At 58.9% G+C, this 115343-nt stretch carries 101 protein-coding genes (2 of these 101 cut by a window edge); 40 read left to right on the forward strand and 61 right to left on the reverse strand.

The annotated features are described in order from the left end of the window. The 5 genes from cysB to NH234_RS21295 form a co-directional block, all read right to left on the reverse strand. Positions 1-120 carry the 5' end (the start) of an HTH-type transcriptional regulator CysB gene (cysB, locus tag NH234_RS21275; protein WP_085700020.1) on the reverse strand. Its footprint begins 855 nt before the window's first position, so only the first 120 of its 975 coding nucleotides appear in the window; its start codon is at positions 118-120; its stop codon lies off the left edge, out of view. Positions 121-232: 112 nt separating this feature from the next. After that, positions 233-736, reverse strand: coding sequence for a universal stress protein (locus NH234_RS21280; protein WP_085730577.1), 504 nt, complete (start codon positions 734-736; stop codon positions 233-235). A gap of 98 nt (positions 737-834) precedes the next feature. After that, a complete protein-coding gene (locus NH234_RS21285) occupies positions 835-1740 on the reverse strand; it encodes a 5'-nucleotidase (RefSeq protein ID WP_085730576.1) in 906 nt (301 codons plus the stop codon). Between the two features lie 32 nt (positions 1741-1772). Then, the gene (locus NH234_RS21290) at positions 1773-2729 is read right to left on the reverse strand and encodes a putative 2-dehydropantoate 2-reductase (RefSeq protein WP_170929620.1); all 957 of its coding nucleotides are present in this window, start codon (positions 2727-2729) and stop codon (positions 1773-1775) included. Then, the gene (locus tag NH234_RS21295) at positions 2726-3112 is read right to left on the reverse strand and encodes a co-chaperone YbbN (protein ID WP_085730574.1); all 387 of its coding nucleotides are present in this window, start codon (positions 3110-3112) and stop codon (positions 2726-2728) included. The genes NH234_RS21290 and NH234_RS21295 overlap by 4 nt, the downstream gene beginning before the upstream one ends. Between NH234_RS21295 and NH234_RS21300 the strand changes: the two genes are divergently transcribed. Beyond that, complete coding sequence (locus tag NH234_RS21300; RefSeq protein ID WP_085730573.1) at positions 3111-3539, forward strand: PilZ domain-containing protein; 429 nt, start codon at positions 3111-3113, stop codon at positions 3537-3539. The two genes, NH234_RS21295 and NH234_RS21300, sit on opposite strands and share 2 nt — an antisense overlap. Before the next feature lie 145 nt (positions 3540-3684). Then, positions 3685-4761: a 3-deoxy-7-phosphoheptulonate synthase gene (locus NH234_RS21305; protein WP_011335309.1), complete on the forward strand. Its 1077-nt coding sequence runs from the start codon at positions 3685-3687 to the stop codon at positions 4759-4761. 70 nt (positions 4762-4831) lie between these two features. Here the strand turns inward: NH234_RS21305 and NH234_RS21310 are convergent, their stop codons facing one another. Then, the gene (locus NH234_RS21310) at positions 4832-5113 is read right to left on the reverse strand and encodes a GNAT family N-acetyltransferase (RefSeq protein WP_007955658.1); all 282 of its coding nucleotides are present in this window, start codon (positions 5111-5113) and stop codon (positions 4832-4834) included. Positions 5114-5749: 636 nt separating this feature from the next. On the opposite strand from NH234_RS21310, the gene oprI reads away from it, so the two are divergent. Next, the gene (gene oprI / locus NH234_RS21315; RefSeq protein WP_003183784.1) at positions 5750-6001 is read left to right on the forward strand and encodes an outer membrane lipoprotei OprI; all 252 of its coding nucleotides are present in this window, start codon (positions 5750-5752) and stop codon (positions 5999-6001) included. Between the two features lie 123 nt (positions 6002-6124). On the opposite strand, the gene NH234_RS21320 is transcribed toward oprI, so the two are convergent. The 3 genes from NH234_RS21320 to NH234_RS21330 form a co-directional block, all read right to left on the reverse strand. Continuing rightward, positions 6125-7096: a L,D-transpeptidase family protein gene (locus tag NH234_RS21320; RefSeq protein ID WP_085710772.1), complete on the reverse strand. Its 972-nt coding sequence runs from the start codon at positions 7094-7096 to the stop codon at positions 6125-6127. 151 nt (positions 7097-7247) lie between these two features. Further along, entirely contained in the window at positions 7248-7541 is a 294-nt protein-coding gene (locus NH234_RS21325; RefSeq protein WP_003226812.1) for a hypothetical protein, read from the reverse strand. Between the two features lie 57 nt (positions 7542-7598). After that, entirely contained in the window at positions 7599-8204 is a 606-nt protein-coding gene (locus NH234_RS21330; RefSeq protein WP_367254233.1) for an arylesterase, read from the reverse strand. Between the two features lie 10 nt (positions 8205-8214). Between NH234_RS21330 and NH234_RS21335 the strand changes: the two genes are divergently transcribed. Genes NH234_RS21335 through greB form a run of 3 tightly spaced genes read left to right on the forward strand, consistent with a single transcriptional unit; the run spans position 8215 to position 11934 of the window. Further along, positions 8215-8898: an ABC transporter ATP-binding protein gene (locus NH234_RS21335; RefSeq protein WP_367254236.1), complete on the forward strand. Its 684-nt coding sequence runs from the start codon at positions 8215-8217 to the stop codon at positions 8896-8898. Then, positions 8898-11402 carry an ABC transporter permease gene (locus tag NH234_RS21340; protein WP_085730570.1) on the forward strand — a complete coding sequence of 835 codons (2505 nt, stop codon included), beginning with the start codon at positions 8898-8900 and terminating at the stop codon, positions 11400-11402. The genes NH234_RS21335 and NH234_RS21340 overlap by 1 nt, the downstream gene beginning before the upstream one ends. A 34-nt stretch (positions 11403-11436) precedes the next feature. Continuing rightward, a complete protein-coding gene (gene greB / locus NH234_RS21345) occupies positions 11437-11934 on the forward strand; it encodes a transcription elongation factor GreB (RefSeq protein WP_003226818.1) in 498 nt (165 codons plus the stop codon). Positions 11935-11937: 3 nt separating this feature from the next. On the opposite strand, the gene NH234_RS21350 is transcribed toward greB, so the two are convergent. The 3 genes from NH234_RS21350 to NH234_RS21360 form a co-directional block, all read right to left on the reverse strand. Next, positions 11938-12246: a hypothetical protein gene (locus tag NH234_RS21350; RefSeq protein ID WP_085730569.1), complete on the reverse strand. Its 309-nt coding sequence runs from the start codon at positions 12244-12246 to the stop codon at positions 11938-11940. A 250-nt stretch (positions 12247-12496) separates the two neighbouring features. Beyond that, entirely contained in the window at positions 12497-12931 is a 435-nt protein-coding gene (locus NH234_RS21355) for a DoxX family protein (RefSeq protein WP_007950955.1), read from the reverse strand. A gap of 107 nt (positions 12932-13038) precedes the next feature. Then, positions 13039-14460, reverse strand: a complete 1422-nt coding sequence (locus NH234_RS21360) for a transglycosylase SLT domain-containing protein (protein WP_367254238.1) — start codon at positions 14458-14460, stop codon at positions 13039-13041. 236 nt (positions 14461-14696) lie between these two features. Between NH234_RS21360 and NH234_RS21365 the strand changes: the two genes are divergently transcribed. From NH234_RS21365 to NH234_RS21375, 3 genes are all read left to right on the forward strand, one after another. Further along, positions 14697-15503: a TatD family hydrolase gene (locus tag NH234_RS21365; protein ID WP_367254240.1), complete on the forward strand. Its 807-nt coding sequence runs from the start codon at positions 14697-14699 to the stop codon at positions 15501-15503. A 109-nt stretch (positions 15504-15612) separates the two neighbouring features. Further along, positions 15613-17094, forward strand: a complete 1482-nt coding sequence (locus NH234_RS21370) for a methyl-accepting chemotaxis protein (RefSeq protein WP_367254241.1) — start codon at positions 15613-15615, stop codon at positions 17092-17094. A 119-nt stretch (positions 17095-17213) separates the two neighbouring features. Then, the gene (locus NH234_RS21375) at positions 17214-17579 is read left to right on the forward strand and encodes an Mpo1-like protein (protein ID WP_085730565.1); all 366 of its coding nucleotides are present in this window, start codon (positions 17214-17216) and stop codon (positions 17577-17579) included. Position 17580: 1 nt separating this feature from the next. Here the strand turns inward: NH234_RS21375 and NH234_RS21380 are convergent, their stop codons facing one another. The 3 genes from NH234_RS21380 to NH234_RS21390 all read right to left on the reverse strand — a co-directional run bounded on the left by NH234_RS21380 (position 17581) and on the right by NH234_RS21390 (position 19620). Further along, positions 17581-18375 (reverse strand): acyl-CoA thioesterase, encoded by a 795-nt coding sequence (locus NH234_RS21380; protein WP_367254243.1) that lies wholly within the window; start codon positions 18373-18375, stop codon positions 17581-17583. 121 nt (positions 18376-18496) lie between these two features. Then, positions 18497-19264, reverse strand: a complete 768-nt coding sequence (locus tag NH234_RS21385) for a CHAD domain-containing protein (protein WP_367254246.1) — start codon at positions 19262-19264, stop codon at positions 18497-18499. Between the two features lie 77 nt (positions 19265-19341). Continuing rightward, positions 19342-19620, reverse strand: coding sequence for a hypothetical protein (locus tag NH234_RS21390; RefSeq protein WP_041069470.1), 279 nt, complete (start codon positions 19618-19620; stop codon positions 19342-19344). A 218-nt stretch (positions 19621-19838) separates the two neighbouring features. Here NH234_RS21390 and NH234_RS21395 point away from each other — a divergent pair, with 218 nt between their 5' ends. Beyond that, the gene (locus NH234_RS21395; protein ID WP_367254248.1) at positions 19839-20876 is read left to right on the forward strand and encodes a patatin-like phospholipase family protein; all 1038 of its coding nucleotides are present in this window, start codon (positions 19839-19841) and stop codon (positions 20874-20876) included. Here NH234_RS21395 and NH234_RS21400 read toward each other — a convergent pair. Genes NH234_RS21400 through kdpF form a run of 6 tightly spaced genes read right to left on the reverse strand, consistent with a single transcriptional unit; the run spans position 20873 to position 28772 of the window. Beyond that, on the reverse strand, positions 20873-21571 hold the full coding sequence (locus NH234_RS21400; protein WP_367254250.1) for a response regulator: 699 nt from the start codon (positions 21569-21571) through the stop codon (positions 20873-20875). The two genes, NH234_RS21395 and NH234_RS21400, sit on opposite strands and share 4 nt — an antisense overlap. Positions 21572-21619: 48 nt before the next feature. Then, positions 21620-24271, reverse strand: a complete 2652-nt coding sequence (locus NH234_RS21405; protein ID WP_367254252.1) for a DUF4118 domain-containing protein — start codon at positions 24269-24271, stop codon at positions 21620-21622. Between the two features lie 28 nt (positions 24272-24299). Continuing rightward, positions 24300-24845 carry a potassium-transporting ATPase subunit KdpC gene (gene kdpC, locus NH234_RS21410; protein ID WP_367254254.1) on the reverse strand — a complete coding sequence of 182 codons (546 nt, stop codon included), beginning with the start codon at positions 24843-24845 and terminating at the stop codon, positions 24300-24302. Between the two features lie 57 nt (positions 24846-24902). Beyond that, entirely contained in the window at positions 24903-26969 is a 2067-nt protein-coding gene (gene kdpB / locus NH234_RS21415; RefSeq protein WP_367254256.1) for a potassium-transporting ATPase subunit KdpB, read from the reverse strand. Positions 26970-26979: 10 nt separating this feature from the next. Continuing rightward, positions 26980-28674: a potassium-transporting ATPase subunit KdpA gene (gene kdpA / locus NH234_RS21420; RefSeq protein WP_367254259.1), complete on the reverse strand. Its 1695-nt coding sequence runs from the start codon at positions 28672-28674 to the stop codon at positions 26980-26982. An 8-nt stretch (positions 28675-28682) separates the two neighbouring features. Next, positions 28683-28772: a K(+)-transporting ATPase subunit F gene (gene kdpF, locus NH234_RS21425; protein WP_007899818.1), complete on the reverse strand. Its 90-nt coding sequence runs from the start codon at positions 28770-28772 to the stop codon at positions 28683-28685. Between the two features lie 302 nt (positions 28773-29074). Here kdpF and eat point away from each other — a divergent pair, with 302 nt between their 5' ends. Together eat and NH234_RS21435 are read left to right on the forward strand one after the other, a co-directional pair. Further along, positions 29075-30439 carry an ethanolamine permease gene (gene eat, locus NH234_RS21430; protein ID WP_367254263.1) on the forward strand — a complete coding sequence of 455 codons (1365 nt, stop codon included), beginning with the start codon at positions 29075-29077 and terminating at the stop codon, positions 30437-30439. A 129-nt stretch (positions 30440-30568) separates the two neighbouring features. Further along, the gene (locus NH234_RS21435; RefSeq protein WP_065257130.1) at positions 30569-30736 is read left to right on the forward strand and encodes a DUF2897 family protein; all 168 of its coding nucleotides are present in this window, start codon (positions 30569-30571) and stop codon (positions 30734-30736) included. A gap of 45 nt (positions 30737-30781) precedes the next feature. Here NH234_RS21435 and NH234_RS21440 read toward each other — a convergent pair whose 3' ends face one another. After that, positions 30782-31633 (reverse strand): DUF1989 domain-containing protein, encoded by an 852-nt coding sequence (locus NH234_RS21440; RefSeq protein ID WP_085730555.1) that lies wholly within the window; start codon positions 31631-31633, stop codon positions 30782-30784. A gap of 175 nt (positions 31634-31808) precedes the next feature. Between NH234_RS21440 and NH234_RS21445 the strand changes: the two genes are divergently transcribed. Beyond that, positions 31809-32366 (forward strand): TetR/AcrR family transcriptional regulator, encoded by a 558-nt coding sequence (locus NH234_RS21445; protein WP_085730554.1) that lies wholly within the window; start codon positions 31809-31811, stop codon positions 32364-32366. Here NH234_RS21445 and fabF read toward each other — a convergent pair. The 6 genes from fabF to NH234_RS21475 form a co-directional block, all read right to left on the reverse strand. Further along, positions 32363-33637 carry a beta-ketoacyl-ACP synthase II gene (gene fabF, locus NH234_RS21450; protein WP_367254266.1) on the reverse strand — a complete coding sequence of 425 codons (1275 nt, stop codon included), beginning with the start codon at positions 33635-33637 and terminating at the stop codon, positions 32363-32365. The genes NH234_RS21445 and fabF overlap by 4 nt on opposite strands. A gap of 32 nt (positions 33638-33669) precedes the next feature. Beyond that, positions 33670-34464, reverse strand: a complete 795-nt coding sequence (locus NH234_RS21455; protein ID WP_367254268.1) for an SDR family NAD(P)-dependent oxidoreductase — start codon at positions 34462-34464, stop codon at positions 33670-33672. Between the two features lie 217 nt (positions 34465-34681). Beyond that, on the reverse strand, positions 34682-35017 hold the full coding sequence (locus NH234_RS21460; RefSeq protein WP_085730551.1) for a ComEA family DNA-binding protein: 336 nt from the start codon (positions 35015-35017) through the stop codon (positions 34682-34684). Between the two features lie 110 nt (positions 35018-35127). Further along, entirely contained in the window at positions 35128-37122 is a 1995-nt protein-coding gene (locus NH234_RS21465; RefSeq protein ID WP_085730550.1) for a nucleoside-diphosphate sugar epimerase/dehydratase, read from the reverse strand. A 126-nt stretch (positions 37123-37248) separates the two neighbouring features. Then, positions 37249-38259: a glycosyltransferase family 4 protein gene (locus tag NH234_RS21470; RefSeq protein ID WP_085730549.1), complete on the reverse strand. Its 1011-nt coding sequence runs from the start codon at positions 38257-38259 to the stop codon at positions 37249-37251. Beyond that, entirely contained in the window at positions 38256-39227 is a 972-nt protein-coding gene (locus NH234_RS21475) for a UDP-glucose 4-epimerase family protein (RefSeq protein ID WP_367257222.1), read from the reverse strand. Before NH234_RS21475 ends, NH234_RS21470 begins: the two co-directional genes overlap by 4 nt. A 544-nt stretch (positions 39228-39771) precedes the next feature. On the opposite strand from NH234_RS21475, the gene NH234_RS21480 reads away from it, so the two are divergent. The 6 genes from NH234_RS21480 (at position 39772) to NH234_RS21505 (ending at position 47697) form a co-directional block, all read left to right on the forward strand. Continuing rightward, complete coding sequence (locus NH234_RS21480; protein ID WP_085730547.1) at positions 39772-40869, forward strand: DegT/DnrJ/EryC1/StrS aminotransferase family protein; 1098 nt, start codon at positions 39772-39774, stop codon at positions 40867-40869. Next, positions 40866-41810 (forward strand): glycosyltransferase family 2 protein, encoded by a 945-nt coding sequence (locus tag NH234_RS21485; protein ID WP_367254270.1) that lies wholly within the window; start codon positions 40866-40868, stop codon positions 41808-41810. Before NH234_RS21480 ends, NH234_RS21485 begins: the two co-directional genes overlap by 4 nt. Next, entirely contained in the window at positions 41803-42759 is a 957-nt protein-coding gene (locus tag NH234_RS21490; RefSeq protein ID WP_085730545.1) for a WxcM-like domain-containing protein, read from the forward strand. The genes NH234_RS21485 and NH234_RS21490 overlap by 8 nt, the downstream gene beginning before the upstream one ends. Further along, positions 42756-43157: a GtrA family protein gene (locus NH234_RS21495; protein WP_256575963.1), complete on the forward strand. Its 402-nt coding sequence runs from the start codon at positions 42756-42758 to the stop codon at positions 43155-43157. Before NH234_RS21490 ends, NH234_RS21495 begins: the two co-directional genes overlap by 4 nt. Before the next feature lie 19 nt (positions 43158-43176). After that, entirely contained in the window at positions 43177-45360 is a 2184-nt protein-coding gene (locus NH234_RS21500; RefSeq protein ID WP_367254271.1) for a hypothetical protein, read from the forward strand. Between the two features lie 132 nt (positions 45361-45492). Beyond that, positions 45493-47697, forward strand: coding sequence for a hypothetical protein (locus NH234_RS21505; protein WP_367254272.1), 2205 nt, complete (start codon positions 45493-45495; stop codon positions 47695-47697). Positions 47698-47797: 100 nt separating this feature from the next. On the opposite strand, the gene NH234_RS21510 is transcribed toward NH234_RS21505, so the two are convergent. From NH234_RS21510 to gmd, 5 genes are all read right to left on the reverse strand, one after another. After that, positions 47798-49834 carry an acyltransferase family protein gene (locus NH234_RS21510; RefSeq protein WP_367254273.1) on the reverse strand — a complete coding sequence of 679 codons (2037 nt, stop codon included), beginning with the start codon at positions 49832-49834 and terminating at the stop codon, positions 47798-47800. A 133-nt stretch (positions 49835-49967) separates the two neighbouring features. Beyond that, complete coding sequence (locus tag NH234_RS21515) at positions 49968-51086, reverse strand: glycosyltransferase family 4 protein (protein WP_085730542.1); 1119 nt, start codon at positions 51084-51086, stop codon at positions 49968-49970. Beyond that, complete coding sequence (locus NH234_RS21520) at positions 51083-52228, reverse strand: glycosyltransferase family 4 protein (RefSeq protein WP_367254274.1); 1146 nt, start codon at positions 52226-52228, stop codon at positions 51083-51085. The genes NH234_RS21515 and NH234_RS21520 overlap by 4 nt, the downstream gene beginning before the upstream one ends. Then, a complete protein-coding gene (locus NH234_RS21525) occupies positions 52229-53125 on the reverse strand; it encodes a GDP-mannose 4,6-dehydratase (RefSeq protein ID WP_085730540.1) in 897 nt (298 codons plus the stop codon). Next, entirely contained in the window at positions 53125-54156 is a 1032-nt protein-coding gene (gmd, locus tag NH234_RS21530) for a GDP-mannose 4,6-dehydratase (RefSeq protein WP_085730539.1), read from the reverse strand. Before gmd ends, NH234_RS21525 begins: the two co-directional genes overlap by 1 nt. A gap of 365 nt (positions 54157-54521) precedes the next feature. Here gmd and NH234_RS21535 point away from each other — a divergent pair, with 365 nt between their 5' ends. Genes NH234_RS21535 through NH234_RS21570 form a run of 8 tightly spaced genes read left to right on the forward strand, consistent with a single transcriptional unit; the run spans position 54522 to position 62539 of the window. Next, positions 54522-55346, forward strand: coding sequence for an ABC transporter permease (locus tag NH234_RS21535; protein WP_256575958.1), 825 nt, complete (start codon positions 54522-54524; stop codon positions 55344-55346). A gap of 12 nt (positions 55347-55358) precedes the next feature. Beyond that, entirely contained in the window at positions 55359-56102 is a 744-nt protein-coding gene (locus NH234_RS21540; RefSeq protein WP_085730537.1) for an ABC transporter ATP-binding protein, read from the forward strand. A gap of 5 nt (positions 56103-56107) precedes the next feature. Beyond that, positions 56108-57433 carry an FkbM family methyltransferase gene (locus NH234_RS21545; RefSeq protein ID WP_367254275.1) on the forward strand — a complete coding sequence of 442 codons (1326 nt, stop codon included), beginning with the start codon at positions 56108-56110 and terminating at the stop codon, positions 57431-57433. Next, positions 57430-58059 carry an acetyltransferase gene (locus tag NH234_RS21550; protein ID WP_367254276.1) on the forward strand — a complete coding sequence of 210 codons (630 nt, stop codon included), beginning with the start codon at positions 57430-57432 and terminating at the stop codon, positions 58057-58059. Before NH234_RS21545 ends, NH234_RS21550 begins: the two co-directional genes overlap by 4 nt. 10 nt (positions 58060-58069) lie before the next feature. Then, complete coding sequence (locus NH234_RS21555; RefSeq protein WP_085730534.1) at positions 58070-59173, forward strand: DegT/DnrJ/EryC1/StrS aminotransferase family protein; 1104 nt, start codon at positions 58070-58072, stop codon at positions 59171-59173. Continuing rightward, positions 59173-60210, forward strand: coding sequence for a glycosyltransferase family 4 protein (locus NH234_RS21560; RefSeq protein WP_085730533.1), 1038 nt, complete (start codon positions 59173-59175; stop codon positions 60208-60210). Before NH234_RS21555 ends, NH234_RS21560 begins: the two co-directional genes overlap by 1 nt. Beyond that, positions 60207-61244, forward strand: coding sequence for a glycosyltransferase family 4 protein (locus NH234_RS21565; RefSeq protein ID WP_085730532.1), 1038 nt, complete (start codon positions 60207-60209; stop codon positions 61242-61244). Before NH234_RS21560 ends, NH234_RS21565 begins: the two co-directional genes overlap by 4 nt. Further along, positions 61241-62539 (forward strand): glycosyltransferase, encoded by a 1299-nt coding sequence (locus NH234_RS21570; RefSeq protein WP_367254277.1) that lies wholly within the window; start codon positions 61241-61243, stop codon positions 62537-62539. Before NH234_RS21565 ends, NH234_RS21570 begins: the two co-directional genes overlap by 4 nt. 64 nt (positions 62540-62603) lie before the next feature. Here NH234_RS21570 and NH234_RS21575 read toward each other — a convergent pair whose 3' ends face one another. The 18 genes from NH234_RS21575 to mtnA form a co-directional block, all read right to left on the reverse strand. Continuing rightward, positions 62604-63989, reverse strand: a complete 1386-nt coding sequence (locus tag NH234_RS21575; RefSeq protein ID WP_367254278.1) for a glycosyltransferase family 4 protein — start codon at positions 63987-63989, stop codon at positions 62604-62606. Next, a complete protein-coding gene (locus NH234_RS21580; protein WP_367254279.1) occupies positions 63986-65209 on the reverse strand; it encodes a hypothetical protein in 1224 nt (407 codons plus the stop codon). The genes NH234_RS21575 and NH234_RS21580 overlap by 4 nt, the downstream gene beginning before the upstream one ends. A 102-nt stretch (positions 65210-65311) precedes the next feature. Beyond that, on the reverse strand, positions 65312-66676 hold the full coding sequence (locus NH234_RS21585; protein ID WP_367254280.1) for a phosphomannomutase: 1365 nt from the start codon (positions 66674-66676) through the stop codon (positions 65312-65314). 145 nt (positions 66677-66821) lie between these two features. Then, positions 66822-68264, reverse strand: a complete 1443-nt coding sequence (locus NH234_RS21590; RefSeq protein ID WP_367254281.1) for a mannose-1-phosphate guanylyltransferase/mannose-6-phosphate isomerase — start codon at positions 68262-68264, stop codon at positions 66822-66824. A 315-nt stretch (positions 68265-68579) separates the two neighbouring features. Further along, positions 68580-69470 (reverse strand): glucose-1-phosphate thymidylyltransferase RfbA, encoded by an 891-nt coding sequence (gene rfbA, locus NH234_RS21595; RefSeq protein ID WP_367254282.1) that lies wholly within the window; start codon positions 69468-69470, stop codon positions 68580-68582. Continuing rightward, a complete protein-coding gene (rfbD, locus tag NH234_RS21600; RefSeq protein WP_085730525.1) occupies positions 69467-70360 on the reverse strand; it encodes a dTDP-4-dehydrorhamnose reductase in 894 nt (297 codons plus the stop codon). Before rfbD ends, rfbA begins: the two co-directional genes overlap by 4 nt. Next, a complete protein-coding gene (gene rfbB, locus NH234_RS21605) occupies positions 70360-71433 on the reverse strand; it encodes a dTDP-glucose 4,6-dehydratase (protein WP_367254283.1) in 1074 nt (357 codons plus the stop codon). The genes rfbD and rfbB overlap by 1 nt, the downstream gene beginning before the upstream one ends. A 222-nt stretch (positions 71434-71655) precedes the next feature. Beyond that, positions 71656-71895 carry a LapA family protein gene (locus NH234_RS21610; protein ID WP_085730523.1) on the reverse strand — a complete coding sequence of 80 codons (240 nt, stop codon included), beginning with the start codon at positions 71893-71895 and terminating at the stop codon, positions 71656-71658. Positions 71896-71922: 27 nt separating this feature from the next. Next, positions 71923-72219, reverse strand: a complete 297-nt coding sequence (gene ihfB / locus NH234_RS21615; RefSeq protein WP_007899751.1) for an integration host factor subunit beta — start codon at positions 72217-72219, stop codon at positions 71923-71925. A 152-nt stretch (positions 72220-72371) separates the two neighbouring features. Beyond that, on the reverse strand, positions 72372-72650 hold the full coding sequence (locus NH234_RS21620) for a hypothetical protein (protein WP_085730522.1): 279 nt from the start codon (positions 72648-72650) through the stop codon (positions 72372-72374). A gap of 206 nt (positions 72651-72856) precedes the next feature. Continuing rightward, positions 72857-74542, reverse strand: coding sequence for a 30S ribosomal protein S1 (rpsA, locus tag NH234_RS21625; protein ID WP_039770554.1), 1686 nt, complete (start codon positions 74540-74542; stop codon positions 72857-72859). A 120-nt stretch (positions 74543-74662) separates the two neighbouring features. Beyond that, positions 74663-75352 carry a (d)CMP kinase gene (gene cmk / locus NH234_RS21630; RefSeq protein WP_011335369.1) on the reverse strand — a complete coding sequence of 230 codons (690 nt, stop codon included), beginning with the start codon at positions 75350-75352 and terminating at the stop codon, positions 74663-74665. Next, positions 75349-77556, reverse strand: coding sequence for a bifunctional prephenate dehydrogenase/3-phosphoshikimate 1-carboxyvinyltransferase (locus NH234_RS21635; RefSeq protein WP_256575969.1), 2208 nt, complete (start codon positions 77554-77556; stop codon positions 75349-75351). Before NH234_RS21635 ends, cmk begins: the two co-directional genes overlap by 4 nt. Positions 77557-77584: 28 nt before the next feature. Continuing rightward, a complete protein-coding gene (hisC, locus tag NH234_RS21640; RefSeq protein WP_007950914.1) occupies positions 77585-78697 on the reverse strand; it encodes a histidinol-phosphate transaminase in 1113 nt (370 codons plus the stop codon). Between the two features lie 13 nt (positions 78698-78710). After that, positions 78711-79805, reverse strand: a complete 1095-nt coding sequence (gene pheA / locus NH234_RS21645; RefSeq protein WP_085730518.1) for a prephenate dehydratase — start codon at positions 79803-79805, stop codon at positions 78711-78713. Further along, positions 79805-80890, reverse strand: a complete 1086-nt coding sequence (gene serC / locus NH234_RS21650; protein WP_367254284.1) for a 3-phosphoserine/phosphohydroxythreonine transaminase — start codon at positions 80888-80890, stop codon at positions 79805-79807. Before serC ends, pheA begins: the two co-directional genes overlap by 1 nt. A gap of 64 nt (positions 80891-80954) precedes the next feature. Continuing rightward, entirely contained in the window at positions 80955-83738 is a 2784-nt protein-coding gene (gene gyrA, locus NH234_RS21655) for a DNA gyrase subunit A (protein WP_085730516.1), read from the reverse strand. A gap of 424 nt (positions 83739-84162) precedes the next feature. Continuing rightward, positions 84163-85239: an S-methyl-5-thioribose-1-phosphate isomerase gene (gene mtnA / locus NH234_RS21660; RefSeq protein WP_085699925.1), complete on the reverse strand. Its 1077-nt coding sequence runs from the start codon at positions 85237-85239 to the stop codon at positions 84163-84165. Positions 85240-85348: 109 nt separating this feature from the next. On the opposite strand from mtnA, the gene NH234_RS21665 reads away from it, so the two are divergent. From NH234_RS21665 to NH234_RS21685, 5 genes are all read left to right on the forward strand, one after another. Further along, complete coding sequence (locus tag NH234_RS21665; protein ID WP_007950908.1) at positions 85349-86683, forward strand: TRZ/ATZ family hydrolase; 1335 nt, start codon at positions 85349-85351, stop codon at positions 86681-86683. Between the two features lie 57 nt (positions 86684-86740). Continuing rightward, entirely contained in the window at positions 86741-87439 is a 699-nt protein-coding gene (gene ubiG, locus NH234_RS21670; protein WP_007950906.1) for a bifunctional 2-polyprenyl-6-hydroxyphenol methylase/3-demethylubiquinol 3-O-methyltransferase UbiG, read from the forward strand. 4 nt (positions 87440-87443) lie between these two features. Continuing rightward, complete coding sequence (gene mupP / locus NH234_RS21675) at positions 87444-88115, forward strand: N-acetylmuramic acid 6-phosphate phosphatase MupP (protein ID WP_085730515.1); 672 nt, start codon at positions 87444-87446, stop codon at positions 88113-88115. A 67-nt stretch (positions 88116-88182) separates the two neighbouring features. Further along, entirely contained in the window at positions 88183-88923 is a 741-nt protein-coding gene (locus NH234_RS21680; protein WP_085730514.1) for a YciK family oxidoreductase, read from the forward strand. 362 nt (positions 88924-89285) lie between these two features. Continuing rightward, positions 89286-90212, forward strand: a complete 927-nt coding sequence (locus NH234_RS21685; protein WP_367254285.1) for a GGDEF domain-containing protein — start codon at positions 89286-89288, stop codon at positions 90210-90212. Between the two features lie 61 nt (positions 90213-90273). On the opposite strand, the gene NH234_RS21690 is transcribed toward NH234_RS21685, so the two are convergent. Then, entirely contained in the window at positions 90274-91068 is a 795-nt protein-coding gene (locus NH234_RS21690) for a TenA family transcriptional regulator (protein WP_085730512.1), read from the reverse strand. A gap of 46 nt (positions 91069-91114) precedes the next feature. Then, on the reverse strand, positions 91115-93577 hold the full coding sequence (locus NH234_RS21695) for an EAL domain-containing protein (protein ID WP_085730511.1): 2463 nt from the start codon (positions 93575-93577) through the stop codon (positions 91115-91117). A gap of 210 nt (positions 93578-93787) precedes the next feature. On the opposite strand from NH234_RS21695, the gene NH234_RS21700 reads away from it, so the two are divergent. Continuing rightward, positions 93788-97939 (forward strand): hypothetical protein, encoded by a 4152-nt coding sequence (locus tag NH234_RS21700; protein ID WP_367254286.1) that lies wholly within the window; start codon positions 93788-93790, stop codon positions 97937-97939. A gap of 1 nt (position 97940) precedes the next feature. On the opposite strand, the gene NH234_RS21705 is transcribed toward NH234_RS21700, so the two are convergent. The 5 genes from NH234_RS21705 to NH234_RS21725 form a co-directional block, all read right to left on the reverse strand. Beyond that, positions 97941-99758, reverse strand: a complete 1818-nt coding sequence (locus NH234_RS21705; RefSeq protein WP_085730509.1) for an ABC transporter ATP-binding protein — start codon at positions 99756-99758, stop codon at positions 97941-97943. Then, positions 99751-100353 carry a DsbA family protein gene (locus NH234_RS21710; protein WP_170929624.1) on the reverse strand — a complete coding sequence of 201 codons (603 nt, stop codon included), beginning with the start codon at positions 100351-100353 and terminating at the stop codon, positions 99751-99753. The genes NH234_RS21705 and NH234_RS21710 overlap by 8 nt, the downstream gene beginning before the upstream one ends. Positions 100354-100388: 35 nt before the next feature. After that, a complete protein-coding gene (locus tag NH234_RS21715; protein WP_367254287.1) occupies positions 100389-101330 on the reverse strand; it encodes a rhodanese-related sulfurtransferase in 942 nt (313 codons plus the stop codon). A gap of 117 nt (positions 101331-101447) precedes the next feature. Then, positions 101448-101747 (reverse strand): BolA family transcriptional regulator, encoded by a 300-nt coding sequence (locus NH234_RS21720; RefSeq protein ID WP_065257175.1) that lies wholly within the window; start codon positions 101745-101747, stop codon positions 101448-101450. 12 nt (positions 101748-101759) lie between these two features. Beyond that, on the reverse strand, positions 101760-102278 hold the full coding sequence (locus tag NH234_RS21725; protein WP_085730506.1) for a DUF2059 domain-containing protein: 519 nt from the start codon (positions 102276-102278) through the stop codon (positions 101760-101762). A gap of 193 nt (positions 102279-102471) precedes the next feature. Between NH234_RS21725 and NH234_RS21730 the strand changes: the two genes are divergently transcribed. Then, positions 102472-103866, forward strand: a complete 1395-nt coding sequence (locus NH234_RS21730; RefSeq protein WP_085730505.1) for a class II fumarate hydratase — start codon at positions 102472-102474, stop codon at positions 103864-103866. A gap of 37 nt (positions 103867-103903) precedes the next feature. Here NH234_RS21730 and NH234_RS21735 read toward each other — a convergent pair whose 3' ends face one another. Beyond that, complete coding sequence (locus NH234_RS21735; RefSeq protein ID WP_367254288.1) at positions 103904-104863, reverse strand: DMT family transporter; 960 nt, start codon at positions 104861-104863, stop codon at positions 103904-103906. Between the two features lie 210 nt (positions 104864-105073). On the opposite strand from NH234_RS21735, the gene NH234_RS21740 reads away from it, so the two are divergent. Next, complete coding sequence (locus tag NH234_RS21740; protein WP_085730503.1) at positions 105074-105274, forward strand: DUF6316 family protein; 201 nt, start codon at positions 105074-105076, stop codon at positions 105272-105274. Here NH234_RS21740 and NH234_RS21745 read toward each other — a convergent pair. Both NH234_RS21745 and pap read right to left on the reverse strand, forming a co-directional pair. Beyond that, positions 105271-106455: a thiolase family protein gene (locus NH234_RS21745; protein WP_085710837.1), complete on the reverse strand. Its 1185-nt coding sequence runs from the start codon at positions 106453-106455 to the stop codon at positions 105271-105273. The two genes, NH234_RS21740 and NH234_RS21745, sit on opposite strands and share 4 nt — an antisense overlap. Positions 106456-106556: 101 nt before the next feature. After that, on the reverse strand, positions 106557-108071 hold the full coding sequence (gene pap / locus NH234_RS21750; RefSeq protein ID WP_367254290.1) for a polyphosphate:AMP phosphotransferase: 1515 nt from the start codon (positions 108069-108071) through the stop codon (positions 106557-106559). 173 nt (positions 108072-108244) lie between these two features. Here pap and mnmC point away from each other — a divergent pair, with 173 nt between their 5' ends. The 5 genes from mnmC to NH234_RS21775 form a co-directional block, all read left to right on the forward strand. Next, complete coding sequence (gene mnmC, locus NH234_RS21755) at positions 108245-110224, forward strand: bifunctional tRNA (5-methylaminomethyl-2-thiouridine)(34)-methyltransferase MnmD/FAD-dependent 5-carboxymethylaminomethyl-2-thiouridine(34) oxidoreductase MnmC (protein ID WP_367254291.1); 1980 nt, start codon at positions 108245-108247, stop codon at positions 110222-110224. Between the two features lie 166 nt (positions 110225-110390). Continuing rightward, positions 110391-112163: an N-acetylglutaminylglutamine amidotransferase gene (locus NH234_RS21760; RefSeq protein ID WP_367254293.1), complete on the forward strand. Its 1773-nt coding sequence runs from the start codon at positions 110391-110393 to the stop codon at positions 112161-112163. Between the two features lie 3 nt (positions 112164-112166). Continuing rightward, positions 112167-113912, forward strand: coding sequence for an N-acetylglutaminylglutamine synthetase (gene ngg, locus NH234_RS21765; protein ID WP_367254294.1), 1746 nt, complete (start codon positions 112167-112169; stop codon positions 113910-113912). A gap of 61 nt (positions 113913-113973) precedes the next feature. Then, positions 113974-115164, forward strand: coding sequence for an osmoprotectant NAGGN system M42 family peptidase (locus NH234_RS21770; protein ID WP_367254295.1), 1191 nt, complete (start codon positions 113974-113976; stop codon positions 115162-115164). A 59-nt stretch (positions 115165-115223) separates the two neighbouring features. Beyond that, positions 115224-115343 carry the 5' portion of a YheU family protein gene (locus tag NH234_RS21775; RefSeq protein ID WP_003192759.1) on the forward strand. 108 nt of this gene lie beyond the right edge of the window, so 120 of the gene's 228 nt are visible here — the first part of the coding sequence; it begins with the start codon at positions 115224-115226; its stop codon lies off the right edge, out of view.

A 115343-nucleotide genomic window follows, 5' to 3' on the forward strand; every position in this document is an offset into this window, starting at 1 on the left:
CAGCAGACGGATTTGCTTACTGATGCCCGGTTGCGAGGTGTAGAGACTTTGGGCTGTAGCGGAAACGTTGAGGTCGTGGTGCGCCACTTCCCAGATGTAGCGCAATTGTTGAAGCTTCATATGAATCCCTCAAAGCAGGTAGACGCCACGGGCATCAGCGACGGTATATAACTATATTAATGGTTTGAAGAATAAATCTAGAACTTTTTATCAAAACGCCATTATTCCCGCCTCAGCGATCCTCCCGACGCCGACGCTCCACCAGCGGCACCATGTAAACCGGCACCTTGGACAACTGCAGCAAGCGAGTCGCCGTGCGCCCCAACGGTGTTTCCGCCCCAACCCCGTGGCTGTGACTTCCTACGATCAGCAAATCGACGGAGAGTTTCTGTACCTGGTCGAGAATCACCTGAGACGGATCGCCCTGCAGCACACGCACCGCACGAATCCGCAGCAGATCCTGTTCGCCTTCGTCCCCCAGTTCCTCGCGAAAACTATCCAGCACCCGCTGCTCGATATTGGCGATGACAGTTTTCAGACCCTGACTGTGAAATTCGTTCAACGCCTGCTCGTCGAGATAGCTCTGCAACACAGACTCGGCAAACAGCCCCATGGGCTCCACCGCGTGCACCACATACAAGTCGGCATTGAAGATTCGCGCCATCGCCAGGGCATGCTGCATCACTAACGGTGCGTACAGACCGAGGTCAGTGGCATACAGCATCGAACGAATCATATGACCTCCTCGCAAGCCAACATGGCGGAGATTTGATTCAGCTTAGCAGTGCCTTGGCGAGTACGACGTGCGACGCAACGTCTTGAACCACGAGGGCTTTAGACCGCCGGTTCGTTGCTGATGCCGTGGGGGACATGGCCGGTGGCAACCACCTCCCGGGCCAGCTCGCAGTGACCGGCCTGATCGTCGAAAAACACGTCCGCAGCGAACGCTTCGAGGAACGCCGATTTGGTCAGTCCGCCCAGAAACAGCGACTCGTCCAGACGGATGTCCCACTCACGCAAGGTACGGATTACCCGCTCGTGAGCCGGTGCCGAACGCGCGGTGACCAGTGCGGTGCGGATCGGGCAGTTATCGTCCGGGAACTCACGCTGCAATAGATTGAGCGCTGCGAGGAAGCCCTTGAACGGCCCGCCACGCAATGGCTCGCGAGCGGATTCGCGCTCCTTGGCCTGAAAGGCTTCGAGGCCTCCGGACTGATAAACCCGCTCCGACTCGTCGGAAAACAGCACCGCGTCGCCGTCGAAGGCAATGCGCAATTCATCGCTGGCCGCACGGCTGGCGCCACCGGAAAGGATGGTCGCCGCCGCAAAGCCGTTGTCCAGCGCCGAGCGCACGTCTTCGGCGTGGGTGGAAAGAAACAGGTCGCAACCGAACGCCTTCAGATAAGGATAAGGACTGCGCCCGCCGACGAACGCTGCGCGGGAAATCGCCAGACCATAATGGTCAATTGAGTTGAACACCCGCAGGCCGGTGTCGGCACTGTTGCGCGACACCAGAATCACCTCGACCCGGGCACGGCCGAGGCGGCTGTTGAGGTTGAGCAGTTTTTCCACCAGCGGAAAGGCATCGCCCGGCGCGAGGATTTCGTCTTCGTGCTCGATCTGATATTGCCGATAGGCTTCGACACCGCTCGACAGATATACCTTGTGACTCTCGCTCAGGTCGAACAGGGCACGGGACGAAATCGCCAGCACCAGTTTGTCATCGATGTTCTTGGCCATGCCTTCCCCCCAAATCCCCTCAAGAAACCGACTCAGGTGTTACGCCGGTCGATGAAACGCAAACTGCGGTACAACGCTTCGATGCGCGGCAGCTCGCAACCTGCCGCTTTTGCCGCCGCCAAGGGTCGAGCGTAGATGGCATCCAGCTCCAGCGGTCGCTTGTGCAGAAAATCGTGGTACATGCTCGGCCAATAGTCGGGCATTTTCTCGGTCATCATGAACAGGTACCCGGCATAACCGGGCGGCATGTCATGACCGCAGGCCTTGGCGCCCTGCACCACTTCGGCCATCAACGCCTGAATCAGAATGCGGCTGTCGGCATCGGCCATCAGCGGCGTGGTGCTCGCGCCGAGCAGCACCGATAGACCGTTGTAGGGAATGTTCCAGACCAGTTTCTGCCAACGCGCCTGATGCAGGTTCGGCATTGCCTGTGAATCGATGCCCGCAGTGCGGAACAGACCGACGCCCTCCTCGACGATCGCCATGCGCGCCGCATCATCGGCTGCCGGGCCACTGTGATAACCGACGTTGACTGCCCCCAGCGCTTGGTGGGTGATATGGCCCGGGCCTTCCCGGTGAACGCAGATCAGGCACAAGCCACCCAGCAAGTGCAGCGAATCGGGCAGCAACGCCCGCAAACCGTCTTCGACGTCCAGGCCGTTCTGCAGCACCAGCACTTTCGCGTCGGGTTTCGCCGCCTGAATGATCGACGGCGCCAGCCCGGCATTGCTGGTGGTCTTGGCGCCGACCAGCAACCAGTCACAGGGCGGCATGTCTTCTGCCGATGAATAAGCCTGCACCGGATTCAGCGTCAGCGTGCCGTGAACCGCACTGTCCACCTGCAAACCACGCTCGGCGACGGCGGAAAACTCGCTGCGAAGCAGAAAATGCACATCGAACCCGGCCCGGGCCAGCATCAAGCCGTAGAACCCTCCGATAGCGCCGGTGCCGATAATCCCCACGACCGGTTTATTCACTGCTCCCATCACGGCAACTCCTCTGCAATTCGACCCAGCACCTGGGCCACGGCTGCGTTCAGCTCCGTGGCGTTCAAGCGCGTATGTACTGCCCCAAAGAACTCGCCGTCGCGCACCACAAACAACGCCGGCAAATGAAAGACCTGATAACGCTCGACCAGCCCGCCGTTGTTGCCAGCGTCGATCCAGCACACGCGATCGACTGCCAGATTCAGCCCCGGCAACACCTCGCGGGCATAACGGCAACGGGTGCAGCCGGCACTGGTGAAGATCACCAGCGAAACGCCGCTCATCGCCAGCAGCCGTTGGTCGGCGTCGAAATCGGTCAGTTCAGATTCGAACACTATACTGGGGGAAACAATGTCAGATGGCCGACACAGGGAGTCTGTGCTCATGGGACGGTTTATTCCTCATCCGGATGATGTGCCCGTCGAATTAACGTTGCTCAAACCTGAGTGTATTTCGCGGCAACAGCTGCACACTATCAGCCTCGGCGGCATCGCTTGCAATTACCACCGTGCCTGGCGCCATGGCACCGCGCTGCAAGTGCGCATGCCCACACTCAATGCCGACTTCGCCTATCCGGGCTATGTAGCCTGGTGCCTGCGCCGTAAAAAAGGCTATCTGGTGGGCATTGCGTTCACCGATGAGCAGACACTGTTCAGCGCGCGAATGGGTGAGCAGGTGTGTCAGATCGAGCGTTATTGCCGGATCAATGATGCCCACGATGACCTGCAGGATATCCAGGCGCGAGCGCTGCAATGGGTCGAGCAGCACGCCGAAGAGTTCTCCCACGACAGCGTTCGCAAGGCATTTGCGTAACCAGAGCTGGACTGAACAGTGACTTGCCCATTGTCTAGCAGGCGTCTAACGCGATAAGGTTCCGCTCCCCGACGCGCTTAAATCTGCTGTGCTCCGCCGCGCGGGGATCGCTGGCGGCCGGCACCCGTGACCTGACGAGTAAACGATGGCTGATTTACCGATCAACGACCTGAACGTCGCCTCCAACGAGACCCTGATCACTCCCGATCAGCTCAAGCGTGATATCCCTCTGAGCGACGCTGCCCTGCGCACCGTCACCAAGGGTCGCGAAGTCATCCGCAACATTCTCGATGGCACCGACCACCGTTTGTTCGTGGTCATCGGGCCCTGCTCGATCCACGACATCAAGGCTGCCCACGAATACGCCGATCGCCTGAAAGTGCTGGCGGCGGAAGTGTCGGACACCTTGTATCTGGTCATGCGCGTGTACTTCGAAAAACCGCGGACCACTGTCGGCTGGAAAGGCCTGATCAACGACCCGTACCTGGATGACTCGTTCAAGATCCAGGACGGTCTGCACATCGGTCGCCAGTTGCTGCTGGACCTGGCCGAGAAAGGCCTGCCAACCGCCACCGAAGCCCTCGACCCGATTTCCCCGCAGTATCTGCAGGACCTGATCAGTTGGTCGGCCATCGGCGCACGGACCACCGAATCCCAGACCCACCGCGAAATGGCTTCCGGCCTGTCCTCGGCGGTCGGTTTCAAGAACGGCACCGACGGCGGCCTGACTGTGGCAATCAACGCCTTGCAGTCGGTTTCCAGCCCGCACCGTTTCCTGGGCATCAACCAGGAAGGTGGCGTGTCGATCGTCACCACCAAGGGCAACGCCTACGGTCATGTGGTACTGCGCGGCGGCAATGGCAAGCCGAACTACGATTCGGTCAGCGTCGCCCTGTGCGAACAGGCGCTGAACAAGGCGAAGATCAAGCCGAACATCATGGTCGATTGCAGCCACGCCAACTCCAACAAGGATCCGGCCCTGCAACCACTGGTGATGGAGAACGTCGCCAACCAGATCCTCGAAGGCAACCAGTCGATCATCGGTCTGATGGTCGAGAGCCACCTGAACTGGGGTTGCCAGGCGATTCCGAAAGACCTCGCCGACCTGCAATACGGCGTCTCGATCACCGATGCCTGCATCGACTGGTCGGCCACCGAAAACACCCTTCGCAGCATGCACGCCAAGCTCAAGGATGTACTGCCGAAACGTCAGCGCGGCTGACAGCCGTTTCGCAGGCATAAAAAAACGCCGGGGATTGCCCGGCGTTTTTGTGTGTGTGGTGTGAGGTCAGTCAGATCTTGGCGGTGCGCCGCTGATGACGCTCCATGTAGCGCTCCACGTAGGAGCACGACGGGATGACCGTGTAGCCCATTTCATCGGCGTACTGCAGCGCCCGCTCGGTCAGAGCTGCCGCGATACCTCGGCCACGCAATGCGTTGGGCACGAAGGTGCGGTAGATATCCAGGGTCTGTTTCCCCAGATCCATATAGGTCAGGTAGGCACGATGACCGTCCACATTGGTCTCGAACTGATGACCAGCCTGGTCATGGTGGATGGACAACGCCTCGCTCATCACTACTCCTCGCGGGTCTTTGATTCGACCCCTACCTTACCGATGTTTTCCCGGCGAAGGAACATCTACGCCACCCTGTGCCTGATGGACACCGAGAAGAACTGCACCGTTCTCGTGCAACCCGAGCACGTATCAAATAGTAGGCACCAATGACGAAAATGCTCAAGGCACGCTCGTCATCATGCTGATTGATGGGGCAGTTCCGGTGGACTCAGGTTCGGCTCGGGAGACGCTCGTCCCGAACCGAAAGGCTGAACATCGCCGGATGTTGAGACTTAAGACGTGCCCGTTTTTTTAAAGTCACCTGAACATGGACAAAGATAGGTGAGACGCTGCACAAAATCGCAACAAAAGTGTGGACGAATCCATATAGACAGACTCTAGCCACTACCTGCAAAACAGCACTGGACGACGGGAACTTTTTCTCATTAACTCGCTCAGCTCGGGCCTTGCAGCTGAATATTTTTTATACAATCCAGTTAAAAGTTGCTCGAAAAAGAATCAACGCCTACAATTTTTTTTGCTTCTTGCCTTACGTCAGTTTACTTACTACAAGTAATGGGTAGTATGTACGCCGGCTATTTCCTCAATCGGAGGAGACAGCCACTTAATTGAAAGTCCTTGAAGGGGAACACGATGAACAACGTTCTGAAATTCTCTGCTCTGGCTCTGGCCGCAGTTCTGGCTACCGGTTGCAGCAGCGCATCGAAAGAAACCGAAGCACGTCTGACCGCTACTGAAGACGCAGCTGCTCGCTCCCAGGCTCGTGCAGACGAAGCTTACCGTAAAGCTGATGAAGCTCTGGCTGCTGCTCAAAAAGCACAACAGACTGCTGACGAAGCTAACGAGCGTGCTCTGCGCATGCTGGAAAAAGCTAGCCGCAAGTAATAGTCCTTCGGGATTGTTATCAAGCCGACCCGTTTTTCGGGTCGGCTTTTTTTTGCCTGAAATTTTCTTCATGCAATAAAAAACCCGCCGATGCGAAGACATCGGCGGGTTCTTTTTATCGGCTTACTGCTGCAAATCGATCGGTGCGCTGGAGACGATCGGCGCCGAGGTGTTCGGTGTGCCGATTTCGGTTGGCAGGCCATCTTCGGCCGCCACCACATCACGCACCACATCCCAGTTCATGCGCAGATTGTTGGTGATGTCTTCACGCTTGAGCATCGCGTTAATCACGGCGGTGTGCTTGTCGACCACCGACGGGTTGCCCTTGTCGTCGATCGGCGTGTGCGCTTCCAGGTAGATCTTGCCGCCACTGCGACCGAACTTGTACGCATCGTTGAGGATTCGTACCGACGTGCCCACCGGTACCATGCTGGCCATTTCCAGCACATTGTTGTTGAACATGCGGAAGCAGCCGTGGCTGGTGCGCATGCCGATACCGAACTTCTTGTTCGAACCGTGGATCAGGTAGCCCGGGGTGCCCAAGGTGAACTTGAACGGGCCCAGCGGGTTGTCCGGACCGGCTGGCACTACGTTCGGCAGCGGATCGCCATCGGCGGCGTGTTCGGCCTTGATCGAGGCTGGCGGTGTCCAGGTCGGGTTTGGCGTCTTGGCGGTGATCGTGGTGTGGGCGATCGGCGAGCCCCAGCCTTCGCGACCGATACCCAGCGGGAAGGTGTACACCACGTTCCGGCCTTTCGGATAGTAGTAGAGGCGGTACTCGGCGAGGTTGATCACGATGCCTTCACGCGGGCCTGGCGGCAGGATGAAGCGGGTCGGCAGGACCACTTCGGTGCCGGCGCCCGGCAGCCAGGCATCGACGCCCGGGTTGGCCGCGACCATTTCCGAATAGCCCAGATCGTAGGTGGTGCCCAGATCGGCAAAGGTGTCTTCGTACTTGGCCTTGATCACCTGCACCTGGCCGATGATGTCTTCACCAGGTGGTGGCAGGGGAAACTCCAGTGCGGCAACGGGACCGGCCACACACAGGGCGGCAAGAGACAGGCAGCGGGTGACGGCAGGAAAACGCGGCAACATCCGGAGAATCCTTCGCAAGATCGACAAGGGTGATAAGAACGCAATTGTACACCGCGCCTCGGGGATTCGGGGAGATACGCCGATGGGCAGGCAGAACTCTTCATAATTGAAGCCACCGCCAGCTCGGGCTCTGTTCGGAAGATGTTTGCGCTTAAAGCTCGAAACGTAGCTCAGGCCAGATCGGTGAGGTTCCACGCTTCTGCGATTCGAGAATGGCCCGGCACAGCGAACACAGACGCTGATCCTGAAACACTCGACGATCCACGCTCGACCAGCGCGGTTGCGCCGGCAACAGGCTGCCGCACAGGGTTCGGTCGGCCGAGCCACCGAGCTCCAACTGACGGGTCACCAGATGCACCCGCACTTCCTGGCAGGCGAACAGATCCAGCTGTTCGTCAGGCTCGATCAGTTGGTAGGCAAACAGGGACCAGGCAGGACGCGGCATCGGGGGCTCCAAATAAGGGGGCGCCACATTAGCCGAAAGCCTGCCGCTAGAAAAGCCTCATAACAGCGGTTTTAGCGTCGGCCAGACATTTTCCAGCAACTTGCCCTGAGCCCCGGCTGCCGGGTGCAGACCGTCGGACTGCATCAAGTCCGGGTGCCCACCCACGCCCTCGAGGAAAAACGGCACCAGCGGAATCTTTTTCTCCTCGGCCAGCTTGCCGTAGACCTGTGCAAAGGCATCGGTGTAGCGCTTGCCGTAATTGGGCGGCAGTTGCATGCCAAGCAGCAGCACCCTGGCACCGCTTTGACGGGAGCTGTCGATCATCGAAGCAAGATTTTGTTGCAATTGCGTGGGCGGCATTCCGCGCAGGCCATCGTTGCCGCCCAACTCGAGGATCACCAGCTCCGGCTTATGCTCTGCAAGCAGCGCCGGCAGCCGCGCCTGGCCTCCGGCACTGGTGTCACCGCTGATGGAGGCGTTGACCACTTTATCGTCAAAACCTTCGGACTTGAGCCGCTGCTCGAGCAACGACACCCACCCCAACCGGGTATCCAGTCCGAAACCGGCGCTGATACTATCGCCAACGATCAGGACTGTACCCGCCGCTGCGTTCTGGGCCATGCACATCAAGGCCAGGCCAGCACTCAAAAACCACACACGCATCGGATTCTCCATGGGCGCAAGCATTCTCACCGCGAAGAACCTTAGCAAAGTGGTTCCCAGCGCGGAAGGTGAACTGACCATCCTGCACGAACTCAGCCTGGAACTGAACAAGGGCGACAGCCTGGCCATCGTCGGCGCGTCTGGCTCCGGCAAATCCACCCTGCTCGGCCTGCTCGCCGGCCTTGACCTGCCAAGCAGCGGCGAAGTCATTCTCGCGGACCAGTCCCTGAGCAATCTCGACGAAGACCAGCGCGCGCGCATCCGTGCCGAACATGTGGGTTTCGTGTTTCAGTCGTTCCAGTTGCTCGACAGTCTCAACGCCCTGGAAAACGTCATGCTGCCGCTGGAGCTCGATGGCCGCAAAGATGCCCGCGGTCGCGCCACGGAATTGCTGCAACGGGTTGGCCTCGGTCAGCGCCTGACGCACTCGCCGCGCCAGCTCTCCGGTGGCGAGCAGCAGCGTGTCGCCATTGCCCGGGCCTTCGCCGCCGAACCTGACGTGCTGTTTGCCGACGAACCCACCGGCAACCTCGACAGCCACACCGGCGAGCGCATCAGCGATTTGCTGTTCGAACTGAACAAGGAACGCGGCACCACCCTGGTGCTGGTGACCCACGATGAACGCCTGGCCCATCGCTGCAGGCGCCTGATCCGACTTGAAGCCGGCCTGTTGGTCGCCCCTCTGGAGCCTTGATGGCACGTCTGCCGCTGTTGCGCCTGTTCAGCCTTGCCCTGCGCCAACTTATGCGCGATGCCCGTGCCGGGGAGTTGCGGGTGCTGTTCTTTGCCTTACTGGTGGCCGTGGCGGCGAGTACCGCCATCGGCTACTTCGGGGCTCGCCTGAATGGTGCCATGACCTTGCGCGCCACCGAGTTTCTTGGCGCGGACCTGGTGCTCGAAGGCAGCTCTCCCGCCCGAACCGAGCAAATCAAGAGTGGCACCGAGCTACGCCTCGACCATGCGCAGATCGTTGAATTCTCCAGCGTCATCGCCACCGACAACGGCATTCAGTTGTCGAGCATCAAGGCCGTCGACCGCGCCTATCCGTTGCGTGGTGAGCTGAAAAGTGCACCAGCGCCGTTCGCTGCCGAAGAATCAGGCGGCGAACCACAGCCGGGAGAAGCCTGGGTCGAATCGCGTCTGCTCACAGCGCTGGACCTTAAGATCGGCGACAGCATCGACGTCGGCATGAAGACGTTGAAGCTCACAAGGGTGCTGACTTACGAACCGGATCGTGCCGGCAACTTTTACAGCCTGACGCCACGGGTACTGATCAACCTCGAGGACCTCGCCGCGACTGGCGTGGTCCAGCCCGGTAGCCGGGTGAGCTACCGCGAATTGTGGCGCGGCGAACCCAATGCGCTGGAAACCTATCGCCAACTGATCAAACCGGGGCTTGCCGCCAACCAGCGAATTCAGGATGCCCGCGACGGCAACCGGCAGATTGGCGGCGCACTGGGCAAGGCCGAGCGTTATCTGAACATGGCCAGTCTGGTCGCCGTGCTGCTGGCAGGCGTGGCCGTGGCGTTGTCGGCAAATCGCTTCGCCAGCCGCCGTTTCGATGCCAGTGCGCTGTTGCGTTGCCTCGGTTTGTCTCGCCGGGAAGCCATGGTGCTGTTCAGCCTGCAACTGGCAGTGCTTGGCCTGTTCGCCAGCCTCAGCGGCGCCCTGCTCGGCTGGCTTGCTCAGTTGGGATTGTTTGCGCTGCTGCATGATCTGCTGCCGGCCGATGTACCGCCGGGTGGCTTGCTGCCCGCATTGGCCGGGATCGGCACCGGGCTGGTGGCGCTGGCCGGTTTCGCCCTGCCGCCACTGGCCGCATTGGGTCGCGTACCGCCACTGCGGGTATTGCGTCGGGACATGCTGCCGATTCCGTCGAGCACCTGGATGGTCTACGGCGCGGCACTCGGTGCGCTCGGGCTGATCATGTGGCGTCTGAGCCTGGATCTGCTGTTGACCTTTGCCCTGCTCGGCGGTGGTGTGGTCGCCGCGCTCGTGCTGGGTGGGTTGCTGTTGTTGCTGCTCAACAGTCTGCGTCGCCTATTGGCTCGTGCTTCGTTGCCATGGCGTCTCGGCCTCGGTCAGTTGCTGCGTCATCCGTTGGCAGCGGCCGGACAGTCGCTGGCATTCGGTCTGATCTTGCTGTCCATGGCTTTGATTGCGCTGCTGCGCGGCGAATTGCTCGACACCTGGCAAAACCAGCTGCCGAAAAACGCCCCCAACTATTTCGCCCTGAACATCCTGCCTGCGGACAAACAGGCCTTCACCGATCACCTCATCAACGTCTCGGCCCAGGCTGCGCCGTTGTATCCGGTGGTGCCGGGACGACTGATCAGCATCAACGGCGAAGCGGTGCAGCAAATCGTCAGCAAGGATTCCGCCGGTGACCGGGCGATCCAGCGCGACCTGAGCCTGACCTGGGCCACCGACCTGCCAGCAGGCAACAAGCTCACCGCCGGTGAGTGGTGGAAAGATCAGCCACAGGACGATGTGCCCGGTGTGTCAGTGGAAGGCAAGGTCGCTGAAAGCCTCAAGCTCAAGCTCGGCGATCATCTGGTGTTCACCGTTGGCGGAGTGAATCGCGAAGCGAAGGTCACCAGCCTGCGGGAGATCAACTGGGACAACTTCCAGCCGAACTTCTTCATGATCTTCCAGCCTGGCACCTTGAAGGATCTGCCAGCGACCTACCTCACCAGCTTCTATCTGGCCCCCGGCCACGATCAGCAGATTGTCGAGCTGTCGCGGGCGTTTCCGGCGGTGACCATCCTGCAGGTCGAAGCCTTGCTCGAACAGCTGCGCAGCATCCTCGCTCAGGTCACCCTGGCGGTGGAGTACGTGTTGTTGTTTGTGTTGGCGGCCGGTATGGCGGTGCTGTTTTCCGGGTTGCAGGCAACTCTGGATGAACGCATTCGCCAGGGCGCGCTATTACGTGCGCTGGGGGCGGAACGGCAGTTGCTGGTCAAGGCACGGCGGATCGAGTTCGGCCTGCTTGGTGCGGTCAGCGGGTTGCTGGCGGCCATCGGTTCGGAAGTGGTGAGTCTGGTGTTGTATCGCTTCGCATTCGACCTGCCCTGGCATCCGCATCCATGGTTGCTGGTCCTGCCGTTGATCGGCGCGGCCCTGATCGGTGGCGCCGGCGTGTTCGGCACCCGTCGGGCACTGAATGCGAGCCCGCTGACAGTGCTGCGCGAGGGTTGATAGACTCCAGCCCTCAATATCACAAGAAGTTGCCATGAGCCGTTATCGCCCTCCCCGCACCGCTGGCACCGCGCTGATCACCCCCGAAGGTGAAGCGCGGATGCGCGCCGAATTCCATGAGTTGTGGCACGTACGCCGCCCGCAGGTGACGCAGTCGGTCAGCGAAGCGGCGGCTCAGGGCGATCGTTCGGAGAATGCCGAGTACACCTACGGCAAGAAGATGCTGCGCGAGATCGACAGTCGTGTACGTTTTCTCACCAAGCGCCTTGAGGCCTTGAAAGTCGTCAGCGAAAAACCGAGCGATCCGAACAAGGTCTACTTTGGCGCCTGGGTGACCATCGAAGATGAAGACGGCAAGCAGTCGCGCTACCGCATCGTCGGCCCGGACGAGCTGGATCTGAAGCTGGGCCTGATCAGCATCGACTCGCCGCTGGCACGAGCATTGATCGGCAAGGCGCTGGACGCCGAAGTACGGGTCCAGACGCCAACCGGCGAGCAATTCGTTTACATCGTGGCGATCGACTATCCCTGACACTCAGCGTCGAGCAATCAGACCCTGGCGGGCAACGCGGGTCAGTTGACGGATCATTTCCGGGGCGTCTTCAGCGCTGGGCGACTGGATCACCGCCAGGTCGAAACTGTCATCGGCAAAACGCGCCAGCGACTCGCCGTCTTCAACAAACTGGATCAGGAAGGCGGCAGGACCGCCGCTGCGACGTGGCCAGCCATCGAGATAACGCAACAGCGTCGGCTGGTGTTTGCCGCCAAGCAGGATTTTTGGATTGCGCTGGGTGACATGTGCCGTGATCGGCGCGGGACGTGCTGGAGGGCGAAGTGCATTCATCGTGTCGTGTCTCTGCCTCAAAAGTCTGCATGGCAGGTGAGAGGCAACACCGAACCAGCGCTTTAGCGGTATTTCGAAGCCCTGTTCCGGCTTCTGACGGCAACTTGAGAATAGTCACCTGGCGCCCCGCAAGTAGCTGTTTAAATCGGCGCATGAGCGGCATCCTAGAGAACGTGACCGGCCAGTGTCAAGAATCAGCCGCAACAAAAAAGGCCCGCACAATGCGGGCCTTTTGCTTGAGCCAGAGCCTTCAACCGGCGATGGCGCGATCCACCGAGAGCTTGCCAGCACCTTCGATCAGCACCGCGAGGCTGCCACCGAGCAGAGCCAGGGCGAACTCGTAACCATTGTTGGCCATGAACAGACCGTTGCTGATATGCACAGTGAAGATGGCCACCAGCGACAGGAAGGTCAGACCCAGTGCCGCCGGGCGCACCAGCAGGCCGATGATCAGCGCCAGACCGGCGAAGAACTCGGTGCCGCCGGCCAGGGTGGCCATCAGATAACCCGGGGTCAGACCGATGCTTTCCATGTATTGCGCGGTGCCTGCCAGACCGTAGCCACCGAACAGGCCAAAGAGTTTCTGCGAGCCGTGGGCGGCGAAGATCACGCCGACGGCAATGCGCAGAATGGTCAGACCGTAGCCGGCGCGGGTGAACAGGACCTTGTTGATCAGAGAGCTCATGTTGCGTTTCCTTGTTGTCAGAAGTGCTTGTTGGTTGGCCGCTATATTAATCAGTTAATTTCATGTTAAAAGCGCAAAAAATCCGCTATAACAATCAATTTATTAGATCATTTGCGTGAGACCACTTTTTGCCCTGCGGGCTCCAACGACTCCCGCTCCCGGTCGAACGCCAAGTAATACTTGTTCACGCTATTAACATAGCTGACGGCTCCCATTCCCACCTGCTCCATGGCGATGCGCTCGACCTGGAAGAACCACTGGTTCGGGTTCAGCCCACGGCGCCGCGCCTCGGCGCGCATGCCCTGCACACGTTCCGGGCCGATGTTGTAGGCAGCCAGGGTGAACGCCATGCGCTCGCGCTCGTTGAGCTTGGGGCTGTTGAAGAACTTGCGGCGGATCATCGCCAGGTACTTGGCCCCTGCCTGCACATTCGCATCGAGATTCTGGATATTGTTGACGCCGACCCGCTGCGCGGCGGACGGCGTGATCTGCATCAGCCCGGTCGGCCCGCCGCCACCGCGTGCACTGGGTTGCAGCGCCGATTCCTTGAACGCCAGCGCAGCCAGGTTCAGCCAGTCCATGTTCTGCGCTTCGGCATGCTTTTGCAGGGTCGGACGCAGTTTTTCCAGGCGCTGGCGGTCAGCTTTGGCCAATGGATAGTGAACTTGATAGAGACGACGGTAAATCCGCAGAAACGCTGCGTCTTCATTCGAAGGCGTCTTGTAGCCAGTCAGGAAGCGGTCGATGCTCGCCCGCAGCATCGAGGCATCGCGTCGCACGAACCAGTATTCCTCGCCCGGTTCGCTGATCATCAACTGCCGGTCGAATCGCAGTTTGGGCAGGATCTTGCCCCAGCGTTCGGCAATTGGTTGCTCGACGATGGTCAGGTGGAAGATCCCGCCTTGGACCATTTCCAGCACGTCCTCGACCGCCAACGTAGGATCGACCCATTCGATCTTGATCGGCGCCAGTTTGTGCAGCGCCAGTTTCTGGTTGAGCTGACTGACCGCCTCCCCCGCCGCACTGCCGGTGGGCAGCGCCAGGGTCTTGCCGGCGAGTTGCTCGACCTTGGTGTAGCGCTTCTCCCCCTTGATGCCGACCAGCACCAGCGGCACATTACTGGCAATCGGCTCGCTGCTGGCGACCGCATGACCCGGTTGCAGGTCGAGCAATTCACCCGGCGCCACCAGATCGCCTTCGCCACGCTGTAACGCGCCGAGCAATTGATCCTTGGCTTTGGGAATGATCTTGAGGGAAATTTCCTGGCCGTCGCGTGCGTGGCCATTGAGGTACTGCTCGAAGGCGCGCAAACGGTGATATTCGACGCCGATGGTCTGGCCCTGGACTTCGCCAGAGCTGTTGCGGCTCTGGTTGACCAGCACCCGCAACACACGGCTGTTGCGGATCTCGGTCAGGTCGCGGACCTTGGCGGCCGGCACGGCTTGCAGCGGCCCGGGCAAGCGCGCGACCGCCGCCATCGGCAGCAGCAACGAACCACACAGCAGGAGCAAAACCGAGGGACGAATCATCCACTCTCCGGAAAGAATACGGGGCGTTTTTGCCGCTGAACGGTCGCAAAACACCGACGAAAACAGAGCGCCTGGAGCGCTGATAAAGTGCGAGAGACTGGCACAGTGATGGCAACCGCACCACCCCGTGTTGCCTCGCGGCCTCAACAGACAGCCATAAGCCGTTGTAGTTCTTGGTTTTTCTTTTAAATCTACTGCTCTGATATGCTTTCCGGCCTTCGGCCCGAGGTAGCACCATGCAACTCATCGATATCGGCGTCAACCTGACCAACCCCGGTTTCGCCGACAAACACCAGGCCGTACTCGACCGCGCCTATGCTGCCGGGGTCTGCCAACTGGTGCTGACCGGCACCAGCGTCGAGGGCAGCGAACAGGCGCTGGAACTGTGCCAGCAACTGGATCCGGACGGGCAGCGACTGTTCGCCACCGCCGGTATTCACCCGCATTCGGCCAGTGACTGGAACGCCGACAGCGCACGGCGTCTGCGCAGTCTGCTGAAGGAATCGAACGTAGTGGCGGTGGGTGAGTGCGGGCTGGACTTCAACCGCGATTTCTCGCCGCGCCCGCAGCAGGAAAAAGTCCTCGAAGAACATCTGACCATGGCCGTGGAACTGCAATTGCCGGTGTTCCTCCACGAGCGTGACGCCAGTCAGCGCCTGCTGGAAATTCTCCGTGATTTCCGCGATCAATTGCCTGCCGCCGTGGTGCATTGCTTCACCGGCGAACAGAAAGCGCTGTTCAGCTACCTCGACCTCGACCTGCATATCGGCATCACCGGCTGGATTTGCGATGAGCGTCGTGGCACCCATTTGCACCCATTGGTGAAAGAGATCAAACGGGGTCGCCTGATGCTGGAAAGCGATGCGCCTTACCTGCTGCCGCGTACTCTGCGCCCAAAACCGAAGAACGGACGAAACGAGCCGGCGTATCTGACCGAAGTGTTGCGTGAAGTCGCGCTGCATCGAGGCGAGACCGAGGAAGATCTGGCGGCCCATACCACCGCCTGCGCCCGGGCGTTCTACGGTTTGCCTGCCCTGCCCTAAGCCCAGTCGAATGCATCACTTGTTGATGCACATCAAGTTCCGAAGCCCTGCGTAGCGGCACAATGCTGGCACCTTGCCAAAACTGTTTCCGCTATCAGAGAAGACCTCCATGGGTGCCTGGCTTAGCAATATCTCGCTGAAATACAAATTCTGGGCGGTCAATGCGGTCGCCTTTGTCACCACCCTGTTATTGGTGCTGTACGCCGTACAGCTCGAACAGCAGGCCCGCAGCCATGCCGCGCAGGCCTCGGCACAGGCCCAGGCGCAATTGCTCAAGGCCTGGCCTGCGGATCAGGCCCTGCCCAAGAGCGATCAGGTGCTGACGTTCAAACGCGGTGAAGCGCCGCGCCTCAACGATCAACCGCTGCTGGAAATCACCGACAGCAACGGCTGGATCGAGATCAGTCACTTGCCGTTGTTCGGCGAAAACCCGCTGCTCGGCGCCGAGGTGTTCAGCCGTGCCGATGGCCAGCAGGTCGCCGTGATTGCCTACGCCCCCAGCCTCAGCCAGGTGTTCAGCGAACGTTTCGCCAACTACGCGGTGGCGGTGTTCATCCTGATGCTGGCGATGCTCGGTGCTTCACAGTTGCTGATCCGCTTCCTGCTCAGCCAGCTCAACACGCTCAAAGACGTGATGCTGCACGTGGAGAAAACCGGCGATCTTTCGGCGCGGGTGCCGTTGGCCTGCAAGGACGAAGTCGGTCAGATGGCCAATGCGTTCAACGCGATGCAGGCCGGCTACCAGCGTGTGGTCACTACCGTGGCCAACACTGCTCGGCAACTGGACGTCGGTGCTGCGCGGCTGGCATCGAGCATGAACGAGGTGCGCCACGGCATGCTCGGCCAACAGAGCGAAACCGATCAGGCGGCCACCGCGATCAACGAGATGACCGCCACCGTCTACCACATCGCCCAGCACGCCGGCGCCACCCGCGACCTGTCGCAGACTGCCGACGGCCTGGCCGGCAGCGGTCAGCAGGTGGTCACACGCGTTCAGCATTCGATTGCCGGCCTGTCCAGCGGCGTGCAGCAGACCGCCGAAATGATCCAGCGCCTGGCCGAGGACAGCCAGAAAATCAACGGCGTGGTCAGCGTCATCCACAGCATCGCCGAGCAGACCAATCTGCTGGCCCTCAATGCCGCCATTGAAGCGGCGCGCGCCGGGGAAATGGGTCGCGGGTTCGCGGTGGTCGCCGACGAGGTGCGCAACCTCGCCAAGCGCGTGCAGACCTCCACCGATGAAATCACCACCATGGTGTCGGCATTGCAGGCCGGCACCCGCGACGCGGTGGACTTCATGCAGGAGAGTTCGTACAAGGCCGACGACTGCGTGCAGCAGGCGCAAGAGGCTGGTGAAGCGCTGGCGGAAATCACCGGGGCGGTGGCGCAGATGCGCGAAAGCAATACGCAGATTGCGGTAGCGGCAGAACAGCAGAGCCAAGTGGCCGAAGAGATGAACCGCGCGGTGGTGAGCATTCGTGATGTGACCGAAAACACCGTGCAGCAGACCGTGGATTCGGCGACCACCAGTAACGAGCTGGCGACGCTGGCCGGTGAGCTGAACAAGGCAATCGGTCAGTTGAAGCTCTAGGGACAACATCAAGAATGACCATTGTCCCTATCACTGCAATAGCCAACCTTGATTCGCCGCCCTGCCCACCCGGGCCTATTCTTCAACTATGAATCGAACATGGATTGAGGAGCAGCAACATGGGCAAACGTCACCCCAACCTTCCCGCGTGGCAATGGCGCGCGTACCCGGCCAATCATCAGCACCCGACCAATCTGGTGTTGCACCTGATCGCCGTGCCGCTGTTCATCGTTGCGTTTCTGTTGATCGTCTCTGGCGTGTTCAGCCTGAGTCTGGCGAGCGTGGCGATTGGCGTCATCGGGATCGTCGCGGCGCTGGGTCTGCAGCGCCACGGCCACAGCCTGGAGGCGCAAGCCTCCGAGCCGTTCAGTGATCGCAAGGACGCGGTATCGCGCCTGCTGGTCGAGCAGTTTCTGACCTTCCCACGGTTCTTTCTCAGTGGCGGCTGGTATCGCGCCTGGCGTGAACGTCACCGCCGGCATTGAGTCAGGCGAAGATCGTCACCGTCTGCCGGCTCATGGCGATCAGTTCACCCTCCGCGCTCCACAGCTTGGCGGCGACGTGGCCGTAACCGTCGGCGGCATACTCGATGTCCGCCAGATACTGGCACCAGTCCAGCGTGCTCAAATCGTGTAAGGGCTGAACGAATTCGATGGTCCAGGTCAGCGTACTGCCCGGTGCCGGTTTCTTCAGATACGGCAACAGCGCCGGCGGCCAGGCATCGACCAGCGCCAGCAGATGCGCCTCGTTGACCGGCTCTTCCTTCACATCCCCACGCAAGCGCACCCAGCCGCCCATCAGCCGCGATTGAATGCCGGTAAATGGCATGCCGCCGACACTCCAGCGCATCGCCAGATGACGCATGAACTCCGGGGTCACGCCTTTGATGTACGGCAGTTCCTGGCAGTCGTCCCAGTGCTTCATCTCGGGCGCCGGATAGGCTGCAACCGCCACTTCCGAAGGGCGCGAAGCACCGAAGCTGCCTTGTACCATCGTCACCACCTGACCGTTCTGCACGGCGCGTCCCAGCACCTGAATGACCGCTTTGCCTTCGCGCAACACCTCGACCTCGAAGCTCACCGGCACTTCGGGCTCGACCGGGCCGACGAAGGTGATCGCCAGCGAACGCACCGGCCGTCCAGTTGGCACCCGAGTGCGCATCACTTCAAATTGCAGTGCGGCAACCAACCCGCCAAAACTGGCTCGGCCCTGGCCCCACTCCGCAGGAATCGTGACCTCCGGTTGACGACGGACAGCATCGATCAGATCGCAAAAGCGCATGGGAACCTCGGACACGAAAAAGGGAATGACCGGATCTTAACCAGCGCGACAGAGCGGCGCAGCGTCCATTCCGGTCAAAGAGACTGACAGATAAGACAGCCGCGCCGAGCTGTAGAGGGTTTCAGGACTTGAAGCAGGCTGCGCTGAGCTTTTCCAGCACCCGGTCAGCCTTGATCTCGGCCTTGGCCATGGTCGCCTGCCAGGTAGCGATGCAGGGCTGCAAATCTGATTCCTGCTCGGCTTTCGCCAGCCACTGCCAGCAATCATGCCAGTCGCCCAAGGCGCCTTGCGCAGACTTCAGGCGCTCCAACGCAGCTTTAGGTAGGCGATCGAGTTCGGGATAGGCTTCGATCCCGTAGCGCACCCGCTTGATCAACAGGCGCAGACGATGGCGGTCGTGGGCCGGATCGTGCAGCGCCACGTCGAGGTTCTTCCATTGTTTGCCCAGGCGCTTTTCGATGCGCAGGCCTAGATCATCGAGCAAGCCCTGACGCTGGGATGCCCGCAGGAAACGCGGGAAGGCATCGAGTATCATCAGCAGCGAAGCCACTTCGGCACTGGCTGCCAAAGTCGGGTAAGCCTCGGCCATCTGCGCCATGCGCCGCTGCGCGGCTTCAGGCTGGCCATGTTCGGTCAGCCAGGCCGCCAGCACCTCGCGGTCACGCCAGGGCGTGGTCAGTTGCCCGACAGCAGCGGCCGCATCTTCCAGTTGCTCGACACCGGGCAAGCCGCGCAATGGCCGCAACAGGCTGCGCAAGCGGCGCACGGTGGTTCGCAGATCATGCAGCGCCTCAGGGTCGGTCCGAGCGGTCAAACGTGCCTGACAGGCCAGCAGCCTGACTTCCAGGCTCAGGACATGAGCCACCAACCGGTCGACCAACGCAGACATTACTTGCTCCTGAATTCAATGGCGCTGCACAAGTGTGTACCTGCGCAATGCAGCTGCACTTGCGCTACGTCAGCAGCTTAGCGCCCGGCGCGGGATTCGCGAATGTAGAAACGTGCCTTCTCGGCTTTTTTGCTGCAACCCTCGAATCCCTCGAATTGCTGCTGAGTCTTGGCCGCGGTCAGCAACGACAGGGCTTTGGAGTAGCTGACCGTGCCGGCGAAACCCTCGGCCTTGGCCAGGTCCAGTTCATGCCACGCCGCGTCGAGCTGGCTGCCGCAGCTGTCGCGATAAGCAGTCTTGCCAGCGCAACCGGCCAATGCCAGGGCAATCAAGGGCACACAGATCCAGGCTTTCATCACTTACACCTCAAAGATAGGTCAAAAGTCGTGCAGTTAAGACGTTCGGGTGGTGAAAAAGTGCCTTGTGCCCCGTGAATCCACCACACGGCGAAAGATAACGCCAGCGGGTCATGAAGTATCGAAATAACGACGCCATCGCCACCCCGAGCGACCGTGACGATTGTAGCCCGACCCTCGATGGGTGCATTGTGGAAACCTGTCGGGGAGGAAGTCTGATGAAAAAGCGTGTCGCACTGGTGCTGGGCTCCGGTGGCGCCCGGGGCTATGCCCATATCGGGGTCATCGAAGAGATTGAACGGCGTGGTTACGACATCGCCTGTATTGCCGGTTGTTCGATGGGCGCCGTGGTCGGCGGAATCTATGCCTCCGGCAAACTCGACGAGTACCGCAACTGGATCGAAGGCCTGGATTATCTCGATGTGCTGCGGCTGGTGGACGTGAGTTTCCGTCTCGGCGCAATCCGTGGCGAAAAGGTCTTCGGCCAGATCCGCAAGATCGTCGGCGAGGTCAACATCGAGGAGCTGCGCATCCCCTACACGGCAGTGGCCGCCGACCTTACCAATCAACAGGAAATCTGGTTTCAGGAAGGCTGCCTGCATCAGGCGATGCGTGCCTCGGCGGCGATTCCCAGCCTGTTCACGCCGGTGATGCAAGGCAACCGGATGCTGGTGGACGGCGGGATTCTCAACCCGTTGCCGATCGTGCCGGTGGTGTCGAGCCATTGCGATCTGATCATCGCGGTCAATCTCAACTCGACCAACCAGCGTCATTACAAATTGCCGGTGATCCAGCGGCCTGCCGCGTTTCGTAGCCGCTTCGACAACCTGATCAGTTCACTCGGTTCGAAGATGCCGTTCCGCCGCACTCAAGCCGAGCAATTGCTGCGACTCGAACAGGAGGCGTTGCGCGCCGAGGCCGCCGAGATCAACCCGTGGGTCGAAGGTGCGGAGCCTGAAACCCAGCAACCGGCGGCCGCTCCCGAACGTGAAGGCGCCCCGAAATCCGCCACCGGTTCGTTCATCATCGATAACGTCGGGCCGGCATCGTTGCTGGACTTGATCAACCAGAGCTTCGAGGTGATGCAGACCTCGCTGGCGCAGTACAAGATCGCCGGGTATCCACCGGACATCCTGATCAACGTACCGAAGCGGGTGTGCCGGTTCTTCGAGTTCTACAAGGCGCCGGAGCTGATCGCGCTGGGTCGCGAGATCGCCCGGGACACCCTCGACCGTTACGAGAGCGAACAGAACTAAAGGCTGTTCTCGTTCAACAACCGATAACCAACGCCGGCCTCGGTCACGATGAACCGTGGCCGGGTCGGATCGTCCGCCAGTTTCTGCCGCAGATGCCCGACCACGATCCGCAGATAATGACTGTCTTCGGTGTGGGTCGGGCCCCAGATATCCTTGAGCAATTGCTGCTGGGTGATCACCCGCCCCGGATGCCGCGCCAGTTGCGCCAACACAGCGTATTCCTTGCGGGTCAGAGCGACTTCGACGCCGTCGAGCAACACGCGGCGATACGCTAGGTCCACGGTCAGCGGGCCGAAATTCAACGCGGCCTGCTGTGCTTCGCCGGACGGCGCCTGACGCAGCAACGCGCGCACCCGGGCGAGAAATTCCTGAATGCCGAACGGCTTGGTCACGTAGTCATTGGCGCCGCCATCCAGCGCCTGGACTTTTTGCCCTTCGCTGGCGCGCACCGAGAGCACCAGCACCGGTGCCGTAGCCCACTCGCGAAACTCGCGCAGCACTTGCTGACCGTCCATGTCCGGCAGACCGAGGTCGAGCACCAACAGGTCAGGTTTATTCAGCGCCGCATGGGCCAGGCCCTCGGCACCAGTGCCGGCCTCCAGCACTTTGTAGCCTTGCGAGGCGAGGCTGATGCGCAGGAACTTGCGGATCTGCGGTTCATCATCGATGACCAAAATGGTCGCGGTCTGAGTCATGAGTTCACATCAACACAAAAGAGTGGCAAGAGAGTAGCGCAGCGCGGATCAGGCTTCACCGTCCAACCCCGGTTGTGCCTGCAAAGGAAGGTGCAGGGTGATGCAGGTGCCGCGCCCGTCGATGCCGTCGCCGACACTGATCCGCCCGCCATGGGCGCCGACCATGCCCTGACAGATCGCCAGCCCCAGGCCGGTGCCCTGCCCGCCGCGATCGCCCCGGGCGGCGGTGTAGAACATGTCGAAAATCTTCGCCCGCTCATCGACGGGAATCCCCGGCCCCTCATCGCTGACCGAGAAAAACACCTCGCTGTCATCCGCCCCGGCACGCAGTTGCAGACGGCCGTGGGACGGCGAGAAACGCGCGGCGTTTTCCAGCACGTTCACCAGCGCCTGTTCGATCAACGCGGCATGGACGAACAGAAGCGGCAACTCGGCCGGTACGTCGGTGCTGACTTGCAATGATGACAATACGGCACGCAGGCGATTGAGCGCACTGCCGACGATGTCCGCCGGCGATACCCAGTCCCGCGCCAGTTTCAGGGCGCCGTGGCCGAGGCGGGTCATGTCCAGCAGATTCTGAATGTAACGGTCGAGACGTTCGGCTTCATCGCGAGTGCCTTCGAGCAACTCGCGGCGATCCTCCAGCGGGATTGCTTCGCCGAGTGCCAGCAGGCTGTCGATGCTGCCGCGCATTGACGTCAGCGGCGTGCGCAGATCGTGGGACACCGAAGCCAGCAAGGCGCTGCGCAGTTGTTCGGTTTCGCCGTGCAGGCGCGCGGCTTCCAGGTCATCGGCCAGTTGCGCTCGGGCCAGTGCCTGAGCGAGTGGCTGGCTCAGTGCGGTCAGTAAGCGGCGGCGTTGCCCACTCAAAGTCTGACCTTCTTTGGCACACACACCGAGCAGTGCGAGCGGCCCGTCCTCCACCGACAACGGCCACCACCACCAACGCCCGAAAGGCAACGTGCCGGTGCCCATGCCCGCCGGTTGATCGTGTTGCCAGGCCCAGTCGGCAGCGGCGCGTTCGGATTCAGTGAACTGCAACGGCCCACCGGTCTCGACTTTCCAGCCACCCTGCCCGTCGCGATTGAGCAGGCACAGTTGCAGATCGCTCCAGCCATTGAGGTGCTGTGCGGCGGCGCTGACCACGGCCTGACGGTCGGTGGCGGCGGTGAGTTTGCGCGAAAGGTCGAGCAGCTCGGTGGTCTCTTCCTGGGTATCGCGCAACGCCTGCAATTGCCGCCGCTGACGCGCCGCCAGGTTGCCGGTAAGCGCTGCCATCAGCAGGAAGAACAGCAAGGTCAGCACGTCTTCTTCGCGCTGGATAGCGAAGGAAAAATTCGGCGGAATGAACAGAAAGTCGTAGGTCAGAAACGACAACGCCGCACAAGCCAGCGAAGGCCCCAGACTGCTGCGTACCGCCACCAGCAATACCGCGGCAAGGAACACCAGTGAGATGTTCGGCAACGGCAATACGCTGGACACCGCCCACGCCAGCGCACTGGCCAACACCGTGGCCACCAGCGCCAGCGCGTAGTCGAACCACACCAGCGTTGGCGCCGTCCGCAGGCGTGGCGCGTGCTGCTCGTGATCGCTGTCCAGCACGTTGATTTCCAGGCCATGGGACTGACGCAACAATCGCGCTGCCAGACCACCACCGAACAAGCACCGGCGCAGACTCGGGCGCGACTGGCCAACCAGCACCAGACTGGCCCGGCGCTCGGTTGCATGCTGAATCAGGGTCTTCGCCACTTCGCCGGCCCGCAGCAGCACCACTTCCCCGCCAAGCCGTTCGGCCAGTTGCTGGGCGCCTTGCAGGCGCAGCCGCGATTGCTCATCGCGCACACTGCCGTTGTCGACGTGCACCAGGCTCCACGGCAAATGCCGACGTTGGGCGACACGGCTGGCATGACGCACCAGACGTTCGGCATCGGCATTGCCATCGACGCCGACCAGCAAGCGTCCGCGCACTGCCGGCGCGGCCTGACCGAGCTTGCGGTAGCCCTGGGCCAGATCGTTGTCGACCTGCGCCGCAGCCGTCTGCATCGCCAGTTCCCGCAACGCGGTGAGATTGGTCTGGGTAAAAAACGCATCGATCGCGGCCCGGGCCTGCTCGGGCACGTAGACCTTGCCTTCGCGCAAGCGCTCGAGCAGTTCCCGGGGCGGCAGGTCGATCAGCAGCAGTTCGTAGGCTTCCTGCAGCACCCAGTCCGGCAGGGTTTCGCGCACCTGCACGCCGGTGATGCCACGCACCTGATCGTTGAGGCTTTCCAGGTGCTGGACGTTGACCGTGGTGTAGACGTCGATGCCGGCGGCGAGCAGTTCCTGAATGTCCTGCCAGCGTTTGGCGTGGCGACTACCGGGGGCGTTGCTGTGGGCGAGTTCGTCGACCAGCACCAGTTTCGGTTTTGCTGCGAGCAGACCGTCGAGGTCCATTTCCTCCAGCGTCACGCCACGGTATTCCGAACGCACCAGCGGCAGTTGCGGCAAGCCGCCGAGCAGCGCTTCGGTTTCGGCGCGTCCGTGGGTTTCGACCACACCGGCGATGACTTTCACGCCCTGGCGCAGCTGGCTATGGGCGGCCTGCAGCATGGCGAAGGTCTTGCCCACGCCCGGCGCGGCGCCGAGAAAAACCTTGAGCCGGCCGCGTCCGTCGCGGGGCAGTTCTGCTAACAGCGCGTCGGCGCGGCCGGAGTCACTCATGCTTGAAGCTCTCTTCCTGAAGGATTCATTACCGCTTTTCCAGCGCCATGTTCAACGCCAGCACATTCACCACCGGCGGCCCCACCAGCGGCTGTTCGATGTGGGCGTCGAGCAACTGTTGCAAGGTCGCCACCGGCAAGTTGCGCGCGTGGGCGACACGCGCCAGTTGATAGGCAATCGCGGCCGGTGGCAAGTGCGGATCGAGACCGCTGCCGGACGTAGTCAGCAGCGCCAGCGGCACCGGGCCCTGACCGGGCACCAGCAGTTTGTTGGCGTCATCGATCACCCGAGTGGCCAGTGCCGGATTACTCGGCGCCAGGTTGCTCGCGCTGCTCGACACGGTGGCAAAGGCACCGGCCGACGGACGTGGATGAAACCACGCATCGCCGACAAAATCCTGAGCAATCAGGGACGAGCCGCGCACCTTGCCTTCGGCATCGCGCACCAGGCTGCCGTTGGCCTGCTCGGGGAATGCGACTTGCGCAACACCGGTGACCACCAGCGGATAGGCAACGCCGGTGACCAGGGTCATCAGCACCAGCAGGCTCAGGGCCGGACGTAACAATGTGGACATTTCAGACTCCTCGAATTCGGGCTTAAAGCGGTGTGCCCGGCACACCGCTGTTCAGGGTCAAACCAGATGCAACGCTGTCAGCAACATGTCGATCGCCTTGATCCCCACGAACGGCACCAGAATCCCGCCCAGGCCATAGATCAGCAGGTTGCGTCGCAGCAACGCCGCCGCATTCGCCGCCTGCACCCGCACGCCGCGCAGGGCCAGCGGGATCAGCACGACGATGATCAAAGCGTTAAAGACGATGGCCGACAGGATCGCGCTCTGCGGGCTGCTCAAGTGCATGATGTTCAGCACGCCCAGTTGCGGGTAGATCGCAGCGAACAGTGCCGGCAGGATCGCGAAGTACTTGGCCACGTCGTTGGCGATGGAAAAGGTCGTCAATGCGCCGCGAGTCACCAGCAGTTCCTTGCCGATCTGCACCACATCCAGCAGCTTGGTCGGGTCGCTGTCGAGATCGACCATGTTGGCCGCTTCACGCGCCGCCTGAGTGCCGTCGTTCATCGCCATGCCGACGTCAGCCTGGGCCAGCGCCGGGGCATCGTTGGCACCGTCGCCGCACATCGCGACCAGGCGACCGTCGTTTTGCTCGTGACGGATGCGCGCCAGTTTCTTCTCTGGCGTCGCTTCGGCCAGTACATCGTCGACGCCTGCTTCAGCGGCAATCGCGGCGGCGGTCAGCGGGTTGTCGCCGGTGACCATCACCGTGCGGATCCCCAGTTTGCGCAGCTCGGCGAAACGCTCGCGGATGCCCGGCTTGACCACGTCTTTCAAGTGGATGACACCGAGCAGTTTGCCGTCGGCACAGACCAGCAGCGGGGTGCCGCCGCTCTGGGCAATCTTGTCGATTTCCCGGGACAGCGCCGGCGCCAGATCCTTGCGTTGTTGACCGAGGAACGCCAGCAGCGAATCCACCGCGCCCTTGCGGAATACACGGCCCTGATAGTCGACACCGGACAAGCGTGTTTCCGCACTGAACGGCACCGCAGTCAACACATCCAGCGCAGGTTCCGTTTGCGGATGCAGGCCACGCAGGTACTCGACGATGGACTTGCCTTCGGCGGTTTCATCGGCGAGCGAAGCGAACAGCGCGCCTTCGGCCAGCTCGCGACCACTCACGCCGGGAGCGGCATACACCGCGCTGCAACGACGGTTGCCGAAGGTGATGGTGCCGGTCTTGTCCAGCAGCAACACGTGCACATCACCCGCTGCTTCCACTGCACGACCGGACTTGGCAATCACGTTCAGGCGCACCAGACGATCCATCCCGGCGATACCGATCGCTGACAACAGGCCGCCGATAGTGGTCGGAATCAGCGTGACCAACAGCGCCACCAGGAACACCAGCGGCAGGCTGCCGTTGGCAAAGTGGGCGAACGGTTGCAGGGTCACAACCACCAGCAGGAAGATCAGGGTCAGACCGATCAGCAGGATGTCCAGCGCCACTTCGTTCGGGGTCTTCTGGCGTTTGGCGCCTTCGACCAGCGCGATCATGCGGTCCAGAGTCGATTCGCCGGGGTTGGCGGTGATCTTCACCAGCAGCCAGTCGGACACCAACCGCGTGTTGCCGGTGACCGCAGAACGGTCGCCGCCGGACTCGCGGATCACGGGAGCCGATTCACCGGTAATCGCCGCTTCGTTGACCGCCGCGATGCCTTCGATGACCTCGCCGTCACCGGGGATCATCTCCCCGGCTTCAACGCGCACCACATCACCCTTGCGCAGGCTGGCGGCGGGCACCACCTGGAAGCTGCCGTTGGCCAGTTTGCGTCGGGCGCTCAGGCCTTCGCTGCCAGCCTTGAGGCTGTCGGCGCGGGCCTTGCCACGGCCTTCGGCCAGCGCTTCGGCGAAGTTGGCGAACACCACGGTGAACCACAGCCACAGGGCGATTTGCGCCGCGACGAAGGTCGGCACGACGTTGTCCGGGATGAAGCACAACACGGTGGTGAAAATCGCGGTCAATTCGACCACCAGCATCACTGGAGAGCGCACCAACTGGCGTGGGTCGAGCTTGACGAACGCTTGCACCAGCGCCGGACGCCACAGGGCGCTGATCGCGGTTTTGGGCGCTTCTGCCGACTTGGCAACTACCGCTGGTTTTGAAGCTGGAACATGCATATTCATGATGGATTCCTTAGAAGCCCATGCTCAGGTGTTCGGCAATCGGGCCGAGCGCCAGGGTCGGCAAGAAGGTCAGGCCGCCCACCAGCAAAATGGTCACGGTCAACAGGGTCACGAACAACGGGCCGTGGGTCGGGAAGCTGTTCTGGCCGATCGGTGCGGTTTTCTTCATCGCCAGGCTGCCGGCCAGGGCCAGTACCGGGAGGATGTAACCGAAGCGACCGATCAACATGCCCAAGCCCAGCATCAGGTTGTGGAACGGGGTGTTGGCACTCAGGCCACCGAACGCCGAACCGTTGTTGGCACTGGCCGAGGTGTAGGCGTACAGCAACTGGCTGAAACCGTGGGGGCCGGGGTTGCTGATGGTCGCCGCCGGGCCAGGCAGGGCAGCGGCAATCGCGCCCAGCACCAGCACGCCAACCGGCATCACCAGCAGGGTCACGACCAGCAGTTGCACTTCGCGGGCCTGGAGTTTCTTGCCGAGGTATTCCGGGGTGCGGCCGATCATCAGGCCGGCGAGGAACACCGCGATCAGCACGTTCAGCAACATGCCGTAGAGCCCGGCACCGACGCCGCCGAAGATCACTTCGCCGACCATCATGTTGACCAGCGCGACCATGCCGCTGAGCGGGTTGAGGCTGTCATGCATGCCGTTGACCGAACCGTTCGAGGCTGCGGTGGTGGTCACCGACCAGAGCACGGTGGCAGTGGTGCCGAAACGCGATTCCTTGCCTTCCAGCGGTGCGGTCTGTTCGACGGCCACGTTATTCAGCGCAGGGTTCGGCTGATACTCGGCCCACAGCGAAGTAGCGCCGCCGATCAGGAACAGCGCGAGCATGCAGCCGATGATGGCGCGGCTCTGACGCAGGTCCTTGACGTAGTGACCGAAGGTGAACACCAGCGCCACCGGGATCAGGATGATCGAGGTGACTTCGAACAGGTTGCTCCACGCGGTCGGGTTCTCGAACGGATGCGCCGAGTTGACGCCGAAGAAACCACCGCCGTTGGTGCCCAGTTGCTTGATCGCAATCTGGCTGGCTGCGGGGCCGAGCGGGATTACTTGATCGACGCCTTGCATCGTCACCGCATTCACATATTGCGCGAAGGTCTGTGGCACGCCCTGCCACACCAGGTACAGCGCCAGCAACAGACACAGCGGCAGCAGACCGTAGAGGGTGGCGCGGGTCATGTCGGCCCAGAAGTTGCCCAGGGTCTTGGTGGATTTGCGACCGATGCCACGGCACAACGCGACGAGCACGGCAAGACCGGTGGCGGCGCTGACGAAGTTCTGCACGGTGAGGCCGACCATCTGGCTCAGGTAGCTGAGGGTCGCTTCACCGCTGTAGGACTGCCAGTTGGTGTTGGTCATGAAGCTGACGGCGGTGTTGAACGCCTGGGTCCACTCCTGGCCCGGCAGGTTTTGCGGGTTCAGCGGCAGGTGATCCTGGAACAACAGGATCGCGAACAGCAACAGGAAACCCGCGAGGTTGAACGCCAGCAGCGCCAGCGTGTACTTCTGCCAGCTCTGTTCGGCTTGCGGATCGACCCCGGCAATTCGGTAACAGCCGCGCTCGACCGGGCCGAGAATCGGCGTCAGCCAGGTGCGCTGACCTTCCATCACCTTGTAGTAGAAGCGCCCGAGGAACGGCGCCGGCAGCAACACCAACGCGAAAAACGCGAGGATCTGCCAATAGTCATAACTGTGCATAGCCGCTCCTAGTTCCGGTCCGCGCGCAACAGCGCAACCAACAGATAAATGAACAGCCCCACTGCCAGCAGCAGGGACACCCCGTCCAGAACGCTCATGGAAGATCTCCGTGTTACGGCTTATTGCCGCGTGTGGAGGCATTGTCGGAAAGGAGGCTGTAAAGGAACGAGACCGAGGGTGCGGGCGGGGCATAAAGAATGCGTAAAGAGTGGGTTTATGCCTTCTTTACGACTGCTCCCGATGGCCGACGCACCTGACTGGCGCACAGAAATGTGGCTATCGAGTAGCGAACATCCCCGATACGACAGCTTTCAGCCCATTGCGACCCGCCAATACAAAATGGCACGCCCACTGCACACGCCCTCCCCCGAGCTTTCCAAACCGTTCAGGGAGCAAACGCATGAACACACAACTCAAACCCACGCTGGGCACATTGCACCTGTGGGGCATTGCGGTGGGGCTGGTGATTTCCGGGGAGTATTTCGGCTGGAGTTATGGCTGGGGCGTCGCCGGAACATTGGGCTTTCTGGTGACCTCGTTCATGGTCGCGACCATGTACACCTGCTTCATTTTCAGCTTCACCGAACTGACCACGGCGATCCCGCATGCGGGCGGGCCGTTTGCCTACAGTCGCCGGGCTTTTGGTGAAAAGGGCGGATTGATCGCCGGATTGGCAACGCTGATCGAATTCGTTTTTGCCCCACCGGCGATTGCGCTGGCGATTGGCGCCTATCTGAACGTACAGTTTCCGGCCCTCGATCCGAAACACGCAGCGGTTGGTGCATACATCGTGTTCATGGGCCTGAACATTCTTGGTGTGAAACTGGCCGCGACCTTCGAGTTGATCGTCTGCGTGCTGGCCGTCGCCGAGTTGCTGGTGTTCATGGGCGTGGTCGCACCCGCCTTCAGCTTCAGCAACTTCGCCCTCAATGGCTGGGCCGGCGCGGACGTGTTCGGCGCACCGGCGATCGCCGGGATGTTCGCGGCGATTCCGTTTGCGATCTGGTTCTTCCTCGCGATTGAAGGCGCGGCCATGGCGGCAGAAGAAGCCAAGGATCCGAAACGCACGATTCCCAAGGCTTACATCAGCGGCATCCTGACCCTGGTGCTGCTGGCCATGGGCGTGATGTTCTTTGCCGGCGGCGTCGGCGACTGGCGCACCCTGTCGAACATCAACGATCCGCTGCCGCAGGCGATGAAAGCGGTGGTCGGCGACAATTCCGGCTGGCTGCACATGCTGGTGTGGATCGGTCTGTTCGGGCTGGTGGCGAGTTTCCACGGGATCATTCTCGGCTACTCGCGGCAGTTCTTCGCCCTCGCCCGTGCCGGTTACCTGCCCGCCTCGCTGGCGAAGCTGTCGCGCTTCCAGACGCCGCACCGGGCGATCATCGCCGGCGGAATCATCGGCATTGCCGCCGTTTACAGCGACGGCCTGATCAACCTCGGCGGCATGACCCTCACTGCCGCAATGATCACCATGGCCGTGTTCGGCGCCATCGTGATGTACATCATGAGCATGCTCAGTCTGTTCAAGCTGCGCAAAAGCGAACCGAATCTGGAGCGGACTTTCCGCGCGCCGTGCTACCCATTGATCCCGTTCATTGCGCTGGTGCTGGCGGTGGTGTGCCTGGTGGCAATGGCCTGGTTCAACGCACTGATCGGGCTGATCTTCCTCGGTTTCATGGCGGTCGGCTTCGGCTATTTCCTGCTCACTGGCCAGTTGCGCGCGAACGCGCCAGCCGACGCGATGCTGACCGGTCAATAGAAGCTGTGCGGGTGTACCTGGCATAACCGGCCTAGAATGGAACCACTGCGATTTCCCATCGCTCAAACGTGGTAAGCAGCATCGCCGGCGAAATCCTCGCCCGGCGACCTGCCATTAAGGAGAGCCGCTATGCCCTGGTATGCCTGGTTGATTCTGGTCGTTGCAATCGGCTCGATCGTGGGGGGTCTGATGATGCTGCGCGACACCGCCAACAAGGTCGAACTGACCGAAGAACAACGTCAACGCGTTGCCGAGCGCAATGCCGAAGCGGACATCAAGGACGCGCAGGACCGCTGAACGAAAAACCCCGCCTGAATCGGCGGGGTTTGTTTTTTGTCGCGGTTACTTTTCCCAGTCGGCCTTGGCAATGTGCAAGCCATGCAGGCCTTTGTACGCCGCGCGCTCCGGCGAGCTCCAGCCTTCCAGCAGAGACTCGTCCAGCCGATAGATTTCCACACCCAGCGGGCGGCACACGCTCAATGGATCCTGCGCGTCCGGCCCCCACATCGCCAGCGACAGATCACCGCCGGGACACGTCGATAATGCACACAGCAAGTCGATTTCCGCAAAGAACTCCAGATAATCGCCCTTCTGCGCCGGGCAGGCCTTCATGAAGTACAGGTCATCATGATTCAGCCCCGTGCACTGAAAGATGTTCAACACGTCATGCACATCGAATTCGGTCAGACCGTGCGGTAGCACGGCGCGGGTCAGGTTGGAGTGGCAGTGATGGTGGAAGTCTTCGCCGGTGAGCATTTTGTTCACATACGGATCACAGCGTGTGCCGAGCAAGTCGTGCAGGCGCCCGCCGTGTTCATCGATGCCGTAATCGGCCAGGCTGTCATCGGTGATGGTCACCAGAGGCCGTAGAAAAGGCAGGTTCGACCAGAGACGATCATGGGTGCTGACATGCGCGCCCTGCAGTTGTCGGGTGCGCGCCGCCCACATCCGTTCACGCGGATCGTGGGCATTCCACACATTGAAGTCGCCCACCTGAGGCCCCACCGGTGTGGTGACACGAAACACATGCCCCGCCGGAACATGCCAGGCGCGGCCGGTGCGGATCGGCACTTCGAATTGCTCGATCAGGGTCCGCGCAGCCTTCTGGTCGCGAATCCGCTCATAAAACGGTGTATTGACCTGCAAGGCCGAGCCCTTACTGACTTGATAGGCGGCCGGATAGTCTTTGTACATGGTTCTCCTGCTCCTTCGGTGATGGCAACTTTGTGAGCTGCTACCACTATCCGTGCCAACCATTGACGGCTGTTACGAACATGTTGGATTCACCGGCAGGCTTTTTAGAAGTAGAAGTACAGTCACCATTCAATTTGCATTGGTTAAGATGGCGGTCTTGTTGCGGAGAGTTTAAATGCGTTACTCGCAAGATCATAAAGCCCAGACCCATCAGCGCATTATCAAGGAAGCATCCGAACGCTTTCGCAAGGACGGCATCGGCGCGACCGGTCTGCAACCGTTGATGAAAGCGCTGGGCCTGACCCACGGTGGCTTTTATTCGCATTTCAAATCCAAGGACGACCTGGTCGAAAAAGCCCTGCAGGCGGCTGGCGATCAGGTCGCGGGCTTGTGCGAGGAGCTGTTCGCCCAGGAAAAACCGCTGGAAGCCTTCATCGATACGTACCTGTCCGAATGGCACCAGACCTCTCCTCATGAAGGCTGCCCGCTGCTGACCATTTCTTCGGAACTGGGATTGCGCGGACAACCGAGCCCGACCAGCGATCTCGTGCTCAAGGCTCGCCTGGATCAGATCCAGAACACCCTTGAAGGCGAGAACGCGGCCGAACGCAGTATCGTCATCATGGCGACACTGGCGGGCGCGCTCCTGCTCTCACGCAGCGTCGCGGATGCCGGGTTTGCCCAACAGATCCTCGACGTCACCCGCGAACAACTCAAGCGCTCCGAAGACTAAGCCTGCCAGCGCTTGAACAGCACGCTGGCATTGACCCCACCGAAACCGAAGCCGTTGGACAGTGCGTATTCGATCGGCATTGACCGCGCCTGACCGTGGACGATGTCCACGCCTTCGCTGGCCGGGTCGGGATTGTCCAGGTTGAGGGTTGGCGGAACGGTCTGGTCGCGGATAGCCAACAACGTGAAGATCGCTTCCAGGCCACCGGCAGCTCCCAATAAATGGCCGGTGGCGGATTTGGTCGAGGTCACGGCGATTTTATTCTGTGCTCCAAATACCGACTTGATTGCAGCCAGTTCACCCAGGTCACCAACCGGCGTCGAGGTCGCATGTGCATTCAGATGCTGCACCTGATCCGGCGCGATACCGGCCTGAGCCAGCGCCAGCGTCATGGCTCGTCGAGCTCCGCTGCCGTCTTCCGGCCCGGCAGTCAAATGATAGGCGTCGGCACTGGTGCCGTAGCCGACCAGTTCGGCCAGTGGCCTGGCACCACGGGCCAATGCGTGATCCAGCGACTCGATCACCAGCAACCCGGCCCCCTCGCCCATCACGAAACCGTCACGCCCGCTGTCGAACGGGCGCGAAGCACGCTCGGGCGTTTCGTTGTAGCCACTGGAGAGTGCCCGCGCCGCTGCAAATCCGGCGAGGCTCACGCGGTCGATGCATGCTTCCGCACCGCCGCACACGGCAATGTCGGCCTCACCGGCACGAATCAGCCGAGCGGCGTCACCGATCGCCTGCACGCCAGCAGCACACGCGGTGACCGGAGCGCCGAGCGGGCCCTTGAGCCCGTGCTGGATCGAGACATGGCCCGCCGCGAGGTTGACCAGAAACGAAGGGATGGTGAACGGCGACAAGCGTCGCGGGCCACGGCTGTCGGTGGTGCGCACGGCATCGGCAATCGCGCCGAATCCGCCGACACCGGAGCCGATGATGGTCGCTGTGCGCTCCTGAGCGAGGGGGTCGTTCGGGTGCCAGCCGGCCTGCTCAAGCGCCTGACGGGCAGCCTCCATGGCAAACAGAATGAAACGATCCATTTTCTTCTGCTCTTTGGGCGGCGTCGCCCGATCCGGATCGAAACCGGCCTCGGCGTCCTCTTCCATTGTCGGCACCACACCACCGACCCGGGCCGGCAGATCGGCAATCACCGCTTCCGGCAACTGGCGCAAGCCCGAGCGCCCGGCAAGCAAACGCTGCCAAACGACTTCGACACCACTGCCCAAGGGCGATACCAGGCCCATACCCGTAACAACTACTCGACGCTGATCCATATCGGGTTGACCTCTCACGACTCAAAAGTCCTTCACTTGTAACGGCTGGCCGCCGAGCTGTGGGACAGGTTGGGCGCCATCACATGACGCGCGGCGACGAAGGCTTGCCACTCTGCGGCGTCTGGCAGCGAAGGAATGGTGACGAGTTCGCCCTGATCCAGCCCGGACAATGCGGCATCGACCATTTCGCCCGCCTCCATGACCATCTCCGCGGGTATGCTACTGGCGTCAGTGCCGGACCGTTCCCAGATTTCAGTTCGGGTCACACCGGGCAATACCGCTTGCACCTTGACCCCGGTGCCTTCAAGTTCCGTATTGAGCGACTGAGTGAGGCTCAACACGTAGGCCTTGCTGGCACTGTAGGTGGCATTGAAACGTTCGGGGAACAAGGCGACCACCGACGCGATATTAATGATCGTGCCGCGCCCGGCGCTGGTGAATGCCGAGGCAGCAGCGGCTGCCAGCCGGGTGAGGGTTGTGACGTTCAATTGAATCAGCTTCTCCAGCGCCTCGGGATCGGCATTGGCCAGCAATCCATTAATTGCCACCCCCGCATTGTTGACCAACAGGCTGATGCTGGAATCGCTGCGCAGGCGCTGCTCAAGCTTGAGCACCTCATTTTTTTGCGTCAGATCGGCCCTCAGCACTTCGACCTGGACACCGTGAGCATCCCGCAACCTGTCTGCAGCAGACCCCAGGCGTTCCTGATCGCGAGCCACCAGCAACAGATCAAAACCACGCGCCGCCAATCGATCGGCATACACCGCACCGATGCCGGAAGAGGCGCCCGTGACAAGCGCCGTGCCTTGGGTTTTCGGTGAATTCATAACGATACTCCTGAAATGCGTGAAGGATGAGCGACCTCTGAAAAGCAGAAGGCTTCAGTGGCGGCTGAAATTATTATAGGCATAATCTCAAAGCAATATGATAGCCGTAATTTTCTATTTTCCGACGGAAAGGCTGTCGTCCTTCTGCGATGTACTCAGGAACCGGGAACCAAAAAGGGCCGGTCAATGACCGGCCCCTTAGCGTTGAACAATAAGCTTAGTTCACTTCCAGCTTGTCGCGATTGCGATCGAGGATCGCCTTGCCGATCCCCTTCACTTCCAGCAATTCATCCACCGACGCGAACGGCCCGTTTGTTTCACGATAAGCAACAATCGCTTTCGCCTTGGCCTCGCCTACGCCTGCAAGTTCCTTCTGCAGAGTGGCCGCATCGGCACCGTTCAGATCGACCTTCTGATTTTCAGAAGCGGCTGAGGCGTCCATCACCACAGGCGCCTTGTTCGTTTCGGAAGAAGCCAGAGGCGCAGCAATGGCGGCAATCGAGGCACTGGTCAGCAAGGCAAAAATCAGGGAGTAGAAATAACCGGTACGCATAAGTGACGCTCCATCATCAATTGAGAAAGCAGCTTTTCCGAAGCTGCTCTCCAAACTTAGGCGATGATGGGAGCCTGTCAAAAACGTGTCCGTTACAGGATGTGAAACAATCAGGGTTCGAGACGGCGCTGCTGGTAGATCCAGTCGACGATTTCGCCGTCAGGGGTGTAGCCGCTGACGGTTTCGCGCAGAAGCTGGCGGACGCGGGAGTAGTCATCCGCATCGACAGCAGCGAGCAGCTCTCCCAACCGGGATTTAAGAACATCCCATGGCAAATGATCTTCACTGGCAGTCATGATCATCGGATGCGGCGTGGCGGCGACGTTGTCGCCGATCAATAGCTCTTCATAGAGCTTTTCTCCAGGCCGCAAACCGGTGAACTCAATTGAGATGTCACCCTGCGGATTACGCTCGGAGCGAATGCTCAGACCGGACAGATGGATCATCTTTTCCGCGAGCTCAACGATTTTCACCGGCTCCCCCATATCCAGCACGAACACATCGCCGCCCTGCCCCATGGAGCCTGCCTGGATAACCAGTTGTGCGGCTTCGGGGATGGTCATGAAGTAACGGGTGATTTTCGGATGGGTGACTGTCAGCGGGCCGCCGGACTTGATCTGGTTGTGAAACAGCGGAATCACCGACCCGGATGACCCCAGCACATTACCGAAACGGACCATGGTGAAGCGGGTTTTATTGACCCGAGAGACATTGGATTTGTCGCCAAACAAAACCGGCGCAATTTCACGGCTCAAGGCCTGAAGGGTCAACTCGGCCAAGCGCTTGGTGCTGCCCATGATGTTGGTCGGACGCACAGCCTTGTCTGTCGAAATCAATACAAAGTTGGACACGCCTGATTGCAATGCTGCCTGAGCCGTATTGAGCGTGCCGATCACATTGTTCAGCACGCCTTCGGCAATGTTGTGCTCGACCATAGGCACATGCTTGTAGGCGGCAGCGTGATAAACGGTGTCGACCCGCCAGGTCTTCATGACATCGAGCAGTTTATGCGGGTGGCGGATAGAGCCGAGAATCGGCAGCAAGTGCACGGATACGGACTCCCGGCAACCACGCCGTTCCAGCTCGGACAGAATGCTGTACAGATTGAACTCACTGTGATCGAACAGCAGCAGCGTGGTCGGTCCCAGTGCGAAGATCTGCCGGCACAATTCCGAACCGATCGAGCCGCCCGCTCCCGTCACCATCACAGTCTTGCCCTTGATACAGCGCTCCAGCAGATCCGGCTGCGCGGGCACCGAGTCGCGTCCCAGCAGGTCGGCAATATCCACCTCTTGAATATCCTCGACCTTGACCCGGCCGCTCGCCAGATCGGTGAAATTCGGCACACTTCTTACGTGAAGCGGAAACCCTTCAAGCAGGTTAAGAATCTCCCGACGCCGCGCCCGGGTCGATGACGGAAGCGCGAGGAGGATTTCCTGGGCGCCTGTGACATCGATCATCTCTTGAATGTGTTTGGGCTTGTAGACATGCAGCCCGGAAATCGAACGCTCCGCAATACTCGGGTCATCGTCAACGAACGCCACCGGGCGCATCACTTTACCCATGCGAAGTGCTGCCACCAATTGATTGCCGGCAACACCGGCGCCGTAGATGGCGACCTTGGTCAAGCCGTTGTCGCGACTGGTGAACGGTACATGCAAAGACGCGGTAAACCAGTCCCCCATGAAGTACTGACGCATGCAAAGGCGCAATCCGCCGATAATGACCAGACTCAGCCACCAGTAGTTGAATATGATCGAACGCGGAACAACGGTTTCGTGATTGCTGTACCAGTAGACAACTACAGCCAAAATCAAGGAGGACAAACTGACGGCTTTGATAATCGCGATCAACGCGTCATTGCCGAAGTAACGCATGACCGCCCGGTACATGCCAAAACGAATAAACAGAGGAATCGCGACAACGGGTGCGCATGCGAACAGCCAGAGATGCACTTTGAAGGGGTTGTACATGTCGTCAATCCCCAGTCGGACAATGAATGCCAACCAGAGCGCGGCCCAGACCAGGATAATGTCTGTTGCCACTTGTATAAGACGCTTTCGCCGCCGGGGCAATCCCAGCAACCGCTCTCTGATCTTGTTCATTGAATCCTCAAACACCTCAGCCCCTCCCTTCAACTGATGCATCGCCTCGGTAAATCAGTAGCGCATCTCGTCTACTTTAAACCTAAATGACAATCTCAATACCGTTAACAGTTATTCATCAACCTTCTATTCAAGTTCACCGGCCCGAAACCTGATTGCCAGCAACAGCAAAGGAGCATAGGCCACAATCAGGCCCAGGCTGCCGTCCAGCCCAAAACGTGTCACCGCCACGGCAACCGGCAACAGCCAGAACATATTGATCGCCGCAACGGCAATAGTTACCGGCAGATGACGACCAAACCGACGAGAGGCGAACTGATAGGCATGGCTGCGATGGGCTTCATACACTTTGTCACCGCGTAGCAATCGGCGAAGCAAGGTGTAAGTTGCATCAACAATGAATACGCCGAGCAGGATCAGCCAGCCCCATAAAAAATCACTCGAAACCGCCGCCGCCTGCAGCGACAGGCCTCCCAGCACGATGCCGAGGAAGCCACTACCGGCATCACCCATGAAGATTTTTGCGGGCGGAAAATTCCAGAACAGGAAACCGGCGACGCACACCGCAAGCAGCAGCGGTGCCCAGACCAATTGCAACCAACCGCCTAGCCAGGCAAGCAGACACGCACTGAGACAGATGCTGATGGCTTCGACACTCGCGATACCGTCAATGCCATCCATGAAGTTGTATAGATTCAGCAACCACACCAGATAAACCACGGCAAGCAACTGCCCAACCACGCCGAGATCGACCTGCCATCCGAAAATCGCGATAGGCGGCAGACCTCCCATCCAGAAAAGCAGCCAGGTGGCGGCTGCAAAATGACCCAACAGGCGCCAGCGAGCAGCGATATGCCCGTGGTCATCCATAAAGCCGATGACCGCGACCAGGCCGCCCGCTCCCGCAATCGCCCAGAACTGAGCCGTGACGATCAGGTCCCGCCAGAGCAGGAAAACCAATGCGACCATGAAAGTCAGGACTATGGCTACTCCGCCACCACGCGGGGTCGGCACAGAATGCGAACTGCGCGCATTGGGAATATCCATCAGGCTGCGCGACAACGCGTAGTGGCGTAATAGCCAGGTACAACCGAAGGACAGAAGTGCAGCGACTGGTATGAACCATCCGTAATTCATGATTGGCGAGTATCCAGAAAGTGTTGCGCCGTCATTGCCAGGGCGCGGTCCAGGGCTACCGGAGGCACCCAGTTCAACAGCCGCCGGTTTTTGCTGATATCAACTTGCAGGGAGGCAAAAATCCTTTGCGACAACGCCCGGCGCCCCAACACGGTGGCCACGCCATTCATCACGCTGACCGGCACCGGCAACAGATGCGCATGGCGCCCCATGGCAACTGCCAGCTTGCGCAGGAGCTGAGTGGTCGATAGATCTTCGCCATCACTGGCCAGGAAAATCTGGTTGGCGGCGCCTGGGTGCTCGGCGCATGTCATGATCAGGTCGACCAGATTGTCGATGGCAACCAGGCTTCGCCGATTCCCTACAGCGCCAAACGGTAGCGGCACGCCGCGATACAGCCAGCGCATCATGCTGAGAAAGTTGGCTTTCACCCCGGGACCATAGACCAGCACCGGGCGGATGATCACCAGCTCCATGCCTGTTTCGGCCGCCAGCACCTGCAAGGCCTGTTCGGCCTCAAGTTTGGAGACGCCATAGGGATCGACGGGAGCGGGCAAATCGTCTGCGGTGAAGGGGTGCCCGGGCGTCGTGACCTCGCCATTGACCTTGATCGAACTGATGAAAACGAACCTGCCGACCCCGGCTGCAGCGGCCTGACGCGCCAGGTTCAAGGTGCCATCGACATTGACCAGGCGAAACGCCGCCAGCGGATCGGCCGCGGCTTCTTTCATGACATGAACGCGAGCGGCAGCGTGAATGACACACTCGACACCGTTCAGCGCCGCACTCCAGTCCTGCGGCGACTCAAGACTCGCGCACGGGACCGAGCGTGCTCCGGGCGGAAGTGGTATCACCGAGCCCCGTACCGGAGCAACGACAGAACACTCTGGTGTCACTGACAGTCGTTCGATTAATGCGCGCCCCACAAAACCGCTGCCACCAGTAACCAGGAATATCTTGGAGCTCATGGGTGACCCTTGGGGAAACATGAATGAGGGCGAAGAGGACGCGCGGACTCTTCGTGAAATGGCAATCAACTGCCCCATCAATGAGGAGACAGACGTTATCCGGGGAATAGCTTTGGGTCGCAGTTTATTGAATCGGTGAACGGTTGACCACTTTCGCTGAACAGCCGTCTTGTAGCACTGGCTCACGATAGTCCGGACTCACGCCGAACAATGATTTGCAGCACAAGATATCGAATAGCCAGAAAATAAACTTTAGCGCGCACTGATTCTTGACGATTCGCAATCCAGTACGACACATCACGTTCAAATCAGTAGTGCCCGTCACGCCAGCGAAAATGCGGTTCCCACCTCCACAACACAAACAAATCGCCTAAATCCGCTTCGCTGGTTGGAGCTGGCTCAGGGTACGGATAGAATCCGTCCGGAAAAGTGGCACGAGCCCATGCCTGCAAGAGCCAACTGCATGCTCGGCACATAATATTATCGGCGAACACCGCCAAAAATACATATATCGCACGTCTTTTGCTTCGAAATGGAGAGCCCCATGCAGCAGATCAATAACCTTGCAGCGAAGATAGAAAAGTTTCAATCGCAAATCAGTTCTTCGGTGCAACGCGTAATTGCCAGCGGCTGGGTGATTTTGGGACCGGAAGTCAAACGCTTTGAAACCGCCTTTGCGCAATATTTGAATGCCGGTCATTGCATCACTGTCGCCAACGGTACCGATGCCATCGAACTGGCTCTCAAGGCTCTGGGCGTCGGCAAAGGCGATCAAGTGGCAACCGTCGCCAATGCCGGGATGTACACCACTACGTCGGTTCTGGCCATCGGCGCCACCCCGATTTTCATGGACGTCGACCTGCAGACTCACGTAGTGACCCTCGAAGGCGTCAAGCAGGCGATTGAAGCCGGTGCCAAAGCCGTGGTCGTCACCCACCTGTACGGCCTGGCAACCCCACAAATCAAGGCCATCGCCGAATACTGCAGCGAGCGGCAGATTCCATTGCTCGAGGATTGCGCCCAGGCCCACGGCGCCGAGCGCGACGGACAGCGAGTCGGCACTTTTGGCGACGCTGCGAGCTTCAGCTTCTACCCAACCAAAAACCTTGGCGCACTGGGTGACGGCGGCGCCGTCGTCACCAACTCCGCGACCATTGCCCAGCGCGTAGCGCAATTGCGCCAATACGGCTGGTCCTCGAAATATTGTGTCGAACTGGACGGCGCCCGCAACAGTCGCCTGGATGAAATGCAGGCAGCGATCCTGTCCGAGTTTCTGCCGCACCTCGACGAGAGTAACGCACGCCGTCGTGAAATCGCGTCGCGCTACAGAAACGAAATCCATCACGCGGATGTAAATCACGCCGAAGATCAAGGCACCGCCTCGGTCGCCCACCTGTACGTGATCAAGTCGGCGAAGCGCGATGCGCTGCAAGTGCACTTGCGCGAAGCACAGATCGCGTCCGACGTTCATTACCCGATCCCGGACTACAAGCAACCAGTCTTTGGCAAGCAGTTCGCCGACTACAGCCTGGCCAACACCGAACAACTGGCCTCGCTGATCCTGACCCTGCCTTGCTACCCGGAAATGACCGACGAAGAGGTCAGCACCGTGATCACCGCCGTCAACGGATGGGTGGCATGAGATATTCCGTTATCGTCCCGGTTTACAAGAACGCTGACTCGATACCCCGGCTGATCCAGGCCCTGACAGACATGAACGACACACTCGAGAATCAGCTCGAGGTGGTTTTTGTGGTGGATGGCAGTCCCGACGATTCGTTTGCCCTGCTCAAGAATGCACTGGGCACCATGCGCTTTTCCGCGCAATTGTTGGCTCATTCGCGCAACTTCGGCTCGTTTCCGGCCATTCGCACTGGCCTGATGGCTGCCAGGGGCGAGTATTTCGGCGTGATGGCAGCAGACCTTCAGGAGCCGCCAGAGCTTTTGATCAGCTTCTTCAAGTCGCTTTCCAATGACGAATGCGACGTCGCCATCGGCACCCGCAACGCTCGCCAGGATCCGCTTTCCAGCCGCATGGCCTCCTCGATCTTCTGGGGTCTGTATCGCCGACTGGTCGTGCATGACATGCCCAAGGGCGGCGTGGATATTTTCGGTTGCAACAAGGCGTTCCGTGAACAACTGCTACAGCTGAACGAGTCCCGCTCGTCGCTCATCGCACTGATCTTCTGGCTGGGCTTCCGTCGCAAGTTCATCGAGTACGAGCGTCAGACCCGCCTCGAAGGCAAATCGGCATGGACCTTCAAGAAAAAGCTCGAATACATGATGGACAGTGTGTTCGCCTTCACCGACTACCCAATCAGACTGCTGACCCGAATGGGCGCGATGGGCTCGCTCATCTCCCTGTTCATTGGCGTAATGGTCATCATCGCGCGACTGTCGGGAGCCATTGAGGTACCGGGTTACGCCGCAACCATGCTGGTGGTGCTGCTGCTGGGGACATTGAATCTGCTCGGGATTGGCCTCGTGGGCACTTATGCCTGGCGAGCCTACGAAAACAGCAAGCAGCGACCGCTGGCCATTGTCTGCATGAAACTCGACAACAAGGAAATTCCAAATGAGTGAGCCGTTCATCCACGCCAGCGCCGATGTCAAAAGCAAGAACATCGGCAAGAACACGCGCATCTGGCAGTACGTGGTGGTCTTCCAGGATGCGGTGATTGGTGAAGACGTCAATGTCTGCTCGCACTCACTGATCGAAAACGACGTGGTGATCGGCGACCGCACGACCATCAAGTCGGGTGTCTATGTGTGGGACGGCCTAAGGATCGGCTCCGACGTATTTATAGGCCCGAACGCGACGTTCACCAACGACAAATTCCCACGCTCGAAGGTCTATCCAGAGTCGTTCTCTCAGACGGTGATCCAGGACGGCGCTTCCATCGGCGGCGGAGCAGTCATCCTGCCAGGCATCACTATCGGCACGGGTGCGATGGTCGGCGCAGGTGCCGTGGTCACAAAATCTGTACCGCCATACGCCATCGTCACGGGATCCCCTGCCCGGATCACCGGCTACGTCGAGAACTCCGCCTTCAGCGATGCAGCCAAAAGCCCTGCGGCGAAACCCGAAGAGCAGTCGGATGCTGTGGTTCGGATCGGTGTGGGCGATGTCACCACCCACCGATTCAAATACATCGCCGACATGCGTGGTGACTTGTCGGTCGGCGAGTTCCACAAGGAAATCCCCTTCACACCAAAACGCTACTTCCTGGTATTCAACGTTCCGAGCCAGAAGACTCGTGGTGAGCATGCTCATCACAAATGCCACCAGTTCCTGATTTGTGTGAAAGGCAGCTGTGCGGTGGTGGTCGATGATGGTACCAATCGGGCAGAAGTTACTCTGGATGCGCCAAACAAAGGGATTTACCTGCCACCACTAACGTGGGGCATCCAATACAAATACTCTGAAGACGCAGTGTTGCTGGTGTTCACTTCCGATTACTACGAAGCTGACGACTATATTCGAGATTATTCGGAATTCGTCAAACTCACCTCGAAAAAATCACCATTGTGATAGCACTTAAAGACAATAACCAAGCTCGTCGCTGGATTCAGTTTCTGATCGGCGGCGGGCTCAACACCGGCCTGACCTACTGCCTCTACTTGATGTTGAGTTACTGGATCGACTATCAGATAGCCTATGCAATCGCCTATGCGGCCGGGATTGTTTTTGCCTACTTCTTCAACTCGAAAGTTGTTTTCAAGGTTCAACAGTCATGGATTGGCATGGCGATCTATCCGAGCATCTACCTGGTGCAGTATCTGCTCGGCGCATTAATACTCAACCTCCTGGTCGAGCACCTGCATTTACACAAAGCGATCGCTCCGATTCTGGTGATTTTGCTTCTGCTGCCATGCAGCTATCTATTGAATAAATTTGTCCTGAAGGTCACACATAAAACAAAACCATAACAGGACCAACGGGCACCACATGACTGCAATTTTCAATCAGGCGCCAACTTTGGCGCCAGCAACACTTCATGGAAAAAAACTGATCTTGCTCGCCCATCTGGGCCCAGCTCTGCTTACCGTATTTTTTATCTGGCTTCCGTTTGGCTTCGCCCTGACCGGATTGCTCGAAGAGTGGGGGGTTGTTGGGTTATTCAGCAGAGTCGGTGTGTTTTTTCTGACCGATGCCGCCAGTGCAATGCCGGCGCATGCCCTTCGACCGCTCACTATTCTTCCTCATGCAATTGCATACAGCCTCGACCCTAACTCGTTCAACTATTGGCATGTCTTACTGATCATTGCCTTGGTGATCAAGGGATGGGCTGCCAGTGTCATCACCACCCGCATCACAGGCGCAATCAAATGGGGAATGCTGGCGAGCGTGCTGGTCATCGTTTTCCCCGCTGACACCATGCAACTGTCGTTCAGGTCCATCCACATCAACTGGGCCCTCAGCCTTGTCTTGTTGGCCAGCGTCCTGCTGATACGGGCACTCGACGAAAGAAACAGAGTCAAGTCCTTAATTCTCAGTGCCCTTGCAAGCCTGATACTCGCTGCCAGCTGCGCGATGTACGAAGTAGCGCTACTGCTGGCGGCCATTCCAGCATTCGTGGTCTTCATACAAGTCGGCATCAAAGGCATTGCTGCGCATATCAAGCGGTTCTACTGTCAACACCTGATCTGGGCGGTCGGCCCGGCCGCGTATATCATCTATGTAATACACACTCTGCCGCTGGTACACAGTTATCAAAGCGCAGTGGTGGGTGATAGTGCACTAGCCTCTGTAAAAATGTACTTCCCCAAACTGTTCACCCTGGGTGTAAAACGAAGCGTTTTCGGCGGCTGGATTGATGCATTCAGAATCACCGGTTCTGAAATCGGCAGTTATTGGTATGTGACCGTCGCTACCGCGCTACTGCTTGCATTGATTGCATTTGCCGCCTGGAAATCAAAAGACACCCTCCTGGTCGAGACAGGTTCGAACTCACGCTGGACGTTGCCCGTGCGCATGATCGCGATCGGACTCGTCCTGATTTGCCTGGGCTATCTGCCGTTCATTTTCAATCCTGCGCACATGGCCGTCAGCCAGAGAACTTTTCTATATGCAGCTCCCGGAGCGACGATGATATTTATCGCACTGCTCCTGTGCATTTACCGATATTCGAAAACAGCCACAGCCACGCTGTCTGCAATGCTGATTTTCACCGGACTGTCAGCACAGCTGTTTCAGTTCCAGCACTACATTGAAATTTCCAAAAGGCAACAGTCGATCCTCAACGACATCGCCCATAACTTTGACGGAAATGCAGTCGGTAAAACTCTGCTGATCCTTGACTACTCCAATCAACTCAATCATGACTGGATGTTTTTGAACCCAGACCTGAGCGCCATCCTTTTCCATATATACGAAAAGCCGGCGGACACCATTGAAGTCTGCTATATGCCTAGCCACGAGTGGCAACAGACCGACCCGTTGCAGCGCAAAGGTACATGCGAGAAAACCGAAGAAGGATGGACACTCAACTATCCCGTGCCGTTTGACACTCCCCCACCACCGAGCAAGAAACTTTCCAATGCGGACGTTGTAACTGTCGAAGTTGGAAGGGGCGAAGCACCTGCTGCCAATGCCGAGCTGAATGCATGGCGCAAGGAGCTGGAGTCCGAGTCATCTCCGGCAGGTGCCCGGCTGCGAGGCATCACTGAATCGCACCCCTGGTTTCAATTCTTCCAGTTCCGCCAACCGCCCCCTGATGAGTACTACTGGGACTTTGGCAGGTGGTGGAGCATGACTCCGCCAATCGCCGGGTCTGGCTGGAGGAACACGCAATGGGAAACAAGACGCTTTGTTCATACAGCTTCGGCGTGGAAAAACGCACCGCAGTCATCTCTCGTTTTCGATTTGATACCTGCATCTGCCCCTTATGAGATCAATGGTTTTTTCAAAAGCTTCGCCAATAAACAGTTACGCGACAAGATGCAGGTAGAAGTCAACGGAATCCATATTCCGCTGCAGTGGATCCAGGACGGCAGATTCAGTGGAAGCGTGCCGGCCGACACACTCAAGCCAGGTCGAAACTCCATCGAATTCATTTCAGATGTGGACGCCGGAAATGGCGGCGTTTCCGCCGAACTGGACTGGATAAACGTTACTAGGCAAATCAGATGAAAGCGCGATAAGTAACGTTGTACAGACGTCATGCTGCGACTGATCCAGCCTGCAAAATGACAAATATCGGACGCTGCCTGTCAGGCCAGAACCCGATCAGGCACCAGAATTTATAAAGCCATGGAAAGATAAATGAGCATCAGGTCATCCACAGCCCCATCCAGTACTCACCCGGACGAAAACTCAGAGCCTGATGCCACTCCTGTGGCGGTAAAGCGCTGGCTCGCACACATTGCTCCCGCAGCCGTTATCATCTTGATACTTTGGCTGCCGTTCGGTTTCGCCATGACCGGGCTGATCGAGGAGTGGGGGATTTTAGGACTCTTCGTCAAAAACGGGATATTCTTCATCTCCGATACCTCCAGCCCGCTGCCGTTACACGCACTGAGACCACTGACGATCCTTCCTCAGGCCGTTGCTTTCTGGCTTGACAACAACTCGTTCTTTTTTTGGCATGTTCTGTTAATTCTTGCACTGCTGATAAAAGGCTCTTCCGTTAGCTACATCATCGAGAAACTGACGAGCAGTTCAAAACTCGGAATTATTGCATGTGCACTGGTCATCATTTATCCAGCAGACACCATGCAACTTTCCTTCAGAAGCCTGCATATCAACTGGGCACTTAGCCTCACGCTATTGAGCAGTGCTGTTTTCCTGCACGCACTGTCACTTAACCGAAAGTCCCATGCCCTAGTGCTAAGCATAGTGGCGAGTGCCCTGCTCTCCTCTGCCTGTTTCATGTATGAGGCTTCACTGCTGCTCGCCTGCATTCCAGCTTTGCTGTTGTTTATCCGTGACGGCATGCTATCGGCGCTGATTCAAATCAAACAGAAACTGCTGGAGCACGCGATCTGGGTCGCCGGAGCCGTTGTTTACGTTGCATACGCCCTCCACACCGCACCACTTGTAAACAGCTATCAAACAAGTGTTGTCGGGTCCAATCTGCTGGCAACTCTGAAAATCACCTACCCAAAACTCTTCAGCATCGGGCTACTGCGCAGCACACTTGGCGGCTGGTTTGATGCCGTACGAATTACCAAACATGAATTTTCCAGCTACGGATATGTAATCGCCGCAAGCGTTTTTTTCTTTTTGATTATCGCGGCGATACTTATATCTAATAGCAAGCACAACAAAGCTGCCACCAAACAAAGCCTTTCCTTTAATGGCAGGCTCGCAATTGCAGGCGTGACACTCATTCTCCTTGGCTACTTTCCATTTCTGATTTCCCCTAGCCATCTCTTGGTTAGTCAAAGAACATTTTTATTTGCAACACCTGGCGCCGCACTTCTGCTGTTGGCAATCATCAGCACCGGATACCGCCTCTCCAAATCGATAACCAATATAGTTTTTGGTTTCTTTTTCATTATCGGAGTGTCATTCCAGCTTTACCAATTCCACCACTACATTGAAATCTCCCGCAAGCAGGCGACGGTACTCAATGAGATCACCGAAAAATTTGATGGCAATATCGAGAACAAGACCCTTCTGATTCTCGACCATGGGAATCAGCTGAACTACATATGGATGTTCATCAACGAGAGCCTGACCGGTTCTTTGTCCTTCTTGTATAACAAACCGATATCAGACATCCAGGTTTGCCATATGCCCAGCAAGCACTGGCAGCACTCGGATTCGCTGGGGCGTAAAGGTCGGTGCGTAGAGAACGCTCAGAACTGGACGTTCGAATACCCGACCCCGGTCAGCGGGCCGGGCTTTCCAGCCTCGGAGCAACCCGCAAGCCTGGTAATCCCCAAGACCTCAATCGTCACAGTGGAGATTGGCAACGAGAGTGAAGACAGTCAGAGCGGTCGTACAACTCCAGAGAGTCGAGGCGTTGTAGCGGAACGTCGAGATGCCATTGAAAGTGCACGCAACGCACAGACACGCTTCGTTCGCTTTGAAGACGCTGTTGTGAGTGACGAATACGACTGGACGTTTGGCAAATGGTGGAGCATGGAGTTGCCCACTCACGGTACTGGCTGGCGAGAAGCCGAGTGGGATATAGGCAGTTTTTATCACCATCCATCGGCCTGGAAAATTGATAAGCACGCCAACCTTGCTTTCGAATTCAAACCCGGAAGCGACATAGCTTATGAACTCAAAGGCCGGTTTACTCTATTCGCGGAACCAGACGCTCAAAGCAATATGATCATCAAACTCAACGGCAAGACCTTACCTGTCCAATGGAGTGAAAACGGAGAGTTCGAGGCAAAAATCGATAACGGCGTACTAAAAAACGGCTCCAACAACCTGGAGTTAGACTCGCCGACCAACGATACCTACTATGGACTGTCCGCCCGACTGGAAGGCATCCATATAAAAAGGCAACAATAAGCCCCGCGAGACACCGGCTCACCGGGCATGGAAATATGCCCCGTGAGCTGGTGAAAAAATTGAAGCTCTTGGCGGGCTTCAACAATGCATCAATGATCAGTCAGCGATCTGTGACACCCAACTCCCGAGCGATCGCTCGCGCGACGAAATCCGAGCCGTGACGGGTCAAGTGAACGATGTCGAGATAAAAAGCATCACCACTCGATGCCGTCTCTCTCATGAGACAACCCTCCTCGTTACACATTTTCTGAGCCACTGAAATGTAAAGGGCGCCTGACTCCTGCGCCAAAATTCTCAAATCCCTTTCCGCAGCGTCGGTTCCAGTGTCCAGCTCACCATTCACCTCCTGCTCCTGACCCATTCCATACTTCTCGTAGTCCAACCGCTCTGATGGAATACGATGCAACGGATCATGACTCCACAAGTTGAAGGCAATACGAGAAGGCGTGTCTTTCCAGGCAGGCGTAGGCCCCAGGAGAATCACTCTACGACTCCCGGCATCCTGAATCTGTTTGACGGTCGCTGACAAAAGCGTCTTGTCATATCGCGGCCACATGCCAGCAAGAATCACAGTATCAGGCACCAGCTCGCGAACCTTATCGATGGTCCACTGATTGTTTGATTTGCACGCCGGATTCTTTCCCTGAAATCCGACTATCGGCGGGCATGACGAAGATGTGAATTGTGCCAGCCGGAATTGTCCGGAGCGATCCGCAAGCCCACGCAACCCCGAATATATGGCGGCGGCATCGGAATCTCCCCACAACACCCACAACGGCTTGTCACCCTTGTCTACGCACTCAGGAGCGTACTGGGTCGCTTCTTGCCCGACATCCATGAAACAGACGAGGTTACGAAGACCTGCGCGGTAGCCGTCGAGATCATATTCGGTCGCACGCTGGATGATTTGCGGGTACCGGGAAGGAAAGCCGCCAGATTTGAAAACGATGCCTGCCAATACACCCGCCACGCACATCAATGCACAAAGAACGAGGACACTGAAACGCTTACTGGAGCCCGAACGAAATGGACGCTCGATATAAACGTATGTAAGAGTCGCGAGAAAAGCACTGCCAGCCAGAAGACCTAAACGCACCAGCCAAGGCACACCTTCCGGATAGGCACTCCTGGCAAACGTCAGCAATGGCCAATGCCATAGATAAAGCGGGAAGCTGATCAGCCCGATAAACGTCATCACACGGTTGCTCAGCAGGGCTCGATTCATCCAGGCACCAGGGCCAGCCACAATAATGAGTGCGGCACCAATAACCGGAAAAAGTGCCCACTTGCCGGGAAAAGGTAATGTGCTATTGATGCGGAAAACTGCATAGACAATGAACAGCATTCCAATAACTGAAATTACAGTTCGCGTCTGCTGCCGATCAAATACCTGTGCAATCTTTTTCATTGATCGGCCGTACCTGTCAGCTCTCAAACACGAGCCCGACCCGAAGCAAGCCAACACCGCACCAACGACAAGCTCCCACCCTCGAGAAAGCGGCGAATAGAAAGTTGCGGTTGCGTGCTCATGCACTCCGATGATGTTCAGTACAAAGGATAAGACTCCAACAATGGCAACAATTGGCAACAGCGGAATTCGCATTCGCCAGACAGCCCAAAACAAGAGCGGCCATATGACATAGAACTGCTCTTCTATCCCCAGTGACCACAGATGAAGCAGAGGCTTGAGCTCTGATGCCTTGTCAAAATAATCGGCCTCACCCCACAAAATGAAGTTTGAGACAAAAGTGGCACCACCAAGAACATGTTTTGCCAGCAGCGTCAGGTCATCGGCAAGCATCGTGCTCCAGCCGAAAGCCAAACATACGGCCAATACGGTAAATAGCGCGGGAAAAATGCGTCGGATGCGCCGGGAATAAAAGTCAGCAACGCTGAACGTACCCTGATCCAGCGTCGTGATGATGACCCTGGATATCAGGTAACCGGAGATGACAAAGAATATGTCCACCCCTACAAAACCGCCCCGCAACAGCGCAGGGAAGGCGTGAAAAAACAATACAGACAAAACAGCGATGGCCCGAAGCCCATCGATATCGGGCCGGTATCCAATATGACGGGTTTGATTACGCGAAACGGGAGAGACTACGGATTGGTTTTGAGTTGCGCTCATCGTCATCGGTATCTACCAAAACTGAGTTACTACCAAAGGGCGGACCTGAAGCCGTCCAAAAAGTGCAGAAAGAAGTACCGGCGATTATTTGACCAGCAGAAGCGAGTTGCGCCGCAAGCCCAGGATGGCTCAGCAGTCATCAGACTGCCTTGCAAACCTTCCGGTACAAGTCGGCATAGGCCTTGGCCATCTCATCGGCTGAAAACACATCCCTGTAACGACACAGAGCACGTTGCCCCATCTCGCGAGCCAACTCATCGTTGTTCCAGAGTGTATTCATTGCGCCGGCCAGCGCCGTGGAGTCGCGCGGCGGGACTACGAGGCCGGTTTCATTCGCAAGATTGATAAACGTGGTACCGGAACCGATTTCACAGGAAATAAGCGGTTTTCCGTACATCGCCGCCTCGAGCAACGAAATACCGAACGACTCCGAGCGAAGATGCGACGGGAATACAAATCCATGGCATAACGTCAGCAACGCGGCCTTGTCGTCATCACCCAATCCGCCCAGAAAGTGCACATTGGTCAGGCCGAGGCGTGAAGCTTGCTCCTTCAGTTCGCTCTCCTGGTGCCCTCCTCCCAGAAGAACGACCGGCAACCCGGTAATCCGCGCCGCCTCAAGCAGATAGTCGAGGCCCTTGTAATAACGCAGGGCACCGACAAACAAAAAGAATTTCTCGCCAACCCTGACTCGCCAATCCGCGAGTTTTTGCGGCGTTGCGACTGGATAGGTTGTCGCGTCCAACCCATACGGGATGATTTCGACTTTATCGCGGAACCGGGTCAGCACCGGGCTGCTTTGCGCATAGTTCGGTGAAGAGGCAACGATGCAATCCACGCTGGACAGAAACCGGCTCATCAACGGCTCATATAGTTTGAGCAGCGTCTTTTGCTTGACGATATCCGAGTGATAGCTGACCACCGAAGGCTTGCCATGCCGACTGGCAAAATGAAGCAGATCCATATAGGGCCAAGGAAAGTGGTAGTGCACCACATCCGCTTCTTTGGCCAGCTCGGAAAAATCCTTGAAGGCCGACAACGAAAAGCCAGTCGAAGCCACATGTAGATCAAGTTTCGAGCGGTGAGTCAGGTGATTGCCTACCGTTTCGTTTCGCGCCGAGCCTCGCTCGCTGAGATAAAGAACCTGCGAAGAAAAACCGTGGCTGGCACCACCTTGGGCAATCTGAAAAATAACCTGTTCGATACCACCCATGGTTTCCGGGTAATAGGTTTTGAAAAAGTGCAGGACCTTGATCATGTTCCTTTGATTACCCTCTGGTAGACCTGCATGGTTTCGACGGCACAGCGCTCCCACGAGAAGCCCTGCGCATGCTGCTGTCCCTTGATGACCGCAATCTCGCGCCAGGCATCATCGGTCAGCCCTCGCTCGATCAGACGGGTCAGTTCGTCGACATCCATCGGCGCGCACATCAGCGCCGCCTCACCCGCGACCTCCGGAAGCGACGAACTGTTGGAACACACCACCGGCACCCCTGAACTCATTGCCTCGAGCACCGGCAAACCAAACCCCTCGTAAAGAGACGGAAAGGCAAACAGACGAGCACCGGCAAAAAGCAGCGGCAGATCTGCGCTCGGCACGAACCCGAGATAATGCGCCCAGCCTTCACGTCGCGCGCTCTCGAGCTTCCGATGAATCAAATCGCTGCGCCATCCCTGGTAACCGGTGAGAATCAGCGGCCAGCGCGTTCGCAAGGCCAGCGGCAGTCGCTCATAGGCATCAAGGAGCGTCTCGATGTTCTTGCGCGGCTCGATCGTACCGACAAACAGCGTATAACCACCTCGCTCCAGCCCATGCCGATCGAGCGTAGCCCTGAGCTCGTCATGCGACCGGGGGTAAAACTCTGGAGAACTTGCCAGCGGCACGGTATGTATCCGCTCAATTGGCCATGAAAAATAGCTGGCCAACTCCTGGCGGGTAAACTCCGAATCAGTGATCAGCGCGTCAGCTCGCACCAATGTGGTTTTGAGCTCTTTTTGCAGGTAACGGACAAGTTGCGGCGCATGACAGTGGGCCCAGGTGAAGGGCGAAAGATCATGAAACGTAGCTACGCTACGCCCGGAAAAGGGAGGAAGGTAATAATTGGGACTGTGATACAGAAAGTCGCCGTGCCCCTTGAGAGCAGCCTTTCGCAGCATCGGCATCAACAATCGATAGGCTTCTACAGCTAGAAAATTCTTCTGTACCGCACGCTTCAAACCATAGCCACTACCGGATTCGTTCGCAGCAGTGGGCAATTCGGGCAAGAAACGTCGACCGGCAAAAAACTGCAGGTCTGTAATTTCGGGACTTTGCTGAAGTCTCAGCGCAAGTTCGTAGGTATAGCGACCGATACCGGTCAGTGGAAAGCGGATCGGCTCAACAGAGAGAACTAGCTTCATTTATTCCGCCGAAAGCATCCAACTCAGTGTTTTATCCAATCCTGGCGTATCCCAGCCCGCCACCAACTGGCAGAGACGAGTGTTATCACCACAGAGGATCTTCACTTCATTGGCTCGGACAAATGCCGGATTCACCTCGACCTCCAACTGGTGGCCGGTGTATGCAGAACACATGTCGATCACTTCACGAAGGGTATGACTCTTTCCGGAACTGACGTTGACGGTTTGCCCCAATGGTCTGGCCTCGATCAAGCCACGATACGCCTTGACCACTGCCCGCACATCACTGAAATCACGGGAAACATCCAGATTGCCCAGTTCGATCTTGTCGGCACGCCGACGAAAGTGCGTAACGATCTTGGGCAACAGGAAACTGTCGGCCTGACCCACGCCGGTATAGTTGAACGGGCGCGTAATCACGATCGGTAACCGGTTGAACCAAAGACTGGCCATGTACTCCATGGCGAGCTTACTGACCGCATAATCGTTGGCAGGTGCTGGTGAAGTGGTTTCGCTCAACAACCCCGCCGACGCATTGCCATAGACATTGGCGCTGCTAGCAAGCAGCACGCAATCTGGCACCTTGCCGCAGGCTTCAACAGCCTCCAGCAAATGGCGGGTGCCAATGAGATTGACGCGGTAGAACGCATCTGCGGCACCGTGCCCGACAAAGGCCAGCGCCGCAAGATGCACTACTACATCAGGTTGAATAGTTGCCAGCAACTCGCGCAAAGCAGGGCCATCGGCCAGATCCACCTGAAAATAACCAGGTTCGTCCGAGGGTTGCGTCCCCATTCCTATCACTTCATAGCCACCGGCCTTAAGCTCGGCAGCCATGTATCGACCAGTGAATCCTTGAACCCCTGTAATCAGCGCGCGTTTACCAGCAGTACTCATCAGAACGAAAATCCTTTTTCATTTCGGCGCAGGTCAGCTTCGACCATCATGCGGCACAGCTCTTCCAGCGTGGTTTTCGGTTCCCAACCCAATGCCGCCTTGGCCTTGGCCGGATTACCGATCAGCAGTTCAACTTCCGTAGGGCGGTAGAACTTCGGATTGATGGTGACCAGCACTTTGCCGGTTGCCTTGTCGGTACCCTGCTCGTCTTCCGCAGCGCCGCTCCAGGAAAGGTCAATCCCGGCAGCCTTGAACGCCATGGTGACAAAGTCACGCACAGTTTCAGTGCGGTTGGTTGCCAGTACGAAAGTGTCCGGTTCATCGGCCTGCAGCATGCGCCACATGCCCTCGACGTATTCCTTGGCGAAACCCCAGTCGCGCTTGGCGTCCAGGTTGCCGAGTTCCATCTTGTCGAGCAGGCCCAGTTTGATCTTGGCCACGGAGTCGGTGATCTTGCGGGTCACGAACTCACGGCCACGCAGTGGCGATTCGTGATTGAACAGAATACCGCTGGTGGCGAAGATGCCGTAGGACTCGCGGTAGTTGATGGTCATCCAGTGCGCGTACAGCTTGGCAACACCATAAGGGCTGCGTGGGTAGAACGGCGTGCTCTCGACCTGAGGAATCGCCTGGACCTTGCCGAACATCTCGGAGGTAGAAGCCTGGTAGAAACGTACCTTCGGGTTGACGATACGGATGGCTTCCAGAAGATTCACACAACCCATGCCGGTGATGTCGCCGGTCGTCAGAGGCTGATCGAAAGATACGCCTACAAAGCTCTGGGCCGCGAGGTTGTAGACCTCGGTGGCTTCGGTGGTCTGGAGCAGACGAATGCTGGCCGACAGGTCGGTCAGGTCATACTCGACCAGGTGCAGATTGGGATTGTTGTGGATCCCGAGTTCTTCGATACGCCAGAAATTGACAGAACTGGTCCGACGGTAGGTGCCGTAAACCGTGTAACCTTTTTCCAGCAGCAGTTCCGCCAGGTAGGCGCCGTCTTGCCCAGTAATGCCAGTAACGATAGCTTTCATGCGAATCCTCTAAACTCCATTTGAGCGCCTTTAGCAGGCTCTGTTGTGTCAAACGCGCCATTGGGCTCCACTGGAGAGCCGCAAATTCTTGCAGATCATACAGAATGCGGCCCCGAACGACGATACCCAACCTTCTTTCAACACGTAACCGTATACATCCTGCCAGCATTGACTGGCTGCAATTCTTGCTTGTCGCATTTCAAACGGAGCAACTGCAACGCAGTGCTCCTCGAAACGCTTCCCTTCTGAAACTCAAGGAATTGAAGAGTCCACAACGATTCCGACCCCAATACTCTACGAACCCTAAAGAAATAATGCAGAAAGAGTGACACTCCTCTGCCCCCAGCCTAAAATGGCGTGTTTTTTTGATCACTAATCTGGTGCTATTAATGCGCAATGGTTCTGTAAGTATCGCGCTGTCGGATATCGTCGCTGCGACAAAACGATACGCTCTGGTAGGGATGCTAGGCTGGCAAGACGTCCGGCAGCGCTATAGAAGGTCGGCACTGGGCCCATTCTGGCTGACGATCAGTATGGGCGTGATGATCGGGACCATCGGGATAGTGTTCGGCCAGATCTTCAACTCCCCCATGCACGAGTTCCTTCCGTTTCTCGCCATCGGCATGATTCTCTGGAGCTTCATGTCCTCGGTCATCACCGAGGGTTGTACCGGCTTCATCGCTGCCGAAGGCATCATCAAGCAATTGCCGATCCCTTTGTTCACCCACATTCTTCGCATGATCTGGCGCAACATCCTGATCCTGGGCCACAACATCGTGATCTTCCCGCTGGTACTGCTTGCCGTCAGCAAGCCTCTGACCTGGCTGGCGTTCATCAGTATTCCCGGCCTTTTGCTGGCACTGCTGAACCTGACGTGGATCGCCTTGCTGCTGGGCATCCTCTGCGCACGCTATCGTGACCTGCCTCAGATTGTCGGAAGCTTGTTGCAAGTAGTGTTCTACCTCACACCGATCATGTGGATGCCGAGCTTGCTACCTCAAAGGGCCGGGCTTTACCTGCTTGACCTGAATCCGGTCTACCACATCATGTCGATCGTCCGCTCCCCACTGATCGGGCAGTTGCCAACCGCCACCAACTGGTGGGTTTCCCTGGGCATGGCCGCTGTCGGCTGGGTCGTTGCGCTCGTGGTCTACGGCCGTTACAAGCGCCGCATCGCTTACTGGCTCTAAGAAGAACTCCTAATGTCGCTGATCGAATTCAAAAATGTTTGTGTGGATTTTCCGATCTACAACGCTAACGGCCGTTCCCTGAAGAAACGCCTGATTCAGGTTGCCACCGGTGGACAATTGGGCGCGGATCAACAGGGTCGCGTCATCGTCAGAGCGCTCGAAGACCTGACCTTCACCTTGCGTGACGGTGACCGGGTCGGGCTGCTGGGCCATAACGGCGCCGGCAAGAGTACGCTGCTGCGCCTGCTCAGCAGTGTCTATGAGCCATCGTCGGGCACCGCTCGAATCGATGGAGAGATCGGTTCCCTGATCGACATTTCCCTGGGAACGGATCCCGAGGCTACCGGGCGGGAGAACATCTACCTGCGCGGCGGCATTTTGGGCATGACCAAGGCACAGATCACCGAAAAGCTCGACGAGATCATTGAGTTTTCCGAACTGGGTGACTTTGTCGACATGCCTATCCGCACCTATTCCTCGGGCATGCACCTGCGCCTGGCCTTCGCCGTCTCGACCACGATCAAACCGGAAATCCTGCTGATGGACGAATGGCTATCGGTGGGTGATGAAGGCTTCAAGCACAAGGCCGAGATCCGCATGAACGAGCTGGTGAAATCGACCAACATTCTGGTGATTGCCAGCCACTCCCGCGAACTGGTCATGCACACCTGTAATCGGGTGCTGTGGCTGGAGCACGGCAAGATAAAAATGGATGGAGACCCGACAACGGTCACCACTGCCTACTTTGGAGCTTGAAGCTAATGAACAGCATTAAGCGCAATGGTGTGGAAATCGAAACGGCCTTTTCGATTGCGTCGAAGCGTTTGTTCGCGCGCGCAGTTTCCCATCCCGTCATCAGCGCGCCGACCGATGTCGAGATCGATGTCGCCAGCAGTGCCAGTGATATCCCTCATGCAACCTCACCAGCCATGAGCCGGATGCTGCGCCATCACGTCAAGCAGACACTTCGGCGGATTGCCCAGAGCGTTTTTCGCGTCACCCGGCCTTTCACGCGTCCGGTGCTCTTCCGCCTGCGCACCTATTTGAATGCCACGATCCGCCAGGACATGCTGCAAGAGTTCGCCACTCTCCAACAGGCGTTCGCCAGCCTGCAGGAGCAACAGCGCGAACAAACCCAGCAAGTCATGCTGGAGCTTCAGCGACTGACCAACTCGACGAATGTCCAGGCTTCCCTGTCGCGAGAGCTTTTCGCCAGCCAGCTCCCGGTGGAAAAAGCCGGCCCGCAACTCGATCGAATCGAGCAATATGCATTGCTTGATGTCAACCGCATCGCCATCAACTCCGGACCGGATGAAACACTGGTCAAAACTGCAGTCGGCTATATGCTCTGCGGCGCCAGGGATCACGCTCTGCTGGCCAACCTGATGGAAGCAGGAGAGCTTGAACCTGGAACGCGGATTCTGATCGAGCGCATTATCAAACCTGGGGATGTCTATATCGATGTCGGGGCCAATATCGGAATGCATTCGATAGCCGCTGCTCGAGCCATGTCGGGACAAGGCAGGATATTTGCTTTTGAGCCATTCGAGCCGACCCGAAAACTGCTGGAAAGAAACCTGTGGCTCAACGGTTTTTCATCCATCAGCGAAATCTCCCATTACGCACTTTCGGACAAAGCGGGCAGTCACAAACTGCACCTGGGCGCTACCAGCGGCCACCATTCACTTTATGAGCTGGAACCCCCGACGTTTGCCCCGACGACTTCCGTGGACATCTCAACCATTACCCTGGACGAGTTTCTGCCGGAAGATCTGACTGCAAAGCTGCTGAAAATCGATGCGGAAGGCGCAGAAATCGATGTCATGAAAGGTGCGCGACGCCTGCTTGCCGCCAATCCAGAAATGCTTCTTATCGTTGAGCTTGGCCTCTCCCACCTGAAGCGAAATGCGATAAGCCTCGAGAACTGGCTCAAGAGTTTCACTGCTTCCGGACTGGTGTTCAGTGTTATCAATGAACGTACCGGCAACCTTGAAAGCTGGTCGGTCGAACAACTGTCGCACACAGACTCGGTCAATCTACTGTTTCACCGCCCGGAGTGGACTCATTCCGCAAGGAGTGACGCATGAAGACTGAAATCATCGTTGTAGGGGCCGGCGGCCATGCGAAAGTTTGCATCGAGCTACTGCAAGCCCAGGGCGAAAAAATTGCCTACTGCGTCGGCAATCCAGACAGCCCGGACACTTGCCTGGGCATCCCGGTTCTGAAAAGCGACGACCACCTGCCGGCGCTGCACAAGGACGGGTATGAACGAGCATTCATCGCCATCGGGTCAAACCCTGTCCGAAACAAACTGGCGAAAAAAGCAATTGAGACGGGCTTCAGACTGGTAAATGCCATCAGCCCTGCGGCAGTTGTTTCGCCCTCGGCCAACCTGGGCGTCGGCATTGCCGTCATGGCAGGCGCGGTGATCAATGCGGAGGCCTCCTTATCCGACCTTTGTATTATCAACACCGGGGCGACTATCGACCACGATTGCGTGATCGGACTGGCGGCTCACATTGCCCCTCAGTGCGCACTGGCCGGTAATGTGCGCGTAGGCAATTTAAGTTTCGTCGGCATAGGCAGCAAAGTCATACCGGAAATTCATATCGGCGAGTCCGTCATGGTCGGTGCCGGCAGCGTCGTCATTTCGAATATCGATTCAGCAGTCACGGTTGTGGGTGTGCCTGCCAAAGCTTTGAACAAATTTTGAAGGAAGAGACATGAAACGTATTTCCGTTGCACAACCAAAACTCGCTGGAAACGAACGCAATTACGTGCTCGATTGCCTGGATACAAACTGGATCTCCTCCAACGGCAAGTACATCACCGCCTTTGAAGAAAGCTTTGCCGCGTTCTGTGGCGTCAAGCATGCGATCGCCACCAACAACGGCACCACCGCTCTGCACCTGGCCCTGGTCGTACTTGACCTGCAACCTGGCGACGAAGTGATCATCCCTACCGTGACCTACATCGCAACGGCCAACGCCGTACGCTATTGCGGCGCGACTCCGGTACTGGTGGATGTGTGCGCAGATACCATGAACATCGATCCACAAACGATCGAAAGCAAGATCACTGCCAAGACCAAGGGCATCATCCCGGTGCACCTCTATGGTCATCCGGCACAGATGGACGTCGTCAACGAAATCGCCCGCAAGCACAATCTGTGGGTTGTCGAGGACGCCGCCGAGGCTCACGGCGCCGAGGTCAAGGGCAGCAAAGTGGGCAGCCTGGGCACTTGCGCGACCTTCAGCTTTTTCGGCAACAAGATCATTACCACCGGCGAAGGCGGCATGATCACCACCAATGACGACGAACTCGCCGCCAAGCTGCGCCTGTTCCGTGGTCAGGGCATGGATCCGAATCGTCGCTACTGGTTCCCGGTAGTCGGTTACAACTATCGTATGACCAACATCCAGGCGGCCATTGGCCTGGCCCAGATGGAGAACATCGATACGGCACTTGCCGATCGCGAACGCCTGGCCGGCTGGTACAACGAAGCGCTGGCAGAACTCAAGGGCAAGATCGTCCTGCCGACCGAGGCGTCGTGGGCCAAGCAGGTCTTCTGGATGTACAACATCTTCCTGGCGGACGGTGATGAGCACAAACGTGACGCAGTCATGCAGAAACTGGATGCAATGGGCATCGAAACCCGTCCGGTCTTCTACCCGATGCACGTCCTGCCGCCTTACAAGGAAGACAACACCTACCCGGTAGCAGACCTGTGGTCTGGCCGTGGCATCAACCTGCCGACGCATCAGGATCTGACCCGGGAAGATGTCATCAGAATTGCGGCGAGCCTGCGCGAGGTCCTCGCGGCCTGATGAAAATCGCCCTTTGCTCCTCGTTCATGCCCTTCATCAGGGGCGGTGGAAGAAATATCGTCGACTGGCTGGCCTCGACCCTGACCGAAGCCGGGCACCAGGTAGAAGTCGTGTACCTGCCGGAACTCGACTCGCCTCCGGATATCCTGTTTCAGCAGATGATGGCGCTGCGCTGGGTAGACCTTCAGGCAGCGGACCGGATCATTTGCTTCCGGCCGCAGGCCCACCTGATACCGCATCCGCACAAGATCCTGTGGTTCATTCACCACATACGTACTTTTTACGATCTGTGGGACTCGCCTTATCGTGACTTCCCGGACACCGCGCACAATCGCGCTATCCGTGAATCCCTGATTGACGTGGATACCCGGGCAATGGGTGAAGCAAAGACTATTTTCACCAACTCGAAGGTTGTCTCTGGTCGCCTCAAGACCTTCAACGGTGTGGACAGTGAAGTGCTGTACCCTCCGGTTTTCGAACCGGAGCGCTTTTTCAGTGCCGGATACAACGACGAAATCGTGTGCATCTGTCGCCTGGAACACTACAAGCGCCAGCACTTGCTTATCGAAGCCCTCAGCTACACCAAGACTCCGGTTCGCTTGCGCATTATGGGAACTGGCGCAAGTCCGGACTACGGTATTGCGCTTCAACAAAAAGCCGAGACCTGCAATGTAGCCGATCGAGTGACTCTTGAAGACCGCTGGATCACCGAAGAAGAGAAAGTGGAGCACTTGTCGCAATGCCTGGCCGCCGCCTATCTGCCGATCGATGAAGACTCCTACGGCTATCCTTGCCTGGAGGCCAGCCACGCTCAGAAGCCTGTCCTGACCACCTCCGATTCCGGTGGCGTGCTTGAACTGATTCAGGACGGTTACAACGGCTACATCGCCGAACCGACTCCCGAATCACTGGCTCGAGCCATGGACAAATTGTACCGGGATAAAAACGTGACAGAAGCAATGGGCAAGAATGCCGCACAGCGATTGGTCGACTTGAAGATTTCATGGTCGCAGGTGCTGGAGCGTCTTTTGGCATGAAAGTATTAATCGTAAACAACATGGCACCGTTCATTTGGGGTGGCGCCGAAGAGCTGGCTGTCAACCTGCAGAAGAACCTGGTCATTTCCGGCCATGACGCGGAAATCCTGCGAATTCCGTTTCAATGGGAACCCTCGACAGGCATTCCCGCGCAAATGCTGTTGGCGCGCACCATGGAAATCGCCAATACCGATCACGTCATTGCCTTGAAGTTTCCCGCGTATCTGGTTCGGCATCACCGCAAATCGCTGTGGCTGCTTCATCAATACCGGCAAGCCTATGACTTGTATGATGCTGGCCAGACCAATCTGCCTCCGGGCCAGCACGGTGCGGATATCCGCAAGGTGATTGCCCATGCGGATAATGAAAGCTTCGCAGAGAGTCGCCACATCTACACCAACTCTGAAGTTACAAGACAGCGACTGCTCAAATACAACGGTTTTGACTCCAAGGTACTGCTTCCCCCGGTCAACGACCCGGAAGTCTTCACCGGTGGCGAGTCTGATGACTACATATTTGCCGGCGGCCGGGTAAATGGCATGAAACGCCAGTACCTGCTTCTGCAAGCACTGGCGAAGGCCGATCGAAGAGTCAAAATGATCATCGCTGGGCCACCCGAGTCTCCTGCCGACACGCAACAATTGCACGCCATCATTGAACAACTCGGCCTGAAGGATCGCGTGAAGCTCGACCTGCGCTTTCTGCCCCGAGCCACCTATGTGGATTATGTCAATCGTGCGCTTGCCGTAGCCTACATACCCTTTGATGAAGACTCACTTGGCTACGTGAGCATGGAAGCGGCCACTGCTCGCAAAGCGCTGATCACCACCACTGACAGTGGTGGCATTCTAGGCCTGGTCAAGCCCGGTGAAACCGGCTGGAGAGCAGAACCGACCGCAGAAGGTCTGGCCGAGGCGATGAGCGCCGCTTACGAAAGCAAGGCGCGAACCCGACAGTACGGAGAAGGAGCTCAGGCGCTGTGGAACAGCCTGGGCATAAATTGGCCCGAAACTGTCGAGGCGCTTCTGAAATGAAACTTGTCATATTCACACCTGCGGTCAAAACATCGGCTATCGGTCGAATGGCCCGACTCGTCGTTCGTCAACTCCTGGCCAACCAGCATGAAGTTGTCGTGGTTCGTACCGAAAGCCAGCACGTATCGGTGAAGGAGCTGCATGACTTCGGCTGCGCTGTGCTGCCATGGGACAACGACTCCCAAGTCACCCGCGAAATCGAGAGCGCCGATTGCTGCGTCTATCAGATTGGTAACAGCTATGAATTTCACGAAGGCGCCATCGCCTGGCTTGCAAAGGTGCCAGGAATTGTCTGCCTGCATGACTTCTTCCTGGGGCATCTGTTTTTTGGCTGGTCACAAAACCGACGCGAAGAAGCCATTCGAGTATTGACTCAGTGGTACGGCGCAACGATTGCCGACGAATACTTCAAAATTCATGATGGCTCGGTGTTCATCAGCAAAACGCGAAACGAAGCACCACTGACCGAGTGGATCAGCTCAATGGCGACCTGCGTGATCACCCATAGCAATTGGGGCTGCGATCGCGTGATGGCCGCCTGCCCAGGCCCGGTTTTCGTTACGCCGCTGGCCTATGATGCGCCAGGAGCCACAGGCTCTGAGCTTCAGTCAGACAACGATAAGCTGAATGTCCTGACCATTGGCCATGTCAACCCCAACAAACGAGTCGAGAGTTGCATCCTGGCAATTGCCAGCAGCCCTGCATTGCGCTCGAACGTTCGTTATCGCCTGGTCGGCGCCATCCAGCCGGAAACCGAAAAAAGGTTGTCCGAACTGGCAAATGACAACGGCGTAGAGCTGATCATTTCCAATGAGGTCGACGACGCAGCGCTATCCATGGCCATCAGGGAAGCGGACGTCATCAGTTGCCTGCGCTGGCCTAGTCTGGAAGCCGCTTCAGCCTCGGCTATTGAAGCCATGCTCTATGGCAAAGCCACCATCGTTACCGATACCGGCTTCTACAGTGAGCTTCCCGATGAATTTGTGCTGAAGATATCCGTCGACAACGAAGTAGAAGACTTGAAGAAAATCTTCCTGTCTCTTCATAGCGACCAAACCTCGGCCAAGGCAATCGGAAAGCAGGCGCAGGAATGGGCACAAACCACCTTCACGGCCGAGAACTACGCACAGAAGCTGGAACAGGCCGTTCCTGCAGCGCTTCGAGCGAACGTCATCCTCTCGGCGGTCGAGCACTTTTCATCCATCTTCGAAAAATGGTCAGCGAACCCGGAACTGCTGGAAACCCCGGACATACTGCAGCCATTGAGTGTGTTTAACACCAATACCATCGTGTAAACCGTATGCGGTGGATCAGCGCTGCTGCTCCACCGCATTTCACAACCTTTGCTGCATTCGCCCCTTACTTCAAACTGCCGAAGACAAACTGCGCCGTGTCCTTCCACGCGACGGGCTTGTAGTCACGCTTGATTGCATCTTCCTTGGCAGCCAGCGCTGCAGGGTCGAACGCATACTTCTGCAGTTCCGCCACCCATACCGAGACATCCCACGGTTCCAGGTAATCCAGCAGTTCACCACCCACTTCCGGTATGGACGCCGCACTGGAGGCAAGGCAGTACTTGCCGGCAGCCAGACTCTCTGCAACCGGCAGTCCCCAGCCTTCATACAGCGACGGAAATGCCGTCATCATGCAATGACGGTACAGGTGCATGAGGTCCGAATCGGAGACATTGTTCAGGATACGAATGTAGTCCTTGGTTCTCGGATCAAGCTGGATGTCCGCCATCAAGTCACCAACACCCCAGCCCTGCATCCCGACAAACACCAGTTTCGGCAGATCCTGAACACCACTATCAATCAGACGCGTGTAGGCACGATAAAGAACCTCGTGATTCTTGCGGCGTTCGATCGTTGAAACGAACAACACGAACCGCTCTTTCAATAGCGCCTTCACATCAGCACTGATGTCATCGCTCAGTTCATGCGAGAGCTGGCATCCCAGCTTGACCACGGCCGTTTCCGGGACCGGCGCACCGAGTTCCTCGAGCAGAGCGATCAGGTCTTTGCGGGTGCATTCCGAAATACACAGGATCTTGTCCGCACACCAGGAGACATCAGTGAAATAGTTGGCAAACTTGGCCGCCACATCACCCACGCACAAATGAGGGAGTCTTACCGGGATCACGTCATAGCAGAACAGTATGACGCGCAGGCCAACTTGCTTCTTGAGCTCATAAAGATGCGGAAGATTCTTATTGTCCCAGTCCAACCCCACAGAAATGTAACTGTCGCCCTTCGAGAACGGGTGGCCGGCCATGCTTGCCTTGACGGACGACGGAGTGAAGACATGAGTCCGGTTGGCTGGCTTCAGGAACCCCCTGACCGCCGAGCGCATGTGCCGGAGAGCGATCACGGCCTCGACGATTGACACGCGACGCAGCTGAAAGAACTGATAAATGCGCCCACTGACCTTTGGCGGCAAGCGGTTGAGTACCTTGGTTGCTTTCTCCTTCAGCCGTGCTTCAATCGAACTCTTGCTCGAGCTGCTCGCCACTACCTTGCCCGCCGCGGCCGAGTGGGCACCGGAAATTCGCTTCAGGGTTGCGGCCACATCAGAAGAGTCGACAGCGCTATAACCCGTGGAGTGACTGTAGAAGCAAAACTTCACATCTTCGCCGGCGGCGATCAGCTCGAGCGCGTGGGCAGCCGCTTCCGCTTCAGTACGAATAATGCCTACCGCCGGCCGACGCCAGCCAAGGATGGTCGTTACGTCAAACCAGGTCGTCATGCTTGCGCCTTCTTCTCAATGACTTGTATTGCTGCATGCGGAATCGATTCCAGGCTTCGTGCCCAGGTCAACGATTCCCGGGACTCTCTGTCCGGGCCACGGACATCGATCGTCGCCGGCCCGGTCAAGCGCATGCGGATCGCCGCATGAAACTCGCCCGGTGTGCGGGCGACACTGATTTCCGGCAGATCCAGATGCTGCTCGAAGCCACGGAACGCCGACTCCGTTCCGACCACGTACTTGCCGGAGTAGATAGCTTCTGCAGTCTTGATGTTGGAACCGCCACCATGGGGAATCGGCAACAGGAACGCATGAGCGAGGGTTTTCACTGCATCCAGGTCATCATCCGGCAGCATGTACAACAGTTGCAGGCGCGACAGGTTCAGTTGCCCCCAACGGCTGTCCCTAAGCGTCGACTCCAGGTGTTCGCACACACTGCCGACCACCACCAGCTTGCTGTCAGGTGGAATGCACGCAAGGGAACTGCCCAGGCACTCATTGAAACCTTTGAAGTTGGGCGGATGGGCGCTGGCGACATAGAGAATCCACGGCGACTCGGGCAGGCGTTCCTTCCAGCTCTCGAGCACCTCGGCCTTCGCTGTCCAGGGTGCGATGCCATTGGGCGCCAACAGGGGCATTTTTGCACCCCAGGCCTTGAGAATGTCGTAGTCCGCTTGCGTAACAGCCACGGCAATATCGGCTTCCAGCGCAGCCTTGCGCTCAAGGGCTTCAATATCGGCAATGACCGGCTCAGCGCCCTTGATACCGTAGCTGTCGAGGATTTCCTGCTTCAGCGGGGCCTCGATGTTCTGCGATCCATAAATCAGGCAGGCATTACTGTATTGCGGCAGTTGCTTGATCTTCAGCACCAACGGCCAGAGCCAAGGCTGCTCGACATGAATGACGTCGATAACCGCAGGCAGTTTCTTGAGAATATCGGCAAACCCGCCCTCTTCCGACGCGGCGAACTCTCCCGAAAGCAGATCGTTGATCAACGGCACATAGGTGCCTTTGTATTTGCGGAAGCGGCTGCCGGCGGGAAAACTGACGTCGTTGGAACCCAATGTCGACGGCGGGTAACCCTCAGGCTCATAAACGGCCAGATGGGTAACGTCCCAGCCACTTTCCTCGAAGGTTTTCGCGATGTTGGCAACCCGGACCTGGCCCCCGTGGCGGGGACTGGCGATCGGATAGGTGCTTAGCAATAAAACCGTTTTCAAAATATGAACCTATAGTATTGATATTTCACAACCCGCGACCGCACCGCGATGAATCGCTCACCGCAGCACGGGCGCCGTTGAATACCAAAGAGACCGAAGATCTCAAGCACCCTTGATCAGCGTTTCGAGCTCTTTCAGTCGAGCCCACATCAACGTTTGATCACCCCTTGCTTCAACGTTCAGTCGCAACAACGGCTCGGTATTGGAACCGCGCAAATTGAAGCGCCAGTCGGAAAAGGAGACACTGATGCCATCCGTCCTGTCGAGGACCGGATTCTGTGGCAAATAGTGTTCCAGCACCTTCTGCAGCATCGCCGGCACATCGTCCACCCGATAGTTGATCTCGCCGGTACACGGATAAGCCGCAATACGCTCGTCAACCAGTTGCGCAAGGGTCTTGCCGGTGGTGGACATCAGCGCGGTCACCAACAACCACGGAATCATCCCGCTGTCGCAGTAGGCAAAGTCACGGAAATAGTGGTGGGCGCTCATTTCGCCGCCGTAGATCGCATCCTCAAGCCGCATGCGTTCTTTGATAAAGGCATGCCCGGTCTTGCACAGCACCGGCACACCGCCGGCCTGTTCAACCTGGTCGATGGTGTTCCAGGTCAGGCGCGGGTCATGAATGATCTTGCTGCCCGGGTGCTGTTTGAGCAGCATTTCCGCCAGCAGACCGACCAGATAGTAGCCTTCGATGAATCGACCGGTTTCGTCGAAAAAGAAGCAGCGGTCAAAGTCACCATCCCATGCCAGGCCCACGTCACAGCCTTTGTCCAACAGCGCCTGACGGGTCAGTTCGCGGTTTTCCGGCAGCAGTGGATTGGGCACGCCGTTGGGGAAGTTACCGTCCGGTTCGGCATTGATCAGCACCCACTCGAAAGGCAGCTTGTCGATCAGTTCCAGCAGTACCGGGCCGGCGGCGCCGTTGCCTGGATCGGCGAGGACCTTCAGCGGTTTCAGATCCGCAACGTCGATATAAGTCAACAGATGGGCGATGTAGCGCGCCTTGTCCAGCTCGTGACGAACAGCACCAGGCTCGTCTGCCAGCGGCCCGAGATCGCCACTTTCCACGCGGTCTCGGATCGCATTGAGCCCCGTATCACCACTGATCGGTCGCGACTGCGACTTGACCAGCTTCATGCCGTTGTACCCTTTGGGGTTGTGACTTGCGGTGATCATCACACCGCCATCGGCGCCGAATGCGCTGGTGGCGAAGTAGACTTCTTCGGTGCCACACAAGCCGATATCAATGACCTGTGCCCCGGCCTCGCGCAGACCGCGGGTCATTGCTTCGGCCAGCATCGGGCTTTCCAGCCGCATATCCCGCCCCAGCACAATGCTCTTGCCTTGCAGCTCGGCGACCATTGCACGGCCAATCCGATAAGCCACATCTTCGTTGAGGTCGGAAGGCACCTGGCCACGGATGTCATAAGCCTTGAAGCAGCGGGTTTTGATAGGGGTATGCATTCTGGTCTCTTGCCGGGAAACGGGGATGACACATTTCGAACGGGTCGTGCGTCATCGATAGGAATTAAAGTCGAGGGTGGACACATGCAAATAAGCCTGACCGGTTGAACAATCACCGGTCAGGCTTATGACTGCCAGCACGCTGTTACTTGTCAACGCGGCCGTAGATGTCTTCAAAACGAACGATATCGTCCTCACCCAGATACTCGCCGCTCTGCACTTCGATGAGCACCAAGTCGATCATGCCCGGATTCTCCAGCCGGTGCCGGTGACCTGCACGGATGAACGTCGACTCGTTGGTGTCGAGCATCAACTCCTGCTGATCATTGACCACCTTTGCCATGCCGCTGACAACAATCCAGTGTTCACTGCGGTGGTGATGCATCTGCAGAGACAGGGACGCCTTCGGCTTGACGACAATACGTTTGATCTTGAAACGCTCGCCGTTTTCCAGGGTGGTGTAGGTGCCCCATGGACGATGTACCGTGCGATGCAGCAAGTGCACGGTATGGCTGCACGCCTTGAGCTGGTTGACGATGTGCTTGACGTCCTGAGCGTGATCCTTGTGGGCAATCATCACGGCATCGGGCGTGTCGATGACCAGCAGGTCTTCCACACCGACCAGAGCGGTCAGGCGCCCTTCACTGTTCACATAGTTGTTGCGTGAGCCATGGGACAGAACCTCACCTTCGAAACGGTTGCCGTTTTCGTCAGCCGGGGTCAGCTCGCTCACGGCGTTCCAGGAACCGATGTCGCTCCAGCCAATATCGCAAGGAATGGTCGCAACTTTCGTCGAGCGCTCCATCAGGGCGTAGTCGATGGAAATATCCGGAACCTCGGCAAAACGCCCAGCATCCAGCGCCAGGCAGCGATATTTGCTCGAGGAGGTCAGGCGCGAGGCTTCGATGGTTTTGGCCACGGCATCGACAACGTCAGGCGCGTGCTGGCGAAGCTCTTCCAGCACAGTGCCCACGCGGAAGCAGAACATGCCGGAGTTCCAGAAATAGTTGCCGGCGCTCACGTACCCCTGGGCTGTTTCCAGGTTGGGCTTCTCGACAAAACGCGCGACCTTCAAGCCACCCTCGAGTGGAGCATCCTTCTGCGCCTCGATGTAGCCGAAGCCGGTTTCCGGATAGGTCGGCTGAATACCAAACGTGACCAGCCAACCCTTGCTGGCCAGCGCAACGGCCTTGCCGACCGCCGCCGCAAAGGCTTTTTCATCCTTGATCAGGTGGTCAGCTGCCAGCACCAGCATATGCGCATCCGGGCCATGGGTGGCCTCCAGTTGCAGTGCCGCTGCCGCCACCGCCGCTGCCGTATTGCGTCCGAAAGGCTCCAGGATGAAGCCTTGGGCGTGCTTGGCCGTGTTGACGACACCGTACTCGTCTTCAGTCTTGAACAACAGTTCACGATTGGTGACAGTGAGAACCTCAACGACGCCTTCAAGGCGCGAAGCGCGCAGGAACGTCTTCTGGATCAGATTCTGGCCATCCGGCAGATCCATGAAAGGCTTGGGATGAGCTTCGCGAGAAACAGGCCACAGGCGGCTGCCTACGCCACCAGACAAAATTACGGGAATCAGTTCCATGCTCTAAATCCTTAATCCCCTTTACTGACGGTAAGTATCAGAAAAACGGGCTCAGTTATGTTTCTAGTCATTCTTGCACCGAAATCAGTGCACATTCTTGCCCCAACCGTTCGCTTGAAACAGTGGAAGCTCTGCCACATCCCGCCCAAAGAGTACCTGCCTGCCCCTTTGACAACAGGCAAAGGGGCTGATTGAACCGCCCTCCGAGGCGTCAAATACATCGCTGGTTTCTGCCTGCCATTCTAGCGTGACAACCATGAATTAATAACTCGGTAATTAGCCTCCGAGACCCATGGACCGACAGAAAGAACGATATTAGATCGAAGGTTGGTCCAGCAGCTTTTGCAGGTACTGCCCATAACCGGTTTTCCGCAGACGCTCGGCCTGAGTCGCGACCTGTTCAGCGGTGATCCAGCCATTGTTGTATGCAATCTCTTCGAGGCAGGCGACCTTCAGGCCTTGGCGATGCTCGATGGTATGCACAAAGTGACCGGCTTCAAGCAAGGAGTCATGCGTTCCGGTATCCAGCCAGGCAAAGCCGCGACCTAACATTTCGACATTAAGCGTTCTCTTCTCCAGATAGGTGCGATTGATGTCGGTGATCTCCAACTCGCCACGCTCAGAAGGCTTGATGCTCTTTGCGATCTCCACAACCTGATTATCGTAGAAATACAACCCGGTAACCGCGTAGTTGGACTTCGGTTTGAGAGGCTTCTCTTCAATGCTCAAGGCTCTGCCATTGGCATCAAATTCCACAACCCCGAAACGCTCCGGATCGGAAACGTGATAACCGAACACCGTAGCACCCGATGCCTGAGCACTGGCCGAACGCAGGTTCTCGGTGAAATATTGTCCGTAGAAAATATTGTCGCCCAGAATCAGGCAGCAAGGATCTTCACCAATGAACTCTTCACCGATGATGAAAGCTTGGGCCAGCCCGTCCGGGCTTGGCTGCTCGGCATAACTCAATTCGATGCCGTACAGGCTACCGTCACCCAGCAACTTGCGAAAATTCGGCAAATCCTCAGGTGTGGAGATGATCAGGATTTCCCGCATCCCTGCCAGCATGAGCACCGACAACGGATAGAAAATCATCGGTTTGTCATAGATCGGCAACAACTGCTTGGACACACCAAGGGTGACCGGGTGCAGGCGTGTACCCGAACCACCGGCCAGAATGATGCCTTTACGGTTAGTCTTGATCATTTGTTGAGAATTTCCCTGAGCATTCGGGTGACACCACTTTGCCAATCCGGCAAGTGCAAAGAAAAGGCCCGGCACAGCTTTTGAGTATTCAGACGAGAATTCAAAGGGCGGCGTGCGGGGGTTGGATAGGCGCTGGTTTCAATCGGGTTGATCGTTGTCACCGCAAACGCCTCGCCATGGCGTCGAGCAAAATCGATCACAAAAGACGCATAACCGTGCCAGGACACTTCACCGCCAGCCGCCAGGTGGTACACCCCGGCAAGTTCCGGAGAATGCATGACACGCTGAATAGCCAACGCCGTGACATCGGCAATCAGATCCGCACCGGTCGGCGAGCCGATCTGATCCACGATCACACTCAGCGTGTCACGCTCACTGGCCAGCCTCATCATGGTCTTGGCGAAGTTGCTGCCGCGCACGCCATAACACCAACTGGTACGGAAGATCAGGTGCTTGCAGCCTGAGGCGATAATCGCCTGCTCACCGGCCGCCTTGCTGAAGCCATAGCGGTTCAGGGGAGCAATTTCATCGGTTTCGACCCAGGGTGTCGAACCTTGGCCATTGAATACGTAGTCGGTCGAATAATGAATCAACCATGCATCCAGCGCTGCTGCTTCTTCGGCCATGACCTGACTGGCCCGCGCATTCACGCAATCGGCCAGCTCGGTCTCGACTTCAGCCCTGTCGACAGCGGTGTATGCCGCTGCGTTGACGATAATGTTCGGGCGGACACTACGAATGGTGGCGCGCAGACCGACGAGGTCGGACAAGTCGCCGCACAAACCATCCGCGCCATGGCGATCCAGCGAAATCAGTTCCCCCAATGGAGAAAGGGAGCGCTGCAGCTCCCATCCCACCTGGCCACTTTTCCCTAGCAAGAGAATTCTCATCACTGGCCTGAGCGACTTGCGTAGTTCTGATCAATCCACTGTTGGTAACTGCCACTTTTGACATGAGCGACCCAGTCGGCATTATTCAAATACCACTCGACCGTTTTACGGATGCCGGTTTCGAAAGTTTCCTGCGGCGTCCAGCCCAGCTCCCGCTGGATCTTGCTGGCATCGATCGCGTAACGCTGGTCATGGCCCGGCCGGTCCTGAACATATGTGATCAGACTGGCATGTGGGCGATAAGCAGATTCAGGACGCAACTCATCAAGCAGCGCGCACAACGTATGCACCACTTCGATGTTCTGCTTTTCGTTATGACCACCGATGTTATAGGTCTCGCCGATCACACCTTCGGTAACAACTTTATAGAGTGCACGGGCATGATCTTCGACGTAGAGCCAGTCACGAACCTGATTACCCTTGCCATACACAGGCAGCGGCTTGCCCTCCAATGCATTTAGAATGATCAGCGGGATCAGCTTTTCAGGGAAATGGCAGGGGCCGTAATTGTTCGAGCAATTGGTCACCAGAGTCGGCAGACCATAGGTTCGAGCCCAGGCACGGACGAGATGATCGGAGCTGGCCTTGCTCGCCGAATACGGGGAGCTCGGCTGATAAGGCGTTTCTTCGGTGAAAAGATCTTCAGGCCCTTCAAGATCGCCGTAAACCTCGTCCGTCGAGATATGGTGGAATCGGAAAGCGCTCTTGCGATGATCGTCGAGGGTTATCCAGTAGTGCCGTACAGCCTCGAGAAGCGTGTAGGTACCAATAATATTGGTCTGGATGAATTCCGAAGGACCGGAAATCGAGCGGTCGACATGCGACTCTGCCGCCAGGTGCATGATCGCGTCTGGCTGATGCACTTGCAGGACACGCTCAATCTCTGCGCGATCACAGATGTCCACACGTTCGAATACATAACGCGGGTCGTGACTGACCTGGGCCAGCGATTCAAGATTACCGGCATACGTCAACTTGTCGACGTTCACTACAGAGTCGGATGTATTGGAAATGATGTGACGGATAACTGCTGAGCCAATAAACCCGGCACCGCCGGTTACTAGAATTTTCACGCGAAACCATACCCTTGAGGTGCTGACAGGGCTGCCAACCGAGCGCTGTCTAATCCATGAATGCAAAGCCTGAGTCGAGAGGCTTCTTTAAGAGCAAGCCTTCAGCGACATGCAAATATGCCACTGTCGAATAAGGGCGGCATTTTACAGCTAAATGAACGTTTTACTAATGGATATAGACAGGTAGCGGTGCAAATTCACGACCTCCCACCCCCCATCATTTCAGACCAGTCGCTTGCGAGCAGCTCTGGAGGAGCGCCCCAGAAACCAGCCCAGCACAGGCCCGATCAGCATCCCGACGAGCAGCGCGACAACCATGATCAGCGAGACGGGAAGTTGCGGACCAGCCCAGCCAAGAAACACCAGAGAGATTGACTGCTGATTCTCGAGAACGAACGCCAGAATCACCAACACCAGCAGAAGAATGAAAACACCAAGAAGCATGCGCTTGAAATTACGCATGGAAAACTCCCCGAAGGATAGCAACTGTCAAAGCCCCTCCTCCTCTTCCTCGTTCACCCGATCACGCAATTCCTTTCCCGGCTTGAAATGCGGAACGAACTTGCCGTCAAGACTGACAGATTGACCAGTTTTTGGATTGCGCCCGACCCGCGGGGCACGATAGTGCAGGGAGAAGCTGCCAAAGCCACGGATCTCGATGCGATCACCCGTAGCCAGGCATTGGGACATTTGTTCGAGCATGGTCTTGATGGCCAACTCCACATCCTTGGATGAGAGCAGCCCTTGATGGGTGACAATTCGTTCGATCAACTCCGACTTCGTCATATTTTTCCCTTCTTTTTCAAGCAGCTAGATCAGCGCTTGAAAGGTTTTAGCACGCCCGGAAGATTTTGAACAGCCCAGGGGTTGACATATCTTTTCCCACACCAAAACGCCCACTTCCAAGGCATCTAGTCACCCGCCGGAACAACGCACTCTCAGCGACAGATGACCAGCATGGTACGAGTGACGTAGCCTGCGGGATTGAAGCCGAAGGGAAACAAATCCTCATCCTTGGCATCATCCGATCGGGTGACCACCTTATAACCCGCCCCCTTGCATTCTTTCGCCGCACGTTTTTGACACTTCTCCCAACCCGACCCCAAACCGGAGCAATCAACCTCAATGCCACTGACGCCGCGTACCGCATGAGTCTTCGCGCTGGTCGTACAGCCCGCCAAAGCCAGCATGCCCATCAAGACTATAAGCTTGTTCATTCATTTCCTTATGCCAGGCTTCACACCCGACTACTGCGATCCTCAGACTAAGCCTAGACGCGAATAGACGATTGATCCGATTAAAGAAACAGACCGCCGCACAAAAGGAATGGTTTCACCGGGACAACACACAGCATGGCGCCACACCAAATCGCAGGCATAAAAAAGGGCGACCGAAGTCGCCCTTTTTAATGATCAGACAGAACTCAGTTCTGTTTGGCCATTGCTTGACGCAGCAGTGCCGCCATAGTGGTGTCAGCTGCTTCACCTTCCGGAGCCGCTTTCAGGCTCTGGATGGCTTCTTTCTCTTCAGCATCGTCTTTCGATTTGATCGACAGCTGGATTACGCGGCTCTTACGATCAACGCTGATGATCTTGGCTTCTACTTGCTGGCCTTCTTTCAGAACGTTGCGCGCGTCTTCAACGCGGTCACGGCTGATTTCGGAGGCTTTCAGAGTCGCTTCGATATCGTCGGCCAGAACGATGATGGCGCCTTTGGCGTCAACTTCTTTCACGGTGCCAGTAACGATTGCGCCTTTGTCGTTAACCGAGACGTACTCGGAGAACGGATCGCTTTCCAGTTGCTTGATACCCAGGGAGATACGCTCACGCTCCGGGTCAACCGACAGGATAACGGTGTCCAGTTCGTCGCCCTTCTTGAAACGACGTACGGCTTCTTCGCCCACTTCGTTCCAGGAGATGTCGGACAGGTGAACCAGACCGTCGATGCCGCCGTCCAGACCAATGAAGATACCGAAATCGGTGATCGACTTGATGGTGCCGGAGATTTTGTCGCCCTTATTGAACTGGCCAGAGAAGTCTTCCCATGGGTTCGACTTGCACTGCTTGATGCCCAGGGAGATACGACGACGCTCTTCGTCGATGTCCAGAACCATGACTTCCACTTCGTCGCCGACCTGTACGACTTTCGAAGGGTGGATGTTCTTGTTGGTCCAGTCCATTTCCGAAACGTGTACCAGACCTTCAACGCCTTCTTCCAGCTCAGCGAAGCAGCCGTAGTCGGTCAGGTTGGTTACACGAGCGGTAACGCGAGTGCCTTCTGGGTAACGGGCTTTGATAGCAACCCATGGATCTTCGCCCAGTTGCTTCAGGCCCAGGGAAACACGGTTGCGTTCGCGATCGTATTTCAGAACCTTGACGTCAATCTCGTCACCAACGTTGACGATCTCGGAAGGATGCTTGATGCGCTTCCAGGCCATGTCGGTGATGTGCAGCAGGCCGTCCACGCCACCCAGATCGACGAATGCGCCGTAATCGGTGAGGTTTTTGACGATACCTTTAACTTGCTGGCCTTCCTGCAGGGATTCCAGCAGAGCTTCACGCTCGGCGGAGTTCTCAGCTTCCAGGACACTGCGACGGGAAACAACAACGTTGTTGCGCTTCTGGTCCAGCTTGATGACCTTGAATTCCAGCTCTTTGCCTTCCAGGTGCGTGGTGTCGCGCACTGGACGGACGTCAACCAGGGAACCTGGCAGGAACGCACGGATGCCGTTAACGTCGACAGTGAAGCCGCCTTTAACCTTACCGTTGATAACGCCCTTGACCACTTCCTCAGCTGCGAAGGCTGCTTCCAGAACGATCCAGCATTCAGCGCGCTTGGCTTTTTCACGGGACAGCTTGGTTTCACCGAAACCGTCTTCAACCGAGTCCAGAGCAACGTGAACTTCGTCACCGACGTTGATGTTCAGTTCGCCAGCGTCGTTGTAGAACTGCTCCAGAGGGATCAGCGCTTCGGACTTCAGGCCAGCGTGAACGGTTACCCAGCGAGCTTGGTAATCGATATCAACGATAACACCGGTGATGATGGAGCCTGCCTGAAGGTTCAGGGTCTTTAGGCTTTCTTCAAAGAGTTCCGCAAAGCTTTCGCTCATTTTAATTCCTGTTGATTAGGGCGAAAAAGTACGCCCATCTCCACATCCCAGACAATGTGGGTTAGTTTCATTAAAAAGAAGCACCGCAGGACTATGACTGGTCCCCTGTGGCCCTCTTGGTCACCCGGCGATATCGCGAATGGCAATCTCGCTCATGATGCGTTCAAGCACCTGATCGATGGACAACTCCGTGGAATCCAGCTGTATCGCGTCGGCCGCCGGCTTGAGCGGGGCCACCGCTCGCTGAGTATCACGCTCATCGCGCGCACGGATCTCATCTAGCAGACTCGACAGACTAACACCCTCGACTTTGCCCTTCAACTGCAAATATCGACGGCGCGCCCGCTCCTCGGCACTGGCGGTCAGGAAAATCTTCAAGGGCGCATTCGGAAATACCACCGTTCCCATGTCGCGACCATCGGCCACCAGGCCCGGCGCTTCCTGAAAAGCACGCTGGCGCTGCAGCAGCGCCTCGCGCACGGCCGGCAATGCAGCCACCTGGGAAGCGCCGGAACCGACGCTCTCGGTGCGAATGACATCGCTGACTTCGTCACCTTCCAGAATGATGCGCTGCAACTGACCGTCGGTCGCCGCGATGAACTGCACATCCAGATGAGCGGCCAGTTTCTTCAGCAGCTCTTCATTGGTCAGGTCTACACCATGGTTGTGCGCAGCAAACGCCAGCAAGCGATACAGCGCACCGGAATCCAGCAGATTCCAGCCCAGACGCTTGGCCAGAATCCCGGCTACGGTGCCTTTGCCGGAGCCGCTTGGTCCATCGATGGTGATGACCGGAGCAATGTTGTTCACGACTGAGCCTCTTGCGCCACACGAATACCGACCTGCGCGCATAGCGCCAGGAAGTTCGGGAACGATGTCGCGACGTTGGCACAATCATGGATGCGGATCGGTGCAGTGGCGCGCAACGAGGCCACGCTGAAAGCCATCGCGATGCGGTGATCGCCATGACCGTGCACTTCGCCGCCGCCGATCTGGCCGCCGTCGATGATGATGCCGTCCGGGGTCGGTTCGCACTTGACGCCCAGCGCCAGCAAACCGTCCGCCATGACCTGAATACGGTCCGATTCCTTGACCCGCAACTCTTCTGCGCCGGTCAGCACGGTGCGCCCTTCGGCACAGGCTGCCGCCACGAACAGCACCGGGAACTCGTCGATGGCCAGTGGAACCAGCGCTTCCGGAATCTCGATACCTTTGAGTTTAGCTGCTCGTACGCGCAAGTCTGCAACCGGCTCGCCACCCACTTCACGCTGGTTTTCCAGGGTGATGTCGGCACCCATCAGGCGCAGGATGTCGATTACACCGGTACGAGTCGGGTTGATGCCGACGTGCTCGAGCACCAGCTCCGAACCTTCAGCAATCGACGCCGCCACCAGGAAAAACGCCGACGACGATATGTCGCCCGGCACTTCGATATGGGTCGCGGTCAGCTTGCCGCCGGACTCGACCGATGCCGTCGCGCCATCGACGCTCACCGAATAGCCGAAGCCGCGCAGCATGCGCTCGGTATGGTCGCGGGTCGGGGCTGGCTCGGTCACGGTTGTCTTGCCTTCGGCATACAGCCCCGCCAGCAGCAGGCAGGATTTCACCTGAGCACTGGCCATCGGCATGGTGTAGGTCAGGCCTTTGAGCTTGTGACCGCCACGAATGGTCATCGGCGGACGACCGTCGGCAGCAGTTTCAATCACGGCGCCCATTTCCCGCAGCGGGTTGGCGACGCGATTCATCGGACGCTTGGACAGCGACGCGTCACCGGTCAGGGTGCTGTCGAAATCCTGCGCGGCCAGCAGGCCGGAAAGCAGGCGCATCGAAGTGCCGGAGTTGCCCAGATAGATCGGGCCCGGCGCAGGTTTCAGGCCGTGCAGGCCGACACCGTGGATGGTCACGCGGCCGTGATGCGGGCCTTCGATGACCACGCCCATGTCGCGGAACGCCTGCAAGGTCGCCAAGGCATCTTCGCCCTCGAGGAAGCCTTCGACTTCGGTGACGCCTTCAGCCAGGGAGCCGAGCATGATCGAACGGTGGGAAATCGATTTGTCACCCGGTACGCGAATCCGACCGGACAGGCGGCCACCAGGTTGAGCCAGGAAGATCAGATCGTTGGAGTTCATAGCGTCCACATAGGCCCTGCGGGCCAGGATTTTACTGAAATGCTCGCGGGCAACCCGGGCGCGCGTGAAGACGCCCAACAATTGGTGCCCATCCCCTGCATCGACCGCGTCGCGCAAGGCGTCGAGGTCGCTGCGAAATGTATCGAGTGTGCGCAGGACAGCCTCGCGATTGGCGAGAAAGATGTCATGCCACATGACCGGGTCGCTTCCGGCGATTCTTGTGAAATCGCGAAAACCGCCCGCAGCGTAACGGAAGATCTCAAGGTTTTCATTGCGTTTGGCCAGTGAATCGACCAGACCGAAGGCCAGCAGATGCGGCAGATGACTGGTCGCTGCCAGCACTTCATCGTGCCGCTCGACCTGCATGTGCTCGACATCGGCACCCAGCTCGCGCCACAAACGATCAACCACTGCCAGCGCAGCCGGATCAGTCTGCTCCAACGGGGTCAGAATCACCTTGTGACGACGAAACAGCTCTGAGTTGGAGGCTTCCACCCCACTCTGCTCGGAGCCGGCAATCGGATGACCCGGCACGAAGCGCGCCGGCATGCCGCCGAACGCTTCGGTCGCCGCACGCACCACATTGCCCTTGGCGCTGCCGACGTCCGTCAGGATCGCCTGCCCCAGATCCATGCCGGCCAGACGGGCCAACACTTTTTCCATAGCCAGGATCGGCACCGCCAACTGGATCACATCCGCGCCCTGGCAAGCAGCAACCAGGTCGTCTTCGCAGCGATCAACCACGCCCAAATCGACCGCCAGCTTGCGCGATTGCGGGTCGAGATCGACCCCGACCACTTCGCGGCACACACCGCTTTCACGCAAGCCTTTGGCAAACGAACCACCGATCAGTCCCAGACCGACCACCACCAGGCGCCCGATCATAGGTGCAGCAGATTGCAGCGCAGTGACATCACCCACGAGCCAGAACCTTGCGCAGCGCTTCAAGGAAGCGGCTGTTTTCCGCCGGCAGACCAATGGTCACCCGCAGATGGTTTGGCATGCCGTAGTTGGCCACCGGACGCACGATCACGCCTTCGCGCAGCAGACCCTGGAACACCGGAGCCGCCACTTGACCGAGGTCGACGCAGATAAAGTTGCCCTTGGACGGAATCCAGCTCAGGCCCAGCTCGCGGAAACCCGCTTCCAGCTGCTGCATGCCGGACTCGTTGAGCTGACGGCTCTGCGCCAGATACTCCTCGTCCTTCAGCGCCGCACACGCCGCGGCCAAGGCCAGGCTGTTGACATTGAACGGTTGCCGTACGCGGTTCAGCACGTCTGCCACCACCGGGGTGGACAGGCCGTAACCAACGCGCAGCGCCGCCAGACCATAGGCCTTGGAGAAGGTGCGCGAGACCAGCAGGTTCGGATAAGCCGCGAGGAAATCCAGACCGTCCGGCAGATCACTGCCTTCGGCGTATTCGATGTAGGCCTCGTCCAGCACCACCAGCACATGCTCCGGCACGTCCTGCAGGAACTCGTCCAGCGCTTCGGCGCCGAACCAGGTGCCGGTCGGGTTGTTCGGGTTGGCGATGAACACGACGCGCGTGTTGGCGTCGATGGCCGCCAGCATCGCCGGCAGATCATGCCCCCAGTCCTTGGCCGGAACGACCTTGGCCTGAGCGCCGACCGCCTGGGTCGCGATCGGATACACAGCAAACGCGTGCTCGCTGAACACCGCATTCAGGCCCGGCGCCAGATAGGCGCGCGCCACCAGCTCGAGAATGTCGTTGGAGCCGTTGCCCAGGGTCACCTGGTTCAGCTCGACACGGCACTGCTCGGCCAGCAGGGATTTCAGAGCAAAACCGTTGCCGTCCGGATAACGGGTCAGCTCGTCCAGCGCTTCGCGAATTGCGGCCAGCGCTTTCGGGCTCGCGCCCAGCGGGTTTTCGTTGCTCGCCAGCTTGACGATGCTTGCCGGATCCAGGTCCAGCTCGCGCGCCAGCTCGTCCACGGGCTTGCCCGGCACGTATGGCGAAAGTTGTTGCACGCCCGGCTGTGCCAGAGCGAGGAAGTTGCCACTCATTTGCTACCGCCCCTTAGAGAACTGCTTTCGGGTAGGAACCCAGCACCTTGAGTGCTACTGCTTCCTGACTGATCTTTTCCAGCACACCTTTGATCAGCGGATCACGGTGATGGCCGACGAAGTCGATGAAGAACACGTAGGTCCATTTACCGCTGCGCGACGGACGGGTTTCGATCCGGGTCAGGTCGATCCCGTTGTCATGGAACGGCACCAGCAGCTCGTGGAGCGCACCTGGCTTGTTGCTCATGGACACGATGATCGACGTCTTGTCGTCGCCGGTCGGCGGCACTTCCTGGTTACCGATCATCAGGAAGCGCGTGGAGTTGTCCGGACGATCCTCGATCTTCTCGGCCAGACGGGTCAGGCCATACAGCCCGGCCGCCATGTCACCGGCGATCGCCGCCGAATTCCATTCGCCCTTGACCCGCTTGGCCGCTTCGGCGTTGCTGGACACCGCCACGCGCTCGACATTCGGGTAATGAGCGTCCAGCCACTTGCGACACTGGGCCAGCGACTGAGCGTGGGAATAGATGCGACTGATGCTGTCGGTCTTGGTGTTTTCACCGACCAGCAGATGATGGTGAATCCGCAGCTCGACTTCGCCACAAATAACCATGTCGTGCTCGAGGAAGCTGTCGAGGGTGTGGTTGACCGCACCCTCGGTGGAGTTCTCCACCGGCACCACGCCGAAATTCACAGCACCGGCCGCCACTTCGCGGAACACTTCGTCGATCGCCGCCATCGGCTTGCTGATCACTGCGTGACCGAAGTGCTTCATGGCCGCCGCCTGGGTGAACGTACCTTCCGGACCGAGATAGGCCACTTTCAGCGGGTTCTCAAGGGCGAGGCACGAGGACATGATTTCGCGGAACAAGCGCGCCATCTCTTCGTTGCCCAGCGGCCCCTTGTTGCGCTCCATCACGCGCTTGAGGACCTGCGCCTCACGCTCGGGACGATAGAACACCGGCTGCTCGCCTTCGGCCAGACTGGCCATCTTGACCCGGGCAACTTCCTCGGCGCAGCGAGCGCGATCGCTGATCAGTTGGAGGATCTTCTCATCGAGGCTGTCGATGCGAACGCGCAGCGCCTTGAGTTCCTGTTCGGACATCAGGAATGCTCCTTCTCGAACTCAGCCATGTAGCCAACCAGCGCTTCAACCGCATCCAGACCCAGGGCGTTGTAGATCGAGGCACGCATGCCGCCGACCGAACGATGGCCCTTGAGGTTGAGCAGGCCACGAGCATCAGCACCGGCCAGGAACGCCTTGTCCAGACGCTCGTCAGCCAGGCGGAACGGCACGTTCATCCAGGAACGGGCGTTAACGCTGATCGGGTTGGTGTAGAAATCGCTGTTGTCGATGAAGCCGTACAGGCGATCTTTCTTCGCCTTGTTGCGCTGCTCCATCGCAGCGACGCCGCCCTGCTCCTTCAGCCACTCGAAGACGAGGCCCGAGAGGTACCAGGAATAGGTGGCCGGGGTGTTGTACATCGAACCGTTGTCGGCCGAGATCTTGTAGTCGAGCATGGTCGGGCACGAACTGCGGGCACGGCCCAGCAGGTCTTCACGGACGATCACTACGACCAGACCGCTCGGGCCGATGTTCTTCTGCGCACCAGCGTAGATCAGGCCGTACTGCGACACATCGATGGGACGCGAGAGGATATCGGAAGACATGTCGACCACCAGCGGAACGTCACCGGCCTCGGGAACCCAGTCGAACTGCAGGCCGCCGATGGTTTCGTTGGACGCGTAGTGCAGATAGGCCGCACCCGGAGTCAGCTTCCACTCGTTCTGGCCGGGGATTGCCAGATAGTCATAAGGCTTGGCGCTGGCAGCAACGTTGATGTTGCCGAAGCGACGCGCCTCCTCGATGGCTTTCTTCGACCAGATGCCGGTCTCGACATAGTCGGCAGTGCCATTCTCGGGCAGCAGGTTCAGCGGAATCTCGGCGAACTGCTGGCTCGCGCCGCCCTGCAGGAACAGCACTTTGTAATTGGAGGGGATGGACAGCAGGTCGCGCAGGTCCTGTTCGGCTTTCTCGGCGATGGCCACGTAGTCGTCGCTACGATGGCTCATCTCCATGACCGACAGACCCTTGCCGTGCCAGTCGAGCAGCTCGGACTGGGCACGCAACAGGACAGCTTCAGGCAGCGCAGCGGGACCTGCGCAGAAGTTAAAGGCTCGTTTGCTCACATCCACTCTCGCTATGCAATCACGGTAGCGGACAGAGCAAACACTCTGCCCTGCTACGATTTGGTTAGTCTTGCGACTCTTCTTCGTCTGCGGCGTCCGCCTGCAGGTTGTCGACTGCATCGTCCGGTTCGGCGCCGATCACGCCCTCCTCCAGCTCGACACCTTCTTCACCCTCAAACTCTTCACCCTCGACTTCCGACGGCTCCTGGACCCGCTCCAGACCGACCAGGGTTTCATCCTTGGCCAGCTTGATCAGGGTCACGCCCTGGGTGTTACGACCCAGACTGGAAACTTCGTCGACGCGGGTACGCACCAGCGTGCCCTGGTCGGAGATCAGCATGATCTCTTCGCCGTCCTGCACCTGAACCGCACCGACCAGACGGCCGTTACGCTCGTTGCTGACCATGGCGATAACGCCCTGGCCGCCACGCTTGTATTCAGGGAACTCGGTGATCGCCGTGCGCTTGCCGTAGCCACGCTCGGAAGCCGTCAGGATCTGGCTGCCCTCTTCCGGGATCAGCATGGAAATCAGCTTCTGCCCTTCCGGCAGACGCATGCCACGCACACCGCGAGCGGTACGACCCATGGCGCGGACTTCGGATTCCTTGAAGCGCGTCACCTTGCCGCCGTCGGAGAACAGCATGATTTCCTGCTCGCCATCGGTGATGGCAGCGGAGATCAGGATGTCGCCCTCGTCCAACTCCAGCGCGATCAGACCGACGCTGCGCTGACGGCTGAAGGCCACCAGCGGGGTCTTCTTGACGGTACCGTTGGCGGTCGACATGAAGATGAACGGTGCCTTCTTGCGGTCGGCAGCCTTGATACGCGCCTTGCGCTCTTCTTCGGTTTCGTTGCTGTTTTCGATGTCGTCTACATCAGCCTCGGCGCCTTCGGCTTCTTCTTCATCAGCCTGACGCTTCATGGCTTCGAGATCGACCGGCAGCATGGTAGTGATGTATTCACCGTCATCCAGCGGCAACAGGTTGACCAGCGGACGGCCACGGGCGGCGCGGGACGCTTCCGGAATCTCGTAGGTCTTGAGCCAGTACACCTTGCCCTTGCTGGAGAACAGCAGCAGCGTGGTGTGGCTGTTGGCGACCAGCAGGTGAGCGATGTAGTCCTCATCCTTCACGCCGGTAGCCGATTTACCCTTACCACCACGACGCTGAGCCTGGTACGCAGCCAGTGGCTGAGTCTTGGCATAACCGCCGTGGGAGATGGTCACGACGCGCTCTTCTTCCGGGATCATGTCGCCCAGGGTCAGGTCGAGGCGTGCATCGAGGATCTCGGTGCGGCGCACGTCGCCGTATTCGGCGCGGATCACTTCCAGCTCTTCGCGGATCACTTCCATCAGGCGCGTGGCGCTGTTGAGGATGCGGATCAGCTCGCCGATCTGGTTCAGGATCTCTTGATACTCGGCCAGCAGCTTTTCGTGCTCCAGGCCGGTCAGGCGGTGCAGACGCAGTTCCAGAATGGCTTGTGCCTGTTCCGGCGACAGGAAGTACTTGCCGTCGCGCAGACCGTATTGCGGATCGAGGTTTTCCGGACGGCACGAATCGGCACCGGCACGCTCGACCATGGTCATCACCGCACTGGATTCCCACGGCGTGCTGACCAGTGCTTCCTTGGCTTCCGACGGGGTCGGCGACGCCTTGATCAGGGCGATCACCGGGTCGATGTTCGACAGGGCGACGGCCTGACCCTCAAGGATATGGCCACGCTCACGAGCCTTGCGCAGTTCGAACACGGTACGGCGGGTAACGACTTCGCGACGGTGACGAACGAAGGCTTCCAGCAGATCCTTGAGGTTCAGGATCCGCGGACGGCCGTCGATCAGCGCGACGATGTTGATGCCGAATACCGATTGCAGCTGGGTCTGGGCGTAGAGGTTGTTGAGGATCACCTCAGGCACTTCGCCGCGACGCAACTCGATCACGACACGCATACCGTCCTTGTCGGACTCGTCGCGCAGTTCGGTGATGCCTTCGAGTTTCTTCTCTTTTACCAGCTCGGCGATCTTCTCGATCAGACGCGCCTTGTTCAACTGGTAAGGCAGCTCGGTGATGACGATCTGCTGACGGCCACCGACCTTGTCGATGTCTTCGATGATCGAACGCGCACGCATGTAAATGCGGCCACGGCCGGTGCGGTAGGCTTCGATGATGCCGGCACGACCGTTGATGATCGCAGCGGTCGGGAAGTCCGGACCGGGAATGTATTGCATCAGCTCATCGACGGTCAGCTCAGGGTTGTCGATGAGAGCCAGGCAACCGTCGATGACTTCACCGAGGTTGTGCGGCGGAATGTTGGTCGCCATGCCCACGGCGATACCGCTGGAACCGTTGACCAGCAGGTTCGGAACGCGGGTCGGCATGACCGCCGGGATCAGTTCGGTGCCGTCGTAGTTCGGCACCCAGTCCACGGTTTCCTTGTGCAGGTCGGCCAGCAGCTCGTGCGCCAGCTTGGTCATGCGCACTTCGGTGTATCGCATGGCCGCGGCGTTGTCGCCGTCCACCGAACCGAAGTTGCCCTGACCGTCCACCAGCAGGTAACGCAGCGAGAATGGCTGAGCCATACGGACGATGGTGTCGTACACCGCGGTATCACCGTGCGGGTGATACTTACCGATCACGTCACCGACAACACGGGCAGATTTCTTGTACGGCTTGTTGAAGTCGTTGCCCAGCTCGCTCATCGCGAAAAGCACGCGACGGTGCACGGGCTTCAAGCCATCGCGCGCATCCGGCAGTGCACGGCCGACGATCACGCTCATCGCGTAATCGAGATAGGACTGTTTCAGCTCGTCTTCGATATTGACCGGGAGGATTTCTTTGGCCAGTTCGCCCATGAGAAGCCTGATTCCTTTTTCTGGTGAAACTTCGCCATATCCATAGGGGACGCACGAAGCTCGTCGATGCAGGCCGAGTGCCATGCGCCGACTTACGACAAATCAACAAGTTGACCCTGGATTTGCGCAGTGAAGACAACCCCGTGGGACTGCCTCGGAAAACGCCGGATGTTATCACAAGAGCCGCCACGCACCTATCCCCCAGATGCGCATGGAGCATAGTTAGATGACCGATGACAGGCTTAACGGGGACGAGAGAGGCTCAGAGCTTCCCTGAATGCAAATTTCGGGACGAAATTGCGGATGTTTATTGACTTTCAAGACCCCATCGCTGGCACGCCAGCTGCCACAGAATCAGTGGTGAACACTGAAGCTGTGGGAGCCCGCCTGCTGGCGATGGCGATTCAGCGGGCGCGGAACCCCCTTAATGCAGGCGCTTGCGGCACATCAACTGCGCCATTTTCGCGGTATCCGGGCGCTCGACGATGCCTTTCTCGGTGACGATCGCATCGATCAGGTCTGCCGGGGTCACGTCAAACACCGGGTTGAACGCTTCAACGTCTGCCCCGACGCGCTTGCCGCCAACTTCCAGCAATTCGGCGCCGGCGCGCTCTTCGATCGGGATGTCATCACCGCTGGCCAGATTCATGTCGATGGTCGAACTCGGCGCCACCACCATGAAACGAACGCCATGGTGCATGGCGTTGACTGCCAGTTGATAGGTACCAATCTTGTTCGCCACGTCGCCGTTGGCAGTGATCCGGTCAGCGCCGACGATCACCCAGGTCACGCCTTTGGTTTTCATGATGTGGGCGGCAGCGGAGTCAGCGTTAAGGGTCACCGGAATGCCTTCATTGGCCAGTTCCCATGCCGTCAGGCGCGAGCCTTGCAGCCACGGCCGGGTTTCATCGGCATAGACACGCTCGACCATACCCTCAATGAATGCGGCGCGGATCACCCCGAGCGCCGTGCCGAATCCGCCGGTGGCCAGGGCGCCGGTATTGCAGTGGGTCAGGATTGCCTGGGCGTTGCCCTGATGTTTGCGGATCAGGTCAACGCCGAGCTGGGCCATGGTCAGGTTGGCTTCGCGATCGCTTTCATGGATGGCGATGGCTTCGGCCTCCAGCGTCGCCAGCGGATCGGCGTTTTCTTTCAACCGATCCAGCCGGTCATGCATGCGGTTCAACGCCCAGAACAGATTGACCGCCGTCGGCCGGGAATCGGCCAGCAGCATGAAATCCTCTTCCAGCGCCGCGTACCAGTCGCCACCTTCGGCGATCCGGGCACGGGCGGCCAACACGATGCCATACGCCGCACTGATGCCGATGGCCGGCGCACCGCGCACTACCATCGAACGAATCGCCTCGGCCACGCCGGCGGCGCTGGTGTAGGCGATCCAGTTTTCCTCGAACGGCAAAACGCGCTGATCCAGCAGGTGGAGCGCGCCATCACGCCAATCGATGGCCTTTACTTTCTCCGCAGCCAATAGTCGATCGCGCATCCCTCACCCCGCACTCATGAACAAAAGCCGCCGATTATAGCGATCCCCCCGCGAAGACGCTCGGGTATACTTCGCCATCCTTATACAAAAGCACTGGAACCGACCCTCGATGCCGAAACCTGCCATTGCGCTCGACTTATTATTGCTGCCGACCTGGCTGGTACCCGTCGAACCCGCAGGCGTGGTGCTCAAGGAACATGGCCTGGGCATCCGCGACGGTCGCATCGTGTTCATCGGCCCGCGTGCCGAAGCCTTGAAGTGTAACGCCGCCGAAGTCCGCGAATTGCCGGACGTGCTGCTCAGCCCCGGCCTGATCAATGCTCACGGCCATGCGGCCATGACCTTGTTCCGCGGTCTCGCTGACGATCTGCCGTTGATGACCTGGCTGGAAAACCATATCTGGCCGGCCGAAGGCAAATGGGTCGATGAAGACTTCGTACGTGACGGCACTGACCTCGCCATCGCCGAGCAGATAAAAGGTGGCATCACCTGCTTCTCGGACATGTACTTCTTCCCGAAGGTTGCCAGTGAGCGCGTGCACAACAGCGGAATCCGTGCACAGATCGCCATTCCGATCCTCGATTTCCCGATTCCGGGCGCTGCCAGCGCCGATGAAGCCATTCGTCAGGGCGTCGAACTGTTCGGCGACCTGAAGCATCACGAACGCATCAAGATTACTTTCGGCCCTCATGCACCCTACACCGTTGGTGATGAGAACCTGGAAAAAATCCGCGTGATCGCCGAAGAGCTGGACGCCTCGATCCACATGCACGTCCACGAAACCGCCTTCGAAGTGCAGCAAGCAGTCGAACAGCGCGGCGAACGCCCGTTGGCGCGCCTTGGCCGACTGGGCCTGCTCGGCCCGCGCTTCCAGGCCGTGCACATGACCCAGATCAGCGATGACGACCTGGCGTTACTGGTAGAAAGCAACACCAGCGTGATCCATTGCCCGGAGTCGAACCTGAAACTGGCCAGCGGTTTCTGCCCGGTCGAGCGCCTGTGGCAGGCCGGGGTCAACGTGGCCGTCGGCACCGATGGCGCGGCGAGCAACAACGATCTGGACCTGCTGGGCGAAACTCGCACCGCTGCATTGCTGGCCAAAGCTGTCGCCGGCTCGGCCACCGCGCTGGACGCCCACCGGGCGCTGCGCATGGCCACGCTGAACGGTGCGCGAGCCTTGGGGATCGAAGCCGAGACCGGCTCGCTGGAACTCGGCAAGGCGGCAGACATCGTCGCGTTCGATCTGTCCGGTCTGGCACAGCAACCGGTCTATGACCCGGTCTCGCAGCTTATTTACGCCACCGGCCGGGACTGCGTGAAACACCTGTGGGTTGCCGGCAAGCAGTTACTCGACGATCGCCGCCTGACCCGCCTGGACGAACAACAGCTGGGCGAAACCGCCCGGGCCTGGGGCCGTCGCATCAGCGGCCACACCGAATCGTAAACACCCCGGGGCAAACTCCGGGGCTACAGCCTTTTTCAAGTTTTAGAGGATTGAAACATGAGCAACGTCGACCACGCCGAAATCGCCAAATTCGAAGCACTGGCCCATCGCTGGTGGGACCGCGAAAGCGAGTTCAAACCGCTGCACGATATCAACCCACTGCGGGTCAACTGGATTGACGAGCGGGTCAACCTGGCCGGCAAGAAGGTCCTCGACGTCGGGTGCGGCGGCGGCATTCTCAGCGAAGCCATGGCCCAGCGCGGCGCGACCGTGACCGGCATCGACATGGGCGAAGCGCCACTGGCGGTCGCACAACTGCATCAGCTGGAATCCGGCGTGAACGTCGAATACCGCCAGATCACCGCCGAAGCCCTGGCCGAAGAAATGCCCGAGCAGTTCGACGTCGTCACCTGCCTGGAAATGCTCGAACACGTACCGGATCCATCCTCGGTGATCCGCGCCTGCTTCCGCATGGTCAAACCCGGCGGCCAGGTGTTCTTCTCCACCATCAACCGCAACCCGAAGGCTTACCTGTTCGCCATCGTCGGTGCCGAATACATCATGAAGCTGCTGCCGCGCGGCACCCACGATTTCAAGAAATTCATTCGCCCGTCCGAGCTGGGCGCCTGGAGCCGCATGGCCGGCCTCACTGTCAAGGACATCATCGGTCTGACCTACAACCCGTTGACCAAGCACTACAAGCTGGCAGCGGACGTTGACGTCAACTACATGATCCAGACCCTGCGCGAGGAATAAGCCGATGGCTATCAGAGCAGTCCTTTTTGATATGGACGGTACCCTGCTCGACACCGCGCCGGACTTCATCGCCATTTGCCAGGCGATGCGCGCGGATCGTGGTTTGCCGCTGATGAACGACAAACACATCCGCGACGAAATCTCCGGTGGCGCCAAGGCCATGGTCGCAGTGACGTTTTCGATGGATCCTGAATCGCCGGGCTTCGAGGAGCTGCGTCTTGAGTTCCTCGAGCGCTATCTGGTGGGCTGCGCCGTGCACAGCAAGCTGTTCGACGGCATGGGTGAATTGCTGGCCGATATCGAAAAATCCAATCTGGTCTGGGGTGTGGTCACCAACAAGCCGCTGCGCTTCGCCGAACCGATCATGCAACAGTTGGGGCTGGCCGAGCGCTCGGCCTTGCTGATCTGCCCGGATCACGTAAAAAACAGCAAACCGGATCCCGAGATGCTGACCCTTGCCTGCAAGATGCTTGATCTGGATCCGTCGAGCGTTCTGTTTATCGGCGATGATCTGCGCGATATCGAGTCCGGCCGTGACGCGGGTACCAAGACCGCCGCAGTGACCTATGGCTACATTCACCCCGAGGACAACCCTCGGCATTGGGGCGCGGACGTCGTGGTGGATCATCCGCTGGAGTTGCGCAAGGTGCTCGACAACGCTCTGTGCAGTTGCTGAGTGGTGCCGGACTGCACACCCATGCAGGCCGTGGGAACGATCAGAAGTTAATGGATTAGAGGTTTTTATGTTTGATTACTCCGCTCGCCCCGAATTGCTCAAGGATCGGGTCATTCTGGTCACCGGTGCCGGTCGCGGCATCGGTGCGGCCGCCGCCAAGACCTACGCCGCCCACGGCGCGACCGTGCTGCTGCTGGGCAAGACCGAAGCCAACCTGACCCAGGTCTACGACGAGATCGAGGCAGCCGGGCATCCGCAGCCGGTCGTAATCCCGTTCAACCTCGAAACCGCCCTGCCCCATCAATACGATGAGCTGGCGGCAATGATCGAGACCGAGTTCGGCCACCTCGACGGCCTGCTGCACAACGCCTCGATCATTGGCCCGCGCACGCCGATCGAGCAGTTGTCCGGTGAAAATTTCATGCGTGTCATGCAAGTCAACGTCAACGCGATGTTCATGCTGACCAGCACCCTGCTACCGCTGCTCAAATTGTCGCAGGACGCCTCGGTGGTATTCACCTCCAGCAGCGTCGGGCGCAAGGGCCGTGCTTACTGGGGCGCTTATGGCGTGTCCAAGTTCGCCACCGAAGGACTGATGCAAACCCTCGCCGACGAAGTCGAAAACGTCGCCCCCGTGCGCGCCAACAGCATCAACCCGGGCGCCACTCGCACCAGCATGCGCGCTCAGGCTTACCCGGGGGAAAACCCGCTGAACAACCCGACTCCGGAAGAGATCATGCCGGTCTATCTATACCTGATGGGCCCGGACAGCACGGGCATCAATGGCCAAGCGTTCAACGCTCAGTAGTGCCATACGTCGCTTTTGTTGCCGCGGCGGATTCCCGTCGCGGCAGGCATTTGCCGCTTTGTACAGACCCATTTCAGTCAAATAACCACCACACCCTACCGTGCTAAAAACCCAAGCCATTGATTCAAAACAGTTTTAATAAAACATGAACTGAATGGCACGACTTTCGCTCTACATTCCCTTAAAGCACGCCGAGTGAAGGCAGTCGGGCAAGGCCTGATTCGATAGCTGACTAATCGTCATCGGGCAGACTAAACTTGCGTCAAATGTCCTACGGGACTGATGGATCAGTATGACGCGCAGCCCATAGCCGCTCTCACCCAGCCTGTAAGACAGACTTACTGCTTAGGGGCTCACGCCATATGAAATCACCCTCCCAGACCACTGCAATTGACTTCGATAGTGCCAAATTGCAACGCCTGGGCTTTGGTCAGCTACCTCCGCTTCTGGAGCGACCTGTCAGCCTGGCGCAATTGCACCAGCAAATGAGCCTGCAACTGCAAACCAGCCTTGAGCCCCAACGCATCCTCGGTCTGTTTTTCCGCGAAGTTCAGCGCCTGGTGCCGCTCGATGCCTTGAGCTATGTGCACAGCGGCAGTGACTTGCGCCTGGAATTCGGCGCCCGCGGTCATCACTCGGCCAGCTACAGCCTCAGCCACGACGGCGAACACATGGGCAAACTGGTGTTCCGCCGCAACCAGCGTTTCAGCGAGCAGGAACTGGGAAATCTGGAGTCACTTCTGTCGTCCCTGCTGTACCCGATGCGCAACGCGTTGCTCTATCGTGTCGCGACGCAAACCGCCCTGCGCGATCCGCTGACTGGCGCCGGCAATCGCATCGCCCTGGAGCAGACCCTGCAGAGGGAAATCGAAATGTCGCGTCGACACCTGCAACCGTTGTCGCTGCTGATGCTGGATATCGACCACTTCAAACAAGTCAATGACAGCCATGGCCACAGCGCCGGCGACGAGGTGCTCAAAGCCGTCGCGGCATCGATCAAGGATCAGTTGCGCAACGTCGACATGGTGTTTCGCTATGGCGGGGAAGAGTTCTTGATCCTGCTGTCCAACACCAGCCGCGAAGCCGCCGCGATGGTCGGCGAACGCCTGCGGTATGCAGCACAAGCCCAGGACTACTACGCCGATGGCCAGTTGATCGAGCTGACCGTAAGCCTCGGCTGTTCGACCCTGCTGCCGGGCGAATCCGCCGACAGCCTGCTGCGCCGCGCCGACAGCGCGCTGTATGTGGCCAAGCGTGAGGGGCGCAACCGCCTGACAATGGCTGGCTGACCCTTCTTCGAGCAAATAAAAACGGGAGCATGCGCTCCCGTTTTTTATGGGTGTCGTCGAACTAGCTCTCGACCAGCGCTCGTCGCTCGCGCCCAACTGTCACTCGCTCAGCAAGTTCCAGTTGCATGCAGCGCTCGAGGAACAGGTACATGTAGTCATAGCTCTTGCACACGGCCTGGCGCAGCTCCGTCTGCAAAGACCGACTCGGGTTCATCCCGGCCAGGGTGCAGATAATTTCCAGTGCTTCCCACGGGTGGGCATCATCGTACTGGGCATGCATCTTCAGCCACTTCATCGCCCGCTTTCGGTCTTCTTCAGGGAAAGCGGCGGCGTACACACCTGTCGAGCAGACCAGCGCCGACCACTCCCCGGTCGCGCCCTCAATCGCATAGTTGGTGGCGGCGATGGCTACGATCAGCGAATCGGCCGAACTGGTGTGCCAGCACCAGTGACTCAGCGCGTGCAATTCCGGCGGCACTTGCTGGGCCTGCAGGTCTTCCAGGCTCACGCCGTGGGCCCGACTCCAGTTTACCCAGTAATCGGCATGGTTGAGTTCGACGCGGATGTTGCGCATCAACCAGCGCCGCGCCATGTCTTCACCCGGGTGACGGGCGAACTTGGTCTTGGTGAGATTCTGCGCCATGTACAACGCGAACTGCTCAACGACGGGCCAGCCCCCGATCAGGTACTGTCGCATGGTCTTGGCGCTGAGCTTGTTATCACGCATGCGCAGGTAAAGTTCATGTTCGACAACCCGGCGTTTGCTCTCGCTGCAATCCTGAATCAACTGTTGTGCCCAGGCAGGATAACTTGCAGCTTCCATGAGTGGTCCGGTTCGGTTGAATGTGTCGATCACTGTTCGGCTCCTTTTGATTTGTGATTGTGAGGATCGGCAAGAGACTTCAACGGAACGTGCCAGGCGCCTTGAACAACAGCGGCTGCGGTCTGGCGGGCCGACTTTGCAAACTGTCGCAGGTAAACAATTGCGGGCGTTCGATGACATAACCCTGAGCGTAATCGACGCCGATTTCAAGCAATGCCTGCTCGATCTGGGCTGTTTCGACAAACTCGGCAATTGTCTGCTTACCCATGACATGCCCGATGTGATTGATCACTTCGACCATAGCGCGGTTAATCGGGTCGTCCAGCATATCCTTTACGAAACTCCCGTCGATCTTCAGGAAGTCTACAGGCAAATGTTTCAAATAAGCGAATGAAGACATTCCGGCGCAAAAGTCATCCAGCGAGAAGTAACAACCCAACCCTTTGAGTTCATTAATAAATCGGATGGCACTGCCAAGATTTGCAATGGCGCTGGTTTCTGTAATTTCAAAACAAATCATTTCAGGCGGAACGGAATAGTTATCAAACTGTTCCCGCAGAAAGTGCAAGAACGCGTCATCTCCGATAGTAATGCCTGAAAGATTAATCGCACACATTGCGAGAGGGCCTTCGCACTCTTCGTTAATACATTGAGCAATAACCTTAAATACATTCTGCACAACCCAGCGATCCAGCGATGTCATCAAACCGTAACGCTCGGCCGCCGGTATGAAACTGTCTGGCAGAATCATCCGACCCGCCTCGTCATGCAGGCGCAACAAGATTTCGATGTGCCCGCCCTTACCATCGGCAACCGAACCCAGCGGGGCGATTTCCTGGGCATAGAGACAGAAGCGGTTTTCCTCCAGAGCCATGTGCAGGCGCTGCACCCAGGCCATCTCACCGAAACGCAGGGATAGCTCCGAGTCGTCGGCATGGTAGACCTGCACCCGGTTGCGACCCTTTTCCTTGGCCATGTAGCAGGCCATGTCGGCCGCCCGCAGCGAGGCTTCGAGGGTGGTCGGGGTTTGCGCGACATGCACCAGACCAATGCTGACGGTGGTCAGGAACGGCCGCCCCTTCCAGACGAAATGCAGGTTCTGCACCGTCTGACGCAGCCCCTCGGCGATCTTCTCGGCCGCCTCCGGTGCGCAGTTCTCCAGCAAAATGCCGAACTCGTCGCCCCCCAGCCGCGCCAGCGTGTCGCCCTCGCGCAGGCCTGATTGCAGCAATGCGCAGATGTGCCGCAGCAACTCATCGCCCGCCGCATGCCCGCAGGTGTCGTTGACCAGTTTGAACTGATCGAGATCGAGGAACATCAGCGCATGTCGCCCCGGTTGCCGGGTCAGATTGTGCAGAGCCTGTTCGAGGCGGTATTCGAACTCGCGGCGGTTGGCCAGCCCAGTCAGCGCATCATGGGTCGCCTGCCACGATAGATTGGCGATGTATTGCCGCTCCTGGGTCATGTCGTGCAGCACCAAAACCGTCCCGCTGACCTTGCCGGCATTGCGGATTGGAGCCCCGACCAGGGTCACCGAAACGGTACTGCCATCAAGTCGCTGAATCAGCTTCGAGTGCTCGCTGCCACCGCTCAATTGGCCGCTGAGAATATGTTCGATCAGGGTCAGCCCTTCGGCCTGGGCGTTGTCATCCAACAAATTGAACAACGCCGCCAGCGGCAGGCCCGCAGCCTGTTCAGCCTTCCAGTGGGTCAAGGCCTCGGCTGCCGGGTTCATGTATTCGATCGCACCGCTCACATCCGTGGTGATGACCCCGTCGCCAATCGATTGCAGGGTGATATGGGCCCGGTCCTTTTCCAGTTGCAGGGCCTCGGCAAAGGCATGCCGCTGCTTGAGCAATTTACGGGTGCGCAACAGCGCCAGCACGATCAGGCCCAGCGCCGTGGCGAGGTTGGTGAACAGCAGCAGGCGCAGGATCATCCGCGAGCCCTCGCCCAACGCGTCGCTGAAGGCCTTGGCTGCGGGGGTCACACCATCGTTGATCGCAAAGATCCGGTCTTTCCAGCGCCGGATGTCGGCATCACTTGCCTCGTCGGCCGTGATGCGCCGGTGCATCTCCTGAGCCACGTCATCGAGCTCCACCAAGTAGGCATCACCCAGCGTCCAGCGGTCGATGGCGGTTTCCAGATAACTGAAGTGACGGAAGTTCAGGTAGAGCCAGATCAGGCTGGAGACATCGTCCGGGTGGTTGCCGCCCTTGAGGATGCCCTCGCGCGCCGCCTGCAGATCGGGCGGTTGCTTGTCCAGTGCCAGACGCAACTGATGACCGCCCTGAGGCACCGCAATCGCATTCTTGTATTTGAGGTAGATCGCCTCGTCGCGGCTGTCGGCGTACAGATTCAGGTAGTAGATGGCATCTTTCTGCCCCTTGGACCATAGGCTCTCGCCCGCCACATAGCCCCGAACGGCCGACAAGACGTAAAGACTCACGCCCCCCAGCAACGCCTGAAACAACACGACGGCAATGAATGGCCAGACGATGCCCAACAACCGAGGCGTTCCGAGAGTCCGCTTTTGCTTCATGGGATTCCTTGCATGAGCACTGCCTGATCGTCCTTCTCTTTTCGAGCATCCCCCCAAGACTAGGAGGCGTTACCGGTTCCGGCAAGCGGCGGATCAGCCTCAATACAGCACAAGCGCCAAGCGTAGATATGTACCGCCAACCCGAAGCTCCGGATCGCTTTACTGCGCACTCCCATTTGCGTAACAGGATCCCGCGCCAAGGAGTGCGACATGACAGAGACGACTACCGATACAGCCGAGACCTCAGCCGCGAGGGAACTTCGTGCCCGGCTAGCATTGGGACTTGATAGCGGCCCGAATATAGAAGGCTTTGTGCAAGCCACCGCCAAGGATCAAAAACGGTTCAATGCCCTGCGACGTGCCACACCCGGTGCCGCACCCTCCGATACCCTGAAAGCTTACAAGGCCAAACTCATCAACGCGCAAATGACCGCCACCGTTAAAAGCTTCATGTCCGGCAGCCCCATGCTGATCGGCCGCCTGGGTGCCGAGGTGCTGTTTCCCGCTTCCGCCGAAGAGGTGCGCGCAACACCTTCAGTATTTCTTAAGCAGATTCTGGACTCGGTACCGTCACAGGATCTGGCCAATCGATTGCTGAAGACTCTCAAGTGGTACGGTGCACGCACCGGCGAACAGACATCCGCTTCAATACGCAACCAACTGCTGTGCAAAGCCATCGGTCTTTACCTGCATGCACCATCAGCCGATGAATATCAGGAGCTCGCCGGTTTCCGCTGGCAGGATCCATCGCACTGGGGCAAAAGCTACCAGACCCTTCGCAACGATTTCGCACAACATTTGCTGCGGACCAAACGGGTCGCCAACACCAATGAGTCCATCGTGCTGGCACACATTTACCAGACGCAGCTATCAAAAGACTTCCAGGTACCTGATGTCCCGCCCGATCTTCGCTACAAGAGTTCGGTGGTGTGGGTCAATTTCATGCAGGGCGTGCTGCTGGCTGACGAACTCGGCCTCGATCGACCGCAACCGCTTTCCTTTCAACAGCTCGTCAATCTGCCTCTGGAACTTAGCGCCAACGCCTCCACCGCAGAGCTTGAAAAAATGGCGCGGCTGAGACTGGGCCCGGCACTTGAGTGGGCAATCTGTATGGGCATTGTCCAGTCGCGAGCGTCATCCGACTACAGCCAGGAGGAAATCGAACGAGCATTGACGGCACTGGAGAACCAGAGCGAAAACCTGAACAAGGCCGTGCAATCGCTGGAACTGCGCCCTCCCGACAGGCTGCAGATGGCCAAGCGCATGAAACACGATGCACTGGGCAGCCATGTATTGGAATCAGACGGGCGCAAACTTCTACGGGATGATTCACCGGCGTCCCTCAGTTTCAGAGACATGCCGTCACTGAAACGGGAAGGGTATGGGTTTCTGGACCTTTATGCCGATGGGCAGTTTGATGATGGCAAACGCTGGTTCTTCACTGAGCCAGACGGAAAAACGCAAACCTTCGATACCTTCAGAATCGACGAACACCGGGATTTTCACTCGGAGCGCAAAGTCCACGGCATTTACCGGCAGATTTTTTCCGGCGGAATCAATCTCAACCATTCCGGCCAGAAGCTGCCGGATGTCAATGCGGTGTTCGACGCCGACTTAAAGAATCATCTGGCAACCATCAGATCGGCCTATCAGACCTTGATCCTGAGCCTCTTGGCGTCATTGCCATCGATTGAGCGTCGGGCACTGGAGCGAGGAGCCATCAAGGTATTGGGGTTGCGTCAGATCCTCAAAAAAGAAGGCAAGCCAGATAATGTCCGGGCGAGAAAAGGCTTCGTTCTACAAGCGACCTGCGATGATGAAATCAGCTATTACGAACTCATCCCGAGTGCTGCCGTCATTCGTCGCCGAGTCGGTCTGCGATCTTCGACTGTCAATGGCGTGCGCACCGAGTTTCCCCTCCACGCCTCGATTCCCGGACAAACCTATTCTCCCGAACGGAATCTGGCCACAACCCTTCTCCTCGACTGGTCTGCCCACTTGCATGGCAAGGCGCCCCTCGAGCAGCAGTACTACATTGGCTTTCTCGATACGATGGGTCAAATGCCTGCCGTCGGGCCATCCGGCGAACCAGTGACTCTGACATCCTCTCGTCTCAATGCAGTGGCTCAGTGCATCGCGGAGAATTATCTCTATGTCGATGAAAAGCATTTGCGCACCCAGGCCCGCGGCATGACGATCTTTGACACCTTGAGGGCCAGAAGCGAACAACGCCTGAATACATTTCTGACCATCGTCAAAGGATTCGTACCGTTCTGGGGCAGCATCGAGGACCTTCTGTCGGACGATGTCACCAAAAAGATCATGGGCGGGGGCGGACTCCTTCTGGATCTCGCGTCATTCCTCTTTCCCATCGGGAAATTCATTTCAGGGACGGTGCGACTGATTCGAGCCGCGAACACTGCCTCGCGCATGGCCGTCAAAGCGAGCCTGCCTTCCTTTACGACGCTGACTCGCAAGCTCCTGACGGCGACGGTGAGTAATCTGAACCCGTTGAGCGGCATTCCGACGTTGCTCAAGGCAACATTGAGCGGAGTTGGCCGTGGGTTGCTTGGGGTGGGTCACCTGGCGTTGGGTGGAATAAGGAAGTTGTCTGGGAATGCCGACAAGTACAGACTGGTCAGCAACTTGCCGCAGACGATCAATCCAGGGCAATGGAAACCATTGGCCGCTGGCGATCGACTGGCATCCGTCAAAGGGATCGATGATGTGTTGGTACGCAACACGAGCTCATCGAACCTGAAGCAATTCCACCTTGTCGATCCCGTCACATCACTGCCCTATGGTCCACGCCTGCTCAACCATCGAAAGCAATTCACGCAAGGTCGATCCACCTTCAACACGCTGCCCCCCGGCAAACTTCACGCGAGCGCTGAAGTCCCCGAGCAGGCCAGCATCCGCGAAATGCTCGAAATCGACGGGCGCACCACCCTGCTGATCGATGGCATTCCCTATCGTCTGGACGGCGATCAACTGCGCCGCGCTGACCTGATCGATCAAAAAACGGTGTTCAAACCCATTCCTTGCCGGGTGCGGCGTGCACCGGGTAGCGATGTCTGCAAAACGAGTTATGTCTCCCGGACTCCAGCGCCGACGCCTCCCCCGAACAGCCAGGATACAAGCAAGGGATGGGCGCAATGGTTCGGCGATACCATTTACACACCGGCCATCTCATCTCAGCCATTACTGACCAGCGCCATCAAGACCTACAAGCAACTCAACGCATCATTGGAGTTTCAAAAGGGAATCTATGCGCGCATCAAGGTTCGCCTACCCTACGAGCGTTCAAAAAAGTTCGATACGCTTGAAGTCGGCGCGATCATCGTTCCAGCGAAAGATGACTCGAAGCACTATGTATTCACCCGCCTGAACGCCGGAGACTTCTACGTCACCGAGCGCTTGCCAGGGCAGGTCCTTTCCGATCCTCTGGTTTTACGCAAGGCACAAACCTTACCGATCGAACTGGCCGATGAACTGAAGACGGTTTACACCGGATCGCTTAATGCCAACAACACGGCCCGGATCAATTCGATACCGGAGGTCGAGCGCGCCCTGAAAACCATGGATGACATCGCCATACCTCTGGGCACTCATGCCAACCCGCCTGCCGGCATGAAGTGGCTGAAAGTAGATACCAGCCCAAGTGAAGCGCTGATGTTCGACCACTCGACGCGAATGATCATCGCCAAGCGCGCCGAAGGTGCGACCACGTGGGCACGGAGCAAGGACGCCCCGGAAGCTTTGCGGCAACGAACGGCAGAAATTTTCGACACCCTGTTTCTTTCACCGACGATCAAGCCACCCGTGGCCGATGCGGCGCTGCGCATCGATGAAACAATGCAGAAACTTCAACGCCTGCTGAGCCGATTCGACCGCACAGACAATGCCCGGAACATTGCCTATGCCGAAGTCATCGCCGCGAATGGCGTGCGGGAAGTTTACGTCAGTGTTTCCGGCGCTCATGGCACAACCAAACACCTGCCCCTGTTTCGGCACCTGGGTGCCAATCATGTAAAGATCGGCGACACGACTTACGTCAACGTCGACTTCAACCTGACTGTTGCCAAGACGAACCTGGAGTTGACTGATAAAGGGCGCTTGGTTGCAGTCCCACTGACCATCAAGAACATCGATACCTACACACCGGCACTGGCTACCCGACCAACCTCCCTGGACAGCGAAAGCAAGTTGATACGCGTGATTCGCGAGAAATACACGGATCCACTTGAGCTGAAATCGGTGGACGTCGCTACCACGATGCCACCCTGCGAGTCGTGCTCATTGGTCATGAAAGAGTTTGGTCACAGAGGCGAAGCAGACGCACTACAGGTGCTGTGGAAATAACCTACAACCGCTGTAAATGCCCATACAGCTTGGCGTACAACCCGCCATCGGCAATCAATTGCTGATGGTCGCCATCCTCGGCCACTTGCCCGCCATCAAACACCAGCACCCGATCCGCTTGCTTCACCGCCGACAAGCGGTGGGCGATGATCAATGTTGTACGGCCGTGGAGGAAGCGCGCCATGGCCTGGTGCAAGTTGTATTCGGTGGCGGCGTCGAGGGCTGACGTCGCCTCGTCGAGGATCACCACTTTCGGCTCGGCGAGGATCATCCGCGCAATCGCCAGACGTTGCCGCTGACCACCCGACAGGCGCACGCCGGAGCGGCCGACAATGCTGTCCAGGCCGTCCGGCAAGGCGCGGATGGTGGCCTCGAGCTGGGCGATTTCCAGCGCCTGCCAGCAGGCTTCGTCGCTGCGGGTACGGCCCATGGTCAAGTTGGCGCGTACGGTGTCGTTGAACAGCGCCGGATGCTGCAGCACCACCGCGACATTTTCCCGAACCGTTTCCAGGCCGATTTCCTGCTGGGTCGATCCGCCGAAACGGATCGTCCCGGCCAGTGGCGTGTACAGGCCCAGCAGCAATTGCACGAGGGTACTTTTGCCACCGCCGCTGGCGCCGACAATTGCCACTTTCTCGCCGGGGGCGATGGACAGGTTCAACTGATCCAGCACCAGTTCGTCGCCGTAACCAAAGCTCAGACCCTGCACCTGAATCCCGACGGTATCGCGGCCCTTGAACGGGTCGACGCCACCGGGGTATTGCGGTTCGTCGGCGCGCGCCAGCAATTCGTTGATCCGCGACAGCGCACCCCCTGCCGCGTAGTAGGCGTATTGCAGGTTCAGCAGTTGTTCGACCGGGCCGATCATGAACCACAGGTAGCTGAACACCGCGAGCATCTGGCCAATCGACAGGTCAGAGAACAACACCGTCAACATGGCCGCCGCGCGGAAAATGTCGATGCCGAACTGGAACAGCAGACCACTGGCACGGTTCGAGGCGTCGGTCTTCCACTGCGAATTGACCGCGTAGTTGCGCACTTCCTGAGCCCGCAGACCGAGCCTTCCGAGGAAGAAGCCCTGACGGTTGCCGGCACGCACTTCCTGGATTGCATCGAGGGTTTCGCTCAGCGCCTGGGTGAAGCGCGAGGTGCTGTCGTTCTCCAGTTTTTTCAGGTGTTTGACCCGTTTGCCCAATTGCACCGTGGCGTAGATCACCAACGGGTTGAACAACAGAATCAGCAACGCCAGCTTCCAGTGCATCCACATCAGGATGCTGGCGGTGCCCACCAGCGTCAGCATCGCCACCAGGAAACGGCTTAGGGTTTCGCCGACAAACTTGTCGAGGGTGTCGAGGTCAGTGACCAGGTGCGTGGTGACCGTGCCACTGCCCAGGCTTTCGTATTCGCCGAGGGAAATACGCTTGAGTCTTTCGATCAAGCGCACGCGAATTCGATAAACGATGTCCTTGGCCAGCCGCGCAAACAACCGCGCCTGCAACACGCCAAAACACAGGGCGCTACAGCGCAGAGTCAGCGTCACCACCAGCATCAGGCCGATGTAGCCCGCCGCTTGTTGCCACATCGAGGGCAGCACATGGTTCATGACTTTCAGCGCGGCATCGCCGTGGCCGAGCAGGACTTCGTCCACCAGCAACGGCAACAGTAACGGAATCGGCACGCTGCACAGCGTTGCCAGTACGGCCACACCGTTGGCGATCCACAGGGATTTTTTGTGATGAAGTGCCAGACGCCGGACTTCAGCCCAGCTCAGCCGGTCGACACGCTTGACGGCTGGCGTGTCATAGGCCGGGTCAGACACAGGCGGCGCGCTCCAGCCATCGACCAAGCAACGGCGACAGTTCACTGAGCGGCTGATAGCCGTTGGTCAGCAACGCCAGTTGGCCATTGCGTTCGGCGAGCAGGGTCGGGAATCCGGCGATACCCAGATCCTGCACCCAACTGAAATCCGCCTGGGTCGCCTTGTGTTGATCGGCATGATCAAACAGGGCAGCAAATTCGATGCGCGGGACGCCGGCCTTCTCTGCCAGCTCCACCAGAACGCTGGCCTGGGTGACATCGCGGCCTTCAGCGTAAAACGCGTGCTGGATCAACCCGACCAGTTTCCAGGCGCAATCCGGCGCCAGGCTGCGCGCGGTGACAATGGCCCGGCAAGCAGGCTCGGTGTCATAGACAAAACCTTCGGGCAACGCACCTTCGAACTTGAACGGCTGGCCGGTGGCTTCGGCGACTGCCTGCCAGTGCTCGAGGATATAGCGTCGGGTCGTCGGCTCCAGCGCCGCACCGCTGCCAGTGCGCAACCCGCCAACCACCAGGTGCAGTTCCACCCCGGCTGCCTGCGCCTGCTCCACCAATGCCTTGGCTACCGGGGCAAATCCCCAGCACCAGGAACACATCGGATCCATCACATAGAGCAGGCGTGCAGACATGATTAAGCCTCGGAGGATGCTTGCTTATAGTTGTAGCCGATCGGGTGCGGCATGTTGCGCGCTTTTGCCAGTTCGATCTGCTTTTGCCGGTCGATGGCGCTGCGGCGGGTCTTCTCGCTCAGGCTGTTCCAGCAATGCGGGCAACTGATGCCGGCCACGTAATGCTCGGAGGCCCGATCCTCGACGCTGACCGGGGTGCGGCAGGCATGGCACTGATCGTAGTCGCCTTCGCTCAGGTCATGGCGCACGGTCACGCGGTTGTCGAACACGAAGCAGTCGCCCTGCCATTTGGTTTCTTCCTGCGGCACCTCTTCGAGGTACTTCAGAATACCGCCCTTGAGGTGGTAAACCTCTTCGAAGCCTTCGCCCAGCATGTAGCTCGACGCCTTCTCGCAGCGGATGCCACCGGTGCAGAACATCGCGACCTTCTTGTGCACGGCCGGATCGAAGTGTTCTTTGATGTAGTCGGGGAATTCGCGAAAACTGGTGGTTTTCGGATCAATGGCGCCTTCAAAGGTGCCGATCGACACTTCGTAGTCGTTGCGGGTGTCGATCAACAACACTTCCGGATCACTGATCAGCGCATTCCAGTCCTTTGGATCGACGTAGGTCCCGACCTTCTTGTTCGGATCGACGCCTTCGACCCCCAGGGTCACGATCTCTTTCTTGAGCTTGACCTTGGTCCGGTAGAACGGTTGTTCGTCGCAGTAAGATTCCTTGTGGTCGATGTCGACCATGCGCGGATCGTTGCGCAGCCAGGCCAGCAGGCCGTCGATACCTTCACGGCTGCCGGAAACCGTGCCGTTGATGCCTTCTTCGGCAATCAGCAGAGTGCCTTTGATGCCGTTGTCGACCATCGCTTGCAGCAGGGGCTCGCGCAGGTTGACGTAATCTTCAAGGGTGACGAACTTGTACAGTGCCGCCACGACAATCGGTTGTGTCATGGGTGTTTCTCCAGGTGGCTACCCTCGTAAAGGGTGAACCGGATGCGAAAAAAAACGCGCCGGGTCAGCGGCGCGTTGCGGATTCTAGCAAAAAACCTCAGTTCATTGCTGCAAGGCTCAATGCTTGCTCCCGCCGGCACAGGTCGGCGACGCCGGAGCGGCGCCCACTTCTGCCCATTCCTGCGGGGTGTAGGTGTGCAGCGCCAACGCATGGAATTCGCCCATCAGCTCGCCGAGCGTGCCGTAGACTTTCTGGTGGCGCTTGACCCGGTTCAGGCCTTCGAACTGCGCGCTGACCACCACTGCCTTAAAGTGGGTCTGCAACCCGCGACTATGCATGTGGCTCTCGTCCAGCACCTGCAGATGCTCAGGCTGAAGCAGCGCCAGCGTCGATTCGATGCGTTGTTGCATGGTCATCACGAACTCCGCTTACTTCTTCTTCGCCGGAGCCGCGCCTTTCGGTGCCAGCTCGTTGGTCATGTCGTCCAGCAGCTTGTTGACCACAGGAACGGCGGGTTCCAGTTTAGCCTGGGTCATCTGGGCCGATTGCTGGGTCAGCTGCGGCATTTTTTCCAGGACTTTCTTGCCCAGGGGCGACTGGTAGAACGCGACCAGGTCTTTGAGTTCCTGCTCACTGAAGGTGCTGGTGTAGAGCTTGATCATGTCCGGCTTCAGCTTGTTCCAGCCAATGGCCTGGTCCAGGGCGGCGTTGGCCTTGGCCTGGTAGGTATCCAGTACGGCTTTCTTGGATTCCGGAGCCTTGGTCTGTTCAAAACGCTGGGCAAACATCTGCTGCACTTGCATGTACACCGGAGTGCCCAGCTTGTCAGCGTGCGCCAGGGTCAGGAAAGCTTCGGCACTGGCGTTGTGGCTGGCGGTATCGGCAAGCACCTGGCCGCTGGCGCAAACCAGGGCAACCGCGGTGCAGATGGCACGAAGACGAGTCATCGAGTTTCCTTTTCAGCTAGGCGAGGTAAAACCCCAAGGGCAACCATTCTGCGCCTGAATAACGCTGCGGCTCAACCCCCGGGCCTTGCCGCGCTTGATTGGCGGGGATTTGCCGGTCAACAATCGACCGGAGGGAACCACCCGGGCCGACACCGGCCTAAACTGCGCAAACAGACCAACAGGAGTGTGCACGATGAGCCGTATCGAAACCGACAGCCTGGGCCAGATCGAAGTCCCGGACGACGCTTACTGGGGCGCTCAGACGCAACGCTCGCTGATCAACTTCGCCATCGGTCAGGAACGCATGCCATTGCCGGTCTTGCACGCCCTGGCCCTGATCAAGAAAGCCGCGGCCCGGGTCAACGACCGCAACGGTGACCTGCCCGCCGACATCGCCCGCCTGATCGAACAGGCCGCCGACGAAGTGCTCGACGGCCAGCACGACGACCAGTTCCCGCTGGTAGTCTGGCAGACCGGCAGCGGCACGCAGAGCAACATGAACGCCAACGAAGTAATCGCCGGCCGCGCCAACGAACTGGCCGGCAATCCGCGCGGTGGCAAGACGCCGGTGCACCCGAACGATCACGTCAACCGCTCGCAGAGTTCCAACGACTGCTTCCCCACCGCCATGAGCATCGCCACTGCGCAGGCTGTGCAAACCCAACTGCTGCCGGCCATCGCCGAGCTGTCGGGTGGCCTGGCCGAGCTGTCGGCACGGCACATGAAACTGGTGAAAACCGGTCGCACCCACATGATGGACGCCACGCCGATCACCTTCGGTCAGGAGATCTCCGGCTTCATAGCGCAGCTGGATTACGCCGAACGGGCGATTCGCTCAGCGTTGCCGGCGGTGTGCGAACTGGCCCAGGGCGGCACCGCTGTCGGCACCGGGCTCAACTCGCCCCACGGTTTTGGTGAAGCGATTGCCGCCGAGCTGGCTGCACTTTCCGGTCTGCCGTTCGTCACCGCCCCGAACAAGTTCGCCGCCCTCGCCGGCCATGAGCCACTGACCACGCTGTCCGGCGCACTGAAAACCCTCGCCGTGGCGCTGATGAAAATCGCCAACGACCTGCGCCTGCTGGGCTCCGGGCCCCGCGCAGGTTTTGCCGAAGTGAAATTGCCGGCGAACGAACCAGGCAGTTCGATCATGCCCGGCAAGGTCAACCCGACCCAGTGCGAAGCGCTGTCGATGCTGGCCTGCCAGGTGCTGGGCAACGACGTGGCGATCGGTTTCGCCGCCAGTCAGGGTCATCTGCAGTTGAACGTGTTCAAACCGGTGATCATCCACAACCTGCTGCAATCGATCCGCCTGCTCGCCGATGGCTGCAGCAACTTCCAGCAGCACTGCATCGCCGGGCTTGAGCCGGATGCCGAAGTCATGGCGCACCACCTGGAACGTGGCCTGATGCTGGTGACGGCGCTGAACCCGCACATCGGCTACGACAAATCGGCGGAAATCGCCAAGAAGGCCTACAGCGAAGGGAAAACCCTGCGCGAGGCAGCGCTGGAGCTGGGCTATCTGACCGATGAGGAGTTCGATGCCTGGGTACGGCCGGAGAACATGATCGAGGCCGGGGCCAAGGGCTGAGTCATCCCGATCCTTCCCGTGCCCGGCGCGGGAAGGATCATCCGACCAACAGTTTCGCCCGCCGGGCCTTGAGTCCGGCAATCAGCGATGGCCCCAGTGCCACCAGCGCCGAACCCAGCACCACCAGCACCGCCCCGCCATACGCCAGCAGATTGATCTGCTCGGCGTGCACATACTCAGGCCACACCCCGGCCGCCACCGCTACCGCTGCGAACGTAACCAATGGCGTGATCGCAAGCGTCGCGCTGACCCGCGAAGCTTCCCAATGCGCCAGCGCCTCGGCAAACGCGCCATAGGCGATCAGGGTGTTCATGCAGCACGCCAGCAGCAGCCAGCCCTGCAACGGGCTCAACTCCAGCGCCTCCAGCGGATGGACCCAAGGCGTCAGCAACAAGGCGCAGAACAGGTAGATCACCATCATCACCTGCAGCGAATTCCACACTGTCAGCAGTTGCTTCTGCCCCAGCGCGTAAAAAGTCCAGACGGTCGAGGCCAGCAACACCAGTAACACGCCGGCGGTATAGTCAGACAAAGAGGTGAACAATTCCGCGAGACGCTGATTGAAGAACAACGCGAACCCGATCAACAGCACCGCCAGGCCGATGCCCTGACCGATACTGAAGCGTTCCTTGAACACAAACAGACTGGCGATCAGCAACATGATCGGACCCATCTGCACCACCAGTTGCGCGGTGCCTGGGCTCAGCAGGTTCAGGCCCATCAGGTACAGCACGTAGTTGCCCACCAGCCCGAGCACCGCCATCAGCACCAGCCAGCCGCCCTTCGGCCCGAGCACCTTGCGACTCGGCAAGCGCTTTGTGGCCGCCAGATAAATGAACAGGCAACCACCGGACACCAGCAGGCGAAACCAGGTCACCGTGATCGGGTCCATCACCTGCAGCACCTGTTTGAGCTTGATCGGCAGGATTCCCCACAGAAACGCGGTCAACAAGGCCAGGAACATGCCGTACACCCAGCGACCAGACGAAACGTGCATGAGAACCCCGAAAGCCAATGACAGGAGCGCTCATTCTAGGCGCAGCGGCAAGCGCGACACAGGGACAGTTGCGCTCAAGCCGCAAATGAAACTGTGCAGGTCGCAGCATTAAATTGACGTGCTGCCGTTGATCGGTTCATGAAGCGCTGCAAGTGGTTCAGGCATAAGCTCTTTGGATGCCATCCAGCGCAGCACTCAAGGAGATCGATCATGTTCGGAATGCGCGCCCAGGACACCGCCCCCGCCACGCACTTTCGCAGCGACCGGGTGTGCCGGGTCAATGGCGAACTGTTTTTCAGCACCCGGGAGAACACCCTCGAAGGGCCGTTCGACAACCCCGAGAAAGCCGAGCAGGCAATCCGCGCGTACATCGCGCGGATGCAATTGCTGGATTCCGGCAGCCGGTCTTAGCGCACCGCTTCAAACAACCCGGTCGCGCCCATTCCGCCACCCACGCACATGGTCACAATCCCGTAGCGCAGATTACGTCGCTGCAACTCGCGCACCAGATGCCCGACTTGCCGCGAACCGGTCATGCCGAACGGATGGCCGATGGAAATCGAGCCACCGTTGACGTTGTACTTCTCGTTATCGATTTCCAGACGATCACGGGCGTACAGGCACTGCGAGGCGAACGCTTCGTTCAATTCCCACAGGTCGATGTCCGCCACCTGCAAACCTTTGGCCTTGAGCAGCTTCGGCACCGAAAACACCGGGCCGATGCCCATCTCGTCCGGCTCGCAACCGGCAACGGTGAAACCACGGAAAAACGCCTTTGGCTTGAGTCCCAGTTGCAGGGCTTTTTCCAGGCTCATCACCAGCGTCATCGAGGCGCCATCGGACAACTGCGACGAGTTGCCTGCCGTTACCGAACCATCCTCGGCGAACACCGGTTTCAGTCCGGCGAGGCTTTCATAGGTGGTATCCGGACGGTTGCAGTCATCGCGATCAACGATGCCGTCGAGGATCTGCACTTCACCGCTGTTCTTGTCTTCAACGCGGTACTTCACCGCCATCGGCACGATTTCATCGTTGAACAGGCCGGCTGCCTGCGCCTGAGCAGTACGGATCTGACTTTGCAGCGAGTAACGATCCTGCGCCTCGCGACTCACGCCATAACGGCGCGCCACCACTTCGGCGGTCTGGCCCATGGTGTAGTAGATGCCTGGCGTCTGCTGCTTGAGCAACGGGTTGATCAGGTGATCGGTGTTGACGCTTTTCAGGGTCAGGCTGATCGACTCGACGCCGCCGGCGACGATGATGTCGCTGCAACCCGATGCGATCTGGTTGGCAGCAATCGCAATCGCCTGCAAGCCCGACGAACAGAAACGGTTGAGGGTCATGCCCGCCGTGCCGGTGCCCAGTTGCGAAAGCACCGCCACGTTACGGCCGATGTTGTAGCCCTGGGCACCTTCGTTGGAGCCGGCGCCGACGATGCAATCCTCGACGCTGGCCGGGTCGACGTCGTTGCGCGACAGCAAGGCGTTTACACAATGGGCCGCCATGTCATCGGGGCGGGTCTGGTTGAACTTGCCGCGAAAGGACTTGGCCAGGCCGGTCCGCACGCTGTCGACGATCACCACTTCACGCATGGCATACCTCATTGTTACGTCAGTTGAGAGTGGACCGAGCATATGTCCACTCAATCGCCGACCGCGACAATCATTCACCTCGCGTATGCGTGCCCATCGGTTCAGTCCTTGTGCTTCTTGGCTCGTTTGTCGGACTTCTCGAAAGCTTCTTCCAGCGCACGGTTGATCGTGCGCAAGACCTTGACCCGGGCCCAGCGCTTGTCGTTGGCCTCAACCAGGGTCCAGGGGGAGATTTCGGTGCTGGTGCGGTCGACCATGTCGCCCACGGCGGCACGATAGGCGTCCCACTTGTCGCGGTTGCGCCAGTCGTCCTCGGTGATCTTGAAACGCTTGAAGGGGATTTCTTCACGCGCCTGGAAGCGCTCCATCTGCGTGTCCTTGTCGATGGCCAGCCAGAACTTGACCACGATCACTCCGGCATCGGCAAGTTGCTCTTCGAAGTCGTTGATTTCACCGTAGGCACGCATCCAGTCAGCAGTGCTGCAAAAGCCCTCGATCCGCTCCACCAGCACCCGGCCGTACCAGGAGCGATCGAACACGGTGAACTTGCCTCGGGCCGGAATGTGTCGCCAGAAACGCCACAGGTAAGGCTGTGCCCGCTCCTCTTCGGTCGGCGCGGCAATCGGCACGATGTTGTACTGACGCGGATCGAGCGCCGCCGCCACCCGACGGATCGCCCCGCCCTTGCCCGCCGCATCGTTGCCTTCGAATACCGCCACCAGCGCATGACGGCGCATGCGTTTGTCACGCATCAGGCCGGACAGTCGCGCCTGCTCGGTGATCAGTTGTTCCTCGTAATCTTTTTTGTCCAGGCTCTGGCTCAGGTCAAGACTGTCGAGCAGGTTCAAATGATCCACGGACGTCGCCAGCGGCTGGACATTGACCGCGTGCGGGTGCACATCCGGGCGCTTGAGGGCATTCTGCAATCCTTCGAGCAGGATCTTGCCCACTGTCAGGCTGCGAAAGTGCGCGTCCACCCCCTCGATGACATGCCACGGCGCATAGTCGCGGCTGGTTCGGCGCAAGACTCGCTCGCCGTATTTGACGAACTTGTCGTAGGTTTGCGATTGCTGCCAGTCCAGCGGGCTGATCCGCCAGCTGTGCAGCGGGTCGTCGGCCAGCGCCTTGAGCCGCGCCTTCATTTGCTTCTTGGACAGGTGAAACCAGAACTTGAAGATCAGCGCACCTTCGTCGCACAGCATCTTTTCCAGGCGTTCGGCCCCGGCGATGGCCTGATCCAGTCGCGGATCCTTGAACAAGCCGTGGACCCTGCCCTGCAGCATCTGGCTGTACCAGTTGCCAAAGAAAATCCCCATCCGCCCCTTGGCCGGCAGCATCCGCCAGTAACGCCAGGCCGGTGGCCGCGCCAGCTCTTCATCGGTCTGCTGGTCGAAAGTACGCACTTCGATCAGACGCGGATCCATCCACTCGTTGAGCAATTTCACCGTCTCGCCCTTGCCGGCGCCTTCGATGCCGTTGATCAAAATGATCACCGGAAAACGCTTTTGCTGCTGCAACTCGAACTGGGCTTCCAGCAACGCTTCACGCAGGGCGGGCACGGCGGCGTCGTAGGTGTCTTTGTCGATGGCGTGACCGATTTCAGCGGATTCGAACATAGGGACGGCTCCTTCCAGGATTCAGCAAGACTAGCGGATTGGGCTCTGGCGCGGCACAGAAATTCCCGTTGGCGGCGGATTGTCCTTGAGTGATCTTCAGCCAGGCTTGCCATGGATCAAGCGCCGCCTGCGTGATCGGCTAGAATGGCCGCCTTGTCGTTGCCGAGCCTGCCATGAAACCTGTAATGCCCCACGCCCAAATCGACTGGGATGACCAGGGACGCCCGCGTTCGCGAGTGTTCGACGATGTGTATTTTTCCGACCAGTCGGGGCTGGATGAAACCCGCTACGTGTTCCTCGAACAAAACCGTCTGGCCGAGCGTTTTGCCGCGCTGCCGGCGGGTGGGCGACTGGTGATCGGTGAAACCGGCTTCGGCACCGGGCTGAATTTTCTCTGCGCCTGGCAGTTGTTCGAACAGCATGCGGTGGCCGGTGCGCGGCTGCATTTCGTCAGTGTCGAAAAGTTTCCGTTGAGCCCTGCTGATCTACAGCGAGCCCTCTCGTTGTGGCCCGACCTGAAGCAATTCTCCGATCGGTTGCTCAAGCATTACGTGGCGATCCATCAGGGTTTCCAACGCATTGTTCTGGATAACGGCCGAGTCACTCTGACGCTGCTGATCGGTGATGCGCTGGAACAGTTGCCGCAACTGGACGGCCAGATCGACGCCTGGTTTCTCGACGGTTTCGCGCCGGCGAAAAACCCGGAGATGTGGACCGCCGAACTGTTCGCCGAACTGGCGCGATTGGCGGCGCCCGGTTCGACCATCAGCACTTTTACCAGCACCGGTTGGGTACGACGCCTGCTCAACGCTGCTGGCTTCAAGATGAAGCGCACCCCGGGCATCGGCCACAAGTGGGAAATTCTGCGTGGCGAATTTCTTGGCTGGCCTGAGGATGTTCCGCTACCGGCGGCAGTAAAACCGTGGTTCGCCCGCCCTGCTCCTGTCACGGGAGAGCATCGTGCACTGGTGATCGGCGCCGGTCTGGCCGGTTGCGCCACGGCGGCCAGCCTCGCGGCGCGGGGCTGGCAGGTCAGTCTGCTGGAGCGACATGACGCGGTGGCCCGGGAAGCCTCGGGCAATCCTCAAGGCGTGCTGTATCTGAAACTGTCGGCCCACGGCACAGCACTTTCGCAGTTGATCGTCAGCGGTTTCGGCTACACCCGCCGCCTGTTGGAAACCCTGCAACGGGGTACCGACTGGGACGACTGCGGCGTGCTGCAATTGGCGTTCAATGAAAAGGAGCGCGAACGTCAGGCGCAACTGGCGGCCGCGTTTGCGGAAGACCTTCTTCAATGGCTTGATCAACCCGAAGCGCAGGCCCGTGCCGGGGTCGGTCTGGCCCATGGCGGTTTGTACTATCCCGAGGGCGGCTGGGTGCATCCGCCGGCATTGTGTCAGGCGCAATCCGCACAACCGGGGGTCACGCTGCTCACCCATCAGGAAGCCGTGGAACTGCGCAAGGTCGACGGCCAGTGGCAGGCATTCGACGGTGGTCGATTGATCGCAACAGCACCTGTCATGGTGTTGGCGGGTGCCGCCGAGATCAAGCGTTTCCCCCAGAGTGCCGACCTGCCCCTCAAACGGATCCGCGGACAAATCACCCGACTGGCAGAGACTACACAAAGCCAGGCGCTGGCCACCGTGGTGTGCGCCGAAGGTTATGTCGCACCGGCACGCTTGGGCGAGCACACCCTCGGCGCCAGTTTCGATTTCAACAACGACGACCTGACCCCGACCACCGCCGAACACCTGGGCAATCTGGCGATGCTCGAAGAAATCTCCACGGATCTGGTCGCACGCCTGCACATCAGCGAACCCGACACCGACCGCCTCGAGGGTCGCGCCGCCTTCCGTTGCACCAGTCCCGACTACCTGCCGATTGTCGGCCCGCTCGCCGATCACGAAGCGTTCACCGACGCTTATCGCGCCTTGAGCAAGGATGCCCGGCAAGTGCCGGACATTCCTTGCCCATGGCTGGACGGTCTATACGTCAACAGCGGTCATGGTTCACGCGGATTGATCACCGCGCCACTGTCTGGCGAGTTGCTGGCCGCGTGGCTCGATAACGAACCGCTGCCTCTGCCTCGCAGCGTGGCCGAAGCCTGTCATCCCAACCGGTTTGCCCTGCGCCGTCTGATTCGTGGCAAATGAACCCGAGCACAATCAGTCAGTGGGCACAATGCAACAGGTAAGGTCGACACGCTTATAACTGATCGTTCTAAAACTCCCACATCCGTGCCGGGTCAGTTTCTGGGTACCGGCCATTTCGGCGCGGTTCAGCAACACCCTCCCCAACGGAAAAACCGGTAAGGATTTTATGTGCGGATTAGCTGGCGAGTTACGCTTTGATCAACAACCTGCAGACCTTGCAGCCATAGAGCGAATCACCCATCACCTGGCCCCTCGCGGCCCCGACGCGTGGGGCTTCCATGCCCAGGGACCGATTGCCCTGGGCCATCGACGCCTGAAAATCATGGACCTGTCGGACGGCTCGGCGCAGCCGATGATCGACAGTCAACTGGGCCTCTCCCTGGCCTTCAATGGCGCGATCTACAACTTCCCGGAACTGCGTGCCGAACTCGAGGCGCTCGGTTATGCGTTCTACTCGGGCGGCGACACCGAAGTGCTGCTCAAGGGTTATCACGCCTGGGGCGAAGCGCTGCTGCCGAAACTCAACGGCATGTTTGCCTTTGCCATCTGGGAGCGCGATGCCCAGCGCCTGTTCATTGCCCGCGACCGCCTCGGTGTGAAGCCGCTGTACCTGTCGCGCACCGGCCAGCGCCTGCGTTTTGCGTCAGCCCTGCCGGCACTGCTCAAGGGCGGCGACATCAACCCGATCCTCGATCCGGTGGCGCTCAACCATTACCTGAATTTCCACGCCGTGGTGCCTGCGCCGCGCACCTTGCTGGCCGGCATCGAAAAGCTGCCGCCAGCAACCTGGATGCGCATTGAAGCGGACGGCACCACCGAGCAGAAAACCTGGTGGACCCTGCCCTACGGCCCACACGACGACGAGAAGAATCTGACCCTGGAAGACTGGCGTGACCGCGTACTCGACAGCACTCGCGAAGCCGTAGCGATCCGCCAACGTGCGGCAGTGGATGTCGGCGTATTGCTTTCCGGCGGTGTCGATTCGAGCATGCTGGTGGGTCTGCTGCGCGAAGTCGGCGTGGAAGATCTGTCGACTTTTTCCATCGGTTTCCAGGATGCCGGTGGCGAACGCGGTGATGAGTTTCAGTACTCCGATCTGATCGCCAAACATTACGGCACCCAGCACCACCAACTTCGTATCGACGAAAAAGAGATCATCGAGCAACTGCCCGTCGCGTTCCGCGCCATGAGCGAGCCGATGGTCAGCCACGACTGCATCGCCTTCTATCTGCTGTCCCGTGAAGTGGCCAAGCACTGCAAAGTGGTACAGAGCGGCCAGGGTGCCGACGAGTTGTTCGCCGGCTATCACTGGTATCCGCAAGTGGACGGTGCAGCCGATCCGTACGCGGCCTATCGCGAAGCGTTTTTCGACCGCAGCTACGACGATTACGCCGCCACGGTGCAGCCGAAGTGGCTGACCGCCAATGACGCTGCCGGCTACTTCGTGAAGGAACATTTCACACAACCCGGAGCCGATGCGGCAGTCGACAAGGCCCTGCGTCTGGACAGCACGGTGATGCTGGTGGACGACCCGGTCAAACGCGTCGACAACATGACCATGGCCTGGGGCCTGGAAGCGCGCACACCGTTTCTCGACTATCGCCTGGTGGAATTGTCGGCCCGTATTCCCGGCAAATTCAAACTCCCGGACGGTGGCAAGCAGGTGTTGAAAGAAGCCGCGCGGCTGGTCATCCCGAGCGAGGTGATCGACCGCAAGAAGGGTTACTTCCCGGTGCCCGGCCTCAAGCACCTGCAAGGCGAAACCCTGAACTGGGTGCGCGAACTGCTGCTCGATCCGAGCCAGGATCGCGGTCTGTTCAACCCTGCCATGCTCGACAAATTGCTGACCGACCCACAAGGCCAGTTGACCCCGCTGCGCGGCTCCAAGCTGTGGCAGCTGGCGGCTCTGAATCTGTGGCTCAGCGAACAAGGAATCTGATCGATGAAACCTCACGCCACGGCTTACAGCCAACGGCTGCTACGCGGTCAGACACCGTCCTATGAACGTTTGCAGGCGCGTCTGGCCGAGGATGGCAACCAGCCGAGTGCCGAGCCGATTGCCGTGCATTGCGGCTGGGGCCGGTTGCTGATCGGCCACACCTTCCCTGACCCGGCGAGCCTCGCTCAGGAATTGCTCAACGAGCAGCCGGGCGAGCGCGATATCGCGTTGTACGTGGCTGCGCCACAGCAGATTCTCGGTCTGGAACCGACTCAACTGTTTCTCGACCCCTCCGACACCTTGCGTCTGTGGTTCAGCGATTACCGTCAGGCCACACGGGTGTTTCGCGGCTTCCGCATCCGTCGTGCTCAAAGCGAAGAGGACTGGCAGGCGATCAATCAGCTGTATCAAGCGCGCGGCATGTTGCCGATCGATGCCACCCTGCTCACTCCACATCATCGGGGCGGGCCGGTGTATTGGCTGGCCGAGGACGAGGACAGCGGCGCGGTGATCGGCAGCGTCATGGGCCTCAATCATCAGAAGGCTTACAACGACCCGGAAAACGGCAGCAGCCTGTGGTGCCTGGCGGTCGATCCGCAGTGTTCGCGTCCCGGGGTCGGTGAAGTGCTGGTGCGACATCTGATCGAACACTTCATGAGCCGCGGTTTGAGCTACCTGGATCTGTCGGTGTTGCACGACAACCGTCAGGCGAAGAACCTCTACGCCAAACTCGGTTTTCGCAACCTCTCGACCTTCGCCATCAAGCGCAAGAACGGCATCAATCAGCCGCTGTTTCTCGGTCCCGGACCAGAGGCAGATTTCAATCCCTACGCGCGGATCATCGTCGAGGAAGCTCATCGACGTGGCATCGATGTGCAAGTGGACGATGCCGATGCCGGGCTGTTCACCCTCAGCCACGGCGGTCGCCGGGTACGTTGCCGCGAATCTCTGAGCGACCTGACCAGTGCCATCAGCATGAATCTGTGCCAGGACAAAAGCCTGACCCATAAAGTGCTGAAAAACGCCGGGTTGAATGTGCCTTCACAGCAACTGGCGGCGAACGCGGACGACAATCTGGCCTTTCTCGACGAGCACCAGCGGGTGGTGGTCAAACCGCTCGACGGTGAACAAGGCCATGGCGTGGCGGTGGATCTGCAAAGCATCGAAGAGGTGCAGAAGGCCATCGACTCAGCGAAACAGTTCGACAGCCGCGTGCTGCTCGAAAGCTTCCACGAAGGCCTCGACCTGCGGATTCTGGTGATCGGTTTCGACGTAGTCGCCGCTGCGATCCGCCGACCTGCCGAGGTGGTCGGTGACGGTCATCACTCCATCGGCGCCCTGATCGAAGCCCAGAGCCGCCGCCGGCAAGCGGCCACCAGCGGCGAAAGCAAAATCCCGCTGGACCACGAAACCCAGCGCACCCTGCACGCGGCAGGTTATGACTACAGCAGCATCCTGCCAGCCGGCGAACATCTGTTCGTGCGGCGTACTGCGAACCTGCACACCGGCGGCACTCTGGAAGACGTGACGGCCATTCTGCATCCGACCCTGGTCGATGCCGCCGTACGTGCGGCGCGAGCGCTGGACATTCCGATGGTCGGGCTCGACCTGATGGTGCCCGCTGCCGATCAGCCGGAGTACGTGTTCATCGAAGCCAACGAACGGGCCGGCCTGGCCAACCATGAGCCGCAGCCGACGGCCGAACGGTTTGTGGATCTGTTGTTTCCACACAGTCAGCCGGCCGTTTGATCCCTCTTCTGCGTCATTCCCGCACCCAACGCGGGGATGGCGCTCCGCAACAGGAGTTTCCATGACCACCCAAATTCCCGAACCGGATCTGAACTACCTGCAAAAAGTCCTGCTGGAGATGCTCGCCATTCCCAGCCCTACCGGGTTCACCGACACCATCGTGCGTTACGTTGCCGAGCGGCTGGAAGAACTCGGCATCCCCTTCGAAATGACCCGTCGCGGCACCATCCGAGCCACCCTCAAGGGCAAGAAAAACAGCCCCGACCGCGCCGTATCGGCGCACCTGGACACCATCGGTGCCGCCGTGCGCGCGGTGAAGGACAACGGGCGCCTGACCCTGGCGCCGGTCGGTTGCTGGTCGAGCCGTTTCGCCGAGGGCAGCCGCGTCAGCCTGTTCACCGACAACGGCGTGATCCGCGGCAGCGTGTTGCCGCTGATGGCGTCCGGGCACGCCTTCAACACCGCCGTCGACGAAATGCCGATCAGTTGGGATCACGTCGAACTGCGCCTGGACGCCTACTGCGCGACCCGCGCCGATTGCGACTCGCTGGGTATCTGCGTGGGGGATGTGGTGGCGTTCGATCCGCTGCCGGAGTTCACCGAAAGCGGTCACATCAGCGCCCGACATCTGGACGACAAGGCTGGGGTCGCCGCGTTGCTGGCAGCACTGAAAGCAATCGTCGACAGCGGCCAGGAGTTGATGATCGACTGCCATCCGCTGTTCACCATCACCGAGGAAACCGGCAGCGGCGCGGCGGCGGCCCTGCCGTGGGATGTCAGCGAGTTTGTCGGGATCGATATCGCGCCGGTCGCGCCCGGCCAGCACTCCAGCGAGCACGCGGTGAGCGTGGCGATGCAGGATTCCGGCGGGCCCTACGACTATCATTTGTCGCGGCATCTGCTGCGGTTGGCTGGCGAAAACGAGTTACCGGTGCGGCGCGACCTGTTCCGCTATTACTTCAGCGACGCCCATTCGGCCGTCACCGCTGGCCACGACATTCGCACGGCCCTGCTCGCCTTCGGCTGCGACGCGACCCACGGCTATGAACGCACGCACATCGACAGTCTGGCGGCGCTCAGTCGTTTGCTGGGGGCGTACATCCTTAGTCCGCCGGTGTTCGCCAGCGACGCACAACCGGCCAATGCGTCACTGGATCGCTTCAGTCACCAGATCGAACACGAGACACAAATGGAAAGCGACACCCGGGTGCCGTCAGTGGATAGCCTGGTGGGGCAACGCTCGGACAGTTGAGTCTGGCCCTCGGCGGTCATTCGCCGTAGCATCCCGACATTGATTTAGCCGAGGTGCCCATGCTGATTCCCTACGACGCGCTCGAAGTCGACACCCTAACCCGCCTGATCGAGGATTTCGTCACCCGCGACGGCACCGACAACGGTGACGACACACCACTGGAAACCCGCGTGTTGCGG

The sequence above is a fragment of the Pseudomonas sp. stari2 genome (genome assembly GCF_040760005.1).
In the GTDB taxonomy this organism is placed as follows: domain Bacteria; phylum Pseudomonadota; class Gammaproteobacteria; order Pseudomonadales; family Pseudomonadaceae; genus Aquipseudomonas.

Coding starts and splice junctions, on each gene's coding strand:
- fabF (WP_367254266.1), bottom strand. CDS start 33,637: ATGGATCAGCGTCGAGTAGTTGTTACGGGTATGGGCCTGGTATCGCCC.
- NH234_RS21555 (WP_085730534.1), top strand. CDS start 58,070: ATGAAACGTATTTCCGTTGCACAACCAAAACTCGCTGGAAACGAACGC.
- rpsA (WP_039770554.1), bottom strand. CDS start 74,542: ATGAGCGAAAGCTTTGCGGAACTCTTTGAAGAAAGCCTAAAGACCCTG.
- NH234_RS21700 (WP_367254286.1), top strand. CDS start 93,788: ATGACAGAGACGACTACCGATACAGCCGAGACCTCAGCCGCGAGGGAA.
- NH234_RS21365 (WP_367254240.1), top strand. CDS start 14,697: ATGCAACTCATCGATATCGGCGTCAACCTGACCAACCCCGGTTTCGCC.
- NH234_RS21370 (WP_367254241.1), top strand. CDS start 15,613: ATGGGTGCCTGGCTTAGCAATATCTCGCTGAAATACAAATTCTGGGCG.
- NH234_RS21515 (WP_085730542.1), bottom strand. CDS start 51,086: ATGATCAAGGTCCTGCACTTTTTCAAAACCTATTACCCGGAAACCATG.
- ngg (WP_367254294.1), top strand. CDS start 112,167: ATGAAACCTCACGCCACGGCTTACAGCCAACGGCTGCTACGCGGTCAG.
- NH234_RS21710 (WP_170929624.1), bottom strand. CDS start 100,353: ATGTGTTCCTGGTGCTGGGGATTTGCCCCGGTAGCCAAGGCATTGGTG.
- NH234_RS21395 (WP_367254248.1), top strand. CDS start 19,839: ATGAAAAAGCGTGTCGCACTGGTGCTGGGCTCCGGTGGCGCCCGGGGC.
- NH234_RS21635 (WP_256575969.1), bottom strand. CDS start 77,556: ATGATCGGGCGCCTGGTGGTGGTCGGTCTGGGACTGATCGGTGGTTCG.
- NH234_RS21540 (WP_085730537.1), top strand. CDS start 55,359: ATGTCGCTGATCGAATTCAAAAATGTTTGTGTGGATTTTCCGATCTAC.
- NH234_RS21715 (WP_367254287.1), bottom strand. CDS start 101,330: ATGACACAACCGATTGTCGTGGCGGCACTGTACAAGTTCGTCACCCTT.
- NH234_RS21725 (WP_085730506.1), bottom strand. CDS start 102,278: ATGACTCGTCTTCGTGCCATCTGCACCGCGGTTGCCCTGGTTTGCGCC.
- kdpA (WP_367254259.1), bottom strand. CDS start 28,674: ATGCACAGTTATGACTATTGGCAGATCCTCGCGTTTTTCGCGTTGGTG.
- NH234_RS21695 (WP_085730511.1), bottom strand. CDS start 93,577: ATGAAGCAAAAGCGGACTCTCGGAACGCCTCGGTTGTTGGGCATCGTC.
- NH234_RS21330 (WP_367254233.1), bottom strand. CDS start 8,204: ATGCGTGTGTGGTTTTTGAGTGCTGGCCTGGCCTTGATGTGCATGGCC.
- NH234_RS21505 (WP_367254272.1), top strand. CDS start 45,493: ATGAGCATCAGGTCATCCACAGCCCCATCCAGTACTCACCCGGACGAA.
- NH234_RS21300 (WP_085730573.1), top strand. CDS start 3,111: ATGGGACGGTTTATTCCTCATCCGGATGATGTGCCCGTCGAATTAACG.
- mnmC (WP_367254291.1), top strand. CDS start 108,245: ATGAAACCTGTAATGCCCCACGCCCAAATCGACTGGGATGACCAGGGA.
- kdpB (WP_367254256.1), bottom strand. CDS start 26,969: ATGAATATGCATGTTCCAGCTTCAAAACCAGCGGTAGTTGCCAAGTCG.
- NH234_RS21520 (WP_367254274.1), bottom strand. CDS start 52,228: ATGAAGCTAGTTCTCTCTGTTGAGCCGATCCGCTTTCCACTGACCGGT.
- NH234_RS21355 (WP_007950955.1), bottom strand. CDS start 12,931: ATGAGCTCTCTGATCAACAAGGTCCTGTTCACCCGCGCCGGCTACGGT.
- NH234_RS21685 (WP_367254285.1), top strand. CDS start 89,286: ATGAAATCACCCTCCCAGACCACTGCAATTGACTTCGATAGTGCCAAA.
- oprI (WP_003183784.1), top strand. CDS start 5,750: ATGAACAACGTTCTGAAATTCTCTGCTCTGGCTCTGGCCGCAGTTCTG.
- NH234_RS21335 (WP_367254236.1), top strand. CDS start 8,215: ATGGGCGCAAGCATTCTCACCGCGAAGAACCTTAGCAAAGTGGTTCCC.
- NH234_RS21295 (WP_085730574.1), bottom strand. CDS start 3,112: ATGAGCACAGACTCCCTGTGTCGGCCATCTGACATTGTTTCCCCCAGT.
- NH234_RS21375 (WP_085730565.1), top strand. CDS start 17,214: ATGGGCAAACGTCACCCCAACCTTCCCGCGTGGCAATGGCGCGCGTAC.
- NH234_RS21550 (WP_367254276.1), top strand. CDS start 57,430: ATGAAGACTGAAATCATCGTTGTAGGGGCCGGCGGCCATGCGAAAGTT.
- NH234_RS21360 (WP_367254238.1), bottom strand. CDS start 14,460: ATGATTCGTCCCTCGGTTTTGCTCCTGCTGTGTGGTTCGTTGCTGCTG.
- NH234_RS21490 (WP_085730545.1), top strand. CDS start 41,803: ATGAGTGAGCCGTTCATCCACGCCAGCGCCGATGTCAAAAGCAAGAAC.
- NH234_RS21325 (WP_003226812.1), bottom strand. CDS start 7,541: ATGCCGCGTCCTGCCTGGTCCCTGTTTGCCTACCAACTGATCGAGCCT.
- NH234_RS21500 (WP_367254271.1), top strand. CDS start 43,177: ATGACTGCAATTTTCAATCAGGCGCCAACTTTGGCGCCAGCAACACTT.
- NH234_RS21440 (WP_085730555.1), bottom strand. CDS start 31,633: ATGTACAAAGACTATCCGGCCGCCTATCAAGTCAGTAAGGGCTCGGCC.
- NH234_RS21310 (WP_007955658.1), bottom strand. CDS start 5,113: ATGAGCGAGGCGTTGTCCATCCACCATGACCAGGCTGGTCATCAGTTC.
- NH234_RS21405 (WP_367254252.1), bottom strand. CDS start 24,271: ATGAGTGACTCCGGCCGCGCCGACGCGCTGTTAGCAGAACTGCCCCGC.
- NH234_RS21575 (WP_367254278.1), bottom strand. CDS start 63,989: ATGACGACCTGGTTTGACGTAACGACCATCCTTGGCTGGCGTCGGCCG.
- kdpF (WP_007899818.1), bottom strand. CDS start 28,772: ATGAGCGTTCTGGACGGGGTGTCCCTGCTGCTGGCAGTGGGGCTGTTC.
- NH234_RS21560 (WP_085730533.1), top strand. CDS start 59,173: ATGAAAATCGCCCTTTGCTCCTCGTTCATGCCCTTCATCAGGGGCGGT.
- NH234_RS21385 (WP_367254246.1), bottom strand. CDS start 19,264: ATGTCTGCGTTGGTCGACCGGTTGGTGGCTCATGTCCTGAGCCTGGAA.
- NH234_RS21620 (WP_085730522.1), bottom strand. CDS start 72,650: ATGAACAAGCTTATAGTCTTGATGGGCATGCTGGCTTTGGCGGGCTGT.
- NH234_RS21585 (WP_367254280.1), bottom strand. CDS start 66,676: ATGCATACCCCTATCAAAACCCGCTGCTTCAAGGCTTATGACATCCGT.
- ihfB (WP_007899751.1), bottom strand. CDS start 72,219: ATGACGAAGTCGGAGTTGATCGAACGAATTGTCACCCATCAAGGGCTG.
- NH234_RS21570 (WP_367254277.1), top strand. CDS start 61,241: ATGAAACTTGTCATATTCACACCTGCGGTCAAAACATCGGCTATCGGT.
- NH234_RS21380 (WP_367254243.1), bottom strand. CDS start 18,375: ATGCGCTTTTGCGATCTGATCGATGCTGTCCGTCGTCAACCGGAGGTC.
- NH234_RS21435 (WP_065257130.1), top strand. CDS start 30,569: ATGCCCTGGTATGCCTGGTTGATTCTGGTCGTTGCAATCGGCTCGATC.
- NH234_RS21305 (WP_011335309.1), top strand. CDS start 3,685: ATGGCTGATTTACCGATCAACGACCTGAACGTCGCCTCCAACGAGACC.
- eat (WP_367254263.1), top strand. CDS start 29,075: ATGAACACACAACTCAAACCCACGCTGGGCACATTGCACCTGTGGGGC.
- NH234_RS21590 (WP_367254281.1), bottom strand. CDS start 68,264: ATGGAACTGATTCCCGTAATTTTGTCTGGTGGCGTAGGCAGCCGCCTG.
- NH234_RS21510 (WP_367254273.1), bottom strand. CDS start 49,834: ATGACGATGAGCGCAACTCAAAACCAATCCGTAGTCTCTCCCGTTTCG.
- NH234_RS21280 (WP_085730577.1), bottom strand. CDS start 736: ATGATTCGTTCGATGCTGTATGCCACTGACCTCGGTCTGTACGCACCG.
- NH234_RS21460 (WP_085730551.1), bottom strand. CDS start 35,017: ATGCGTACCGGTTATTTCTACTCCCTGATTTTTGCCTTGCTGACCAGT.
- NH234_RS21745 (WP_085710837.1), bottom strand. CDS start 106,455: ATGCGTGAAGTGGTGATCGTCGACAGCGTGCGGACCGGCCTGGCCAAG.
- NH234_RS21340 (WP_085730570.1), top strand. CDS start 8,898: ATGGCACGTCTGCCGCTGTTGCGCCTGTTCAGCCTTGCCCTGCGCCAA.
- pap (WP_367254290.1), bottom strand. CDS start 108,071: ATGTTCGAATCCGCTGAAATCGGTCACGCCATCGACAAAGACACCTAC.
- ubiG (WP_007950906.1), top strand. CDS start 86,741: ATGAGCAACGTCGACCACGCCGAAATCGCCAAATTCGAAGCACTGGCC.
- NH234_RS21465 (WP_085730550.1), bottom strand. CDS start 37,122: ATGAACAAGATCAGAGAGCGGTTGCTGGGATTGCCCCGGCGGCGAAAG.
- NH234_RS21320 (WP_085710772.1), bottom strand. CDS start 7,096: ATGTTGCCGCGTTTTCCTGCCGTCACCCGCTGCCTGTCTCTTGCCGCC.
- NH234_RS21480 (WP_085730547.1), top strand. CDS start 39,772: ATGCAGCAGATCAATAACCTTGCAGCGAAGATAGAAAAGTTTCAATCG.
- NH234_RS21735 (WP_367254288.1), bottom strand. CDS start 104,863: ATGCACGTTTCGTCTGGTCGCTGGGTGTACGGCATGTTCCTGGCCTTG.
- NH234_RS21390 (WP_041069470.1), bottom strand. CDS start 19,620: ATGAAAGCCTGGATCTGTGTGCCCTTGATTGCCCTGGCATTGGCCGGT.
- NH234_RS21350 (WP_085730569.1), bottom strand. CDS start 12,246: ATGAATGCACTTCGCCCTCCAGCACGTCCCGCGCCGATCACGGCACAT.
- mtnA (WP_085699925.1), bottom strand. CDS start 85,239: ATGCGCGATCGACTATTGGCTGCGGAGAAAGTAAAGGCCATCGATTGG.
- NH234_RS21285 (WP_085730576.1), bottom strand. CDS start 1,740: ATGGCCAAGAACATCGATGACAAACTGGTGCTGGCGATTTCGTCCCGT.
- greB (WP_003226818.1), top strand. CDS start 11,437: ATGAGCCGTTATCGCCCTCCCCGCACCGCTGGCACCGCGCTGATCACC.
- NH234_RS21565 (WP_085730532.1), top strand. CDS start 60,207: ATGAAAGTATTAATCGTAAACAACATGGCACCGTTCATTTGGGGTGGC.
- gyrA (WP_085730516.1), bottom strand. CDS start 83,738: ATGGGCGAACTGGCCAAAGAAATCCTCCCGGTCAATATCGAAGACGAG.
- NH234_RS21455 (WP_367254268.1), bottom strand. CDS start 34,464: ATGAATTCACCGAAAACCCAAGGCACGGCGCTTGTCACGGGCGCCTCT.
- mupP (WP_085730515.1), top strand. CDS start 87,444: ATGGCTATCAGAGCAGTCCTTTTTGATATGGACGGTACCCTGCTCGAC.
- NH234_RS21720 (WP_065257175.1), bottom strand. CDS start 101,747: ATGACCATGCAACAACGCATCGAATCGACGCTGGCGCTGCTTCAGCCT.
- NH234_RS21730 (WP_085730505.1), top strand. CDS start 102,472: ATGAGCCGTATCGAAACCGACAGCCTGGGCCAGATCGAAGTCCCGGAC.
- NH234_RS21760 (WP_367254293.1), top strand. CDS start 110,391: ATGTGCGGATTAGCTGGCGAGTTACGCTTTGATCAACAACCTGCAGAC.
- rfbA (WP_367254282.1), bottom strand. CDS start 69,470: ATGATCAAGACTAACCGTAAAGGCATCATTCTGGCCGGTGGTTCGGGT.
- NH234_RS21445 (WP_085730554.1), top strand. CDS start 31,809: ATGCGTTACTCGCAAGATCATAAAGCCCAGACCCATCAGCGCATTATC.
- pheA (WP_085730518.1), bottom strand. CDS start 79,805: ATGTCCGAACAGGAACTCAAGGCGCTGCGCGTTCGCATCGACAGCCTC.
- NH234_RS21400 (WP_367254250.1), bottom strand. CDS start 21,571: ATGACTCAGACCGCGACCATTTTGGTCATCGATGATGAACCGCAGATC.
- NH234_RS21545 (WP_367254275.1), top strand. CDS start 56,108: ATGAACAGCATTAAGCGCAATGGTGTGGAAATCGAAACGGCCTTTTCG.
- hisC (WP_007950914.1), bottom strand. CDS start 78,697: ATGAGTGGCAACTTCCTCGCTCTGGCACAGCCGGGCGTGCAACAACTT.
- kdpC (WP_367254254.1), bottom strand. CDS start 24,845: ATGTCCACATTGTTACGTCCGGCCCTGAGCCTGCTGGTGCTGATGACC.
- NH234_RS21475 (WP_367257222.1), bottom strand. CDS start 39,227: ATGAGCTCCAAGATATTCCTGGTTACTGGTGGCAGCGGTTTTGTGGGG.
- NH234_RS21665 (WP_007950908.1), top strand. CDS start 85,349: ATGCCGAAACCTGCCATTGCGCTCGACTTATTATTGCTGCCGACCTGG.
- rfbD (WP_085730525.1), bottom strand. CDS start 70,360: ATGAGAATTCTCTTGCTAGGGAAAAGTGGCCAGGTGGGATGGGAGCTG.
- NH234_RS21470 (WP_085730549.1), bottom strand. CDS start 38,259: ATGAATTACGGATGGTTCATACCAGTCGCTGCACTTCTGTCCTTCGGT.
- NH234_RS21610 (WP_085730523.1), bottom strand. CDS start 71,895: ATGCGTAATTTCAAGCGCATGCTTCTTGGTGTTTTCATTCTTCTGCTG.
- NH234_RS21525 (WP_085730540.1), bottom strand. CDS start 53,125: ATGAGTACTGCTGGTAAACGCGCGCTGATTACAGGGGTTCAAGGATTC.
- NH234_RS21770 (WP_367254295.1), top strand. CDS start 113,974: ATGACCACCCAAATTCCCGAACCGGATCTGAACTACCTGCAAAAAGTC.
- gmd (WP_085730539.1), bottom strand. CDS start 54,156: ATGAAAGCTATCGTTACTGGCATTACTGGGCAAGACGGCGCCTACCTG.
- NH234_RS21680 (WP_085730514.1), top strand. CDS start 88,183: ATGTTTGATTACTCCGCTCGCCCCGAATTGCTCAAGGATCGGGTCATT.
- NH234_RS21740 (WP_085730503.1), top strand. CDS start 105,074: ATGTTCGGAATGCGCGCCCAGGACACCGCCCCCGCCACGCACTTTCGC.
- NH234_RS21485 (WP_367254270.1), top strand. CDS start 40,866: ATGAGATATTCCGTTATCGTCCCGGTTTACAAGAACGCTGACTCGATA.